The sequence below is a fragment of the Rudaea cellulosilytica DSM 22992 genome, assembly GCF_000378125.1.
GTDB classification, from domain to species: Bacteria; Pseudomonadota; Gammaproteobacteria; order Xanthomonadales; family Rhodanobacteraceae; genus Rudaea; species Rudaea cellulosilytica.
Genome location: NZ_KB899244.1, coordinates 171,572 through 286,914 on the forward strand (window position 1 = coordinate 171,572; position 115,343 = coordinate 286,914).

The 115,343-nt window shown below is 63.7% G+C and carries 96 protein-coding genes, 5 tRNA genes, 1 other RNA gene and 1 pseudogene (2 of these 103 running past the window's edge); 46 read left to right on the forward strand and 57 right to left on the reverse strand.

What is annotated here, in order from left to right:
• The 3 genes from F455_RS0117350 to orn all read right to left on the reverse strand — a co-directional run.
• Positions 1–139, reverse strand: partial view of a DUF6165 family protein gene (locus F455_RS0117350; protein ID WP_018974588.1) — the 5' portion only. Its footprint begins 263 nt before the window's first position; 139 of the gene's 402 nt are visible here — the first part of the coding sequence; its start codon is at positions 137–139; its stop codon lies beyond the left edge, outside the window.
• 341 nt (positions 140–480) lie between these two features.
• Positions 481–571 (reverse strand) — tRNA-Ser (locus F455_RS0117355).
• A 90-nt stretch (positions 572–661) separates the two neighbouring features.
• Positions 662–1,231, reverse strand: coding sequence for an oligoribonuclease (orn, locus tag F455_RS0117360; RefSeq protein WP_018974589.1), 570 nt, complete (start codon positions 1,229–1,231; stop codon positions 662–664).
• 105 nt (positions 1,232–1,336) lie between these two features.
• Here orn and F455_RS0117365 point away from each other — a divergent pair.
• A tRNA-Ser gene (locus tag F455_RS0117365) sits at positions 1,337–1,426 on the forward strand.
• A gap of 198 nt (positions 1,427–1,624) precedes the next feature.
• On the opposite strand, the gene F455_RS0117370 is transcribed toward F455_RS0117365, so the two are convergent.
• The gene (locus tag F455_RS0117370) at positions 1,625–2,542 is read right to left on the reverse strand and encodes a LysR substrate-binding domain-containing protein (protein ID WP_018974590.1); all 918 of its coding nucleotides are present in this window, start codon (positions 2,540–2,542) and stop codon (positions 1,625–1,627) included.
• A gap of 150 nt (positions 2,543–2,692) precedes the next feature.
• Between F455_RS0117370 and F455_RS0117375 the strand changes: the two genes are divergently transcribed.
• Entirely contained in the window at positions 2,693–3,322 is a 630-nt protein-coding gene (locus F455_RS0117375) for a nitroreductase family protein (protein ID WP_018974591.1), read from the forward strand.
• On the opposite strand, the gene serS is transcribed toward F455_RS0117375, so the two are convergent.
• The 3 genes from serS to F455_RS0117390 form a co-directional block, all read right to left on the reverse strand.
• A complete protein-coding gene (gene serS, locus F455_RS0117380) occupies positions 3,319–4,593 on the reverse strand; it encodes a serine--tRNA ligase (protein WP_018974592.1) in 1,275 nt (424 codons plus the stop codon). The genes F455_RS0117375 and serS overlap by 4 nt on opposite strands.
• A gap of 73 nt (positions 4,594–4,666) precedes the next feature.
• A complete protein-coding gene (locus F455_RS0117385) occupies positions 4,667–5,227 on the reverse strand; it encodes a hypothetical protein (RefSeq protein WP_018974593.1) in 561 nt (186 codons plus the stop codon).
• 62 nt (positions 5,228–5,289) lie between these two features.
• Complete coding sequence (locus F455_RS0117390; protein ID WP_018974594.1) at positions 5,290–6,468, reverse strand: MFS transporter; 1,179 nt, start codon at positions 6,466–6,468, stop codon at positions 5,290–5,292.
• Between the two features lie 130 nt (positions 6,469–6,598).
• On the opposite strand from F455_RS0117390, the gene kynU reads away from it, so the two are divergent.
• The 3 genes from kynU to F455_RS0117405 all read left to right on the forward strand — a co-directional run bounded on the left by kynU (position 6,599) and on the right by F455_RS0117405 (position 10,372).
• A complete protein-coding gene (gene kynU, locus F455_RS0117395) occupies positions 6,599–7,873 on the forward strand; it encodes a kynureninase (protein ID WP_018974595.1) in 1,275 nt (424 codons plus the stop codon).
• Positions 7,863–9,239 carry an FAD-dependent oxidoreductase gene (locus F455_RS0117400; protein WP_018974596.1) on the forward strand — a complete coding sequence of 459 codons (1,377 nt, stop codon included), beginning with the start codon at positions 7,863–7,865 and terminating at the stop codon, positions 9,237–9,239. The genes kynU and F455_RS0117400 overlap by 11 nt, the downstream gene beginning before the upstream one ends.
• Positions 9,240–9,382: 143 nt before the next feature.
• On the forward strand, positions 9,383–10,372 hold the full coding sequence (locus F455_RS0117405; RefSeq protein WP_018974598.1) for a LysR substrate-binding domain-containing protein: 990 nt from the start codon (positions 9,383–9,385) through the stop codon (positions 10,370–10,372).
• Here F455_RS0117405 and F455_RS0117410 read toward each other — a convergent pair.
• The 4 genes from F455_RS0117410 to F455_RS0117425 all read right to left on the reverse strand — a co-directional run bounded on the left by F455_RS0117410 (position 10,369) and on the right by F455_RS0117425 (position 14,782).
• Positions 10,369–11,355 (reverse strand): amidohydrolase family protein, encoded by a 987-nt coding sequence (locus tag F455_RS0117410; protein WP_018974599.1) that lies wholly within the window; start codon positions 11,353–11,355, stop codon positions 10,369–10,371. The genes F455_RS0117405 and F455_RS0117410 overlap by 4 nt on opposite strands.
• Complete coding sequence (locus F455_RS0117415) at positions 11,352–11,804, reverse strand: RidA family protein (protein WP_018974600.1); 453 nt, start codon at positions 11,802–11,804, stop codon at positions 11,352–11,354. The genes F455_RS0117410 and F455_RS0117415 overlap by 4 nt, the downstream gene beginning before the upstream one ends.
• A 9-nt stretch (positions 11,805–11,813) precedes the next feature.
• Positions 11,814–13,280: a 2-hydroxymuconic semialdehyde dehydrogenase gene (locus F455_RS0117420; protein ID WP_026293503.1), complete on the reverse strand. Its 1,467-nt coding sequence runs from the start codon at positions 13,278–13,280 to the stop codon at positions 11,814–11,816.
• A 149-nt stretch (positions 13,281–13,429) separates the two neighbouring features.
• Entirely contained in the window at positions 13,430–14,782 is a 1,353-nt protein-coding gene (locus tag F455_RS0117425) for a replication-associated recombination protein A (protein WP_018974602.1), read from the reverse strand.
• A gap of 85 nt (positions 14,783–14,867) precedes the next feature.
• Here F455_RS0117425 and F455_RS0117430 point away from each other — a divergent pair, with 85 nt between their 5' ends.
• A complete protein-coding gene (locus F455_RS0117430) occupies positions 14,868–16,568 on the forward strand; it encodes a SulP family inorganic anion transporter (protein WP_018974603.1) in 1,701 nt (566 codons plus the stop codon).
• Here F455_RS0117430 and lolA read toward each other — a convergent pair.
• Both lolA and F455_RS0117440 read right to left on the reverse strand, forming a co-directional pair.
• Positions 16,558–17,214: an outer membrane lipoprotein periplasmic chaperone LolA gene (gene lolA / locus F455_RS0117435; protein WP_018974604.1), complete on the reverse strand. Its 657-nt coding sequence runs from the start codon at positions 17,212–17,214 to the stop codon at positions 16,558–16,560. The two genes, F455_RS0117430 and lolA, sit on opposite strands and share 11 nt — an antisense overlap.
• Before the next feature lie 74 nt (positions 17,215–17,288).
• Entirely contained in the window at positions 17,289–19,571 is a 2,283-nt protein-coding gene (locus tag F455_RS0117440) for a DNA translocase FtsK (RefSeq protein ID WP_018974605.1), read from the reverse strand.
• Between the two features lie 363 nt (positions 19,572–19,934).
• On the opposite strand from F455_RS0117440, the gene trxB reads away from it, so the two are divergent.
• The 4 genes from trxB to infA all read left to right on the forward strand — a co-directional run bounded on the left by trxB (position 19,935) and on the right by infA (position 23,274).
• Positions 19,935–20,897, forward strand: coding sequence for a thioredoxin-disulfide reductase (gene trxB / locus F455_RS0117445; RefSeq protein ID WP_018974606.1), 963 nt, complete (start codon positions 19,935–19,937; stop codon positions 20,895–20,897).
• A 44-nt stretch (positions 20,898–20,941) separates the two neighbouring features.
• On the forward strand, positions 20,942–22,207 hold the full coding sequence (locus F455_RS21315; RefSeq protein WP_018974607.1) for a GNAT family N-acetyltransferase: 1,266 nt from the start codon (positions 20,942–20,944) through the stop codon (positions 22,205–22,207).
• Positions 22,208–22,209: 2 nt separating this feature from the next.
• Positions 22,210–22,938 (forward strand): leucyl/phenylalanyl-tRNA--protein transferase, encoded by a 729-nt coding sequence (gene aat, locus F455_RS0117455; protein WP_020684100.1) that lies wholly within the window; start codon positions 22,210–22,212, stop codon positions 22,936–22,938.
• A 117-nt stretch (positions 22,939–23,055) separates the two neighbouring features.
• Positions 23,056–23,274 carry a translation initiation factor IF-1 gene (infA, locus tag F455_RS0117460; protein WP_018974609.1) on the forward strand — a complete coding sequence of 73 codons (219 nt, stop codon included), beginning with the start codon at positions 23,056–23,058 and terminating at the stop codon, positions 23,272–23,274.
• A gap of 68 nt (positions 23,275–23,342) precedes the next feature.
• Here the strand turns inward: infA and clpA are convergent, their stop codons facing one another.
• Both clpA and clpS read right to left on the reverse strand, forming a co-directional pair.
• Complete coding sequence (gene clpA, locus F455_RS0117465; RefSeq protein WP_018974610.1) at positions 23,343–25,613, reverse strand: ATP-dependent Clp protease ATP-binding subunit ClpA; 2,271 nt, start codon at positions 25,611–25,613, stop codon at positions 23,343–23,345.
• A 43-nt stretch (positions 25,614–25,656) separates the two neighbouring features.
• A complete protein-coding gene (gene clpS / locus F455_RS0117470) occupies positions 25,657–25,983 on the reverse strand; it encodes an ATP-dependent Clp protease adapter ClpS (protein WP_018974611.1) in 327 nt (108 codons plus the stop codon).
• Between the two features lie 161 nt (positions 25,984–26,144).
• Here clpS and F455_RS0117475 point away from each other — a divergent pair, with 161 nt between their 5' ends.
• From F455_RS0117475 to acnA, 5 genes are all read left to right on the forward strand, one after another.
• On the forward strand, positions 26,145–26,633 hold the full coding sequence (locus F455_RS0117475) for an NUDIX hydrolase (RefSeq protein WP_018974612.1): 489 nt from the start codon (positions 26,145–26,147) through the stop codon (positions 26,631–26,633).
• Positions 26,634–26,710: 77 nt separating this feature from the next.
• Positions 26,711–27,808 (forward strand): tRNA 2-thiouridine(34) synthase MnmA, encoded by a 1,098-nt coding sequence (gene mnmA, locus F455_RS0117480; protein ID WP_018974613.1) that lies wholly within the window; start codon positions 26,711–26,713, stop codon positions 27,806–27,808.
• Positions 27,805–28,428, forward strand: coding sequence for a high frequency lysogenization protein HflD (gene hflD, locus F455_RS0117485; RefSeq protein WP_018974614.1), 624 nt, complete (start codon positions 27,805–27,807; stop codon positions 28,426–28,428). The genes mnmA and hflD overlap by 4 nt, the downstream gene beginning before the upstream one ends.
• Before the next feature lie 421 nt (positions 28,429–28,849).
• Positions 28,850–31,072 (forward strand): hypothetical protein, encoded by a 2,223-nt coding sequence (locus F455_RS23125; protein ID WP_211212348.1) that lies wholly within the window; start codon positions 28,850–28,852, stop codon positions 31,070–31,072.
• A gap of 311 nt (positions 31,073–31,383) precedes the next feature.
• Positions 31,384–34,146 carry an aconitate hydratase AcnA gene (gene acnA / locus F455_RS0117505; RefSeq protein WP_018974617.1) on the forward strand — a complete coding sequence of 921 codons (2,763 nt, stop codon included), beginning with the start codon at positions 31,384–31,386 and terminating at the stop codon, positions 34,144–34,146.
• Positions 34,147–34,167: 21 nt separating this feature from the next.
• Here the strand turns inward: acnA and F455_RS22710 are convergent, their stop codons facing one another.
• The gene (locus F455_RS22710) at positions 34,168–35,103 is read right to left on the reverse strand and encodes a sulfotransferase family protein (RefSeq protein WP_026293505.1); all 936 of its coding nucleotides are present in this window, start codon (positions 35,101–35,103) and stop codon (positions 34,168–34,170) included.
• A gap of 37 nt (positions 35,104–35,140) precedes the next feature.
• Between F455_RS22710 and F455_RS23130 the strand changes: the two genes are divergently transcribed.
• Together F455_RS23130 and F455_RS0117515 are read left to right on the forward strand one after the other, a co-directional pair.
• Positions 35,141–35,434, forward strand: coding sequence for a hypothetical protein (locus F455_RS23130; RefSeq protein WP_157579007.1), 294 nt, complete (start codon positions 35,141–35,143; stop codon positions 35,432–35,434).
• Positions 35,431–37,131: a long-chain-fatty-acid--CoA ligase gene (locus F455_RS0117515; RefSeq protein WP_018974620.1), complete on the forward strand. Its 1,701-nt coding sequence runs from the start codon at positions 35,431–35,433 to the stop codon at positions 37,129–37,131. Before F455_RS23130 ends, F455_RS0117515 begins: the two co-directional genes overlap by 4 nt.
• Before the next feature lie 58 nt (positions 37,132–37,189).
• Here the strand turns inward: F455_RS0117515 and F455_RS0117520 are convergent, their stop codons facing one another.
• From F455_RS0117520 to F455_RS0117530, 3 genes are all read right to left on the reverse strand, one after another.
• On the reverse strand, positions 37,190–39,928 hold the full coding sequence (locus F455_RS0117520; RefSeq protein ID WP_245540016.1) for a putative bifunctional diguanylate cyclase/phosphodiesterase: 2,739 nt from the start codon (positions 39,926–39,928) through the stop codon (positions 37,190–37,192).
• A 31-nt stretch (positions 39,929–39,959) separates the two neighbouring features.
• Positions 39,960–40,730: an iron-containing redox enzyme family protein gene (locus F455_RS0117525; protein WP_018974622.1), complete on the reverse strand. Its 771-nt coding sequence runs from the start codon at positions 40,728–40,730 to the stop codon at positions 39,960–39,962.
• Between the two features lie 226 nt (positions 40,731–40,956).
• Positions 40,957–42,882: a formylglycine-generating enzyme family protein gene (locus tag F455_RS0117530; protein ID WP_018974623.1), complete on the reverse strand. Its 1,926-nt coding sequence runs from the start codon at positions 42,880–42,882 to the stop codon at positions 40,957–40,959.
• Positions 42,883–43,027: 145 nt separating this feature from the next.
• Between F455_RS0117530 and F455_RS0117535 the strand changes: the two genes are divergently transcribed.
• The 6 genes from F455_RS0117535 (at position 43,028) to F455_RS21325 (ending at position 50,137) form a co-directional block, all read left to right on the forward strand.
• Positions 43,028–44,116: a ribonuclease D gene (locus F455_RS0117535; protein ID WP_018974624.1), complete on the forward strand. Its 1,089-nt coding sequence runs from the start codon at positions 43,028–43,030 to the stop codon at positions 44,114–44,116.
• Between the two features lie 321 nt (positions 44,117–44,437).
• On the forward strand, positions 44,438–46,957 hold the full coding sequence (gene thrA / locus F455_RS0117540) for a bifunctional aspartate kinase/homoserine dehydrogenase I (protein ID WP_083919014.1): 2,520 nt from the start codon (positions 44,438–44,440) through the stop codon (positions 46,955–46,957).
• Positions 46,958–46,959: 2 nt separating this feature from the next.
• Positions 46,960–47,877, forward strand: a complete 918-nt coding sequence (locus F455_RS0117545; RefSeq protein ID WP_018974626.1) for a homoserine kinase — start codon at positions 46,960–46,962, stop codon at positions 47,875–47,877.
• Complete coding sequence (thrC, locus tag F455_RS0117550) at positions 47,874–49,169, forward strand: threonine synthase (protein WP_018974627.1); 1,296 nt, start codon at positions 47,874–47,876, stop codon at positions 49,167–49,169. Before F455_RS0117545 ends, thrC begins: the two co-directional genes overlap by 4 nt.
• 109 nt (positions 49,170–49,278) lie before the next feature.
• Positions 49,279–49,354, forward strand: a tRNA-Ala gene (locus F455_RS0117555).
• A gap of 231 nt (positions 49,355–49,585) precedes the next feature.
• The gene (locus F455_RS21325; protein WP_018974628.1) at positions 49,586–50,137 is read left to right on the forward strand and encodes an opioid growth factor receptor-related protein; all 552 of its coding nucleotides are present in this window, start codon (positions 49,586–49,588) and stop codon (positions 50,135–50,137) included.
• A gap of 177 nt (positions 50,138–50,314) precedes the next feature.
• Here the strand turns inward: F455_RS21325 and F455_RS0117565 are convergent, their stop codons facing one another.
• Positions 50,315–51,595 carry a winged helix-turn-helix domain-containing protein gene (locus F455_RS0117565; protein ID WP_018974629.1) on the reverse strand — a complete coding sequence of 427 codons (1,281 nt, stop codon included), beginning with the start codon at positions 51,593–51,595 and terminating at the stop codon, positions 50,315–50,317.
• A gap of 89 nt (positions 51,596–51,684) precedes the next feature.
• On the opposite strand from F455_RS0117565, the gene F455_RS21330 reads away from it, so the two are divergent.
• Complete coding sequence (locus F455_RS21330) at positions 51,685–51,996, forward strand: hypothetical protein (protein ID WP_018974630.1); 312 nt, start codon at positions 51,685–51,687, stop codon at positions 51,994–51,996.
• Positions 51,997–52,053: 57 nt separating this feature from the next.
• On the opposite strand, the gene F455_RS22255 is transcribed toward F455_RS21330, so the two are convergent.
• The 3 genes from F455_RS22255 to F455_RS0117585 form a co-directional block, all read right to left on the reverse strand.
• Positions 52,054–52,425, reverse strand: coding sequence for a hypothetical protein (locus tag F455_RS22255; RefSeq protein WP_018974631.1), 372 nt, complete (start codon positions 52,423–52,425; stop codon positions 52,054–52,056).
• A gap of 86 nt (positions 52,426–52,511) precedes the next feature.
• Positions 52,512–53,069, reverse strand: a complete 558-nt coding sequence (locus F455_RS0117580; protein ID WP_018974632.1) for an NADPH-dependent FMN reductase — start codon at positions 53,067–53,069, stop codon at positions 52,512–52,514.
• A gap of 62 nt (positions 53,070–53,131) precedes the next feature.
• On the reverse strand, positions 53,132–53,734 hold the full coding sequence (locus F455_RS0117585) for a rhomboid family intramembrane serine protease (protein WP_018974633.1): 603 nt from the start codon (positions 53,732–53,734) through the stop codon (positions 53,132–53,134).
• Between the two features lie 90 nt (positions 53,735–53,824).
• Here F455_RS0117585 and F455_RS22260 point away from each other — a divergent pair, with 90 nt between their 5' ends.
• The 3 genes from F455_RS22260 to F455_RS0117600 all read left to right on the forward strand — a co-directional run bounded on the left by F455_RS22260 (position 53,825) and on the right by F455_RS0117600 (position 56,392).
• Positions 53,825–54,784, forward strand: a complete 960-nt coding sequence (locus F455_RS22260; protein WP_018974634.1) for a CorA family divalent cation transporter — start codon at positions 53,825–53,827, stop codon at positions 54,782–54,784.
• Between the two features lie 80 nt (positions 54,785–54,864).
• A complete protein-coding gene (locus tag F455_RS0117595) occupies positions 54,865–55,839 on the forward strand; it encodes an MBL fold metallo-hydrolase (protein WP_018974635.1) in 975 nt (324 codons plus the stop codon).
• 34 nt (positions 55,840–55,873) lie between these two features.
• Entirely contained in the window at positions 55,874–56,392 is a 519-nt protein-coding gene (locus F455_RS0117600; protein ID WP_018974636.1) for a hypothetical protein, read from the forward strand.
• A 46-nt stretch (positions 56,393–56,438) separates the two neighbouring features.
• Here the strand turns inward: F455_RS0117600 and F455_RS0117605 are convergent, their stop codons facing one another.
• The 5 genes from F455_RS0117605 to F455_RS23385 form a co-directional block, all read right to left on the reverse strand.
• Positions 56,439–56,900 carry a nuclear transport factor 2 family protein gene (locus F455_RS0117605; RefSeq protein ID WP_169337372.1) on the reverse strand — a complete coding sequence of 154 codons (462 nt, stop codon included), beginning with the start codon at positions 56,898–56,900 and terminating at the stop codon, positions 56,439–56,441.
• A 149-nt stretch (positions 56,901–57,049) separates the two neighbouring features.
• Positions 57,050–57,655 (reverse strand): YdeI/OmpD-associated family protein, encoded by a 606-nt coding sequence (locus F455_RS0117610; protein WP_018974638.1) that lies wholly within the window; start codon positions 57,653–57,655, stop codon positions 57,050–57,052.
• Between the two features lie 74 nt (positions 57,656–57,729).
• Positions 57,730–59,253, reverse strand: a complete 1,524-nt coding sequence (gene lysS / locus F455_RS0117615) for a lysine--tRNA ligase (protein ID WP_018974639.1) — start codon at positions 59,251–59,253, stop codon at positions 57,730–57,732.
• Positions 59,254–59,276: 23 nt separating this feature from the next.
• Positions 59,277–60,402, reverse strand: a protein-coding gene (gene prfB, locus F455_RS0117620) for a peptide chain release factor 2 (protein ID WP_157579010.1) whose coding sequence is annotated in 2 segments (ribosomal slippage) — positions 59,277–60,326 and positions 60,328–60,402 — 1,125 coding nt in all. Because the reading frame shifts where the segments join, the coding sequence is not laid out codon by codon here.
• 126 nt (positions 60,403–60,528) lie between these two features.
• Positions 60,529–61,626, reverse strand: a complete 1,098-nt coding sequence (locus F455_RS23385) for a hypothetical protein (protein ID WP_018974641.1) — start codon at positions 61,624–61,626, stop codon at positions 60,529–60,531.
• 96 nt (positions 61,627–61,722) lie between these two features.
• On the opposite strand from F455_RS23385, the gene F455_RS0117630 reads away from it, so the two are divergent.
• Positions 61,723–62,667: a LysR substrate-binding domain-containing protein gene (locus tag F455_RS0117630; protein ID WP_018974642.1), complete on the forward strand. Its 945-nt coding sequence runs from the start codon at positions 61,723–61,725 to the stop codon at positions 62,665–62,667.
• Positions 62,668–62,691: 24 nt separating this feature from the next.
• Here F455_RS0117630 and recJ read toward each other — a convergent pair whose 3' ends face one another.
• Genes recJ through carA form a run of 5 tightly spaced genes read right to left on the reverse strand, consistent with a single transcriptional unit; the run spans position 62,692 to position 70,307 of the window.
• Positions 62,692–64,449: a single-stranded-DNA-specific exonuclease RecJ gene (recJ, locus tag F455_RS0117635; RefSeq protein WP_018974643.1), complete on the reverse strand. Its 1,758-nt coding sequence runs from the start codon at positions 64,447–64,449 to the stop codon at positions 62,692–62,694.
• On the reverse strand, positions 64,446–65,381 hold the full coding sequence (locus F455_RS0117640) for a hypothetical protein (RefSeq protein WP_018974644.1): 936 nt from the start codon (positions 65,379–65,381) through the stop codon (positions 64,446–64,448). Before F455_RS0117640 ends, recJ begins: the two co-directional genes overlap by 4 nt.
• A 30-nt stretch (positions 65,382–65,411) precedes the next feature.
• Complete coding sequence (greA, locus tag F455_RS0117645; RefSeq protein ID WP_018974645.1) at positions 65,412–65,891, reverse strand: transcription elongation factor GreA; 480 nt, start codon at positions 65,889–65,891, stop codon at positions 65,412–65,414.
• 10 nt (positions 65,892–65,901) lie between these two features.
• Positions 65,902–69,141: a carbamoyl-phosphate synthase large subunit gene (gene carB, locus F455_RS0117650; RefSeq protein WP_018974646.1), complete on the reverse strand. Its 3,240-nt coding sequence runs from the start codon at positions 69,139–69,141 to the stop codon at positions 65,902–65,904.
• A gap of 26 nt (positions 69,142–69,167) precedes the next feature.
• Positions 69,168–70,307 (reverse strand): glutamine-hydrolyzing carbamoyl-phosphate synthase small subunit, encoded by a 1,140-nt coding sequence (gene carA, locus F455_RS0117655; RefSeq protein ID WP_018974647.1) that lies wholly within the window; start codon positions 70,305–70,307, stop codon positions 69,168–69,170.
• Positions 70,308–70,521: 214 nt separating this feature from the next.
• Here carA and F455_RS0117660 point away from each other — a divergent pair.
• Positions 70,522–71,097 (forward strand): annotated as a pseudogene (locus F455_RS0117660) (2OG-Fe(II) oxygenase); the annotation flags it as partial.
• Here the strand turns inward: F455_RS0117660 and F455_RS23690 are convergent.
• Positions 71,013–71,231, reverse strand: a complete 219-nt coding sequence (locus F455_RS23690; protein WP_425413751.1) for a hypothetical protein — start codon at positions 71,229–71,231, stop codon at positions 71,013–71,015. The pseudogene F455_RS0117660 and the gene F455_RS23690 overlap by 85 nt on opposite strands.
• Before the next feature lie 11 nt (positions 71,232–71,242).
• Between F455_RS23690 and F455_RS0117665 the strand changes: the two genes are divergently transcribed.
• From F455_RS0117665 to F455_RS21645, 3 genes are all read left to right on the forward strand, one after another.
• Positions 71,243–73,084 carry a CocE/NonD family hydrolase gene (locus tag F455_RS0117665; RefSeq protein ID WP_018974649.1) on the forward strand — a complete coding sequence of 614 codons (1,842 nt, stop codon included), beginning with the start codon at positions 71,243–71,245 and terminating at the stop codon, positions 73,082–73,084.
• A gap of 295 nt (positions 73,085–73,379) precedes the next feature.
• Entirely contained in the window at positions 73,380–73,742 is a 363-nt protein-coding gene (locus F455_RS23145; protein ID WP_169337373.1) for a hypothetical protein, read from the forward strand.
• Positions 73,648–74,502: a M35 family metalloendopeptidase gene (locus F455_RS21645; protein WP_018974650.1), complete on the forward strand. Its 855-nt coding sequence runs from the start codon at positions 73,648–73,650 to the stop codon at positions 74,500–74,502. The genes F455_RS23145 and F455_RS21645 overlap by 95 nt, the downstream gene beginning before the upstream one ends.
• Positions 74,503–74,552: 50 nt before the next feature.
• On the opposite strand, the gene dapB is transcribed toward F455_RS21645, so the two are convergent.
• From dapB to hrcA, 7 genes are all read right to left on the reverse strand, one after another.
• Positions 74,553–75,362 carry a 4-hydroxy-tetrahydrodipicolinate reductase gene (dapB, locus tag F455_RS0117675; RefSeq protein WP_018974651.1) on the reverse strand — a complete coding sequence of 270 codons (810 nt, stop codon included), beginning with the start codon at positions 75,360–75,362 and terminating at the stop codon, positions 74,553–74,555.
• A 46-nt stretch (positions 75,363–75,408) separates the two neighbouring features.
• On the reverse strand, positions 75,409–76,524 hold the full coding sequence (gene dnaJ, locus F455_RS0117680; RefSeq protein ID WP_018974652.1) for a molecular chaperone DnaJ: 1,116 nt from the start codon (positions 76,522–76,524) through the stop codon (positions 75,409–75,411).
• Positions 76,525–76,540: 16 nt separating this feature from the next.
• Entirely contained in the window at positions 76,541–77,143 is a 603-nt protein-coding gene (locus tag F455_RS0117685) for a TMEM175 family protein (protein ID WP_018974653.1), read from the reverse strand.
• A gap of 20 nt (positions 77,144–77,163) precedes the next feature.
• On the reverse strand, positions 77,164–77,628 hold the full coding sequence (locus F455_RS0117690; protein WP_018974654.1) for a group II truncated hemoglobin: 465 nt from the start codon (positions 77,626–77,628) through the stop codon (positions 77,164–77,166).
• Positions 77,629–77,708: 80 nt separating this feature from the next.
• Complete coding sequence (dnaK, locus tag F455_RS0117695) at positions 77,709–79,631, reverse strand: molecular chaperone DnaK (RefSeq protein WP_018974655.1); 1,923 nt, start codon at positions 79,629–79,631, stop codon at positions 77,709–77,711.
• 82 nt (positions 79,632–79,713) lie between these two features.
• Positions 79,714–80,250, reverse strand: a complete 537-nt coding sequence (grpE, locus tag F455_RS0117700; protein ID WP_018974656.1) for a nucleotide exchange factor GrpE — start codon at positions 80,248–80,250, stop codon at positions 79,714–79,716.
• A gap of 153 nt (positions 80,251–80,403) precedes the next feature.
• Positions 80,404–81,450, reverse strand: a complete 1,047-nt coding sequence (hrcA, locus tag F455_RS0117705) for a heat-inducible transcriptional repressor HrcA (RefSeq protein WP_018974657.1) — start codon at positions 81,448–81,450, stop codon at positions 80,404–80,406.
• Between the two features lie 154 nt (positions 81,451–81,604).
• Here hrcA and recN point away from each other — a divergent pair, with 154 nt between their 5' ends.
• A complete protein-coding gene (gene recN / locus F455_RS0117710) occupies positions 81,605–83,290 on the forward strand; it encodes a DNA repair protein RecN (protein WP_018974658.1) in 1,686 nt (561 codons plus the stop codon).
• A gap of 21 nt (positions 83,291–83,311) precedes the next feature.
• Here the strand turns inward: recN and fur are convergent, their stop codons facing one another.
• Positions 83,312–83,728: a ferric iron uptake transcriptional regulator gene (fur, locus tag F455_RS0117715; protein ID WP_018974659.1), complete on the reverse strand. Its 417-nt coding sequence runs from the start codon at positions 83,726–83,728 to the stop codon at positions 83,312–83,314.
• A 94-nt stretch (positions 83,729–83,822) separates the two neighbouring features.
• Here fur and F455_RS0117720 point away from each other — a divergent pair, with 94 nt between their 5' ends.
• Positions 83,823–84,287 carry an outer membrane protein assembly factor BamE gene (locus F455_RS0117720; RefSeq protein ID WP_018974660.1) on the forward strand — a complete coding sequence of 155 codons (465 nt, stop codon included), beginning with the start codon at positions 83,823–83,825 and terminating at the stop codon, positions 84,285–84,287.
• Between the two features lie 27 nt (positions 84,288–84,314).
• On the opposite strand, the gene F455_RS0117725 is transcribed toward F455_RS0117720, so the two are convergent.
• Together F455_RS0117725 and F455_RS0117730 are read right to left on the reverse strand one after the other, a co-directional pair.
• Positions 84,315–84,641: an RnfH family protein gene (locus tag F455_RS0117725; protein ID WP_018974661.1), complete on the reverse strand. Its 327-nt coding sequence runs from the start codon at positions 84,639–84,641 to the stop codon at positions 84,315–84,317.
• Positions 84,634–85,062, reverse strand: a complete 429-nt coding sequence (locus tag F455_RS0117730; RefSeq protein WP_018974662.1) for a type II toxin-antitoxin system RatA family toxin — start codon at positions 85,060–85,062, stop codon at positions 84,634–84,636. The genes F455_RS0117725 and F455_RS0117730 overlap by 8 nt, the downstream gene beginning before the upstream one ends.
• A 99-nt stretch (positions 85,063–85,161) precedes the next feature.
• On the opposite strand from F455_RS0117730, the gene smpB reads away from it, so the two are divergent.
• From smpB to F455_RS0117740, 3 genes are all read left to right on the forward strand, one after another.
• Complete coding sequence (gene smpB / locus F455_RS0117735; protein WP_018974663.1) at positions 85,162–85,644, forward strand: SsrA-binding protein SmpB; 483 nt, start codon at positions 85,162–85,164, stop codon at positions 85,642–85,644.
• 71 nt (positions 85,645–85,715) lie between these two features.
• Positions 85,716–86,069, forward strand: a transfer-messenger RNA (tmRNA) gene (ssrA, locus tag F455_RS22715).
• A 464-nt stretch (positions 86,070–86,533) separates the two neighbouring features.
• The gene (locus F455_RS0117740) at positions 86,534–87,235 is read left to right on the forward strand and encodes a PP2C family protein-serine/threonine phosphatase (protein WP_018974664.1); all 702 of its coding nucleotides are present in this window, start codon (positions 86,534–86,536) and stop codon (positions 87,233–87,235) included.
• Positions 87,236–87,269: 34 nt separating this feature from the next.
• Here F455_RS0117740 and dnaQ read toward each other — a convergent pair whose 3' ends face one another.
• From dnaQ to F455_RS23510, 3 genes are read right to left on the reverse strand one after another with little or no spacing between them, the layout of a single operon-like run.
• The gene (gene dnaQ / locus F455_RS0117745; protein WP_026293509.1) at positions 87,270–87,971 is read right to left on the reverse strand and encodes a DNA polymerase III subunit epsilon; all 702 of its coding nucleotides are present in this window, start codon (positions 87,969–87,971) and stop codon (positions 87,270–87,272) included.
• Entirely contained in the window at positions 87,968–88,429 is a 462-nt protein-coding gene (gene rnhA, locus F455_RS23505) for a ribonuclease HI (RefSeq protein WP_018974666.1), read from the reverse strand. The genes dnaQ and rnhA overlap by 4 nt, the downstream gene beginning before the upstream one ends.
• Positions 88,420–89,130: a methyltransferase domain-containing protein gene (locus tag F455_RS23510; protein WP_018974667.1), complete on the reverse strand. Its 711-nt coding sequence runs from the start codon at positions 89,128–89,130 to the stop codon at positions 88,420–88,422. Before F455_RS23510 ends, rnhA begins: the two co-directional genes overlap by 10 nt.
• Before the next feature lie 185 nt (positions 89,131–89,315).
• Between F455_RS23510 and F455_RS0117760 the strand changes: the two genes are divergently transcribed.
• Both F455_RS0117760 and F455_RS0117765 read left to right on the forward strand, forming a co-directional pair.
• Positions 89,316–90,776, forward strand: a complete 1,461-nt coding sequence (locus tag F455_RS0117760) for a LysM peptidoglycan-binding domain-containing protein (protein ID WP_083919017.1) — start codon at positions 89,316–89,318, stop codon at positions 90,774–90,776.
• A gap of 98 nt (positions 90,777–90,874) precedes the next feature.
• Complete coding sequence (locus tag F455_RS0117765; protein ID WP_018974669.1) at positions 90,875–91,657, forward strand: enoyl-ACP reductase FabI; 783 nt, start codon at positions 90,875–90,877, stop codon at positions 91,655–91,657.
• Between the two features lie 74 nt (positions 91,658–91,731).
• Here F455_RS0117765 and F455_RS0117770 read toward each other — a convergent pair whose 3' ends face one another.
• The 7 genes from F455_RS0117770 to F455_RS0117800 form a co-directional block, all read right to left on the reverse strand.
• A complete protein-coding gene (locus F455_RS0117770; protein WP_018974670.1) occupies positions 91,732–93,678 on the reverse strand; it encodes a SurA N-terminal domain-containing protein in 1,947 nt (648 codons plus the stop codon).
• Positions 93,679–93,772: 94 nt separating this feature from the next.
• Positions 93,773–93,849: transfer RNA gene (locus F455_RS0117775), tRNA-Asp, on the reverse strand.
• An 88-nt stretch (positions 93,850–93,937) separates the two neighbouring features.
• Positions 93,938–94,012, reverse strand: a tRNA-Val gene (locus F455_RS0117780).
• A gap of 17 nt (positions 94,013–94,029) precedes the next feature.
• The gene (locus F455_RS0117785) at positions 94,030–94,302 is read right to left on the reverse strand and encodes an HU family DNA-binding protein (protein ID WP_018974671.1); all 273 of its coding nucleotides are present in this window, start codon (positions 94,300–94,302) and stop codon (positions 94,030–94,032) included.
• A 315-nt stretch (positions 94,303–94,617) separates the two neighbouring features.
• Positions 94,618–97,101 (reverse strand): endopeptidase La, encoded by a 2,484-nt coding sequence (gene lon, locus F455_RS0117790; protein WP_018974672.1) that lies wholly within the window; start codon positions 97,099–97,101, stop codon positions 94,618–94,620.
• A gap of 307 nt (positions 97,102–97,408) precedes the next feature.
• Positions 97,409–98,446: a recombinase RecA gene (recA, locus tag F455_RS0117795; protein WP_018974673.1), complete on the reverse strand. Its 1,038-nt coding sequence runs from the start codon at positions 98,444–98,446 to the stop codon at positions 97,409–97,411.
• Between the two features lie 116 nt (positions 98,447–98,562).
• Positions 98,563–99,093: a CinA family protein gene (locus F455_RS0117800; protein ID WP_018974674.1), complete on the reverse strand. Its 531-nt coding sequence runs from the start codon at positions 99,091–99,093 to the stop codon at positions 98,563–98,565.
• A 154-nt stretch (positions 99,094–99,247) separates the two neighbouring features.
• Here F455_RS0117800 and F455_RS0117805 point away from each other — a divergent pair, with 154 nt between their 5' ends.
• The 6 genes from F455_RS0117805 to F455_RS0117830 all read left to right on the forward strand — a co-directional run bounded on the left by F455_RS0117805 (position 99,248) and on the right by F455_RS0117830 (position 112,061).
• Positions 99,248–100,813: a phospholipase D family protein gene (locus F455_RS0117805; RefSeq protein ID WP_018974675.1), complete on the forward strand. Its 1,566-nt coding sequence runs from the start codon at positions 99,248–99,250 to the stop codon at positions 100,811–100,813.
• A gap of 125 nt (positions 100,814–100,938) precedes the next feature.
• A complete protein-coding gene (gene mutS / locus F455_RS0117810) occupies positions 100,939–103,560 on the forward strand; it encodes a DNA mismatch repair protein MutS (RefSeq protein WP_018974676.1) in 2,622 nt (873 codons plus the stop codon).
• Positions 103,561–103,593: 33 nt separating this feature from the next.
• Entirely contained in the window at positions 103,594–104,964 is a 1,371-nt protein-coding gene (gspN, locus tag F455_RS0117815; RefSeq protein WP_018974677.1) for a type II secretion system protein N, read from the forward strand.
• Between the two features lie 168 nt (positions 104,965–105,132).
• Positions 105,133–108,537: a transglutaminase family protein gene (locus F455_RS0117820; protein WP_018974678.1), complete on the forward strand. Its 3,405-nt coding sequence runs from the start codon at positions 105,133–105,135 to the stop codon at positions 108,535–108,537.
• A 96-nt stretch (positions 108,538–108,633) separates the two neighbouring features.
• Positions 108,634–111,162 (forward strand): circularly permuted type 2 ATP-grasp protein, encoded by a 2,529-nt coding sequence (locus tag F455_RS0117825; protein ID WP_018974679.1) that lies wholly within the window; start codon positions 108,634–108,636, stop codon positions 111,160–111,162.
• Positions 111,159–112,061, forward strand: a complete 903-nt coding sequence (locus F455_RS0117830) for a transglutaminase family protein (RefSeq protein ID WP_018974680.1) — start codon at positions 111,159–111,161, stop codon at positions 112,059–112,061. The genes F455_RS0117825 and F455_RS0117830 overlap by 4 nt, the downstream gene beginning before the upstream one ends.
• Before the next feature lie 23 nt (positions 112,062–112,084).
• On the opposite strand, the gene F455_RS0117835 is transcribed toward F455_RS0117830, so the two are convergent.
• Entirely contained in the window at positions 112,085–112,489 is a 405-nt protein-coding gene (locus F455_RS0117835) for an RNA-binding S4 domain-containing protein (RefSeq protein WP_018974681.1), read from the reverse strand.
• Positions 112,486–113,430 carry an alpha/beta hydrolase family protein gene (locus tag F455_RS0117840; RefSeq protein ID WP_018974682.1) on the reverse strand — a complete coding sequence of 315 codons (945 nt, stop codon included), beginning with the start codon at positions 113,428–113,430 and terminating at the stop codon, positions 112,486–112,488. Before F455_RS0117840 ends, F455_RS0117835 begins: the two co-directional genes overlap by 4 nt.
• 288 nt (positions 113,431–113,718) lie before the next feature.
• On the opposite strand from F455_RS0117840, the gene bla reads away from it, so the two are divergent.
• Entirely contained in the window at positions 113,719–114,642 is a 924-nt protein-coding gene (bla, locus tag F455_RS0117845) for a subclass B3 metallo-beta-lactamase (protein ID WP_018974683.1), read from the forward strand.
• 16 nt (positions 114,643–114,658) lie between these two features.
• Here bla and F455_RS0117850 read toward each other — a convergent pair whose 3' ends face one another.
• Positions 114,659–115,343: the 3' portion of a proteasome-type protease gene (locus F455_RS0117850; RefSeq protein WP_211212349.1), read on the reverse strand. 41 nt of this gene lie beyond the right edge of the window; the window shows 685 of its 726 coding nt (coding positions 42–726); the start codon falls outside the window, past its right edge — the gene reads right to left on this strand; the stop codon is at positions 114,659–114,661.

Consider the following 115,343-nt stretch of genomic DNA (forward strand, 5'->3'; position numbering starts at 1 on the left):
AGGTCGTGTTGAGCAGATCCAGCTCGGTGCGCACGTTGGCGAGCTTGGCGGCATCGCGGATGTGCACGGCCTTGATTTCGAGGATGGTGATCTTGTCGATCAGTTCACCGTAGGAGATCGGGGTGAGGAGTTCGGACATGGGGTTGGAGTGGTGGCGAAAACTGGATTCTAGCTGATGGGCTTGTTTGCTGAGCCATTCGGAAACGCGACGGCGACCTGACAACGTGATCGGGGTGGGATTGCTCGTCTCATCCTGAGACTCGCCCTCCGCGCTTGCGCGCTACGGGCCAGCCTTCGGCTGTCCAAAATCGCTCCCGGCGATTTTGTCACTGCGTAGGCAGGATGCCGAAGCGAACATCGGCACAGCCGATGGCCCGAAGGGCGAAGAGCGGGACGTCCTGAGTCAACCGAGTGGGTTCGTCCACCCATCGCTCGCCATCAGAAATGAAAAACGGCCCGCGAGGGGCCGTTTTTCATTTCTGGCGGAGAGGGTGGGATTCGAACCCACGGTGCGCTATGAACGCACGCCTGATTTCGAGTCAGGTACAATCGACCACTCTGCCACCTCTCCGGTGACTTTGATTCGATTCGAATCGAAGGGCGCGCATGATACGGGCCGCGACGCAAAGTTACAACAGCGCGGCGCGCGGATCGAGGCGTTTCAATCTTTTTGTCCGGCGAGCTCGCCCATGAATTGTCGGTAGTAGCGAAGCTCGGCGATCGAATCGCGGATGTCCGACAGTGCCGTGTGCTGCGATTCCTTCGTGAAGCCGCGCGCCAGTCCCGGCGCCCACCGGCGCGCCAGCTCCTTGACCGTGGACACGTCGAGATTGCGATAGTGAAAAAACCGCTCCAGCCGCGGCATCAAGCGATGCAGGAAACGGCGGTCCTGGCAGATCGAATTGCCGCACATCGGCGATTTGCCCGACGGCACCCAGCGGGTGAGGAAATCCATCGTCAGCGCCTCGGCCCGAGCCAGATCAACGCCCGAGTCGAGCACGCGTTGCCACAGACCCGATTTGCCGTGCTGGTTGCGATTCCAGTCGTCCATCGCCTCGAGTTGGGCAAGCGGATGGCCGATGGCAAGTTCCGGGCCTTCAATAAGTATATTCAATGACTTATCGGTAACAATTGTAGCAATTTCGAGAATGGAATCCCGGTCGGTATCGAGCCCGGTCATTTCCAGATCGATCCAGATCAGGTTGTCTTCGTGAGGTTGTGCCGCAATCATGCTTGCATCGCATCGGTTCAAACCCCGACGATAACATTCTCGCCTTGCAGCGCGTAGCCGGAACTTGGATGCTTGGCGATCGCTTATACTTCCCGCCAGCACTCCGGAGAGGTGGCCGAGCGGTTTAAGGCAGCAGTCTTGAAAACTGCCGTGGATGTAAGTCCACCGTGGGTTCGAATCCCACCCTCTCCGCCAGATAAGCAAAACGGCCCACGAGGGGTCGTTTTGCTTGTCTGATGGGGAGGATCGGCGGACGAACCCACCCGGTTCGACAAATTTGTCTGGAACAAATTTGGACAGCCGCAGGCTGGCCCCGCAGCGCTCCGCGCGGAGGGGTGAGGCTCACGGACGAGCCGAACAATCCCACCCCCTGTACCAGCCGCGAAGCAACCATCAAATCCCCGGCACCTGCGACTCGGTCGCCAGCGGCATTCTTTCCGCCAGCCAGTCGATCAGCGCACGCACCGCCGGCAACAGTCCGCGGCGGGACGGGAACACACAGTGGACGATGCCCTCGGGCGGGCTCCACTCGGGTAGCACGACTTCGAGTTCACCGGCGGCGACCGCGCGCGTGCACACGCTCTCCGGCAGCAACGCCACACCGAGCCCGCGCGCAGCGGACGCAAGCACGAGCGGAAAATCGCCGCACATCACGCGCGGGGAATGGTCGAGGCGAAAGCTCGTGCCGTCGTCCTTGGAAAATTCCCAGGACTGGTTCTCCAGCTCGGAGATGCTGATCGTGTCGTACTTGGCCAGGTCCTGCGGATGCTGCGGCCTACCCTTCTCGCGCAGATAGCCCGGGCTCGCGACGAGAAACGAGGAACTGCGTCCGAAGGTGCGCAGCACGAGATCGGCGTCGGTGTCGAGCTTGAAGCGCACGCGGATCGCGATGTCGACGCCTTCATTGATCAGGTCGATGCGCCGGTTGGTCGACATCAACAGGATGCGCACCTGCGGATATTTCTCGCAGAACTCCGGCAGGATTCCTGTCATCACGTTCTGCGTGATCGACACCGGGCAACTGACACGCACAATGCCGCGCGGCTCGGTCGTAAGCTGGGCTACCGCGTCTTCGGCCGCCTGCGCCTCGGCGATCACGGTCTGGCAGTGATGATAGAAACGTTGGCCCGCATCGGTGACGGCGAAGCGCCGTGTCGAGCGCTGCAGCAGGCGCACGCCGAGCCGATCCTCGAGCTGCGCGATGCGCCGACTCAGACGCGACTTGGGGATGTCGAGCGCGCGTCCGGCCGCGGCAAAACCGCCTTTCTCGACCACGATCGAGAAGTAGTAGAGATCGTTCAGATCCTGCATGTCGAACCCTATCGTTCTGAAAACGGAACGCTATAGCTGTTTTTAGCCAGCTTATCATCTCTGGTGTGTAGTATTACATTTCCTCCGTCGCATCGCCCACCCGCGCCATCCCGACCGGACCGATGCCTTGCAAAGAATCCGGAGAACGCCATGAACAACCCGCTGATCCAGTCGATCGAGAAACGCCGTACCCAGTATGCGCTCGGCGCCGCCTTGCCGATTTCCGAACAAGAAACCACCGCACTGATCGCAGCCGCGATTCGTCTCGCGCCGTCCTCGTTCAATTCGCAAAGCTCGCGCGCCGTGATCCTGTACGGCGACGAGAGCCGCGAGTTCTGGAATATTGCCGAAGCGGCGCTGCGCAAGATCGTTCCGGCTAACGCGTTCGCGCCGACCAAGGCCAAGATCGACAGCTTCGCCGCGGGCGCCGGCACCGTGCTGTTCTACGAAGACCAGGATGTCGTCAAGGGTCTGCAGGACAAGTTCGCGCCCTACGCCGACAACTTCCCCGTCTGGTCGGAGCAGGCCAGCGGCATGGCCCAGTTCGCCGTGTGGACGGCACTCGCCAACGCCGACATCGGCGCCAGCCTGCAACACTACAACCCGCTGGTCGACGCGGATGCCGCGGCACGCTGGAATATTCCTGCTTCGTGGAAGCTGCGTGCGCAGATGCCGTTCGGTTCGAACGAAAAGCCGTTCGGCGAGAAGGCGTTCATGGACGACAGGCAGCGCTTCAAGGTGTTCGGCGCAGCCTCCGCTGAAAGCCGCGTCGCAGCTTAAGCGATCACCGTTGCGCCACGCATGTAAGGCTGGAGAACCTTCGGCACGTCGATCGAACCATCGGCGTTCTGATAGTTCTCCATGACCGCAACGAGCGCGCGCCCCACCGCCACGCCCGAGCCGTTGAGCGTATGCACGAGCTCGGGCTTACCGGTGTCCGGATTGCGCCAGCGCGCCTGCATGCGCCGCGCCTGGAAGTCGCCACAGTTCGAGCAGGACGAAATCTCGCGATAGGTGTTCTGCGACGGCAGCCAGACTTCGAGGTCGTAAGTCTTGGTCGCAGAGAAGCCCATATCACCCGTGCACAGCAGAACCTTGCGATACGGCAGTTCGAGTTTTTCGAGTACGACCTCGGCACAGCGCGTCATGCGCTCGTGTTCCTCGATACTCTGCGCCGGCGCCGCGATCGTCACCAGTTCCACCTTCTCGAACTGATGCTGACGGATATAGCCGCGTGTGTCGCGGCCGGCCGATCCCGCTTCAGCTCTGAAACATTGCGAATGCGCGGTCATGCGCAATGGCAAATTTTCCGCATCGACGATTTCGTCGGCGACGATGTTGGTCAACGAGACTTCGGCTGTGGGAATCAGATAACGCTTCGGCTCGCCTTCGACCAGAAACAGGTCTTCGGCGAACTTGGGCAATTGCCCGGTACCCTGCATCGTTTCCGGCTTGACCAGCAGCGGCACATTGCATTCGAGATAGCCATGCTCGCCCGCGTGCAGATCGAGCATGAACTGCGCGAGCGCGCGATGCAGCCGCGCGAGATCGCCGCGCAACACGGTGAAACGCGCGCCGGAGAGCTTCGCGCCAGCGTCGCCATCGAGCCAGCCGTGACGCGCACCGAGATCGACATGGTCCTTCACCGCGAAATCGAACGTACGCGGCGTGCCCCACTTCTTGACCTCGGCGTTCTCGGTCTCGTCCTTGCCGATCGGTACAGAAACATCAGGCAGATTCGGAATGCCAAGCGTGATCTTCGCCAGTTCCGTCTGCACCTCGGCAAGCTTCGCCTCGTTCGCCTTGAGCTGATCGCCGATCCCGGCGACTTCGGCCATCAGCGCCGTCGTGTCTTCGCCCTTGGCCTTGGCCATGCCGATCGCCTTCGAGCGTGTGTTGCGCTGGTTCTGCAACTCCTGCGTCTGCACCTGTACGGCCTTGCGCGACGCTTCGAGCGCCTCGATCTGCGCCTTGGGCAATTCGTAGCCGCGCATGGCGAGACGTTCGGCAACGGTATCGAGCTGGCCGCGCAGCAAGGCAGGATCGAGCATGGCGTATTCGCAAACAGCAAAAAGGGCGCGGATTATCCCGCGCCCTCGATTTTGTCGCAATGCAACGCGCTTTTTACCTGCGCCGGCCGAGCCACCATGCGATGACGATGCCCGCGAGCAGCCAGCCGACACCTTGTTCGATCAGGTTGCCGATGTTGAAATCGTCCGGAAAGCGATACCAGTTCCACAGCGGTACGGTATTGGTCAACCAGCCGAACACGCCGAAACCGAGGCTGCCGAGCACGCGCGTGCCGAAGCCCCAATTCGTCGCGGCCAGCACGATCGCGACGATCAATGCGGCGAGGTAGCTGCCGATGAACTGCTTGGTCAGATTGCCGCTCATGTCGGTCGGATGCGCAATCGTCGGCCCGACCGCGACGAAAACGAAGCGGTTCTGGCCGGCCTTGGCCTCCCACGCATCGACCGTGGCCTTGTCGCTCATCTTTTCCGGATCGATGTGCGGCAGCAGATAGATGCCTTGCTGCGGCAGGCTCGACGCCACCGCTTGCAATACGACGTCTTCGTTTGCCGGCTTGCGCATGCCCATCTCGCCGATCGGCAACAACATGTGCGCAACGAATCCCCAGAGGAAAATCACGACGGCGCCAAGCAGCGCCGCAATCACGTAACGCATATCACCCTCCCCTTGTCGACGAAGCCGCGACGCTACGCCGCGCAAAGCCGCGCTGCAAGCCGTCATGCAGCATCTGACGAGGCGCCGACCCAGAAGTGCAGAAGCAACGCTGCGGCAAGCGCGCAGGCCGAGCCGAACGCGAAAGCGGCTGGCGGCGAGGCTTCCGACCATAGCCAGCCGAACAGCAGCGATGCCGGCAGCAACGCCAGACCGACGATGAGGTTGTACCAGCCGAACGCGGTGCCAGCCTGGGTCTTCGGAACCATGTCGGCGACGAGCGCCTTCTCGGCGCCTTCGGTCGCGGCGAGGAACACACCATAGGCGGCGAACATCGGCCACAGCAGCCACGTCATCGCCGGCATCAGGCCAAAGGCCATATAAAGCACCGCATAAATCGTCCAGCCGCCGACGATGAGCTTGCGCCGGTCGAAGCGGTCCGACAGCCCCGACAGCGGTGTCGACAACGCCGCTGCGACGAACGAAACCAGCGCCCAGATCATCGGCACCTGCGCGTCGCCCAAACCCAGCTGCTTCGCGCGCAGCAGCAGGAACATGTTCGACGAGTTGCCGAGCATGAACAGCGCGAGCACAAGCAAATATCGACGGAAGCGCGGCGGAAATTCACGCATGTTCCAGCTGAAACGCGGCGGATTCGGCACGCGCTCGATCTGCGGTTCCTCGATCGTGAGGGTCAACAGCAGCACGATTACCGCGGGCACGATCGCCGTGAGCAGCACATGGCGCAACGGCATGCCGAGGGCGAGCAGCGCGGCCGCGGCGAGTGGCCCGATCACCGCGCCGGCGTTGTCCATTGCGCGATGCAGGCCGAACGCGAGGCCGCGCTGGTCCGCGGCGACGCTGTGCACGAGCATCGCATCGCGCGGCGCGCTGCGCAGGCCTTTGCCGATGCGATCGGCGAAGCGGCAGACAAGCACCCCGAACCAGCTCGATGCGAACGCGAGCATCGGTCGCGCGATGCCCGCGATCGTATAGCCGGCCACCACCCACGCCTTTGTCCTGCGGCTTCGATCGGCGAGCACGCCGGCGGCGAGCTTGAGCAGGCTGGCCGCCGCTTCGGCCACGCCTTCGATCAGGCCGAGCGCCTTGGGACCGGCCATCAGCACTGAAGTCAGGTACAGCGGCACGAGCGGATAGATCATGTCGCTCGCGCTGTCGTTGACCAGGCTGATCAGGCCGAGCAGCCAGACAGTGCGCGGCAGGCGGCGGATGGCGGCTAGCATGTTTCCCCTTCGGGCTTGGTTGATCCGGCGTGCGGTATTCCCGGACGGAATACTGCCTCGTCGAAATCCCTGAAGCAAAAACCGGCACAGACATTATCATTGCCGGACCAATTTGCTATCCGCCTTCGTGATGCAGAATTCCGATATCCGCCGCCACGCCGAAACGCTCGATGCCGCCGATCCGCTGCGCGCGCTGCGCGCGAAGTTCCTGATCCCGCGGCACGGCGGACAAGACCAGCTCTATTTCTGCGGCAACTCGCTCGGCTTGCAGCCGCTCGGCGCGCGCGTGCATGTCGAGGAAGTGCTCGACAAGTGGGCGCACGAGGCGGTCGAAGGTCATTTCACCGGGCAAGCGCAGTGGATGCCCTATCACGAGCTCGTGCGCGAGCCGCTCGCACGCGCGGTCGGCGCGGAGCCGAGCGAGGTCGTCGCGATGAATTCGCTGACCGCGAACCTGCATCTGCTCATGGTCAGCTTCTACCGACCGACACGCGAACGGCCGGCGATCCTGATGGAAGCCGGCGCATTCCCGTCCGACCGTTACGCGCTCGAGTCGCAGGTGCGCTTCCACGGCTTCGACCCCGCCACTGATCTGATCGAACTCGAGCCGGACGAAGCCGACGGCACGTTTTCGATGGCCGCGATCGCGAACGCGATCGAACACCATGGGCCGCGCCTTGCCCTCGTACTCTGGCCCGGGGTGCAGTACCGCAGCGGGCAGGCGTTCGATCTCACCGAAATCGCACGACTCGCGCACGCGCAGGGCGCGATCGCCGGCTTCGACCTCGCCCACGCCGCCGGCAACCTGCCGCTGCGCCTGCACGACAGCGGCGCCGACTTCGCCGTGTGGTGCCACTACAAGTACATGAACTCCGGCCCCGGCGCGGTGGCCGGCGCCTTCGTCCACGCGCGCCATGCGCACAGCGAGCGGCCGCGCTTCGCCGGTTGGTGGGGCCACGAGAAGGAAACACGTTTCCAGATGGGTCCGCGGTTCGTGCCGACCGCGGGCGCCGACGGCTGGCAGCTCAGCAATCCACCGATCCTGGGACTGGCTCCGCTGCGCGCTTCGCTCGAACTGTTCGATGACGTCGGCATGGCGGCGTTGCGCGAAAAGTCAGAGAAACTGACCGGCTGGCTTGAAACGCTGATCCGCGCGCGCCTCGCGGACATCCTCACGATTGCAACGCCACCGCAACCGGGGCGCCGCGGCTGTCAGCTCTCACTGCGCGTGCACGGAGGGCGTACGCGCGGGCGCGAACTGTTCGAGCATCTCGGTGCGCACGGCATCATCGGCGACTGGCGCGAGCCCGATGTGATCCGCATCTCACCGACCCCGATGTACAACACTTACAGCGACGTGGTCGGTTTCGTCGAAGCCGTGGAGGCGTGGCGCGATGGCCGCTGAGCGCAGCATCTCCCTGATCGGCGCGGGCCTCGCCGGTGCCCTGCTTGCACGCCTGCTCGCGCTGCGCGGCTGGCGCGTGGACGTCTACGAAAAGCGCGGCGACCCGCGCATCGCCGGCTACCAGGGCGGGCGCTCGATCAATCTTGCCCTGGCCGAGCGCGGTCGCCATCCACTGCGTCTCGCCGATGCCGAAGCGCCGGTCATGGCCCAGGCGGTGATGATGCGCGGGCGCATGGTCCATCCGCTGCACGGCGAGGTGAATCTGCAGCGCTACGGCCGTGACGATTCGGAAGTGATCTGGTCGGTGCATCGCGGAGAGCTCAATATCACCTTGCTCAACCTCGCCGAGCAGGCTGGCGCGAAGCTGCACTTCGACCGGCGTCTCGACCGCGTCGATTTCGATAATCGGATCGCGCATTTCGTCGACGATCGCGACAGTCGCTCATTCGAAATCCCGTTCTGCGCACTGATCGGCAGCGACGGCGCCGGCTCGGCACTGCGCGGCGCGATGGGCAAGGTGCTCGACCTCGGCGAGCGCGTCGAATTTCTCGATCACGGCTACAAGGAACTCGAAATCCCGCCCGCTGCCGACGGCAGCTTCCGCATGGAGCCGAACGCGCTGCACATCTGGCCGCGCGGCAACTACATGTGCATCGCGCTGCCGAACGATGAGAAGACGTTCACCGTCACGCTGTTCATGCCGAACCAAGGCGGCAGTACCGTCGAGAATCCCGGCTTCGACACGATCCGCACGCCGCAGGAAGCGCGTGCGTTCTTCGCGCGCGATTTCCCCGATACGCTGCCGTTGATTCCCAAGCTCGAACGCGACTGGGCGAGAAATCCCGCAAGCACGCTCGCCACGCTGCATCTCGAACGCTGGCATCTCGACGGCCGCGCGCTCGTAATCGGCGACGCCGCGCACGCGATGGTGCCGTTCCACGGCCAGGGCATGAACTGCGCGTTCGAGGATTGCGCCGCACTCGCCGAGCACCTCGACACACATGCCGATCTCGATGAGGCGTTCGCCGCATTCGAAGCCGAACGCAAGCCGAACGCGCGCGCGATCCAGCAGATGGCGCTGGAAAACTATCGCGAGATGCGCGATCGCGTCGACGACGCCGACTATCGCCTGCAACGCGAACTCGAATTGCGCTTGCAGCAGCGTCATCCTGGCGTCTTCGTGCCGCACTATGCGATGGTCAGTTTTATGCGCGTGCCCTATTCCACGGCCCTCGACCGCAGTGAGATCCAGCAAGGCATTCTCGTTCGTGCCACGCGCGGAAAGGAATCGCTCGATCAACTCGACTGGGCTTCGGTCGATGCGGATGTTGCCGCCCACCTGACACCATTGACCGACGCCGCATGAAGGAGCCTTTCAAAACCGTAGCGAGCGAAGAGAATTTGCGCGTCGCCGGAGCGCAGGAACCGGAGCATGCATGCGAGTATGTGAGGATTCCGAGCACCGCCGGCGCGCAAATTATCGAGCGCAGTAGGTTTTGAGAGGTTCCGATGAAGTTCACCACGCTCTCGATCGCCCGCAAGCTGAAGTTCTATCAGCTCATCGTCTACGCGCAGGTGCTCGAGAGCGGTTCGATTCTGCGCGCGGCGCAGGCGCTCAATCTCACCCAGCCGTCGGTGACCAAGGTCATCCACGAACTCGAGTCGTATTTCGGCGCGCCGCTGCTCCTGCGCGGCAACCGCGGCGTGACCGCGACGCCGCTCGGCGAGCGTATCCTGCAGCGCTCGAAGTCGTTCATTGCCGACCTGCGCCTGCTGACCGACGAGGTGAATGCGTTTCTTGAAGGCAGCGCCGGCCATGTCATCGTCGGCACGCTGATCTCCGCCTCAGCCTGGTTGCTGCCGCGTGCGACGCAGTTGCTCAAGCAGAAAGCGCCGAAAGTGCTGCTCTCGCTGCGCGTCGGCCAGATGGATCAGCTGTTTCCCGCGCTCGCCGACGGCGAACTCGATCTCGTGGTCAGCCGCATACCCGACGACTGGGACGTGCGCGATTGGAGCGGGCGCAACGAATCGCCCGTGCTCAAGGTCGAGCCGCTCTACCGCGAAGCGCTTTGCGTCGTCGCCGGTGCGCGCCATCCGATGCACAAGAAGCGAAGCATCAAATTCGCCGACCTGCACGCGTATCCCTGGGTGCTGCCGACGCGCGATTCGTTCCTGCGCCGCACCGCCGACGCGCTGTTCGCCGAGGCCGGCTTGCCGATTCCTGAAAACATCGTCGAATCGCTGTCGATCCTCACCAACATCACCTTGATGCAGGACCAGCGTACCATCGCGCTGATGCCGCGCGAGGCGATCCGTAACTTCGCCGACGCCGGCCTGCTCAAGGAATTCCACCTCGGCGGCCTGCTCCACTTCGGCGACATCGGCTGCTTCTATTCGGCGACGCGCGAGCCGACGCCGGCGTCGTTGATGCTGCGCGAATGCCTGCGCATCGCCAGCCGCGAGCACCTGAGCGATTTCGACGACTCGAAGCCGACTTAGATACTGAAGAACGCGCGCGCGTTGTCCGCACAGATGCGCTGCTTGTCGGCATCGGCCAGCGCCGTATGCCCGAGCACGCCCGCGCCGATGTCCTGCTCGCCGAGCGGGAACGGCGCGTCGGAACCGAGCATCACGCGATCCGCACCCATTACGTCGACGAGCAATTGCAGCGCACGCGGATCGAACACCGCCGAATCGACGTGGAAACGCCTGACGTAGCTCGACGGTAGTTGCGGGCAGTCCTCGCGCACGATGTCGCGATGGCGCCAGGCGTTGTCGACGCGGCCGAGCAGGAAGGCGAAGCTGCCGCCGCCGTGCGCGAAGCACAAGCGCAAATTCGACGGTAGTTTCTCGAACGCGCCGGAAAGGATCAGCGAAAGAATGCCGAGCTGCGTTTCCGCGGGCATCGCGACGAGCCACGGCAGCATCCACTTCTTCATGCGCTCGCGGCCCATCATGTCCCAGGGATGCACGAGCACGGGAATGTCTTCGTGCGCGCAATGCGTCAGGAACGCGACGAGATCATCGTGATCGAGATCGAGACTGCCGACATGGTTGCCGATCTGCACGCCGACATGCCCGCAGGCCTTGGCCCGGCTCGCTTCGCGGCAGGCCGCGTCGAAATCCTGCAGCGGCACCTGGGCGAGCACCTTGAGCCGCTTCGGCGCCGGCGCGGTCATTTCGATCGCGCGGTCGTTCATGCGCTGCGCCCACGGCAACGCACGCTCGATCGGCTGCTCGTAGCCGAACATCACCGGCGTCGCGCACATCACTTGCACGTCGACGCCCTGTTCGTCGAGATAGTCGGTACGCCGCGAGGAATCCCACAAGACGTCATCGACGGGACGGAATGCTTTCTCGCCGATCATGATTTGCCCGCTGCGCCCCTCGGTGTGCAGCCATGGCGCGCGCTGCGGACACAACTGCGCCGCCTCGCGCCGATCGATGCGCGGGAAGAAATGCGAATGCATGTCGATCTTCATCGCTGCCCCCGTTTTTCGTTCCGCGCCGACTGGATCGGCGCGTACGCCACGGCCTTGATCTCGATGCGCAGATGCGGATGCGGCAGTTGATGCACCGCCACCGTCGTGCGTGCGGGGCCGGTTTCGTCGAAATACTCTGCGTAGATTTCGTTGTAGGCGCCGAAGTCGTTCATGTCGACGAGGAAACTCGAAATTTCGACGACATCGGCAAGGGTCGCGCCTTCAATCGCGAGGATGTCGCGGATGTTTTCGATCACCGCGCGCGTTTGCTCGCGGATGTCCAGCGTCGTCGTGCCCATCGCATCGGCTTTCGCACCGGCGATCGAATTGTCCGCGCGACGCGAACTTGTGCCCGAGACGAACAGAAAATCGCCGGCACGCTTGATGTGCGGAAAGCGCCCGCGTGGCTTCGCCTTGCCCTGCACCACGGTCGCTCGTTGATCGTTCATGACATGCCTCTAAGGATTGACGCAAACCGTCGTGAGTTCGGAATAGAAATCGAGCGAATGCCGCCCGCCTTCGCGGCCGATGCCCGACAACCCGACACCGCCGAACGGCGTGCGCAGGTCGCGCAGGAACCAGGTATTGACCCAGACCATGCCGACACGGAAGCGCCGCGACAGCGCATGTGCGCGCTTGAGATCGCGCGTCCACAGCGCCGCACAGAGGCCATACTCGGAATCGTTGACCCGGCGCACGACTTCTTCCTCGGAATCGAACGGCGCGACGTGGCAGACGGGGCCGAACACTTCTTCGCGAACGCAGCGCGCGCCGTCGTCGAGCCCGGTCCAGATCGTCGGCTGCACGTAGGCGCCATCGTCGCGGGCATCGCCAAAGCGCGGCACGCCGCCGCCGGTGACGACGGTCGCACCCTCGGCGCGCGCAAGCGCGAAGTAGTCGAGCACCTTGTCGCGATGCGCGCGCGAGATCAGCGGGCCCATGTCGACATCGTCCTCGTCGGGGTAGCCGATTTTGAGTTTCTCGGCGCCGGCCTTCAGCGCAGCGACGAAGCGCTCGAAGGTCGGCCGTTCGACGTAAACGCGTTCCGAGCAAAGGCAGACTTGGCCCGAATTGGTGAAGCTCGAACGCAGCACGCCGGCGACGGCCTTGTCGAAATCCGCATCGGCGAAGACCACGGCGGCGTTCTTGCCGCCAAGCTCGAACGACACCTCGCGCACGCCTGCCGCCGCGACACGCATGATCGCCTCGCCCGTGCGCGACTCGCCGGTGAACGTGATCGCGTCGACATCGGGATGGCGGGTCAAAAATTCTCCGGCCGAATCGGGACCGAAACCGTGCACGAGATTGAATGCGCCGGCAGGCAATCCAGCTTCGTGGATCACTTCGGCGAGCAAGCTCGCGCTGGCCGGCGTTTCCTCCGAAGGCTTGGCGACGACGGAATTGCCGCAGGCCAGCGCCGGCGCGACTTTCCAGGTCAGCAGCAACAGCGGCAGATTCCACGGCGAAATCACCGCGACCACGCCATGTGGCTTGCGCACGGTATAGCTGAAGACATCGTTGCCGTCGGCCGCGCGCATCTCGTAGAACTCGCCGCCGGCCTGGCGTACGAGTTCCGCAAACGTGCGGAAATTCTGCACACCTCGCGCAATATCCAGCGACCTTGCCTGCTTTACCGAGCGACCCGTATCGCCGACCTCGGCCGCGACGAACTCCTCGAAACGCCGCTCGATGCCAGCCGCGATGCGCAACAAAGCATCGGCGCGTTCGCCTGCGCTGGTGCGGCCCCAGGCGCCGGCCTGCGCAGCCCGCGCCGCCGCCACGGCGCGGTTCACCGTATCGCCGTCGGCCTCGCAGACCTCGCCGAGCATGCGCCCATCGACTGGGGACACGTTGGCGAAGCGTTTTGCGCTGGCGACGAATTCGCCGTCGATGTAATGGCGCAGCAGGGGCAGCGAAGACGACACGAAGGCTTCCACGAAAGGACTCGTGGAGGCAGTCTAGACATCGCGACACGGCGCGAATAATAGAAAGGTCGGCCGCAAGTATTCACGGCAGGAATACTTTGCTCTCGCTCGTCGTTCCGGTCATCCCCGCCGGAGTGGCGACCTAGTGCCTAGGAATCGCCCTGTTGCTTCCTCAACGCCGCGCCGCGTGCCTTTCTCACCGCGTCGAGTTTCTCGCGGATCTTCGCTTCGAGGCCGCGCTCGGCGGGACGATAGAACTCGTGACCGACAAGCGCATCGGGCAGGCACTGCTGGTCGTAGGCGATGCCGCCTTCGACGTCGGGATCATATTGATAACCCTTGCCGTAGCCGAGTCCTTGCATGAGCTTGGTCGGCGCGTTGCGCAGGTGCATCGGCACATCGAGCGTGCCGGTTTCGCCAATCAGCCTTTTCACCTGGCCGTATGCCGCATAAGCAGCGTTGCTCTTCGCCGCAATCGCCAGATAGATCGCCACTTCGGCCAGCGCGAGTTCGCCTTCGGGCGAACCGAGGCGATCGTAGGTGTCCCAGGCTTCGAGTGCGAGCGTCAGCGCGCGTGGATCGGCCAGACCAATGTCCTCGATCGCCATGCGCGTGAGTCGGCGCGCGAGATAGGCCGGATCGACACCGCCATCGAGCATGCGCGTACACCAATACAGCGCAGCATCGGCGTCGGACGAGCGCACCGATTTGTGCAAGGCCGAAATCTGGTCGTAGAACTGCTCGCCGCCTTTGTCGAAACGCCGCGTGCGGTCGGCCAGCACCTGGCTCAACGTCGTGTCGTCGATGACGCCGTCGCGGGCCACATCGGCGGCGATTTCGAGCAGGGTCAGCGCGCGGCGCACGTCGCCGTCGGCAGCTTGCGCGATCAAGCCGAGCGCGGCATCGTCGACCTTCAAGTTCAATTGGCCCAGCCCGCGTTCCTCGTCGTGCAGCGCGCGCTGCAGCGCCTCGACGATCGCCTCGACCGACACCGCGTCCATCACATGCACGCGACAGCGCGACAGCAACGCGGAATTCAACTCGAAAGAGGGATTCTCCGTCGTCGCGCCGACGAACAGGATCACGCCCTTCTCGATATGCGGCAGGAATGCGTCCTGCTGCGCCTTGTTGAAGCGATGCACTTCGTCGACGAACAGCACGCTGCGCTCGCCCTGGGCAAAGGCGACTTCCGCTTCGGCGAGCGCCGCGCGCACGTCGGCGAGGCCGGACAGCACCGCCGAGATCGCCTTGAAGCGCGCGTTGGCGTACTTGGCGAGCAGCAGGGCCAGCGTCGTTTTGCCGCAGCCGGGCGGTCCCCACAGCACCATCGAATGCACATGACCCGCTTCGATCGAACGGCGTAATGCCGTGCCGGGACCGAGCAGGCGCGTCTGCCCGACGATTTCATCGAGTGTGCGCGGGCGCATACGCTCGGCGAGCGGCTTCAATCCTTCCGGTTCGGCAAACAACGGAGCGCTGGTTTCGGATTTGCGACGTGCCATGCACGAATGATACGCGATCGGGTTATCGCGCCTTATCTTGATCCAGATCAAGCTCGATGCCAGCTATGGCTTACAATCAAAAATTATGTCTATCGCCGCGCCTGTGTCCTGGCAAATCTACGAACCCAAGCTGTGGACGGTGCTCCGCCGGGGGTACAGTCTCGACGCATTGCGCCACGACGCCATCGCGGGACTAACCGTCGCTATCGTGGCTCTGCCACTCGCCATGGCTCTGGCCATCGCCTCGGGCACGACGCCGGAGAAGGGTCTGCATACGGCGATCATCGCGGGCTTCCTGATTTCGTTTCTCGGTGGTTCGCGCGTGCAGATCGGCGGGCCGACGGCCGCATTCATCCCGGTCGTGTTCACCGTGATCGAGAAATTCGGATACGGCGGATTGATCCTGTGCACCCTGCTCGCCGGTTTCATGCTGATCGCCGCGGGCGTGCTGCGTATCGGCACGTTGCTCAAATACATTCCGAAACCGGTCGTTACGGGTTTCACCGCGGGCATCGCGGTCAGTATTTTCGCCAGCCAGGTTAAGGATCTGCTCGGCCTGCGCATGGGCGCGGTGCCGGCGGAATTCTTCCCGCGCTGGCAGGCCTATTTCCAGCACCTGCCCGATCTCACGCCGGCCGCGCTCGTGTTGTCGATTGCCAGCGTGGTCGTGATCGTCGGCGTACGCCGTCTGCGGCCGAACTGGCCGGGATTTCTCATCGCTGTCGTGTTGGGCACACTCGTCTGCACGTTGCTTACGCTGCCGGCGGAAACGATCGGTTCGCGCTTCGGTGGCATTCCGGCGGCGCTGCCGCATTTCGCAATTCCGCACATTCCGTTCGAGCGCACAGTCGAGCTGTTCCCGAGCTCGTTCACGATCGCCTTCCTCGCCGGTGTCGAATCGTTGCTCTCGGCGGTCGTCGCAGACGGCATGATCGGCGGCCGGCATCGCTCGAACGCCGAACTCATCGCCCAGGGCGTCGCCAACGTCGGCTCGGCCTTGTTCGGCGGACTGCCCGCGACGGGCGCGATCGCACGCACCGCGACGAACGTGCGCTCGGGTGGGACCACACCGATCGCCGGCATCCTGCACGCGCTGTTCCTGCTCGTCTTCATGCTGGCGCTCGCGCCGTTGATGCGCTACGTGCCGCTGGCGACGCTCGCCGCCGTATTGCTGATCGTCGCCTGGAACATGGCCGAGATCGAGAGCTTCAGGCACCTGATGCGCGGGCCGATCGGCGACCGCGTCGTGCTGATTCTCACCTTCGTGCTCACTGCGGTATTCGACCTGACCGTGGCGATCGAGGTCGGCCTCGTGCTCGCGGCATTCCTGTTCATGCATCGCATGAGCGAGGTCGTCGCGATGCAGTCGAACATCTCACTGGTCAACGAGGACGCCGACGGCACCGATAGCCCCGACGGTGCCGAACCGACCCAACGTGCGCAGCTGCCCGAGGGCGTCGAAGCATTCCAGATTTCCGGGCCGCTGTTCTTCGCCGTCGCCAACCGCCTCGACGATGTGCTCAATCAATTCCCGGCGCCGCCTCGCCTGTTTATCTTGCGCATGCGCCTGGTGCCGTTGATCGACACGAGCGGCGTCACCGCTCTGCAGCAATTTCTCGAGCGCTGCGAACGCCACGGCACGCGAGTCATCCTCTCTGGCCTGCGCGAGCAGCCGCTGCAAATCCTTACCCAGATGGGCGTCAAGCCCGATGGCAGGCAATTGCGCTTTTCACCGGATTTCGCCCACTCATTGGAGCTGGCGCGCGCGGATTCCGCTACGGCTTGAGCGGATGGGTTTCCGCGGCCGGCGTCGCATCGCCGACGACATCCACGCCTTTCGGCGGCGTGAACTTGAATAGATCTGGGGCGAGCTTCGCGTTGCGCTGCCAGCCCGAAAAACGGATCTGCGTACTGTTGTCGAACGTGTCCTTGAATGCCATGCTCGCTAGACCTGTCTGATCGAAGCCGAGGTCCGCGTACTCGAACTGCGGCTCCTTGTCCTTCGACTTGAGGCGCAGCCAGACCTGGCCATCGTGTTCGCCTTGCTCGCTCGTGGTGAAGTCGCGATCGAGTTGCGAGAGATCGGTCAGCACGGTCAGCGGACTGTGCGCTTCCTCGGTGCCCTGCGCGCGCACGGTCACCTGCTCAAGATCGGGGTCGTAGATCCACACCTTCTCGCCATCGGCAACGATGAGCTGCTTGTACGGCGTGGTCGTGTCCCAGCGGAACTGGCGCGGCGCCTTCAATGACAGTGTGCCGCGGCTGATCTTGGTCTTGCCGCTATGGATGTCGCTGATCTGTTGCTCGAAGCTCGCCGAGACCGAGGTCAGGCCCTTGGAGAATGCATCGAGGCGCGCGCGCGCGGTGTCCGCGGCGGACGCGGTGCCGGCAACAAGACTCAACAACAGCGGGGCGAGAACGGAAACGCGCATGACTCGTGGTCCAGGGAAAAGGCGTGGAAAGTATCCGCAAACCTGGCTGAACGCCGTAAGCACGGCGGCGAGGCTCAAAGTTCCGGCGGTGGCGGCGCCAGCACTTCGCGGTTGCCGTTGTGCTGCGGCGCGCTGACGATGCCCTGCGCTTCCATCATTTCGATCAGGCGCGCAGCACGGTTGTAGCCGATCTTGAGGCGACGCTGCACGCCCGAAATCGAGGCGCGGCGGCTTTCAGTGACGATCGCAACGGCCTTGTCGTAGAGCTCGTCGGTGTCGCCGTCCTCGCCGTCTTCGACCTCTTCAGGCAGGCCCGATTCGCCGATGATCTTGCCGTCGCCGAGCGACTGCACGTCGTTGACCACACCGTCGATGTACTCGGGCTTGCCCTGCGCGCGCAGGTGTTGGACGACGCGATGCACCTCTTCGTCGCTGACGAAGGCGCCGTGCACGCGCTCGGGTGTGGCGGTGCCCGGCGGCAGATAGAGCATGTCGCCGTGGCCGAGCAGCGCTTCGGCACCGGACTGGTCGAGGATCGTGCGCGAGTCGATCTTGCTCGACACCTGGAACGCGATGCGCGTCGGAATGTTCGCCTTGATCAGGCCGGTGATCACGTCGACCGACGGCCGCTGTGTGGCGAGGATCAGGTGCACGCCTGCCGCGCGCGCCTTCTGTGCGAGGCGCGCGATCAGTTCTTCGACCTTCTTGCCGACGATCATCATCATGTCGGCGAATTCGTCGATGATGATGACGATGTACGGCAGCGGTTCGAGCGGCTGTGCGACCACACCGGGCAGCAGGTCGGGCTTGGGCACGAACAATGGATCGAGCAGCGGCTGGCCGGCGTCGGCCGCGTCCTTCACCTTCTTGTTGAAGCCGGCGAGATTGCGCACGCCGACCGCGGACATAAGCTTGTAGCGCCGCTCCATCTCGGCCACGCACCAGCGCAGGCCGTTCGCGGCATCCTTCATGTCGGTTATCACAGGCGTAAGCAGATGCGGAATGCCCTCGTAGACGGACAGTTCCAGCATCTTCGGATCGACCATCAGCAAGCGCACTTCCTTGGCCGTGGCCTTGTAAAGCAGGCTCAATACCATCGCGTTGACCGCGACCGACTTGCCCGAACCGGTGGTACCGGCGACGAGCAGATGCGGCATCTTGGCAAGGTCAGTGACGACCGGCTTGCCGCCGATGTCCTTGCCGAGTGCGAGGGCGAGTGGCGACTTCACCGAGTCGTAGCGTTCGGAGCTCAGTATCTCGGAGAGGTAGACGATTTCCTTGGCGACGTTCGGTATTTCCAGGCCGATCACCGACTTGCCCGGAATCACGTCGACCACGCGCACGCTGATCACCGACAGACCACGCGCGATGTCCTTGTCGAGATTGGATATCTGGCTGCCCTTGATGCCGGGCGCCGGCTGTAGTTCGAAACGCGTGATCACCGGGCCGGGATAGACGCCGACGACCTGCGCATCGATGCGGAAATCCTTGAGCTTGAACTCGACCTGGCGCGACAGCGCTTCCAGCGTCTCCTCCGAGTAGCCTTTCACCTGCTGCTTGGGCCGGTCGAGCAGCGACATCGGCGGCAGCTCCTGATTGGCGCCGCCGGCGAACAGCGGAATCTGCGCTTCGGCCTCGGCGCGCTTGCTGCGCTCGATCGGCGTGGTGTCGCGCGTCTCGATCTTGACCGGCTCGCGTTTGGTCTGGCGGACGGTCTCGACCTTGCGTACCTCCTCGCGCTCGACACGCGCTGCGCGCGCGACGCGCACGTCCTCGACCTTCTTCGCACTGGTGCCGAGCCAGTCGAGCATGCTGAAGATGCCGCGGCCGATCGCATCCATGAGCTTGAACCACGACAAGCCGGTCGCCAGCGTGATCGCGATCAGGAACAGCGCGAGCAGCAGCAGCGTCGCGCCGGGGAACGAAAATCCGCGCATCAGCGGACTGCCGATGCCCATGCCGAGTATGCCGCCCGCGCCGGCCGGCAGCTTCGATGCCGCGTCGCTGAAGTGCAGATAGGCCAATCCGGTGCCGCCGATGAAGAAGGCGACGCCGCCGATCAGGCGCAAGGCCGGCTCGAGGGCCGACGTGGACTCCTCTTCACGGTCGCGGAACAGCGCCCAGCCGACGCCGAGAAGCAGCAGCGGGAAGGCATAGGCGAGATAGCCGAAGAACCAGAACGTTACGTCGGCGAGATAGGCACCGACCTTGCCGCCGATGTTGTGCAGGATGACCGGGGCCGAGGTCGCGTGCGACCAGGCCGGGTCGCCGGGACTGTAACTCGCCAAGCACGCGATCAGGTAAACGACCACGGTGAGCAGGGCGATGATCGCGACTTCGCGCACGACGCGCTGCATCACCGGGGCACCGGTACCTGCCGTCTTGTTTGAAGTATTTCTTGATTCGCGCGCCACCGCGGGAGTCTACCTTAAGTTAGTCCGTTAACGAATTGTTTTTTCGTATGTTCTGCTTGCATAAACCGGCAACTCGGCTGCGCGAGCGCAGGTCAGCGGAAGCACCCGTGGAATCCACATTACCGACTTGACTCGAAGAGCTTCGCGCCCCATCTTGCGAGGTTCCAGCACGCCGCGTGACTGCCAGGAAACGGCCGGGATTGGACGAGGAGGCCGTTTGAGAAGGTTTCCCGCTCAACCGCGCTAGCCTGCTTCGTCCCGACTGGAAACCTTCTCGAAACCGCTTCCCCTGCAGAGAAATTATACATGACGACCCCGAAGCACAGCCGCCTGATCATCCTCGGCTCCGGCCCCGCCGGCTACAGCGCAGCCGTCTATGCGGCACGCGCGAACCTCAAGCCCGTGCTGATCACCGGCCTTGCCCAAGGCGGCCAACTGATGACGACTACCGATGTCGACAACTGGCCCGGCGACGTCGAAGGCCTGCAAGGCCCGGCGCTGATGGAGCGCATGCAGAAGCACGCCGAACGCTTCGACACCGAGATCGTGTTCGACCACATCCACACGGCCGACCTGAAAGCCAAGCCGATCCGCCTTGTCGGCGACAGCGGCGAATACACCTGTGATGCGTTGATCATCGCGACCGGCGCCACCGCGAAATATCTCGGCCTCGACTCTGAAGAGAAATTCAAAGGCCAAGGCGTCTCCGCCTGCGCAACCTGCGACGGCTTCTTCTACCGTGACCAGGAAGTCGCTGTGATCGGCGGCGGCAACACCGCAGTCGAGGAAGCGCTGTATCTGTCGAACATCGCGAAGAAAGTCACCGTCGTGCATCGCCGTGACAAGTTCCGCGGCGAGAAGATCCTGCAGGACAAGCTCATGGCCAAGCAGCAGGCCGGCAAGGTCGAGGTGGTCTGGAACCATGCCGTCGATGAAGTGCTCGGCGACGACAAAGGCGTCACCGGCGTTCGCATCAAGCATGTCGACGACGGCACGACGCGCGATCTGAGCGTGCACGGCATGTTCGTCGCGATCGGCCACGCGCCGAACACCGAGATCTTCGCCGGCCAGCTCGACATGAAGAACGGCTACATCGTGATCAAGACAGGTATCGAAGGCGGCGCCACCGAGACCAGCGTGCCCGGAGTGTTCGCCGCGGGCGACGTTGCCGACCAAGTCTACCGTCAAGCCGTTACCTCGGCCGGATTCGGCTGCATGGCGGCGCTCGATGCGGAGAAGTATCTCGACAAGCTCGGACTGGCAGGCTGAACGTCCATACTCGTCATTTCCGCACGCGGGAATGACGGCAAACGATGCAAACCCGCTTCCACTCCCGTCTCGGCGACATCGATGCCGCCGCCTGGAACGCCCTGCTTCCCGACGACAATCCGTTCCTTCGCCACGAATTCCTCGCCGGCCTGGAGACAAGCGGCAGCCTACGTGCTGAATACGGCTGGCGCGCACACCATCTCGGCCTGTATGAAAGTGGGGAACTGGTCGCCGCCGCGCCGCTGTATCTGAAAGGCAACTCCCACGGCGAATTCGTTTTCGACTGGTCCTGGGCGGGCGCCTACGAACGCGCCGGACTCGACTACTACCCGAAACTGCTGGGCGCTGTGCCCTACTCCCCGGTCACCGGCGCGCGCCTGCTGACAAAAGCCGGCGCAGATGGCCCGGCGCTGCGCGCCGCGTTGGCCACCGCCATCTCCGACGAAGTCGAGCGTCATGGATTTTCCTCGGCGCACGTCAACTTCGTCGCCGAAGGCGATGCGCAGGTACTCGCACAAGCCCGCTGGCTTGCCCGCTTCGATTGGCAATTCCACTGGAAGAACAATCCCGTCACCGATGGCCGCTGGCGGAGCTTCGACGAATTCCTCGCCGCGCTCAACCACAAGAAGCGCAAGAACATCCGCGCCGAGCGCGCGCAGGTCGCGCGCGCCGGCATCATCTGCGAATTGCGCCACGGCGACGAACTCGGTACGCGCGAGTGGCGTCGCATCCATGCGCTGTACCTGAACACATTCGAAGAGCGCGGCAACCATCCTGCACTGAGCGAGGAGTTCTTTCGCCATCTCGGCACCGCGATGCCCAGGCAGGTCGTGGCGGTGCTGTGCCGGCGTTCATTGAAGAGTCCTGCAGGGATCCCGGTCTACCCTTCTGCGGTTGTGCAAGACCACAACGATGAGCCCATCGTCGCCATGGCATTGATGCTGCGCTCGTCCGACACGCTTTACGGCCGCTATTGGGGCAGCGAGGTCAACGTGCCAGGCATGCATTTCGAAGCGTGCTATTACCAGGGCATCGAGTACTGTCTGCGCGAAGGCCTGACCACGTTCGAGCCCGGCGCGCAGGGCGAGCACAAGATCGCGCGCGGCTTCCTGCCGACGATGACGCGTTCGTACCACTACATCCGCGACGCGCGTTTCCGCGCCGCCGTGCGCGACGCGCTCGCGCGCGAAGCCGCCGTACTGCAGGAATATCGCGCCGAGCTGATGGCTCACTCGCCCTACGCTCATCACGCGCAAGACTTCACCCCGACACCATCCCCGCCCAAACCTGCGCTTGAAAGGAAGGGTTGAAGATGGTCCGCATCCCGATCCTGCGCGCCGGTTCGGACGAGGCGTTTCCGGATGTCGCCACGGCGCTGAACGAACCGAACGGCCTGTTAGCCGTGGGCGGCGATCTGTCGCCGCGGCGTTTGCTCGACGCATACCGCCACGGCATCTTCCCTTGGTACTCGCGCGGCGAGCCTATCCTGTGGTGGTCGCCCGATCCTCGCATGGTGTTCGAGACGAACCGGATTCACCTTTCAACGAAGCTGCGTCGCTTCTTGCGCCATTGCGATTGGACAATCCGCGCCGATACCGCTTTCGCCGACGTCATGCGCGCTTGCGCCGCGCCAAGGCCGAAACAGCCCTCCACGTGGATCACACGCGAGATGTTCGAAGCGTATTGTGAATTGCATAACCTCGGTCATGCACACTCCCTCGAGGTCTATGCGGGCGACGATCTCGTCGGCGGCATCTACGGTGTCGCGGTGGGCCGCATGTTTTTCGGCGAGTCGATGTTCGGCGCGCGCGCAAATGGTTCCAAAATCGCCCTGTTCGCTCTGTGCTGCAGCTTGCACGAATGGGGATTCCCGCTGCTCGACGCGCAGGTGCGCTCGGAGCACCTGGTCTCGCTTGGCGCGATCGAGATGCCGCGCGCGGAGTTCATGCGTCAGGTCGAAATGCAAACGGCTGCAGCCGGATTCATCGGCCCATGGCGCGATCGCATCGCGGCAACGAATGCCTGCGATCTGACTCGATGAACGCCGCCATCGACCGCCGATCTTGCGGGTTTCTACCTCAAAAGATCGCAAAAAGCCCGTGAACGTGGCAAAATCGCGCGCCTTGCGGCCGCGCCGCAACCCCGAACACAATAATCGATGGCAAAAGACGATCAAATCGAAATGGAAGGCACCGTGCTCGACACGTTGCCCAACACCATGTTCCGCGTGCAGCTCGAAAACGGCCACGTGGTGACCGCGCACATTTCCGGACGCATGCGCAAGAACTACATCCGCATCCTCACCGGCGACAAGGTCAAGGTCGAAATGACCCCGTATGACCTGACCAAGGGTCGTATCACCTACCGTCACCGTTAAGCGGTCGCATCCACGCAAAAAAAAACGGCGCCACGAGGGCGCCGTTTTTTCGTGTCCGCATGTTTCGCCTATTCGACGACAACGGGCTGCTTCTCGTCCGCCTCTACACGCACGTCAAGCTTGTCGTCCTTGACGCTGAGGAACACCTTGCCGCCGTCGGCGAGCTTGCCGAACAGCAGCTCGTCTGCGAGCGGACGCTTGACGTTCTCCTGGATCACGCGCGCCATCGGCCGTGCGCCCATCTGTTTGTCGAACCCGTGCTCGGCGAGCCAGCGGCGTGCGTCGGCATCGACGGTCAGGGCGACGTGCTTCTCCTGCAACTGCGCCTCGAGTTCGATAAGGAACTTGTCGACTACGCGCAGGATGTGCTCGAAGTCGAGCGATGCGAACTGGATGATCGCGTCGAGACGGTTGCGGAACTCCGGCGTGAACGCGCGGCGGATCGTCTCCATCGCATCGGTCGCGTGGCTCTGCTCGACGAAGCCGATCGAACGGCGTGCAGCCTGCGCTGCCCCCGCATTCGTCGTCATCACGAGGATGACGTTGCGGAAATTCGCCTCGCGTCCGTTCGTGTCGGTGAGCTTGCCGTGGTCCATGATCTGCAACAGGATGTTGTAGACGTCCGGATGCGCCTTCTCGATCTCGTCGAGCAGCAGGACGCAGTGCGGATGCTTGGTGATCTGCTCGGTGAGCAGGCCGCCCTGGTCGAAGCCGACGTAGCCCGGGGGCGCGCCGATCAGGCGCGATACCGAATGCGGCTCCATGTACTCCGACATGTCGAAGCGGATCAATTCGATGCCGAGCTGCATCGCGAGCTGGCGCGTCACTTCGGTCTTGCCGACCCCGGTCGGGCCGGCGAGCAGGAAATTGCCGATCGGCTTGGTCGCATTGCCCAGGCCCGAGCGCGCCATCTTGATCGACGCGGCCAGCGCTTCGATCGCCTGATCCTGGCCGAATACGACCATCTTGAGGTTGCGCTCGAGGTTGCGCAGCACGTCGCGGTCGGACGTCGACACCTGCTTCGGCGGAATCCGCGCCATGCGTGCGACGATGAACTCGATCTCGGGCACGTCGACCACGGCCTTGCGCTGCTCGACCGGCAGCAGGCGCTGACGCGCGCCGGCCTCGTCGATCACGTCGATCGCCTTGTCGGGCAAGAGACGGTCGCCGATATGCTTGACCGACAGGTCCACTGCCGCCTTGAGTGCCTCGTTCGTGTATTCGATCTTGTGGTGCTCCTCGAAGCGCGACTTCAGACCCTTGAGGATCTCGAAGCTCTCGGCGACCGAGGGCTCGACCACGTCGATCTTCTGGAAACGCCGCGCCAATGCGCGATCCTTCTCGAACACGCCGCGATATTCCTGGAACGTGGTCGAACCGATGCAGCGCAGCTCGCCGGAAGCGAGCACGGGCTTGATCAGGTTCGACGCGTCCATCGTGCCGCCCGATGCCGACCCAGCGCCGATGATCGTGTGGATCTCATCAATGAACAGGATCGCGTGCGGTTCCTTCTTGAGCTGCGCGAGTACGGCCTTGAGGCGCTTCTCGAAATCGCCGCGGTACTTGGTGCCGGCGACGAGCGCGCCGAGGTCGAGCGCGTAGATCGTGCACTCCCTGAGCACCTCGGGCACCTCGCCCTCGACGATGCGCTTAGCCAAGCCTTCGGCCAGCGCGGTCTTGCCGACGCCGGCTTCGCCAACGTAGAGCGGGTTATTCTTGCGCCGGCGGCAAAGCACCTGGATCGTACGTTCGATCTCCTCGGTGCGGCCGATCAATGGGTCGATCTTGCCCGCGCGTGCTTGTTCGTTCAGGTTGCTCGCGAACTCGGTCAGCGGATTGCCGCGCGGCTCCTCACCGCCCTCGCCTTCCTTGCCCGGCTCGCTCGCCGGCTGCGCGGATTCCTGGCCGATCTTGGCCACGCCGTGCGAGATGTAGTTGACCACGTCGAGACGCGTGACTTCCTGTTGGTTGAGGAAGTACACGGCGTGCGAGTCCTTCTCGCCGAATATAGCGACGAGCACGTTGGCGCCGGTGACTTCCTTCCGCCCCGACGATTGCACGTGATAGACCGCACGCTGCAGCACGCGCTGGAAGCCCAGCGTCGGCTGGGTGTCGCGTTCGTCGCCGCTCGGCAGCACCGGCACGGTTTCGACGATGATCGATTTTAAATCCTTGCCGAGCTTGGCCAGGTCAGCGTTGCAGGCGCGCAGCACGGCGGCGGCCGACGGATTCTCGATCAGCGCGAGCAGGAGGTGCTCGACTGTCATGAATTCGTGGCGCTGCTCGCGCGCGTCCTTGTAGCACTGGCCGATGGTGAGCTCTAGATCTTTACTGAACATGAGAGGCCCTTCATTTCTTACCAGCGCACGATATGTGGGAAGACTACGCTTTTTCCAGAGTACAAAGTAATGGATGCTGGTGCGACCGCGAAAACTCGTTCACCTGGGTGACCTTGGTCTCCGCCACCTCGCGCGTGAACACGCCGCAGACGCCGCGCCCGCGGGTGTGCACATGGAGCATCACCTGGGTCGCACGTTCGCGATCCATATTGAAAAACGTCTCGAGCACCACCACGACGAAATCCATCGGCGTGAAGTCGTCATTGAGCAACAACACCTGATAAAGCGGAGGTCGCGCGACTTCCGGACGCGCCTCTTCGACCACGACGGCGTGCTGGGGTTCGTGCAGTTTGTCCGGTGTCTGTGCCATCGATGAGCCTGTAAGTGTTGCGATTCGAGTATAGCGCCGCAGGCGCCGAAACGTGCCTCCCCGCAGGCCATGTGGTGGCGTCACAAAGCGTTTCAACCGCGTCGCATTCATGCGACCTCAGGTAAAATCTTGCGTTCTCCGAACTCCTTCTCCCATCAACGATGTTCGAACGTTCTGCCGCCTCTGTCGACGCCGTGTGGCGCCCGCGAGTCACCGTGGCCACGATCGTCTGCCGCGAGGACCGTTTTCTGCTGGTCGAGGAAGACATTCGTGGCGAAATCGTGCTCAATCAGCCAGCCGGTCATCTGGAACAAGACGAATCCTTGCTTGATGCCGCCGTGCGCGAGACGTTCGAGGAAACCGGCTGGACCGTCGCGCTGACCGATTTTGTCGGCGCCTACCAGTGGAACACGCCCGACGGCAGCGCCAAATATCTGCGCTTCGCGTTCGCCGCGCGCCCTGTCAGCCACGACGCTCAGCACGCGCTCGACGATGGCATCGTGCGCGCGCTTTGGCTGACGCGCGAGGAAATCGCAGCGCAGCCGGACCGCCACCGTAACCCGATGGTGCTCGGCAACGTCGACGACTGGCTTGCCGGCAAGCGCTATCCTCTCGCTGTCGTTCAGTCGTATCTGCACGTTCATCCATGAGCGTGAAAATTGAAAAGCGGCCATATCCGGCCACACTTCGCCACAGGTTTTGAATCTTGTCCGCATCCGCAAAAATCATGGTGGGCATGTCCGGCGGCGTCGATTCCTCGGTCGCCGCGCTGCTGCTCGCGCGCCAAGGCGCCGACATCTCCGGCCTGTTCATGCAGAACTGGGAGGAGGACGAGCGTTTCGGCGAATGCCAAGCCGACCGCGATCGCGCCGATGCTTTGCGTGTCTGCGGCAAGCTAGGTATCGCCTTCCACACACGCAATTTCGCAACAGAGTACTGGGACCAAGTGTTCGAGAATTTTCTCGCCGAATACCGCGCCGGGCGTACACCGAATCCCGACGTGCTGTGCAACCGTGAGATCAAGTTCAAGACCTTCCTCGAGCATGCGCGCGCGCTCGGCGCGGACAAGATCGCGACCGGACACTATGCGCGCACCGACTGCCTCGACGGGCGCCATCGGCTGCTGCGCGGACGCGACACCAACAAGGACCAGAGCTACTTTCTGCATGCGCTGGGACAGGAACAGCTCGCTTCGACCTTGTTCCCGGTCGGTGAATTGCCCAAGCCCGAGGTGCGTGCCTTGGCGCGCGAAGCCGGGCTGCAGACGCACGACAAAAAGGACTCGACCGGAATCTGCTTCATCGGCGAACGAGATTTTCGCGAATTCCTCGGCCACTACATTCCTGCTCAGCGCGGCGAACTGCGCACTCCCGACGATCGCCGTATCGGCGAGCACGATGGTGTCATGTACTACACCCTCGGCCAGCGCAATGGCCTCGGCATCGGCGGCCGGCGCGACGCAGGCAGCGAAGCCTGGTACGTCGTCGGCAAAAATGTCATGAAGAATGTGCTCTACGTCGCCCAGGGCGGTGAAAACGAATGGTTGCAGTCGCGGCGCCTGATCGCTGGCGAGCTGAGTTGGACCGCCGGTCGTGCTCCTGCTTCCGAGTTTGTGTGCACGGCCAAGACGCGCTATCGCCAGTCCGATCAGGCCTGCCGCGTGCGTGTCGACGGCGCGCGCGCTACGGTCGATTTCGACTCGGACCAGCGCGCGGTCACCCCCGGGCAATCGGTCGTGTTCTACGTCGGCGAGGAATGTCTCGGCGGCGGCATCATCGAGGCTACCGACGCGGCATTCGGCGGGCTCATGCGGGCTGCCGCATGAGGGAAGAACGCGTCATCGCCTTGGCGGGCTTGTTCCAGGCGGTCGCGCTCGTGCGCACGGTGGCCGTGCGCGGTGGCGCCGACCCGTTCGCGATGCAACCCAGCCTCGCCAGCATCTTCAAGATCGACGCAGACAGCCCCGCCGACGTGTTCGGCGGCGTGGGCAATCTGCGGCCCGGCCTGGAGACCTTGATCGCACAACTGGACAGCGACAAGCGCGATCTTTCCGTCACGCGCGTGGCGATCTCGGTGATGCGCGTGGAAAGCAAACTGGCCAGACGGCCCGCCATACTGAGCAAGCTGCGCACCGGTATCGAAGCGACCGCACGACAGCTTGGCGGCATCGATGTCACCGATCCGCTGATCGCCGCGCGTCTCGCCCAGCTCTACGTCGAGACCATTTCCACTCTGCAGCCGCGTATCGTCGTCGAGGGCAACCCGCAGTTCCTGCGCCAAGAAGCCCAGATCGCGCAAATCCGCACCCTGCTGCTTGCCGCCATTCGAGCTGCCGTACTCTGGCGCCAGCTCGGTGGGTCGCAATGGCGACTGATTTTCCGGCACAAACAATATTCGATGATGGCTCGCGGTCTGCTTGCCCAGTGCACGCTCAGCGGCACTTGAAATCCAGCATCGATCGCTCGCGCACCTAATGTGCCCGAGCGCGCCCTGGCGCGCAGTTCGACACGTTTCAAACGATCCCGCGGGTCGATTTTCGTGACGGATGTGGCGGAAGTTGACCCAATTGAGCCATTTCCGAGCCGCTGCTTGGACGACCATTGCATCCACAAAAATGTGGTATTTATCACACTTTATATATAATTTGTGATTTTTATCACTGTATTTTTGCGGAAATATATTAATTAATAATAATTTCAAATCAATAAATTGGGTTATTTTGCAAATATGTGTCGTAATTCACAAATTAAAATAAAAATAGAAGTTAAAAAACAAATGCAGGGGTTTAGGCATGCTCTTTGAATAGACTTAATGCCTGAAGCGTCCCTTGCGCTCTTCATCACACAACTCGCAAGGGGTGGCGCATATGACGACGTCAAGGATCAGGGCAGCGCGGTTCGGCTTTTTTACCGTGTCAGTGCTCGCCGCAGCCGTGAATACGGCCATTGCAGCGCAGCAAGCAAATCTCCTGACCGTACCGGGCAATTCGACAAGCGCCCAGCAGCTTGTCCGGGCAAAAAACACCATAGCGATCGCGATGTCGATCGCAGATCGATTTACACCACAATCCGCCAACGGCGCGCTGGATCCCAATCGCGTGCAGTTAATCAATCACCTGTTGAGCGGAGACGCCAAAGGTTTGGAGGAAGCCAGCTCCGCAGCAACATTGCAGGAAGCGATGATGGCTGCGAGTGCGGGCGCAGAGCGCCGCGCCAAAACTGCCTCTAGTTCGAACGGCTTGCAGGGCAGCACCAACTCGGTGGCACCTAACTCGCCCGCCAGCGCTTCGGCCGATCTGGCCGATCTAGTCTATACCCCGATTACTCCATGTCGCATCGTTGATACGCGGAACGTCGGCGGACCCGGAGGCACCCCTCTGCCGGATAATTATTCCAGCACGACCTTCGACGGCGCCGGCGGTCTCGCCGACATAGCCACCCAAGGCGGCAGTGGCTGCACCTCGTTCACCGGGACAATTCCCGCAGCGCTGGTGCTGAACATGACGATCGACTCGAGGAATATGCCGGATTATCCGCCGGCTTATCTGGCGGTATTCCCGGAAGGAAGCTCGCCGTTGTCCAGTTGGATGAACTACGTCAATGGCGAGGAAATTGCCAACGAAGGTATTGCGCCGCTGAATCAAACAAACGGCAAATTCACGGTTGTGGCACAGCGCATAACCCATTTGGTTGTCGATGCATACGGCTATTTCCGTGCACCAACCGCAAGCAGCACCGGGGCGACTGGAGCCACTGGCGCCACTGGAGCGACGGGGGCCACTGGGGCAACCGGAGCAGCCGGAGCAACTGGCGCCACAGGTACTAACGGCACTAACGGAGCAACCGGTGCGACGGGCCCCACGGGTGCAACCGGACAAGGCTTCAACTTCAAAGGCGCCTATGGCGGTACCGGGACAGCCTATTCGCCGTACGACGTCGTGACCCAGGGTGGGTCCAGTTATATCAATGTTACTGGTACGAACACCGGCAATCCGGCATCCGATCCCACCGACTGGAAGTTGTTGGCACAGGTAGGTGCAACCGGAACCACGGGCGCCACAGGCACGAATGGCACCAATGGCGCAACGGGTGCGACCGGCCCCACGGGCACCAACGGCACCAATGGAACAAACGGCACCAATGGCGCAACCGGTGCAACAGGCGCAACTGGTGCGGGAGGTTCAACAGGTGCTACCGGTGCAACCGGATCAAGTCTGAACTTCACCGGCCCCTACGGCGGCGGGAGCTACGCCGTATACGATGTCGTGACGTTCGGCGGATCCACCTATGTCAACGTTACTGGCCAAAACAACGGGAATCCGGGATCGGATCCGACAGATTGGAAACTGTTGGCACAGGTAGGCGCGACCGGAACCACTGGCGCGACGGGCACGAATGGAGCCACAGGTGCGACCGGTACCACAGGCGCCAATGGTGCCACGGGTGCAACCGGCGCCACGGGCACAAACGGAACGAACGGCACCAACGGAGCGACTGGTGCAGCGGGACCGACCGGTCCAACGGGAGCTACCGGTGCCACAGGCGCGACAGGAGTCGGCGCTACGGGCGCAACAGGCGCCACGGGTTCCGGCATGGCGTTCACGTCCAGCATGACCGCGGCTCCGTTGACAATCCTTCTGGGCGGCGTGGTCGGCACTGGCGCCGCAATGCCTGTCTCGGGAGCGGAGTTGGTGACTTCTCCGTCGGTCACGGTGGGGCCGATCAGTCTCGCGACAGCGCCTCAGCTGTTGCCACTGGTGCAGACCTTCCCGCAAACCGGCACGTTCCATACGTTGAACGCGACCGTTATGAACACGGTAGCAGTAACCTTGCTCAGTCCAACGACAGTGACAGCCACGCTGTACACGGGTACGGTGGCCGGTGGTTCGCTTACGTTGAACCCAACGGGATTGACCTGCTCCGTCACATATCCACCTCTCTTGATTGCGGTAGGCGCCATCAAGACATGCTCCGTATCGGTTGCAGGTGTGAGCGTCAACGCCGGAGACAGCGGCTTGATCGTAGTCAATGGCACAGGAGGGTTGGCTACTGTCATGACGGTGGGCGGTTCCGTAGCAATCAGCCCATAGTCGAATGTAAAAAGGCTTGTGAAGGGCGCGGAATTCCGCGCCCTTTTTTTTGACCGTCGGTCGAATTCTCCGCAGGAGACAGAATCGAGCCCCGCTTCGGGGGAGTTCGGGGTCTGATTGCCTTGAGAATATCGAGAACTTGGCGCAACGCCAGGTTGCCGTTCCTGGTCGAAACCTCGCCTCTGAACTCAATAAATCGCCCCCAGACTGGCTTGCTATGCGTCCAGACCGTTGCTTCCGCAATGCAGCAAACTGCGCGATAATATGGGGCTAGCTTCCCCGCCCCCACTCGACACGCCAGGAGCCTCCTCATGACCGATTCCTTCGCCACCCGCGACACTCTCGAGGTCGGCGGCAAGAAGTACGCGATCGCGAGCCTCGCCAAACTCGGCCAGAAGTTCGACATCGCGCGCCTGCCCTACTCGATGAAGATCCTGCTCGAGAACCTGCTGCGTCACGAAGACGGCGTCAACGTGACCGCGAAGGAGATCGAGGCAGTCGCAAAATGGGAGCCGAAGAAGGAGCCGGACACCGAAATCGCCTTTATGCCCGCGCGGGTCGTTTTGCAGGACTTCACCGGCGTCCCGTGCGTGGTCGATCTCGCCGCGATGCGCGACGCCATCGTCATGCTCGGCGGCGATGCCGCGAAGATCAATCCGCTGATTCCGTCGGAACTCGTGATCGACCACTCGGTGCAGGTCGACTCGTTCGGCGAATCCGGGTCGCTCGACCTCAACGTCAAGATCGAATTCGAACGCAACAAAGAGCGTTATGGCTTTCTGCGCTGGGGCCAGACGGCGCTCAACAACTTCAAGGTGGTGCCGCCGCGCACCGGCATCGTGCACCAGGTCAATCTCGAATACCTCGCCCGCGTTGTGGCGACGGCGGACAAGGACGGCGCGACCTGGGCTTTCCCGGACACCGTCTTCGGCACCGACTCGCATACGACGATGATCAATGGCATCGGCGTGCTCGGCTGGGGCGTCGGCGGCATCGAGGCCGAGGCGGCGATGCTCGGCCAGGCTTCTTCGATGCTCATTCCGCAGGTGGTCGGCTTCAAGCTCTCCGGCAAGCTGCCTGAAGGCACGACCGCGACCGACCTCGTGCTGACCGTGACCCAGATGCTGCGCAAGCACGGCGTGGTCGGCAAGTTCGTCGAGTTCTACGGCGATGGCCTGCAGCATCTGCCGCTCGCCGATCGCGCAACGATCGCGAACATGGCGCCCGAGTACGGCGCGACCTGCGGCATCTTCCCGATCGATGCCGAAGCGCTGAATTACCTGCGCTTGTCCGGCCGCGACGACAATTTGATCGGCTTGGTCGAGGCCTATGCGAAGGCACAGGGCTTGTGGCACGACGCGAACACGCCGCATGCGGAATTTTCCTCGACTCTTGAGTTGAACCTCGCCGATGTGAAGCCGTCGCTGGCCGGCCCGAAGCGCCCGCAGGATCGCGTGCTGCTGCAGGACGTCGGCAAGAGCTACACCGAATCGCTCGGGGCCCTGGCGGCTAACCGCAAGCCGAAGAATGGCGCCGAGGCACGCTTCGCCAACGAAGGCGGCGATACGGCAATCGGCCACGACGCCAGCGTCAACGGCCCGGGTCAGGCAGTCACGCGCAATGGCGAGAATTTCCAGCTCAAGGACGGCGCGGTCGTGATCGCCGCGATCACCTCGTGCACCAACACCTCGAACCCGGCGGTGATGCTCGGCGCCGGCCTGCTCGCGCGCAATGCGGTCAAGAAAGGCCTCAAGGCGCAGCCGTGGGTCAAGACTTCGCTCGGTCCGGGTTCGCTGGTCGTCACCGATTATCTGAAAAAGGCCGGCGTGCTCGGCGATCTCGAGAAGCTCGGTTTCTATGTCGTCGGCTACGGCTGCACGACTTGCATCGGCAACTCCGGCCCGCTGCCGGCGGAAATCTCCAAGGGCATCGGCGATGGTGATCTCGTGGTTGCGTCGGTGCTCTCGGGCAACCGCAACTTCGAAGGCCGCGTGCATCCGGAAGTGAAGATGAACTACCTCGCTTCGCCGCCGCTCGTCGTCGCCTACGCACTCGCCGGCACGGTCGACATCGACCTGACCGCGCAGCCGCTAGGCAAGGGTAGCGACGGCAAGGACGTCTACTTGAAGGACATCTGGCCGACGAACAAGGAAATCGGCGACGTCATCGCCACGACCGTCGGGCCCGAGTTGTTCAAGCAGAACTATGCAGACGTGTTCAAAGGCGACTCGCGCTGGAATGCGATCGCCGCACCGACCGGCGAGCGCTACGGCTGGGACGAGAAATCGACCTACATCAAGAATCCGCCCTACTTCGACGGCATGCGCATGCAGGTCGGCAAGATCAACGACATCTCGGGCGCGCGTGTGCTCGGTATCTTCGGCGACTCGATCACCACCGACCACATCTCGCCGGCCGGCGACATCAAGGCGACTTCGCCCGCTGGCCAGTTTCTGCAGGCGCATGGCGTGATCAAGGCCGACTTCAACTCCTACGGCTCGCGCCGCGGCAACGATGACGTCATGGTGCGCGGTACCTTCGCCAACATCCGCATCAAGAATCTGATGCTCGGCGGCGAGGAAGGCGGCAACACGATTTACTACGGCAAGGACGGCAAGTCGTCGCCCAAGCTGCCTATCTACGATGCGGCGATGGAATACAAGAAGGAAGGCACTCCGCTGGTCGTGCTTGCCGGCAAGGAATACGGCACCGGCTCCTCGCGTGACTGGGCGGCCAAGGGCACCCTGCTGCTCGGCGTCAAGGCCGTGATCGCCGAGAGCTTCGAGCGCATCCACCGCTCCAACCTCGTCGGCATGGGCGTGCTGCCGCTTCAGTTCGTCGACGGACAGAACGCGCAGACGCTCGGCCTCAAGGGCGACGAAATGTTCGAGATCGCAGGCTTGCAGGACGGCGCGGCGAAAGAAATCACGGTCGTCGCCAAGGGCACGGCCGGCGAGAAGAAGTTCAAGGCCAAGGTGCTGCTGCTGACGCCGAAGGAAGTCGAGTACTACCGCCACGGCGGCATCCTGCCGTTCGTGCTGCGCCAGCTCGCAGCGAGCTCCAAGGCCGCCTAAATCGGCGGCAGTACGCCTCGGCTAAGCAGCGAACGCCCGGTCACGCCCGGGCGTTCGCGTTTCCGGCAACGCGAACTTTGCGGCGCAAGAACGTTGCGCGCCGCATTCCTGCACACGCGCCACGCGTGCGCGGATGTCGTCATAGGAAACCAGGCTCGAACGCATCCATTCCAGCATGCGCGGGCCGAAAAGGTTCTCGCTCTTGCGCATCGTCCGCTGGACGACGCCCGACAGTGCATTGCGCTTCCACGGTTCCGCCGCGGCGTTGGCGACGGCATTGTGCGGCGTCGCCGTGAGCGGCAGCGACGAATCGAAGTCGAGAAAAGCACATAGCCGCTCCCATTGCCGATCGAACTGCTCGACCAGATCTTCCAGACAAAGCACATAGTGGCCAGGTGCGCCGAGCTGCGCGATCTGTACTTCCATTACCCGATTCCAGCGCCGCACCCAATGCCTTACCCCGCCATGAAACGCATGCGTGGGGTGGATCAGGTCGGCATCGACGACGGAAGCGACGACATCTTCGCCGTTACGCAGCACATGCACAAAGCGTGCGTCGGCGACATGCCGCGCAATCTCCTCAACGTACATCACGTGGTTGGGAGTTTTTTCCACCCACGCCTCGCAGCGTTGCAAACTAGCAGCCTCGTCAAGCAACCGGACGAACCGGCGGATGCAAGGTTCTATCCGCCACGGCGGAGCCTGCGACAAGCCGAGCAGTTCGGTCTCGAGCCGGTGCAGACGCCGCGGCCCGTGGGATCGGGCGAAGAATCCATGTCGCCGATACCACGGGTCGCGGCGCACGTCGGGGTCTTGCCAGCGTTGGCCGATACCGCCGAACACACTCTCGAAGAAAGCGGTTTCCGGTAACGTCAGCACGTTCGGATACCGCGCCAGCAAGGCCTGTACGATGGTGGTACCAGACCTTGGACAACCCACGACAAAAATACGCTTCATACACCCCGCCGCTACCCCGCGTTACCCCGCAACCACCATGCCGGGTCAAAGTGCAGAAAAGGAGGACTTTTCGCAAACGAAGGTAAACACCGCGGGCAAACCGGAAGGCGACGCCGTTCGCAACCTGCGCGTACGCCTGCCGCTCTGGCAAGCCTGCTTCGAACAGCATTGGATTTCAGCACCGATCCGCACATCCACCGTCGTTGTGCTAGTCACCGCGCTGCGTCGCCGCTTGCCGGCGTTGTCCGCACATGCTCAAATTCCCTCAAACAAGCGTTTGCGTGGGGTACGCGGCGCACAGGCACGAAGAAGAATCAGGAGGGAGCAATGACTGCGAGCAATGACCGTCCTTGGCTGGCTAACTATCCGGCCGAAGTACCGGCGGAAATCGACGTGAACAAGTACCGGTCGATTCCGGAAGTGCTCGAGGCTTCCTGTGACAAATTTCGCCACAACCCGGCCTACATGAACATGGGCAAGGCGCTGAGTTATGACGACATCGATCGACTCAGCGCGCAGTTTGCCTCCTACCTGGTCAACGACCTCAAGCTGAAGAAAGGCGACCGCGTAGCAATCATGCTGCCGAACGTGCTGCAGTACCCCGTGGCCGCATTCGGCATCTTGCGCGCCGGCTTGACCGTGGTGAACACGAATCCGTTGTACACCGCACGCGAACTCAAGCACCAGCTGAATGACTCCGGCGCGAGCGCGATCGTGGTGCTCGACAATTTCGCCGCGACGCTGGCCGAAGTGCTGCCGCAGGCGCCGACGGTGAAGCACGTAGTCACGACTGCCATCGGCGACATGCTCGGCTTCCCGAAGGCGTTCATCACCAATCTCGTCGTGCGCCACGTGAAGAAGATGGTGCCGAAGTACCGCATTGATCACGAAGTGCGTTTCAACGACGCGCTCACCCTCGGTGGCATGGGCAAATTGCCGAAGATCGATATCGGCCACGAAGACATCGCCTTCCTGCAGTACACCGGCGGCACGACCGGCGTCGCCAAGGGCGCGATGCTGACGCACAAGAACATGGTCGCGAACATGCTCCAGGCTGCGGCCTGGCTCGGCACCAACCTCAAGGAAAGTCGCGAAGTCGTCATCACCGCGATCCCGCTGTACCACATCTTCGCGTTGACCGCGAACTGCCTCGTCTTCACCCTGATCGGCGGCGTCAGCGTGCTGATCACCAATCCGCGTGACATGCCCGGCTTCGTCAAGGAACTGTCGAAGGTGAAGTTCAGCGTGATCACCGGCGTCAACACTTTGTTCAACGGCCTGCTCAACACCGAAGGCTTCGACAAGCTCGATTTCTCCAACCTGCGCCTGACGCTTGGTGGCGGCATGGCCGTGCAGCGTACGGTCGCGGAAAAATGGAAGAAAACGACGAAGTGCACGCTGGTCGAAGCCTACGGCCTGACCGAAACCTCACCGGCCGCCTGCATCAATCCGCTCGACCTGCCCGAATACAACGCCTCGATCGGCCTGCCGATTTCCTCGACCGACGTGTGCATCCAAAACGATGACGGCAAGCTGCTCGGCGTCGACGAAGCCGGCGAACTTTGCATCAAGGGCCCGCAGGTAATGCGCGGCTATTGGCAGCGCCCCGAAGAGACGGCCAAGGTCATCACGCCCGATGGCTGGCTGCATACCGGCGACATCGCGAAGATGGACGAAAAAGGTTATTTCTACATCGTCGACCGCAAGAAGGACATGATCCTGGTGTCCGGTTTCAACGTGTATCCGAACGAAATCGAAGATGTCGTCGCCTCCTGTCCGGGCGTACTCGAATGCGCGGCGATCGGCGTCCCCGACGAGAAATCCGGTGAGGCGGTCAAGGTCGTCATCGTCAAGAAGGACCCCGGCCTCACAGCGGAAACGATCAAGGAATACTGCAGGCACAACCTGACCGGGTACAAACTGCCCAAGATCATCGAATTCCGCGACTCGCTGCCGAAGACCAATGTCGGCAAGATCCTGCGCCGCGAGCTGCGCGACCCGCCGGCGCCGGCGGCGAAGACGGCCTGATCGCCGCAGTTCGTAGGAGAACGGGCGCTGCGCCGGCAGGCGCGCCGCCGCAATGTGGTTATTCCACTACGCGCAACCGCGTCTTCGCCAGCGCCATGTTCGGCAATAGCATGCGCTCGATTTCCGTCGCCTCCAGCGGCTGCGAATAGAGGAAGCCCTGGCCTTCGATGCAGCCGGCGCGCACGAGGAAATCGCGCTGGGCCTCGGTCTCGATGCCCTCGGCGATCGTGCGCAGGCTCAGGCTCTTGCCGATCGCAAGGATCGCCTGGACGATCGCCGCGTCATTCGAATCGCCGGGCAGGCCGGAAATGAAGGTGCGGTCGATCTTCAGCCAGGTGATCGCCGGCAGTTTGAGATAGACCAGCGACGAATAGCCCATGCCGAAGTCGTCGATCGCCACGCTTACGCCGATCTCGTGCAAGCGATGCATGATCCGATCGGTATCCTCGCCGAGGCGCAGCACCGAGCTTTCGGTGATTTCGAGCACGAGGCGCGACGGCGCCACGCCGGTTTCCATCAGCGCCCGGCTCAACGCCTCGACGAAGGCATGGTGCCCGAACCAGTTCGCCGACACGTTTATCGCGACGCGAATCGGCGGCATGCCGGCACGCTCCCATTCGGCGATCTTGGCGAGCACGCTGTGCATGACCCATTGGTCGATCTGGCGGACGATGCCCAGATTCTCCGCGATCGGCACGAATTCCGAAGGCGCGATCATGCCGCGCAGTGGATGTCGCCAACGCAACAGGGCCTCGACCGCAACGATGCGCCCGCTGCGCAATTCCACGCTCGGCTGATAGAAGATGTGCAATTCGTCGCGGGCCAGCGCTTGCCGAAGTTCGGCCGCAGTCTGCAGCCGACTGCGCGCCTTCGCGTGCATGAGCGGTGTGTAGAAGCGCATGCAATTGCGCTCTTCGGTCTTCGCCGCGTACATCGCCGCGTCCGCATTGGCGATCATCGTCGCCGCATCGGCCGCATCGAGCGGATAGCCGGCGATGCCGATACTCGCGCTGATCACGATCTCATGGTCGTCGATGCGATACGGTTCGGACAAACTCGCGAGCAGGCGGTTCGCCAGTCCCGCCGCATCCTCGCGCAGGCTCAGGCCGCGCGCGAGCACGGTGAACTCGTCGCCGCCGATGCGTCCGGCGAGGTCAAGCGGCGAAAGCTGCTTGGCGACGCGCTCCGCAGCGGTGGAGAGCAGGCGGTCGCCTATTGCATGACTGAAGCTGTCGTTGACGATCTTGAACGCATCGAGATCGATGAACAGCACCGCGACCGCCTCGCGCGTCCTCTCGGCGGCGATAATCGCCTTCGAACAATGTTCCTCGAACTGGGCGCGGTTGACGAGGCCGGTCAGCGGATCGTGGCTGGCCAAATACTCCAGTTGCAACCGGTCGGACTTGGATGTCGTGATGTCGGCGATCACTGCAACATAGCGCTGGACGCGCCCATGATCGTCGCGGATCACGCTGATGCTCAAGCGCTCGTCGTACAAGCTGCCGTCGCGGCGCCGCGTACGCACTTCGCCCAACCACGAGCCCGTCGCCGCGATCTGCGCCCAGATCGATGGCGGCAGCAGCCCGCCATGCGGCAACACGCGCATGTCGTCGATACGCTTGCCGGCGAGTTCCTCGGCGGAAAACCCGGTCAATGCCGTGTGCGCCGCGTTGACCGCGATTACGCGCCGCGATGCGTCGGCGATGATCACGCCTTCTGCGACCGACGCGAGCGCTTCGGCCGCGATGCGCCGCTCCTCCTCCATCGCCACGCGCTCCGACACGTCGCGAATGATCGCCTGGCGCACATGTTTCTCGCCCCAGCGCGCCATACTCCACTGCGTTTCCACCGGCCGCAAGCCGCCGTCATGTGCGCGCAACTGGCCGTTCGTCGACGCCTTTTGATCCGACGAATTCTCCACGACCAGATCCGCAAAGCGCTTGCCCACGATCTCGTGCGGCGTACGCCCGATCCAGGCGGCAGCCGTGCGATTTGCATCGAGGACAAGGCCATCATCCTCGTCGACCATGACGATCGCATCGGCGGCGCTGTCAAACAGAACGCGATAACGTTCCTCGGTGCCGCGAATCTTCGCCATCGTCCTCCGCGCCATGGTCAGCCACAGCAGCGACGCCAGACCCACGATGGCGAACACACAGCCGTAGAGGATGCGCCCGATCCACACCGTGCCCTGGGCGATCGACGTGGAAAACACCTCAGTCTGCGGCTGGATGAAGTAGTTGAGTATCGCGATTCGCGTGGTTTGCGTCTCCATCCGCGCCGATGTCCAATCGGCCGAGTGGCGCTCTTTGCGCAGCTCCGCGGCGATGACACCGAGCTCGTCGATCGAGGCATCGGTGGAATACCACGCCTTGAGCGCATCGCGCACATAAGGCGCCCAGCGCAAATGGCGGAATATGAAAATCATGACCGGTATCGCTTCGGGTATGACCTTGCCGCGCTCGAACGCGCTTCTGACCGCGTACCAGTCGTAGTTCTCGCGGGTCGTTTCCTCGCGGGCGAAGCGATCGTCGCCGAGCAAGGCGTAATTGCGCTGGAAGCTCTCCATGGCTTCGGGGTTGCCCTGCACCGCGTAGTCCTGCAAGTCGACGACGATCTGCTTCTGCGCCTTGGACCAGGTGCTTTCGCCGTTGAGCAAACCGGCGAGCGCAAGCTGCACCTGCTGCGCGCCCCACATCAGAATCAGCACGAGCGCGACCAGTGCGAACAGGCCCCACGCCAGCGGCATAAGCCGCTGGGTGAGCGCTTGCCCAGACGCTGTCGTATTCCCTTTCATAATGCGCATCATACGCCTGGACGTCGCCGCATTACGCTGCGACTTCGCGCAGAATATCCATGCCGTAGCGCGATGCCGCCAGGCAACGGTCGATCACGATGCGCATGCTGGTGTAGCTTCTGCGCACGCACTCGCGCAGGTGCGCGACCTGTTGCGGAACCGGGTTGTTGCCGACCAGTGCGCAGACGATTTCCAACGCCTCCCACGGATGTTCGTCGTCGTAGGCCGCGTGCAGTTTCAGCCAGCGCAGGGCCTGCGGCGTCGGCATGCTCTCCCGGTAGGCTGCGCCCTCGTAGACGCGCTGCGACCATTCACCGGTCGCGCCCTCGACCGCGTAGTTCGTCGCAATGATGCCCGCCGCGAGCCCGTCGCCCGTGCTGACCTCTTCGCACCAGTTGGCCAACACCATCGCGTCGGTCGGCACCCAACCGTTGAGCACCTTGTCGCGGGACACGCCGGCGCCTTCCGCCCAATCCAGCCAATACTCCGCATGGTTCTGTTCGACGCGGATATTGCGCACGAGCCAACGCCGCGCCATGTTGTCGCCCTCGCTGCGGCCATAGCGGGTCTTCATCAGGCTTGCGGACATGTACGCGGGAAAACGTTCGATCACCGGCCACACGCCGGTCATGAAGCTTGCGGTGGATTCGGTGCTCAATTGCGCCTCGCGCATCAGCGCAAACAACTCGTGCTCAACAACTTCTCGCTTGGCGTCTGCACAGGAGTCGACCATATCCTGCGCCCACGCCGGATAACTGCTCAGTTCATCGATCGGGCCAGTGCGTTCAAAACGGCTATTCATCGTAGCTCTCCTCGGAATCGGAAAGGGGCAGCCCGGTGGGCGACTCCGAAAACTACTCACCGTGCAGGCGCCGGCATGGTTGCTGACGGCGCAGGAAATTGTTGTAGCGAAACTAAGGGTTGACGACGACGCATCGAGCCCCGCCAACCCGGCATTTAAACGCGAACATCATACGCCGGACCGCGGATTGCGGAGAAAAGTTGAAATGTATACTACGTCGCAGAATTTACAGGTCGCGAGCGACGCGGATGCCTACCTGCGAGTTTCGCGCGTCGACGGGCAGATTCGTGCGGAAAGCCGAACGCGCCTGCTCCGGCGCACTACCCCAGGAAGCACCGCGCACGACGCGGCGTTCGCAGCCGGGATTGACCCAGGCACGGGCATCCGCCGGTGCGCGCAGATAGCTGTCGTGCCAGCAGTCCTCGACCCAGTCGGCAACGTTGCCGTCGATGTCGCGCAAGCCGAACGGATTGGCGGCAAACTTGCCGATCGGGGCCGGCCCCCAGTAGCCGTCGCTATAACGCGGAAAAGCGTTGCTCCAGCGCCGGCCCGACGGGGATTTGTCGCCGTCGCCGGTCAGGTTCGCCAGCTTCGAGGGCGGATTGCCGTCGCCCCACCAGTAACGCGTCGTCGTGCCGGCACGCAAGGCGTACTCGTACTCGGCCTCGCTCGGCAAACGGTAGCGCTTGCCGGTACGCGCCGACAGCCATTGCGTGTATGCCTTGGCATCGTTCCAGGAGACGTGGACCACCGGCAGATTGTCGGCTGCGATGGCCCCGCTATAGTCGTTGCGCCAGCTGATGCCGCGGCGGTCCATCGTGCGCCCTGAGTCCTCGTCGTAGACCGTGGAACTGCCGATCTTCTCCGCGTCGGTCTGGTATTTGGCGTCGTCGACGAATGCGCGGAAATCGGCGACGCTGACCTCGTCCTCGCCAAGCGCGAAACCGAGTACGACCTTCACCTCGCGCTGCGGCTCCTCGGTACTGCGATGGCCGGGTTCCTGCGCCGGCGAGCCCATCGTGAAGCTGCCGATCGGCACGACCACGATGGCCGGGGCCTTGCCGTTGCGGTCGACGAAAGCATCGCTGATCACCTGCCCGGGCTTGTAGCTCGCGTACAGGCGCGCATTGCGCAGACGCTCGTTGAACGCGTCGACGCCGCCGACATCAGGGCTCAAGCCGAGCGCGCGCTGCGCGAGCAATTGTGCAAGGTCGGCATTGCCCGCATCGAGCGCGGAATTGGCCTGTGCCATCACCGCCGTCGCGCGCTGCTCGCGGATGCCCTGGATCTGACTGCGCGTGTCGAGCAACTGCTGCGAACCCGGGCGGATCGAGGACGCGCTGCGCAGCGCGTCCTCGGCACCGCCGTAGTCGTCCTGCGCGGCCGCCGCGAGCGCGCGGTCAAGCCAGGTGCGCTCGATCTGTGCGAGCCCCAGGTCGGCAAGCTTGTTGTCGGGGTCGATCTTGGTCACTTGGCGATAGACCGCAAGCGCATCGCTGCGGTTCTTCGCCGCTTCGGCGTCGTCCTTGGCCTCGCGATGCAGCAGCTCGGCTGCACGCGTCAGCAACGGCGTCGTCTGGCGCAGCTTCTTCAGCCGCGACTGCAAATCGTCGATGGACTCCTCGGCCAGTGCCTGGTCGCGCAACACGGCGATCAGACGCGCGGACTCGTCTTCGTCGCCACGGTCGAGCGCGTCGCCGGTCTGCTGCAGGATCGCGGCCGCGACTTTTTCCACGCCGGCGTTCGCTGCCGCGCTGCGGTTGTCGGCGTCGAGCACCTGCCGATAGTAAGCGAGTGCGCCGTCCTTCGCCTCGATCAGCTTGCCCTTGGCGAAGGCATCGTCGGCCTTCTTCAGCAAGGCAGCGATCGCCTTCGGCGGCGGCGGCGGCGGCGGGGCCAAACTGATCGGCGGCCCCCATTGTGCCGCCTGCTCGCGTTCGGCAACGGATGCGTTCGTCGTTTCTCCCGAGCGCTGTGCTTGGGCGATGATCAGCGCATTGCTCGGCGCGGCAGCATCGGTCGACGATCCAGTCGCCGGTTCCTGTGCCGGCATGCCTGGAAAGAAACGCCAGGCGAGCGCAAACAGCAGCAGGGCGATGCCCGCGGCACCGCCTAGCGCAGTCTGTTTGTTGACGACATCGCTACCGGGCATCGGCGGTTCGGCTGGAAAATACCGGCTGACAGTCTTGCCTCGGAACCTTAGGCTATGCGCTCGCGCGCCGCAACCCGAGATTGTCGGCGCACATACGCTATATTCACTTTCCGGACCGCCTTGCTCGGTTCAACCAAGGTTTCCGATGCACGCATGGATCGACAGCGACACCGCGCTGACCACATGGATCGCCCAGCATTCGGATAGCACGCTCGTCGCGCTCGATACCGAATTCATGCGCACAAACACGTTCGCGCCTATCCTCGCCCTTGTGCAGGTCAAACTCGGCGATGAGATCGCCCTGCTCGATTCGACCAGGCTAGGCGCCCATGCCGCGCTCGCCGCGCGCCTGCGCGACCCGGCAAATATCTGCCTGATGCACAGCGCGAGCGAGGACCTGGAAGCGCTCGCCAGCGTCGTTCCCTCAGGTCCAGCTACGCTGTTCGACACGCAAATAGCCGCCGCGATGGCCGGCTTCGGCTTCGGCCTTTCTTACCAGAAACTGGTCGCCACGCTGTTCGGCGTCGATCTGCCCAAGTCGGAAACGCGCTCGGACTGGCTGCAGCGCCCGCTCAGCGCCGCGCAACTCGACTATGCCGCGCAGGACGTGGCCTGGCTGCCGCAGATCCATGCCCGTCTCGCCGATGCGCTGGAGTCGCTCGGCCGCAGCGAATGGCTGGCCGAGGATTGCAGCCGTTTGGTGGAGCGCGTGCGTCGCGCCACGCTGGATTCGCAGCCGCAGCGCGCCTTCCGCAGCGCATTCGACTGGCCTCGCGACAACCAGATCCTGCTGCGTCGCCTGCTGCGCTGGCGCGAAACGGCCGCGCGCCACTACGACAAACCGCGCTCCTGGCTGCTCGACGATGCGCATGCGCTCGATCTCGCCCAACGGCCGCCGACCGACGACGATCAGCTGTTCGAGCGCACCAAAGGCCTGCGCGCACTGCGCTCCGCGCCGCGGGCCGAAGTGCTTGCCCTGTTGCAGGCGCCGTTGGGCGAAGACGATGCTGCGACCACGGCGATTCCGCCGCCAATGTCGTCAGCGGAAAAACGCGCCGCGACCGCGATGAAGGATGCCGTGGCGGACATCGCCCGACAGCTCGATCTTCCCGAAGGCCTGCTCTGCCCGCGCCGCCACATCGAAGCTTTCCTCACCGATCGTGCTTGGCCGGGAGCGCTCGAAGGCTGGCGCAAACCGCTGTTGTTCGATCCGCTGAATGCGAAGCTGCCGTGATCCTCGGCACCTCATCGGCGTCCCATCGACGAATCGGCCGTGCAGGCGACGGCGCTTTTCACGACTCGACCACCCAGACGGCGACAAATTTCATGAATTTGGCCGTCTAGACGGCCAACTCGCTTGACAGTGCGACCGTGGATCGGTTCCACTAGCGGCATGTCCCGCGCCACGACGATTACCATGACGACCATTACCACTATCCGTGTGGTGCGGTCCGTCGTGCGCAACTGAATTCCTAAGCACACGGCCCCGCACCTCGACGAAGGTGCGGTTCGCGCCGCAAACCTTCGGTAGAATGCACGGCCTTCCGGAGGTTTCATGACCACGCTCGCCCAACCGCTTCACCCTGCCGCAGCCGCCTCTCCGACGTCACAACGCGTTAATACGTTGTCGAACGTCGCGCACAAATTCGGCGGCACCTCGATGGCGGACGCAGCGCGTATCCGCCACGTCGCCGAGCTCGTGCGTGCGCGGCCGGAAGCCACCCAGGTGGTCGTCGTCTCGGCGATGTCGGGCGTGACCGACGCGCTGCTCGCACTCGCCGCCGCGGCCGCGGCCAACCAGCCCTGGCGCGACAAATTCGAAGCCTTGCGCCAGCGCCACCTCGATACCGCAGAGGAACTGTTCGCGGACAAGGCGCAGCCGGCCAAAGACTGGCTGACCGCGCGCTTCGACGAACTCTCCAAGGTGCTCGATGCGATCGCGGTGCTGCGCGGCGCCGGAAACGGCGTCGCCGAAGCGATCAGCGGTAACGGCGAAGTCTGGTCGTCTTGGCTGCTGCACGCCCTCTTGCGTTCGCTTGGCGCGGACTACGCCTGGTGCGATGCGCGCGAAGTGCTCGTCGTGCGCCACGAGGAACTCGGCGTCGCAGTCGACTGGGACGTGACCGAAGCCAAACTCGCGCTTTGGCGCGCGGCGCATCCACAACCGCGCGTCGTCGTCACCGGCTACGTCGCACGCGACGAGAACGGCCGCGACACCGTGCTCGGCCGCAACGGCAGCGACTACTCCGGGGCCATTTTCGCGGCGTTGTACAAATCCGAAGAACTGCACATCTGGACCGACGTCGACGGCGTGCTCAGCGCCGACCCGCGCATCGAGCCGGAGGCGGTGACCCTCAGCGCAATGAGCTACAACGAGGCCTGCGAACTGGCCTACTTCGGCGCCAAGGTCATCCATCCGCAGACGATGGCGCCGGCGATCTCGCGCGGGCTGCCAATCCTTATCCGCAACACGTTCAAGCCCGAACTGCCGGGCACGCGCATCGACGCGCGCGGCGATGAGAACGGCCCGGTCAAGGGTCTGACCCTGGCCCACGGCCTCGCTTTGCTCAACGTCGAAGGCACCGGCATGATCGGCGTGCCCGGCACGGCCGAGCGCGTGTTCGCCGCGCTGCGCGCCGCGCGCGTCTCGGTGGTGATGATCTCGCAGGGCTCGAGCGAGCATTCGATCTGCTGCGTGGTCAAGCTCGCCGAGGCCGACACCGCGCGCGCCGCGATCGAAGGCGCGTTCGCGCGCGAGCTGCATGCCGGCCAGATCAACGGCGTGCAAGTGTCGCGCGATATCAGCGTTCTGGCCGTGGTCGGCGACCGCATGGCCGGCGTACCCGGCGTTGCCGCGCGCCTGTTCGATGCGCTGGCGCGCTCGCACGTGAACATCCGCGCGATCGCCCAGGGCGCCTCCGAGCGCAACATCTCGGTCGCGATTTCTAACGACCAGGCCACGCTCGCGCTGCGTGCCGCACACGCGGCATTCTGGCTGTCGCCGCAGACAATCTCGGTCGGCCTGATCGGCCCGGGCAAGGTCGGCGCGGCCCTGCTCGATCAGATCTCGGCCGCGGCGCCGCGCCTGCGCCGCGAGGCCGGCTTGGACCTGCGCCTGCGCGCGATCCTGTCGACCAAATACCTGCTCGCAGACGAGCGCGATCTCGGCGCGAATTGGCGCGACCGTGACGGCGATTTCGTCGGCAACGACATCGACGGTTTCATGAAGCACCTGATCGCCGCGCATCTGCCGCACACGGTCATCGTCGACTGCTCCGGCAGCAACGAGGTCGCGGCGAAATATCCGCAGTGGCTCGCCGCGGGCATCCATGTGATCACGCCGAACAAGCAAGCCGGCGCCGGCCCGCTCGACCGCTACCGCGCAATAAAAGCTGCAGCGGCGCAGAGCGGCGCGCGCTTCCGCTACGAAGCGACCGTCGGTGCCGGTCTGCCCGTGATGCAGACCCTGCGCGACTTGATCGACACGGGCGACGAGCTGACCGCAGTGGCGGGGATTTTTTCCGGTACGCTGGCGTGGCTGTTCAATCGATACGACGGCAGCATCGCGTTTTCCGAGCTCGTCCGCGAAGCGCACAAGCTCGGCTACACCGAGCCCGATCCGCGCGACGATCTTTCCGGCATCGACGTGGCGCGCAAACTGGTCATCCTTGCGCGCGAAGCGGGACGCGAGCTCTCGTTGGAAAACGTCGCAGTCGAGAACCTCGTGCCGTCTCCATTGCTCGGCGCGGGGCGCGAAGAATTCATGTCGCGCCTGAGCGAACTCGACGCGCCGATCGCCGCGCGCCTCGCCGCGGCGAAAGCGAAAGATCGCGTGCTGCGCTACGTCGCCCAGCTCGACAAGGACGGCAAGGCCAGCGTCGGCCTCGTCGAGCTGCCGCGCTCGCATACGTTCGCCAACCTGCAGCTGACCGACAACGTCGTGCAGTTCTCGACCAAACGCTACAACAGCAATCCGATGGTGATCCAAGGCCCCGGCGCGGGCCCCGAGGTCACCGCTGCCGGCGTGTTCGCCGACCTGCTGCGCGTCGCCGCCTCGCTCGGTGCGCGCGTATGAGGATGGAAGCGACGGCGTTCTCGCCCGCCTCAATCGGCAACCTCGGCATCGGCTTCGACATCCTCGGCCAGAGCTTCGCCGGCGCCGGCGACCGCGCCACGGTGCGTCGTATACAAAGCGGCAAAGTCCAGATTTCCGCCATCCGCAACGCACCGGTTGCGCTGCCGCTCGAAGCCGAAAAAAACACCGCCGGCGCCGCGCTGATCGCACTGCGCGAGGCGCTCAAGTTGCCGTTCGGCTTCGAGGTCGAACTCGACAAGGGTATTCCGTTCGGCTCGGGCATGGGCGGCTCGGCGGCTTCGTGCGTCGCCGCGCTCGTCGCCGCGAACGCACTGCTCGACGCACCACTCAGCGTCGAACAGCTGTATCCGCATGCGCTCGCCGGCGAAGCCGTCGCCAGCGGCGGCCGCCACGGCGACAACATCGGACCGATGCTGCTCGGTGGGGTCGTACTCGCCACGCTCGATCATCTGGTCAGGATTCCGGTGCCGGAAAATTGGCACAGCGTGCTTGTCCATCCCGATGCAGTGCTCGAAACGCGGCGTGCACGCGAAGCGCTCAAGGGCGCGTACGCGATCGGCGACTTCGTTGCACAGAGCGCGAATCTCGCCCTCGTCCTTGCTGGTTGCCAGCGCGGCGACGCCAGCCTCGTGCGCGCCGGACTGAACGACGTGCTCGTCGAACCGCGCCGCGCGCCGCTGATCGAAGGCTTCGCCCGCGTCAAGCAGGCCGCGCTCGATCAGCGCGCGATGGGCGCCAGCATCTCCGGTGCCGGCCCGTCCGTATTCGCTTGGTTCGAGTCACGCGCCGAAGCGGAAGTCGCCGCACCAGCAATGCAGGCCGCCTTCGCCGATGCCGGCATCGCCAGCGAATCCTTCATCTCCCCCGTCAACGGGCCCGCAGCGCACGTCATCGCATGAAATACATCAGCACACGAGGAAACTCCCCCGCACTCGGACTTTCCGCCGCACTCGCCGCGGGACTCGCGCCCGACGGCGGCCTGTACGTGCCGCAATCTCTGCCGAAGCTTGCGCCATCCGACTTCGATGGCTGCAACGACCTGCCCGCCATCGCCACGCGCCTGCTCGCGCCGTTCTTCGTCGACGACGCGCTCGCAGCCGAACTGCCTGCGATCTGCGCGCAGGCATTCACCTTCGACGCGCCGCTGCGCGCGCTGGCCACGCCAGGCGACCACGTACTCGAACTGTTCCACGGACCCACCGCCGCGTTCAAGGATTTCGGCGCGCGCTTCCTCGCCGCCTGCATGCAGCGGCTTCCGCGCGAGACGGACAAGCCGCTGACGATCATCGTCGCGACCTCGGGCGACACCGGCGCGGCGGTCGGCGCAGCCTTCGCGGGACTGCCCGGCTTCAAGGTCGCGATCCTCTATCCCGACGGCCGCGTCTCGCCACGCCAGGCGCACCAATTGGGCGCATTCGGCGGCAATGTGCGCGCCTTGCGCGTCGACGGCGCGTTCGACGACTGTCAGCGTATGGCCAAGCAGGCGCTGAGCGACAACGCGCTGCGTGCGGTCGCGCCGCTCAGTTCCGCCAACAGCATCAGCCTCGGCCGTCTGCTGCCGCAGATGAGCTACTACGCCGATTCCTCGCTGAAGCACTTCCGCGCAAGCGGTTCGCCCCTCAACTTCGTCGTGCCGACCGGCAACCTCGGCAATGCCGTCGCCTGCGTACTCGCGCGCGCCTGCGGTCTGCCGATCGGACGCATCGCACTCGCGACCAACGCCAACCGCGTGCTGCCGGACTTCTTCGCCGGCGCCGACTACACCGCACAGTCGAGCGTCGCAACGATCGCGAACGCGATGGACGTCGGCGCGCCGAGCAACTTCGAGCGACTGGCATGGCTGTATCAGGACGCCGCCACTCTGCGCCGTGAGTTCGTCTCCATGTCGGTCGATGACGCGGCGATCCGCGCAACGATCCGCGAACGCCACAAGCGTTACGGCGAAATCTTCTGCCCGCACACCGCCACGGCGATCCACCTGCTCGAACGACTGCGCGCGCAGGGCACCGAGGGCGACTGGTCCGTAGTCGCCACGGCACATCCGGCCAAATTCGACAGCATCGTCGAGCCGTTGATCGGTGCCACGGTTTCCGTGCCACCCAGCCTCGCTGCCCTGCTCGCACGCCCGGCGCACGCCGATCCGCTGGCGAACGAGTACGCCGCGCTGCGCGCGGTGCTTGTCGGCAACTGACCGGCGCGAACTGCCATCTGGAATTTTCCGCGCCGAATACTTGGCGGAAATGCCGCGGGGCTGTATGATATGCGGCTCGGCGCGAGCCTGCCTCGCGCTGACCCGATTCGGGGTGGTAGCTCAGCTGGGAGAGCGTCGCGTTCGCAATGCGAAGGTCGGGAGTTCGATCCTCCTCCACTCCACCAAATCTTGTTTCAAGACATTCCAAGCAGACCCTAAACCCCGCCGAAAGCGGGGTTTTTCTTTGGCTTCTTGTCCCCGTTGTTCCCGAACGTTCCTCGTCAGCTTGGGATAGCAAGGGGCAACTATCGAGTTGGTGGTTAGCGATCGCAGGAAAAGCCGTTGAGTCGACGTGATAGGCGAGCGGTCTGTTTTGCGCTTGTAGTAGTAATACGGCCAAGACTCGAAGGCTCGTCGTGTCTCACGATTCCAACCAAGTAAGCGCTCGGATCTTCGCGTTCTATCTGCACGACCAGCCCGACGACCGCGGTCGGCGGCTAGCCGATGTCCTCGCGCGTGGCGACGATTGGCTCGAGCGCACACAAGGGTATATGCAATGGCTTTTCCCGCTTCCCGAGCCGAGCGGATCGAACCCGCATGCGCCGCTACTCGACAGCGACACGATCGCCGCGTTCAGAGCGAACGACGTGATACGCGATCGACTGCGCAGCGCGTATTTGCGCATGCTGTGCTTCTACGGCTTGCGCGAACGCACATGGCACGTTGAGAAGGGCGAGAACTGGGACGACCGCAAAGCCAAATGGGCGACAGCACCAACGCACAATAACTTGCGCATCTCACACATCCTACGAAGCATGTGCTTGCTTGGACTCCGCTCCGAGGCCGAGGCGTTCAAAGGCTGCCTGATACGGCTCGCACGATTGGACCCGGACTGCAACTTTGGCGAGCAAGCGCTCGCCTATTGGTGCGGAGCGACGGCGGATGCAGACCCAGGAAGAGAGAACTGAGGACAAGTCAGGCTGGCAATCAAACAGCATTCCTAACGATCGAAGTGCTTTCGGCCATCGGAGTCGTGCCGTCCAGATCGAGCTGATGCAGATACTTCAGGTCGGTCGTCGAGTGGCGGTGAGGTAGACACCGAATTCAGTAGCCGCTCGCGTGAAATAGTGCGACGCGACTCGCAACTACTGCCTCAATGCGGCACGCAGCATCGTCGCAAATGCCGCCGGCTTGCTCTTCCGAATCGTCACCCGTGGTGTCTGGTGCCAATTCGCCGCGCGCTGGATGGCCGCGGCGACATCGGCAAGCAGCACCGCATCAGGCTCGACTTCGGGTTCGAGAAAGATCGCCTTGACCTCGAACTCGCCGCTGGCACGGTGTGCCTTCGCATCGAGCCGGCCGATCAGGCGTCCGCGATGCAGAATCGGCAGCACGAAATAACCGTAGCGCCGTTTGTGGCCCGGCACGTAGCATTCGATCGTGTAGTCGAAGCCGAACATCGCGCTCGCGCGCTCGCGATGCCAGACCACCGGATCGAACGGCGACAGCAGCGCGGTATGCGTCGCGCGCAGCGCGCCACGCGCGGCACGCGCGAGCAGCAGCGCATGGTCGCGATGCACGTAACCCGGATTCTCCCAACCGCGCACCTCGACACGGATCAGCTCGCCCGATTCGACATGCGGTTCCAACGCTGCATCCTTGAATTTCTTGTACAGACGGAAATAGTCGTCGATCCAGCGCGCCTGGGTGATGCCAAGCGCACGCACCGCGCCGACCAGGAACTCGCGGCGGATGTCCGCTTCGTCGAGCCGCGTATCAGCATCGATGGATGGCGCTTTACTCGGGCCATTCGCTACGCGAATGTTCGCGCGCGCTCGGGCGCGCGCAGTGGCCAGCACGCGCTCGCTGAGGTCGTAGACGCGCTGGAAATTCTCGCGCCGCGCGATCATCAGCTCGCCCAGGACGAAACCGGCTTCGAGCCAACGCTTCTCGTTCGATCGGTTCCACCAGCCGCCAACGCCTTTGATCTGGCGCTCAAAGTCGGACGACTTTACCGCGCCGTTCGCGCGCACATGTTCGATCAGCGCCGCGACCTCGGCGCGGTGCTCGCGCTGCATGCGCGCAGCGCTCTTGTGCGCCCAATGTCCCGCGCGGATCGGCGACGGATGCCGATGCAGGCCCAAGTCACCGATCGGCGCGAAACAGGCCTCGTGCGCCCAGCATTCAAAGATGTCGGCGTGCGCCAGCGCTTCGTCCAGCCAGCGCGGCTCGTAGTCGCCGAGGCGCGAGAACAAAACCAGGTAGGGGCTGCGCGCAACGACGTGGATCGTGTCTATCTGCAGCAGGCGCATGCGTTCGATCGCGGCGCGCACGGCCTTGCGTGTGGCCCGCGCGCGCGCAGGCACGAGCAGACCCTGGGCCGCCAGATGCAGGTTGCGTGCCTGCTGCAGGCTCAATTTCAGCATTCTGCAGTTATCCGGCAGTCATCCAATACAGAACTCCGTGCGTTCATTCAGGTCGAACTTGCTTGCCAATTCCCGCCTGGAGAATGTCTATGAATGCCGTCTCATGTGCTGCGATCACCGTCTCCCTCCTTTTTGCTGCCGCGACACCGTGCTTGGCGCAGGACACGGTACGGCATCTCGCCGATGCACAGGGCCATGAGGTCATTGTGCGCACCGGCATGCCCGCCCCCGATCGCTACGGCCCCAAGCCGACATTTGCCGAACTGGACCGCAACCACGACGGCTCGGTCAGTCGCGAGGAAGCCGAGGCATTTCCACCGCTTGCCAACGATTTCGATTTCGTCGCGCAGAACGGCGAGCGCATTTCGCCGCGCCAGTACGCGCAGTGGGATTATCGCTGATCGCCTCGTAACCCCCAAAAAAAACCCCGGCCTTTCGCCGGGGTTTTTTATAAAGAATCAGTGATGGCCATGGTGACCAATCGGCCCGGCGTGCCCACTACCGCCACGCCCGCCCCAATAGCCGCCGTGGCCGCCGCGCCAAGGACCGCTGTAGCGGTGGCCACCCCAATATCCGCCATAGAAGCCGAGGCTGAGCGACGGCCCGTAGCCATACCACCCCGGACCGTACCAGTAGGGATCGTAGTAGCCGTAATAAGCCGGCGCCGGCGCGTAGTAGCCGACGTCGCTGTCATCGTAGTCGACGACGGCGTTGCCGTTGCGCCCGTCGTAGACGACACCGGTGCGCACCGGATAATAAACGCAGCCGCCCAAGCCGAGGCCGGCTGTGGCAAGCAAGGCAATGACCGTGGATTTGACGACCGCATTCATGACGCACTCCGCCGCGTGGGATACGTGGAAAATATACGCCTGACGGGCTAAATCAAGTCTGAGCGGCGGCGTTCACGAAACTTCACTCAGCTGCCAGCAATCTTGTCGACCCAGGCGGCGAACGCGTGCATGAACTTGCGCAGGAATTCCTGCGTCGTCGGCACGAGCGAGCCATCAGGCTGGACGAGCTTGTCGAAGCCACTCAGATAGACCTCCGGCTGCTGCATCAGCGGCACGTCGAGGAAGACCATCGACTGACGCAGGGCGTGGTTCGCGCCGAAGCCGCCGATGTTGCCGATCGAACCGCTCACGATCGCGCCGGGCTTGCCGGCCCAGACGCTTTTGCCGTACGGACGCGAGCCCACGTCGATCGCGTTCTTGAGCGCACCTGGCACGGACCGGTTGAATTCCGGTGTGACGAACAGCAATCCCTGCGCGGCGCGCACCTGATCGCGGAACCGCTGCCACGACGGCGGGGGCGCCTCCGTCTCGAGATCGAGGTTGTACAGCGGCAGGTCGCCGATCTCGACGATTGCGGGCTTGAGCGATGACGGCGCGAGTGCGATCAGGTTCTCTGCGATCTTGCGGCTGATCGATTCCTTGCGCAGGCTACCGACGATAACGGCGATATTCTTCGTGCCCATGCGAAAACTCCTGTCTGTGTGGTGGATTCAAACGCAAACGTCTTGCCGCTCGGTACCCGTCCTCAGAATCGCGGGTTGGTGAGCTGCTGCAGAAACGCCGAGAACACGCGCGGCTCGGCCAGCAAGGTGAAGGCGACGCCGTAGGCACCGCCCCACAGATGCGCGCTGTGGTTGACGTTGTCGCGTCCCTGGCGCTCCATATAGATCGAATATGCCACGTACGCCACCGCATAGAGAATCGCCGGCATCGGCACGAACCAGACGTATATCCGCGACCACGGGCTGAGCAGGATGAAGGCAAACAGCACGGCTGACACGCCGCCAGACGCACCGAGACTGCGGTAGGCGGGATTGTCCTTGTTCGCGAAATAGCTCGGCAGGATCGCCACCACCACCGCGCCCGCATAGAACAGGGCAAAACCGAACGGCCCCAGTACCTGCTCGTAGAATCCCTCCAGCAGCCTGCCGAAGAAGTACAACGTGATCATGTTGAACAACAGATGCGCGCCATCCGCATGGATCAGCGCATGGCTGAGAAAGCGGTAGTACTGGCCGCGCTTGACCGCGGGTGGCCAGAAGATCAGCTTGTCGATCAACTGCGCGTTGTTAAAGCCGAGGAAGGAAATGAGGCAGGTGACAGCAATGATTGAAATGGTCGTGAGCATTTGAATCCTGGAATTTAGGGCGCCCTTTGGAAGTTCCTGACATATGCCGGGTTATGCTTGCGCCTGTAGCGCAATGGTAGAGGAAAAACCATGCTGACGATCCACGCCGCGCATCCGGCCGCGTGCAGCGTATGGAAATCTGGCACGGCCGCGCCCAGCGGCACACCGGTCTGGCTCGATCTGCTCGATCCGGATGCCGCCGAGCGCGCCGAAGCCGAACGCGTGCTCGGCGCGAAACTGCCGCAACGCGATCAGATCAGCGCGATCGAACTCTCAAGCCGCCTGCATGCGGACAACGAGATACTGCGCCTCAATATCCCCGCCTTCGTGCGCGCCGAATCGGGCAAGGGTGCGATGACGCCACTCGGTTTCGTGCTGACGCCGAAGCTGCTCGTCTCGATCCGCTACGCCGAGTCGCTCGCCTTCGCGCACACGAGCAAGCTCGCGACTGCTGCCGATGCGCCGAACGGCAGCGTCGAGACCTTCATCGCGTTGATCGAGGCAATCGTCAACATCGCCGCCGATCGCATGGAAGAAACCAGCGGCGAGTTGTCGAAACTGTCGCGCGCGGTGTTTTCCGACGAGCGCGGCCAGCGTGGCCTGCTGCGCGGCGCGCTGTTCAAGGTCGGCGCGATGCAGCGCCAGATCGTGCAGCTGCGCGCGGCCATGCTCGGCGTGTCGCGCGTGATCGCCTATCTCTGCGAAACCGCGCCGACCTGGATCGACAAGAAGCATCTGCAGCGGCTGAAGACGATGCAGACCGACATTGCCTCGCTCAACGAATTCGACCAGCAACTGTCCGACCGCCTGCAGTTCCTGCTCGATGCCGTGCTCGGCTTCATCAACAACAACCAGAACGACATCATGAAGGTGCTCACTATCGTCTCGGTCGTGACGATCGGGCCGATGACATTCGCCGGCATCTGGGGCATGAACTTCAAGTCGATCGCCGAATACGACTGGCCGCACGGCTACGCAATGGCGTTGACGGTCATGGCGATAAGCGTGATCGTGCCGCTCGCGATATTCAAATGGAAAAAGTGGTTCTGATCGGCAGCGCATGACTTCCGGCAGTATCTTGCCGTGCAGCGCGCGCCTAGCCTGATGCAATCGCATCGGGGAGGAGCGCGATGAAGACCCTGCTGTTCGCCTGCGCGGCCGTGCTTGCTGCCACGCAGTCCTGGGCCGCCGAAACGACAACCGTCGCTCCTGGCGTGGATCTGATTCCCGGCACCTTCGTTCCCGGCCGCCAGCCCGACGGCAACAGTTTGGTTTTTCGCACCGCAGATGGCCTTGTCGTGTTCGACAGCGGACGCCATGCCGAGCACACCCAGCGCATCCTCGATTTCGCGAAAGGCGCGAAGTTGCCGATCAAAGCCGTGGTCAACAGCCACTGGCATCTCGACCATATCGGCGGCAATCTGCGCATCCGCGCGGCGTATCCCGATGTCCGCGTCTACGCGAGCATCGCGATCGACGGCGCGATGGGCGGTTTCCTCGCCGACTACCGCAAGCAATTGGTCGACGCGATCGCGCAGACCAAGGACGAAAAGACCGTGCAGTCGTACCGCGATGAGGTCGCGCTCATCGATGCGGGTCGCGCGCTGTATCCGGACGAGGTCATAGCCAAGTCGGGCACGCGCCGCATCGCTGGACATCGTTTCGACGTGCGCCTGCAGGCACGCGCGGTGACCGCGGGCGATGTATGGATCTACGATCCGACCACGCGCACGCTCGCCGCCGGCGACCTCGTCACCCTGCCCGTTCCACTGTTCGACACTGCCTGCCCTGCGCGCTGGCAATCGGCGCTGGCCGAGCTCGAACGCGTGCCGTTCGATACTCTGGTGCCGGGACACGGCGCACCGATGCAGCGCGCGCAATTCGCGACCTACCGCCGCGCTTATGCGAATCTTCTCGATTGCGCGGCATCGAGCAAGGACAAGAACGCCTGCATCGACGGCTGGCTCACCGACGCCAAGCCGCTGCTGGCCGATGCCGATTCGAGCTTTGTGCGTACACTGGCCGGCTACTACATCGACAATTCACTGCGCGCGCCGAAGGCGAAAATCGACCGGCTCTGCGATGCGGACATGAAACAGCACTGACCTGATTCGCTGCCGACAACCCGAGGAGACGTCCATGCATCGTCTGTTGCTCGTCGCCGCTCTCATCGCCGCTTCCACGGCCATTGCTGCGCCACCACCCGCAGGCTGCCCTGCAAGTGCAAGCGAATACCATCAGTTCGATTTCTGGATCGGCAAATGGGAGGTGCGCGACCCCAGCGGCAAGGCCGTGCTCGGCCACAGCCGCATCGAAGCAGTCAGCGACGGCTGCGGCATCAGCGAGCACTGGGCCGGCGCCAAGGGCAGCAATGGCGTCAGCTACAACGCCTGGGACGCTGACTCGAAACGCTGGCAGCAGTTCTGGATCGGCAACCAGCCGAACGGCGTGCTGCAACTCGAAGGTGGCATCGAGCAAGGCAGCATGGTGCTCAGCGGTTCGAAGACTAACGTGCAGACCGGCAAGCCGCAGCGCCAGCGCATCACCTGGACACCGAACCACGACGGCAACGTGCGCCAGCTCTGGGAGTCATCGGACGACGACGGCAAAACCTGGACGACCGCATTCGACGGCATCTATCACAAACAAACTAATTGATCGCGTCGGGCGGGCCGTCGCACGCCTTGCCGTACACCTCGACCGCTCAGTTCGGCTTTGCTACCGCGCCGAGTCGCGAAGCATGGCTGGAAACGATCTTCCATTCGCCGCCACGCTTGATCCAGGTGTCGGTGAACTGGAAATCGCCGGTGAAGCTCTTGCCGCCCGACTCGCCCTTGAGCGAGGTGATGCCGTTGACGATCGCGGCATCGCCGTAGAAACGAATCTTTTGATCGTGGTTGCGGAACTCGCTGTAGCGCGGGTCTTGCTTCGTCGCCTCGGCGATGTCGCCGTCGCGCCCGCTCACGCCGCCACGCGAATCGGTCAATGTGTAGCGCTCATCCTCGATGCGCGCGATGGTCTTCGCGTCCGCGCTGCGGAAAGCCTCGCACAGCGCGGCTTCAGCGCGGCGCAACCCGGCCTCATCCGCGGCCTCCTGCGCGTGCAGCGTGGATTGAACGGCGACCGCACACAACAGCATCCACGTACAAATCAACGTCGATTTCATCGTTCGGTCTCCGATTGAACCCATGCGATGAAAACAAACATGCGGATTCCGAACAAGGGCCGTTCGTACTCGCAACGACAGAGCCAAGCGTTGCAATTGTTGCGCGGACTCTCGATATGTTCAGCCAGCGACCGGCGCCGGCATGCAGCTCAGCACTGCTGGTATTTCCAATTGCGCTGTTTGCCTTCGGCCATCCATGTGACCGCCTGCGCGACGCGGCTCGCCCGCGTTTCCGCGCGCTTGGCCTCGCTGATCCATTCAACGTATTCGCGCTTGCAGCTTGGGCTGAAGGCTTCGTACGTCACCGCCGCCTTCTTGTTTTTCTTCAACGCTGCGGCGAGGTCATCGGGGGTTGCAGGCGCCGGCTTCGGCGCCTTGCGCGGTTTGGGTGGCGCGGCCGCGCGCTCGTCGGAAAGCTTCATCGCCTGTTTCAAGTATCCGACCAGCGTCTTCTTCGACGGCAGGTCGTTGAGCGAGGCAATGCGGCCGAACTGACCCATCGCGTCATCGCGCTTGTCCTCGTTGCCGACCAGGCCGCGGCCGCCCCAGAATCCGAATGCGCAATGCTGCTTGAACGCGGCGATGCCGCACAGGATACGGCCGTGGTAAAGGAATGACGGCATGCCCCACTTGATCGCCTCTTCGACCTCGGGGCAGCCCTCATGGATCACCGCGCGCAGGTATTCGAGGATCGGCCGGGCAAAGTCGGCCGACTTGGCGATGTAGGCATCGACTCTCGAATCGTGTTTGCCCATGCATCTACTCCTGCACTCGTCCCTGATCACGAGATCAAGAAGCGTCCATCCATGGCCGCACTTTTCAACAAATCCTATGCTTCGGGGCGCATGTATGGAAACAGCAGTACATCGCGAATCGAGGGGACGTCGGCGAGCAGCATGACCAGGCGGTCGATGCCGACGCCGAGGCCGCCGGTCGGCGGCAGGCCGACCTCGAGCGCGCGGATGTAGTCGGCATCGAAATGCATCGCCTCGTCGTCGCCGGAGTCCTTGGCTTCGACCTGCGCCTTGAAGCGCGCAGCCTGGTCTTCCGGATCGTTCAATTCCGAAAAACCATTTGCGATTTCCTTGCCGCCGATGAACAGTTCGAAGCGGTCGGTGACTTCGGGGTCGTGGTCATTCGCGCGCGCGAGCGGCGAGACTTCGGTCGGATGCGTGGTGATGAAGGTCGGTTGGATCAGCGTCTGCTCGACCGTCTTCTCGAAGATTTCGAGCACGATCTTGCCCCAGCCATAGCCGGACTTCACATGTACACCGAGCGCCTGCGCATGCGCCGCGATCTTGGCGCGATCGCGCAGGTCCGCGCGTGCGATCTGCGGGTTGTGTTCGAGCACGGCGTCTTCCATCTTCCAGCGGCGGAACGCGGGGCCGACATCGATCTCGCGCTCTTCCCAGGTCAGCGCAGTCCTGCCGACCACGTCGCGCGCCGCGGTGCGGATCATTTCCTCTGTGATGTCCATGATCTCGTTGTACGTGGCGTAGGCCTGGTACAGCTCGAGCATGGTGAACTCGGGATTGTGCCGCGTCGACACGCCCTCGTTGCGGAAATTGCGGTTGATTTCGTAGACGCGCTCGAAGCCGCCGACGGTGAGACGCTTGAGGTACAACTCCGGCGCGACGCGCAGGTAGAGGTCGAGATCGAGCGCATTGTGGTGCGTGACGAACGGCCGCGCGGTCGCACCGCCGGGGATCACATGCATCATCGGCGTTTCGACTTCGAGGAAGCGCTTCGCGTCGAGAAAGTTGCGCAGATGGCGCACAATTTTGGAGCGCAGCTCGAACACGCGCCGCGATTCGGGCGTGACGATCAGGTCGACATAGCGCTGGCGATAGCGTTGTTCGACGTCGGCCATGCCATGCCACTTGTCCGGCAGCGGGCGCAGCGACTTGGTCAGCAGGCGCAGCTTGTCCACCTTGACCGAAAGCTCGCCGGTCTTGGTGCGCATCAGCGCGCCCTCGGCGCCGACGATGTCGCCGATGTCCCAAGTCTTGAACGGCTTGTACGTTTCCTCGCCGACCGTGTTGATCTGCACGAACAACTGGATGCGACCGGTCATGTCCTGGATGTGCACGAACGCGAGCTTGCCGGTGTCGCGCTTGCTCATCATGCGGCCGGACACCTTCACACGGCGCGCCGCGGCCTCGACTTCTTCGGCCGTCTTTCCATCGAACTCGGTGACCAGATCGCCCGCAAACGCATCCGGCGCGAAGTCGTTCGGAAATGCGATGCCTTGCGCGCGCAGCGCACGCAGCTTCTCGCGGCGCTCGGCGATCAGCTTGTTTTCGTCCTGCGGAGTCGCAGTCGTTGTCGTCGCTTGTGGTTCGTTGCCACTCATCGGATTCGTTCCAAAAACAAAACTTAAGCGTCGGTGCGCTTCGCGCCAGCTTCGAGACCGGCCTTCAAACTGCCCTCGATGAACTCGTCGATATCGCCGTCGAGCACTTTCTGCGTATCGCTGCGCTCGATGCCGGTGCGCAGGTCCTTGATCCGCGACTGGTCGAGCACGTAGTTGCGGATTTGGCTGCCCCAGCCGATATCCGACTTCGTCGCCTCGACCTTGTCTTTCTCAGCGTTGCGCTTCTGCACCTCGAGTTCGTACAGCTTCGCTTTGAGCATCTTCATCGCACGATCGCGGTTCGCATGCTGCGAGCGCTCGGTTTGACAGGCGACGACGACGCCCGTCGGCACATGCGTGATGCGCACGGCCGATTCGGTCTTGTTGACGTGCTGGCCGCCGGCGCCCGAAGAACGATACACGTCGGTCCTCAGGTCAGCCGGGTTGATGTCGATGTCAATGTCGTCGTCGACTTCGGGTGAGACGAACACCGAAGTGAAGCTCGTATGCCGGCGGTTGTCCGAATCGAACGGCGACTTGCGCACGAGCCGGTGCACGCCGATCTCGGTCTTGAGCCAGCCGTAGGCGTACTCGCCCTCGACCCGGAACGTCGCGCTCTTGATGCCGGCGACTTCGCCCGCAGAGGCTTCCATCAACTCGGCCTTCCAGCCCTTGTTCTCGGCCCAGCGCAAATACATGCGCAGCAGCATTTCGGCCCAGTCCTGCGCCTCGGTGCCGCCGGCGCCGGCCTGGATGTCGACGAAGGCATTGTGCGAATCCATCTTGCCCGAGAACATGCGCTGGAATTCGAGCGTCTCGACATGTCGGGACAGTTTGTCGACGTCGTCGGATACCGCCTGCGCGGTACCTTCGTCGTTTTCGGCATCGGCCAGTTGCAGCAGCTCGTCGGCGCCGCCAAGGCTCTCGGTCAGCTCGCGGATGCCGGTCACGATTTTGTCGAGCGATGCGCGCTCCTTGCCGAGATTCTGCGCGCGTTGCGGATCGTCCCAGATGTTGGGATTTTCGAGTTCGCGGCTTACCTCTTCGAGACGTTCGGCTTTCGTCTCGTAGTCAAAGATACCCCCTAAGCGAGGCGACACGCGCCCGCAGGTCCGCAATGCGGGCGTGGATGGGGTTGGTTTCGATCATGATGCAACACGAGTGAAAAGTCGGTCGCGAAGGATAGCAGGTGGCGCAGGTCAACGAGTAGACCGCAAAGCCGTCGACGGCTCCCGGCCCGGCTGTGCCTTTCCGACTTCTTCAGCGAGCGACGGCTCACCTAGCCCGTGCGAAGTCGCTGATCCAGTTCGTCTCCCAGGTCTTGCCACCGTCGGCCGAGCAAGCCTGTTCCCAGCGCGACGAGTTCGCGGTGATGCGCGACCAGATGACGCGGGTCTTGATCGGACGTCCGTCGAGCTCATCGTCGGCGAGCAGTGTACCCACGCCGTCGACGAAGGCGCCGCGCTGTGGCGAAGTGAATTGCGTCGGGTTGCGGCCGTCGAGCCACCAGCTCGACCATTGCTTCGACTTGGGATCGAAGGTGCGCATACCGATGCCGCGGATCGTGCCGCTGGGGGCATTCATCACGTTGTCGCCGACATTGCCGTGGCCGCCGAGGACCGGCCAGTTCACGAGGGTACCGTCGAACTCGTCCCAGTCGTTGCTGCCGGCCAGCCGCTGCCGCAGCTTGCGATGCTGCACCTTCCAGCTACCGACCAGAAACGAGAAATCCTTGGGCGCGTCGGGCAGCAGCGCAACCGGGCTCGGCTTGGGCGACGTGCGCGTGAACCAGTTGCGCCAGTTGATCTCCCAGGTTTTGCCGTCATCCGCGGAGAACGCCTGCTCCCACCACGGCCGCTTGCCGTGCAGGTCCTGCCATTTGAAGCGCATGATGATGGGGCGCCCCTTGAAGTCGGCTTTGCCGAGGAACGTGCCAAGGCCGTTCTCGAAGCGGCCGCGCACCGGCACGTCGATGACTGCGGGTTCGCGTCCGTCGACCCACCAGATCGCCCATAGATCCGTTGCCGGGTCGTACGCGCGCACGGTCAAGCCGCGGTATGTTCCTCCGGGCAACTCCACAATGTTGTCGTCGATGTTGCCCAGTCCACCCAAGGCGAGCCACAGCGAGCTTTTGCCGGCGAATTCTTCCCAATGCGTGTCGCCGACGAGGCGTTCCTTCAACCGGCGATGAAAGACGTCCCAACTTCCGACGAGCCAGTCCCAGTCGTGCGCGCGCAGGGCGAGATCCGGACCTGCAGCCACATTCGCGCCGGTTGGCGCCGACAGTGCACGCAATGAAGGCCAACCCGTGGCAACCACACCACCCGAGCAAGCCAGGAGGGTCAGGAACTCGCGACGCGTCTGCACAACCATGGAAATCCTCGTTTGCACCGAGCTGGTCGGCATAGCGTGCCCGCGGGTGCGCATGGTTGACAACGCAGAAATCCGGCTACAGGCTAAGGCAGACTTATGCTAAATCCCCGCCGCCTTCCCTCGCTGGCTTCGATCCGCGCTTTCGAGGCGGCGGCACGCCATGGCAGCTTCGCCAAGGCGGCGCAGGAGCTGGACACCACGGCCGCTTCGGTGAGCTATCACGTACGCTGCCTCGAACGAGAAACCGGCGTTCGCTTGTTCGTGCGCTTCGCCCAACATGTGGAGTTGACCCAACCCGGTGCGCTGGTCGCACGCGAAGCGACAACGGCATTCGATTCTCTACGCGCAAGCTTCCTGCACGCGGCTAACGCCGAAGAGACGCGCCTGTCGCTCACGACCCTGCCCAGCCTGGGCACGAGCTGGCTGACACCGAAGCTCGGACGCTTCCGCGCGAAACACGCGGACATCGCGTTGGAAATCGACCTCTCCGCCGATGCCCAGGATCTGAGCGGCGGTCGCTATGACGCAGCGATCCGCAATGGCCATGGCGGTTGGCCGGGCCTGCGTACGCACGAACTGTTCCCGAGCGTCTTCATGCCGCTGTGCTCGCCCGCGTTGAAGGAGGCGGCCAAGGCGCTCGAAGATCCGCAGCGGGCGCTCGAGGTGCCCTTGCTGGGACGTCCGGACTGGTGGGCCTTGTGGTATCGCGCGCGCGGCCGCGCAGACCTGCCCGCTTCCAGCCACTTCGGTCCGTTGCTTTCCGCGGAATACCTCGACATCGCAGCCGCCGTGGCCGGGCAAGGCATCGCGATCGGGTCGCCGATCCTGTTCCGCACCGAAATCGACGCGGGCCGTCTCATCCCCGCACACGATTTGGTCGTCGGTACCGGCCGCATATTCTGGTTTGCCTATCCGATCGCACGCGAGCAAAGCCGCAAGATCGGCGCGTTTCGCGACTGGCTCGCGGACGAGGCGTCGCGCGATCGGCATGCCGCGCACATGTTCCTGCGCAAGCTCAAGACTGTCGAATCCGCCCCCTGAGGCGGTGCCGTTCCTTCGATCCGTTTAGACGGCTTTTTCGACGTGCCGCAGCAGCAATTGCAGGCGGCGTGTGCCGTTCCATTCGTTGACCTCGAGCGCGTAGGCGGTGCGCAGGCGCGATGGCGGCGGTGTACCGTCGTAGCCGCCGAACCACATCGCCTCGACCGGCGCGGCGAGGCCATCGCGCAGCAGGCGCAGGCGCAGATGCGTTTCGCCGACGACGCGCCAATCGACGAGTACGAACTCACCATCGAACAGCGGCTCGGGAAACGCCTGCCCCCATGGCCCCGCATAGCGAAGCTGTTCGGCCAGATCGAGGGTGAGATCGTCCGCGCCGAGTTCGCCGTCGGTCAGCAGTACCGAATCGAGCTGCTCCGGGGCGATGCGCTCGCGCGCGACCATGTCGAACAATTCGCCGAAGCGGACAATGTTCGCGCGATCCAGGCTCAGTCCGGCCGCCATCGCGTGGCCACCGTAGCGCTGCAGCAAACCCGGCGCGCGCGCATCGATCTCGGCCAAGGCATCGCGCAAGTGGAATCCGTCGATCGAACGGCCGGAGGCCTTCACTTCATCGCTGCCTTCGCCGGCCGGCGCACAAGCGATCACCGGGCGGCTGAACCGCTCCTTGAGCTTCGAAGCAACCAGGCCGACGACGCCGTGATGCCAATCCGGCTCGTGCAAGACCATGCCGACCGGCAGGGACTGCGGGCCACGTTGTGCGAGCCATTGTTCTACTGCAGCTTCCGCTTGCTCGACCATGCCGGCCTGCAAATCGCGGCGTTCGTGGTTGATTGCCGACAGCATGTCAGCCAGTCTGCGTGCTTGCGCCGGGTCATCAGTCAGCAGACACTCGATTCCGAGGCGGATATCTTCGAGACGACCAGCCGCATTGATGCGCGGACCGACGACGAAGCCGAGATCGCTCGCCACCACACGCGCGGGATCACGCTTGCCGCTCGCCATCAGTGCGGCGATCCCGGCGCAGCCACGGCCGGCGCGAATGCGCTTCAAGCCGGCCTCGACGAGGATGCGGTTGTTGCGATCGAGCGGCACGAGGTCGGCGACGGTGCCGAGCGCGACCAGATCGAGCAGGGTCGACAGATCGGGTTCGGGCAAGTGACGTTCGGCAAAAAGACCTTGCGCACGCAGATGCCCACGCAGGGCAATCAGCAGGTAAAACATCACGCCGACGCCGGCCAGCGCCTTGCTCGGAAACGCATCACCGTCGAGATTCGGATTCACGATCGCATCGGCTTCGGGCAGAGTCTCACCCGGCAAGTGATGGTCGGTCACAATCACCCGCAAACCTTGTGCCTTCGCGGCCGCCACGCCCGCATGCGCGGCGACACCGTTGTCCACGGTGATCAACAATCCGTGACCGACGAGCCGCGGATTGCGCGCGATGAGTTCGTCGACTAGCGCAGCGCTCAAACCGTAGCCATGGGTGAAGCGATTCGGTACGCCGTATTCGACGCGCGTCGCGCCGAGCATGCGCAGGCCACGCATGGCTACGGCGGTTCCGGTCGCGCCATCGGCGTCGAAATCGCCAACGATCACGATGGGAGCATCCGCGCGCAGCGCGGCCTCGATCAGTTCGCAAGCATGCGTCGCGCCGCCGAGCTGTGTCGGCGCCAGCAGTGCAGCGAGGCGATGCTCGATTTCATTCGGCGAGATGATGCCGCGCGCAGCGAAAATCCGAGCCAGAACCGGGTGCGGCGACGACGGCCAATCACCAGGCGTGGCGGGCACAGTGCGGCGTTGGATGCGCGGCCGCGCGATCACGCCGTTGCCTTCGCGCGCCGCCAGAAACGCCAGCGATGGGCGGGTTTGACGACGTAACGCTCACCGCTTTCGAACAGCAGATCGAGTTGCGCGATTTGCCCGCGCTGCAAAGCGTCGGCCATCGGCCTGAGCCAATCGCGATCGAGCGCGGCGACGTCACGCTGATCGGCGAGATCGACGAGTATCGATTGCTTCTGTCCTGCGTCCCACGGAAAGGGGGTTTCCTGTTGCCGCGGGAAAAACAGTACTCCGCCCAGCTTGGCCAACGATACGACGACTTCGTCATCGCTGACGATGCGATCGAATCCGCAGTGCGCTCGTTGTGGCAATACGCCCGCCCCCCAGAACCACAGGCTGTTCACCGACGGCAACCCGCGTCGCGCGCGTTGCGCGTTGACCGGATGTTGGGTCAAGGTAATCTGCGCTTCATTGAGCAGGCTGCGCCAGCGACGCGCGTCGTCGCCTTCGGGCAAATGGTTGGCGAGGTCGTCGCCGAGCGCCTCTTCGGGCGCAGAAAACTTCGGCAGCTTCGCGCCGCGCTCGCAGCGCAGATACCAGCGTTCGGCATGCGGTGCGTCGAACACGAATCCGGCATCGCCGAACAACGGCTTCAACGTCTGCGCAAACGCTTCGGTCTCGTCAGCCGACAAACCCACGTTTCCGCAAGCAAGCAGGCGCAACGTCACGGCATCTGCCATCACGTACGCCGGGTCCGCACGCAACCACCGCGCTTCGCCGGCATCGTCCGCATCGATGCTGCGAGTCAGTGCCGCGGTCGGCAACTCGGCAGCATCAATCTCGAAACATTCGCGCAGCGCCGCCTCGCGCCCGTGCGCCGCATCGGCCCGGCGATCGCCGCGCGCGAGCCAATGCGCGACGGTCGTCGTAGCTTGCAGATGTCTGCGTGCAGGCAGCAGCAGGCTCAGTCGCATGGGAAACGCCGGGCCGCGCGGTCGTGTTGCTCAGATCTCGTAGCGCACGGCCACGATCTCGTAGCTCTTCACGCCGTTCGGCGCCTGAAACTCGAAGCTGTCACCTTCGTTCTTGCCGATCAACGCGCGCGCGAGCGGTGAGTTCACCGCGATCAGGCTCTGCTTGATGTCGGCCTCGAGATCGCCAACGATCTGATAGGTCACTTCACTCCCGCTCGCTTCGTCGACGAGATCGACCGTCGCACCGAACACGATCCTGCCGTTCGGATTGAGGCGGGAAGTATCGATCACTTCCGCGTAGCTCAGCGCCGCCTCGAGTTCCTGGATTCGGCCCTCGATGAAACCCTGCAGCTCGCGTGCGGCATGGTATTCGGCATTCTCCTTCAAGTCGCCGTGCGCGCGCGCCTCGGCGATCGCGGCGATGATGCGCGGGCGCTCGCTGGATTTGAGGCGTTCGAGTTCGCCGCGCAGGCGCTCGGCGCCCTTGGCGGTCAGCGGCGCACGCTTCATTCTTTCGTCCTCATGCGGTCAGTTCTCTATGCAGTTCTTGCAGGCTGTATACCTCACCGCCGCTGCGGAAGTCGAGCGAGTGGACGAGCGCGCGGGCGCCGGCCACCGTGGTCGAATAGGTGATGCGCTGCTGCAGCGCTTCGCGGCGGATCGAGAACGAATCGGCGATCGCCTGGCGCCCTTCGGTGGTGTTGACGATGAACACGATCTCGCCGTTCTTGATCGCGTCCAGAATATGCGGGCGACCCTCGAGCACCTTGTTGATGTACTCGCAGGCGACACCGTGTTCGACGAGGTAGGCGTGAGTGCCGGCGGTCGCGATCAGGCTGTAGCCGCGGCGGATCAGGTCCTGGGCGACAGGCAGCAGACGCGGTTTGTCCGCATCGCGCACCGAGACGAAGACCTTGCCGACCTTGGGCGCCGAGATGTTCGCCGCCTCGTGCGCGCGCGCGAACGCGGCGCCGAAGCTACGGCCGACGCCCATCACCTCGCCAGTTGAGCGCATCTCCGGACCGAGGATCGGGTCGACGTTCTGAAACTTCGCGAACGGGAAGATCGCTTCCTTGACCGAAAAGTATTCGGGGATCACTTCTTGCGTCGCACCCTGCTCCGCCAGGCTGCGCCCGGCCATGCAGCGCGCGGCGATCTTCGCCAGCGACACGCCGGTCGCCTTGCACACGAACGGCACCGTGCGCGAGGCACGCGGATTGACCTCGAGGATATAGATCGTCGAGTCGCCGTTTTCCTGCGTGATCGCGAACTGCGTGTTCATCAAGCCGACGACCTTGAGCTCTCGCGCCATCCGTGTCACCTGTGCGCGCAGTTCGTTCTGCACTTTCTCGCTCAGCGAATACGGCGGCAGCGAGCAGGAGGAATCGCCCGAGTGCACGCCGGCTTCCTCGATATGCTCCATGATGCCGCCGATGAGCACGTTGCCCTGCGCGTCGGCGACGATATCGACGTCGACTTCGACGGCGTTGTCGAGGAAACGATCGAGCAGCACCGGCGAATCGTTCGACACCTTGACCGCGTCGGTGATGTAGCGCTTGAGGTCCGCATCGGAATGCACGACTTCCATCGCACGGCCTCCGAGCACGTAGCTCGGCCGCACGACGAGCGGATAGCCGATGTCGCGCGCATGCGCGAGCGCCTCGTCGGGCGTGCGCGCGGTGCGGTTCGGCGGCTGGGTCAGGCCGAGCTTCTGCACCATCTGCTGGAAGCGCTCGCGGTCTTCGGCAAGGTCGATCGAGTCCGGCGTCGTGCCGATCACCGGCGCGCCGTTCGCTTCAAGCGCGCGCGCGAGCTTGAGCGGCGTCTGCCCGCCGTACTGCACGATCACGCCCTTGGGTTTCTCGACGTCGATGATTTCGAGCACGTCCTCGAGCGTCAGCGGCTCGAAGTAGAGCCGGTCGGAGGTGTCGTAGTCGGTCGAGACGGTCTCCGGATTGCAGTTGACCATGATCGTCTCGAAGCCGTCTTCGCGCAGCGCGAGCGCGGCATGCACGCAGCAATAATCGAACTCGATGCCCTGGCCGATGCGGTTCGGTCCGCCGCCGAGCACCATGATCTTGTCGCGCGCGGTCGGCGCCGCTTCGCACTGTTCCTCGTAGGTCGAGTACAGATACGCCGTGGTCGTGGCGAACTCCGCCGCACAGGAATCCACGCGCTTGTACACTGGACGCACGTTGAACGCGCGGCGCAGCGTGCGCACCGCGGCCTCGTTCGTGTCGAGCAGCGCGGCCAGGCGCGCATCGGAAAAACCCTTGCGCTTGAGCGAGCGCATCTGCGCCGCATCAAGGCCGTTCAATCCAGCGGTCTTTACCGCCGTTTCGATTTCGATCAACTCGCCGATCTGGTCGAGGAACCAGCGGTCGATATGCGTCAACGCAAAAATTTCGTCGAGCGACATGCCGGCGCGGAATGCATCGGCGACGTAGAAGATGCGGTCGGGCTTCGGTTCGCGCAGCTCGCGCTTCAACGTGGCGATATCGTCGGCGTTGGCGAAATCCAGGCCGGTCGGATTGAGGCCGTCCTTGCCGGTTTCCAAACCGCGCAGCGCCTTCTGCAACGATTCCTGGAACGTGCGCCCGATCGCCATCACTTCGCCGACCGACTTCATCTGCGTGGTCAGGCGCGCATCCGCGGCCGGAAACTTCTCGAACGCAAAGCGCGGAATCTTGGTGACGACGTAGTCGATCGTCGGCTCGAACGAGGCCGGCGTCGCGCCGCCGGTGATGTCGTTGCGCAACTCGTCGAGCGTGTAGCCGACGGCGAGCTTGGCGGCGATCTTTGCGATCGGAAAACCGGTCGCCTTCGACGCCAGTGCCGAGGAACGCGACACGCGCGGATTCATTTCGATGACGACGACGCGACCATTCTCGGCGTTGATACCGAACTGCACGTTCGAGCCGCCCGTGTCGACACCGATCTTGCGCAACACGGCGATCGAGGCATCGCGCAGGCGCTGGTATTCCTTGTCGGTCAGCGTCTGCGCCGGCGCGACCGTGATCGAGTCGCCCGTGTGCACGCCCATCGGATCGAAGTTCTCGATCGAACAGACGATGATGCAGTTGTCGGCCTTGTCGCGCACGACCTCCATCTCAAACTCTTTCCAGCCGAGTACGGATTCCTCGACCAGCACCTCGTGCACGGGCGACAGGTCCAGACCGCGCTTGATGATCTCCTCGAACTCTTCGCGGTTGTAGGCGATGCCGCCACCCGAGCCGCCGAGCGTGAAGCTCGGGCGGATGATCGTCGGATAGCCGACACGTGCCTGGATCTCGACCGCCTGCTCGAAGGTTTTCGCGACTTCCGCGCGCGGGCATTCCAGGCCGATTTCCTTCATCGCGACGCGAAACAACTCGCGGTCCTCGGCCATGCGGATCGCGTCGCGCGAAGCGCCGATCAACTCCACCTTGTACTTGTCGAGGATGCCCGCATCGGCCAGATCGAGCGCGCAGTTGAGCGCGGTCTGCCCGCCCATCGTCGGCAGCAGCGCATCGGGCTTTTCCTTGGCGATAATCGCTTCGACCGTAGCGCGGTTGATCGGCTCGATGTAAACCGCGTCGGCCGTCTCCGGGTCGGTCATGATCGTCGCCGGATTCGAGTTGACGAGGATGACGCGGAAGCCCTCGGCCTTGAGCGCTTTGCACGCCTGCGCGCCCGAGTAGTCGAACTCGCAGGCCTGGCCGATCACGATCGGACCGGCGCCGATGACGAGGATGCTTTTGATGTCGGTGCGTTTGGGCATTTTCTATCGTCGTTGGAAATACTGGCTCAGGCGGCGCGAACGGATTGCGCTTCGACCATGCTCGACACGAAGCGGTCGAACAAATAACCGATGTCGTGCGGCCCCGGGCTCGCCTCCGGATGTCCCTGGAAGCAGAACGCCGGTGCGTCGGTCAGCGCGAAACCCTGCAGCGAACCGTCGAACAGCGAGGTATGCGTGACACGCGTGTTCGCAGGCAACGTCGCCGGGTCGACCGCGAAGCCGTGATTTTGCGAAGTAACGAGCACGCGGCCGTCGTCATGGTCCTTGACCGGGTGGTTCGCTCCATGGTGGCCGAACTTCATCTTCAGCGTCTTCGCGCCGACCGCAAGACCCATGATCTGGTGGCCGAGACAGATGCCGAACAACGGAATCTTGCGCTTGATCGTTTCGCGCGCGGCGGCAATCGCGTAATCGCAGGGCTCGGGATCGCCGGGGCCGTTCGACAGGAACACGCCGTCGGGTTTCAACGCGAGCACATCCGAGATGGGCGTTTGTGCGGGCACGACAGTCAAAGCGCAGCCGCGATCGACGAGCATGCGCAAGATGTTCTTCTTCACGCCGAAATCGTAGGCGACGACATGATGCTTGCCCGGTACCGAAGCGAAGGCCGTGCGGTCGAGATCGTAGCTGCCGGCATCGAAGCGATACTGCCTCGGTGTGCTGACGACCTTGGCGAGATCCATGCCTGCCAATCCCGGAAACGCACGCGCTGCAGCCAGCGCGCGCTCGGCGGACACGTCGGTGCCGGCTAGGATGCAGCCCCCCTGCGCGCCCTTGTCGCGCAGCAAGCGCGTCAGTGCGCGCGTATCGAGGTCGGCGATCGCGACGATGCCGTGGCGGCGCAGGTAGGCGTCGAGACTTTCGCTCGAGCGCCAGTTGCTGGCGAGGCGCGGCAGGTCGCGGATCACGAGTCCGGCCGCCTGCACCTTGTCCGATTCCTCGTCGACGGCGTTTACGCCGGTGTTGCCGATGTGCGGATAGGTCAGCGTCACGATCTGACGCGCATACGACGGGTCGGTGAGGATTTCCTGATAGCCCGTGATCGCGGTGTTGAACACCACTTCGCCAACCGTCTCGCCCTCGGCGCCGATGGAGGTGCCGCGGAAGATAGTACCGTCTGCGAGAGCGAGAATGGCTGGAATCATGGGTTGCGTCGCCTAAATATGTGACTGACAAAACGCAACCTGCAGATGCAGCGTTACCCGCGGACCTGAGAAACTCGGGACCGTGGGCTGGGGTTGCGGGCGAGTACGAATGATACGGCGCGAGGGGTTCCGTGTCCATCGCAAAAGAGGGCTTTGCGGGCGAATCTTTACTCCGATGGCGCTAGAATTGTGAAATCCGCAAACGGGTTCTTCCATGTCCGCCGCGCCTGCCGCCCTTGCATCGCCCGCGCTGTTCGACCCGGCGCACCTGGACCGCGCCGACACGCTGGTGCGCGAGGCGCCGTTTCACTTCCTCGTGGCTCGCGACCAATTGCCGCAGACAGCGGCATCCGAGCTCGATCGGGATTTCCCGAAGTATTCCAGCGCCGGCTTCTTTCCATACGAAGAGAAAGACTGCGGTCCGAGCGTCAACGCGTTGATCCACGCGCTAACCGACCCCGGGGTTGCCAGCGCCGTCGGCGCGCGTCTCGGCATCGACAACCTTGGCCAGTATCCGACGCTGATCACGCTGTGTCGTTATCTGAACAAGCGCCACGGCACGATCCACACCGACAGCAAATCGAAAATCGCCACCGCGTTGCTCTATCTTGCGCCCTCGTGGCCGGACATAAGCGAAGGCTGCCTGCGCTTCCTCAACCGCATCGACGACATCGACGACCTTGCCGCGCCCGAAATCAAACCGGTCTACGGCAATTTCGTCGTATTTCGCCGCGCCGACAATTCTTTCCACGGGCATCTACCACACGAGGGCGAACGCCGCGTGATCCAGATCGCCTGGCTGACCAGCGAGGACGAGAAGCTGCGCAAGACCCAGCGCGGCAAACTGTCGCGCGTGTTCAAGAAACTGTTCGGCTCGCTCGACAGGAAATTCGGCGCGGGGCGCGACAAGAACGCCGCGCACAAGGATTGAATCTATGATCCGCATCGGCGCGATAGTGTTCGCAAGCCTGCTCGCGGCCTCCATCGCCGTTGCCCAGCCCGGATCGAACGCCGCCGCCACGGCCGCACACATCGGCCCCGCCTACGCCATCGAAATGAGCCGCATGATCCCGATGCGCGACGGCGTGGCGCTCGAAGCCTGGATCACCAAGCCCTCGCCGCTCGCCGCCAAGGCGCCGGCCGTCCTCGAGCTGACCCAGTACGACATCGACGGTTCGCGGCGCCACGAAGCGACCGCACTGGCCGCGCGCGGCTACGTGTTCGTGCAGGCCGAAACGCGCGGCCGCGGCCGCTCCGGCGGCGACAAGAACGACAGCCTCGGCCTGCAGGTCGGCCGCGACGGCCACGATCTGGTCGAATGGATAGCGCGGCAGCCGTGGTGCAACGGCCAGGTGTTCATGTACGGCGGCTCGTTTGTCGGCATGACGCAGTGGCGCACAGCTGCGCAGCATCCGCCGCACCTCGCCGGCATCGCACCTTTTGCGCCGATTTATCCGGGCTGGGACGTGCCGAACACGAACGGCATTCCGCAATCGTGGTCGGCGGTGATCCTGGGCTATACGGCCGGCCGTGGACTCAACGCCGGCTTCATCGCCAACGCACCGTATTGGCAAGGCAAGATGCTGGAGCACTACGCGGCCTACGGTTCGTTCGCGACGCTCGACGAGGCAATCGGTGTCGCCCAGGACGACTGGTGGATGGACGACGGCGGCAAGAAGAAATCGTTCATGAAGGCCTGGCTCGACCACGTCGGCGACGAGGCGTTCAATCTCGCCGCCGCGCCGACTGCGCAGGACTACGCGGCGATGAAATTTCCGATCCTCGCCGCGACTGGCTTTTTCGACGACGACCAACCGGGGGCGCTGCGCTACTACCGGGGTTACCTCGCGCACGCGCCTGCGAGCGCGCTCGAGAAAAGCCTGCTCGTCATCGGCCCCTGGGACCACGGCGGCACGCAGCGGCCGGAAAAGATGATCAACGGCCTGTCCATTTCGGACTCAGCCGTGCTCGACATGGACAAGCTGCACGCCGATTGGTACGACTGGGTGCTCGGCCGCGGCGCGCGTCCTGCACTCCTGAGCGACAGGGTCACATACTTCATGCTTGGCGCAAACGAATGGCGCCATGCATCGTCGCTGGATGCGGCCACCGGCGGCAGCATGGAATTCTTCCTTTCCGCTCCGGAAGGCACGCCGGAAAGCGTGTTCCGTTCCGGTTCCCTGACGCGCGAAGCGCCCGGCGAGCAGCCGGCCGCCATCGTCGTTTCCGATCCGCACGAACTGTCCGAGCTCGACGTTGCCGATTACACGGCGGACGAAAACCTCACGAGCCAGTTCCGCGCATTGCAGAGGCGCGCCGTCGTGTTCCATTCCGCGCCCCTCGACAAGCCCGTCGAAATCACCGGACACATGAAATTGGAACTGCAGGTGCAATCGGATACACCTGATTTCGACCTGTGGGCGCAGGTGATGATGATGCTGCCCGACGGTTCCGCCGTGCGGCTCGGCGAAGACATCCGTCGCGCGCGCTTCCGCGACGGCCCATTCAAACAGCAACTGTTGAAGCCCGATCAGATCGTCACGCTGCCGTTCGAGTTCTACTGGACCAGCCGCCGCATCCCGGCCGGGGCGCGCCTGCGCGTAGTGATTGCACCGCTGAATTCGCCGAATTACCAGAAGAACTACAATACCGGCGGGCGCGTCGGCTACGAGAGCATCGCCGATGCACGCATCGCGCACGTCAAACTGTTACACGACAGCCGGCACCCGAGCCGGCTGGTTTTGCCGCTCGCCGCGCCGAAGCCTGAAGCACCGTAGCCAGCTCCGTCCGCTTCAAGGCGCCGGCGCGCGAGTAGATCGTCAAGCTGTAGCGCGCCGACGATACGCCGCACAGTCGCTTGCGCGGCAACTTCCGCATCGACTATGGTGGTTCGCGGCATTCGCTGCCGCGAACACTGGGGAGTGTGCTCAACGCTTGGGTTCGGTCGTGCTTGGGGTCGCAGTTCCGTTGCTGCGTGGGAATCATGCTGCCATCAAATGGCGCCGACCGACCCGGTCGGGCGTAACCCAATCGTGGGCATATCACATCAACATTTCCATAAGGATCAAGGCAATGCGAAACTTTGCTGTGAAGTTGATGATGTTGGCGATGGGATTCGGGGGAGTGACCGCGGCGGCGGCTCAGGGTGTCGTCGCGCAATTGCAGGACGCGGGGGAAATATCGGCGGCGGACGTCGGCAGCGGCAAGCTGCATTTCCGCATCGAGAACCAGGGCAACGAGAGCATCCACATCCTCAGCTGGGGCACGCCACTCGGCGATGAGATGACCGCGAACCTGTTCCGCGTCGAACAGAACGGCGTGCGCGCCCTACATTGGCGCCATGGTCAAGCGCGGCGAACCCACCGAGGAAGACTATTTCGAACTGAAGCCGGGCCAGTCACGCGCGGTCGACGTCGACCTGAGCGCCTACTATGACTTGCGCAACGGCGGCGCCTACGCGGTGAGCTATGCACCGCATGGCGGTGAGCTGATCCTCGAAGCCAGTGCGGTGCAGAAAAGCGGCGCGAAAATCGCTCGGCCGGTCGAGACGCAATCGGTGACGATCTGGGTCGATGCGGGTGCGCGCAGCATCAACGCGATCGGGCCGGTCGGCGCACGTGGCGAAGCACAATCGTTGCAAAGCCGCCTGCCGGCAGGCACGAGCGTCCTCGCCGCCGCCGCTGCGAGCAACAGTTACGTCAAGTGCACGAACACCCAGCAGACGCAGATCGTGCCGGCGCGCGATTCCGCCGTCGTCTACGCGAACAATGCCAAGAGCTATCTCGCCGCGGGCGCCGCGGGTAGTCGCTACACATGGTGGTTCGGCGCCTACACGAGCAGCAACTATGCGCTGATCACGAGCCACTACAACAACCTGGTCAGTGCCCTGTCGACGCAGCCCTACACGTTCGACTGCGGCTGCAAGCAGAAGCGCACCTATGCCTTCGTCTACCCCGACCAGCCGTACACCGTGCATCTTTGCGGCGCATTCTGGAGCGCACCCAACACCGGTACCGACTCGCGCGCCGGTACGCTTATCCACGAGAGCAGCCACTTCACCGTCGTCGCCGGCACCGACGACTACGCCTACGGCCAGACCGCAGCGCACAATCTGGCCCTGACCAACGTCGCGCAGGCGGTGATGAATGCCGACAGCCACGAGTACTTCGCCGAGAACAACCCGGCGCTGAACTGAGTTTCATCCGCAACGGACAGCGCGCCGGCGTCGATGCCGGCGCGCGATTCTCACTCCTGCGGCGCGAGCACGTCGTCGATGCTATAGCGCCCGGGTTCGCGCCGCGCCAGCCAGATCGCCGCGGCGAGCGCACCGCTGGCGAAGATGTCGCGGTCGGTCGCGCGATGCGTCAGCTCGATGCGCTCGCCTTGGCTGGCGAAGATGATGGTGTGCTCGCCGGCGACATCGCCGGCACGCAGCGCGGCGAAGCCGATCTCGCCCGGCGGGCGCGCGCCGACCTGGCCGTGGCGCTCGTAGCGTGCGTGGTCTTCGAGTGCGATCCGGCGGCCTTCGGCAACCGCGGCGCCGAGCGTCAACGCCGTGCCCGAAGGCGCATCCTGCTTGCGGTTGTGATGTAGCTCGACGATCTCGCAATCCCAGTCGGGCAGCGCTGCCGCAGCGCGACGCGCCATGCGCGCGAGCATGGCGACACCGAGGCTGAAGTTCGACGCCCACAACACCGGAATGGTCTTCGCCGCGTTGTCGAGCGCAGCGTACTGCACGTCGCGCAGGTTCGTCGTGCCGCTGACGAACGCGGCACCGCGCTGCACGGCCAGGGCCAGCGCCCCGTCGAACGCGACCGGTCCGCTGAAATCGACGAGCACATCGCAGGGCATGTCGGGATCGAGCGAGGTGGCGAAATCGACGTCGCGCGGAAGCGCGCCGAATACGCGGTCGAGCGGCTCGTCGGCCAGACCCGAGCCGGGCCGCACCAGGGCAGTCGCCAGACGAGCCTGCTTCGATTCGAGTACGCCACGGATGACCGCCTGACCCATGCGGCCGGCGGCGCCATAGACGACGACGTTGACGAGATCGTTCATGCCGCCATCTTAGCTGCCTTGCTCCATCGCGGAGAAGGGGCGCGGATCAGGTCGTCACGCGATCCCAGAACTGCTTGACGCTGTCCAGCCATGACGACGCGCGCGGTGTGTGCGCGGAGTGGTCATCGCCGAAGCTCTCTTCGAACTGCTGCAGCAACTCGCGCTGCTGCCTGCTGAGCTTGACCGGCGTTTCGATGACGACCCGGCAGAGCAAGTCGCCGACGTGACCGCTGCGCACATTGCGCACGCCCTTGCCGCGCAGCTTGAACAGCTTGCCGGTCTGGGTTTCCGCGGGAATCTTGATCGATGCCTCGCCGCCCAGTGTCGGCACCTCGAGTTCCGCGCCGAGCGCCGCCTGGGAGAAGCGAATCGGTACTTCGCAATAGAGATCGTCCTGCTGGCGCTGGAAGATTGCATGTTCGCGTACCTGCACCTCGACGTAGAGGTCGCCTGCGGGCGCGCCGGTCGGGCCGGCTTCGCCTTCGCCAGTGAGACGGATACGGTCACCGCTATCGACGCCGGCCGGAATCTTCACTTCCAGACGCTTCTCGCGGCGCACGCGGCCTTCGCCGCGGCAGGTCTTGCATGGATTGGCGATCGCTTTGCCACTGCCGCCGCAGTGCGGACAAGTCTGCTGGATCGAAAAAATGCCGTTTTGCATGCGCACGCGGCCATGACCTTGGCAAGTCGCGCAACTGGAAAGCTTGCCGTCCGCCGACCCCGAACCTTCGCACTTGTCGCACGCGACGAGCGTCGGCACGTCGATCGTCCTTTCGACACCGAATACGGCCTCCTCGAGATCGAGGTCAAGCATGTAGCGCAGGTCGGATCCACGCCGCTGGCGATTGCCGCGCCCGCCGCCAAAGATGTCGGAGAAGATGTCGCCGAAGATGTCGCCGACGTCGGCGTGGAAGCCGCCATTGCTGCCCCCACCTTGCTCGAACGCGGCATGGCCGTGGCGATCGTACATGGCGCGCTTCTGCGCGTCGCCGAGCACGTCGTAGGCTTCTTTCGCTTCCTTGAAATGCGCCTCGCAATCCTTGTCGCCTGGATTGCGGTCGGGGTGGTATTTCATCGCCAAGCGACGAAAGGCGGTTTTCAGTTCGCCCTCGCTCGCGGTGCGTTCGACGGAAAGGACTTCGTAATAGCAACGCTTGGTCATGTGATTAAAAACCTGATCACTTGTTCGCCATCACGTGGTTTTCGATGCGTCGGTCCGGGATGAACCAGATCGCCGCGACGACCGCGTACAGCACACAGGACACAATGGGAACAAAATTCGCCAGCACAATGGCGATGAGATAAAGAATCGGAGAGACCATTTCCTTCCAGCCGCTCTGCAGCGCAAGCGCCAGCGGGCAGCCTGGTCCGCCGTTGCATTGGATGAGGAAACGCGAGAGCGGAATCCATGATAGCGCCGTCATCAACAGCACGACTCCGTAGATCGCGGTCGGCAACGCCGCCGGGAATTGGCCATGCTCGCCGTGCGCCTCGTTCAGCCAGGCGGTAGTGAAAGGAAACAGCGACAGCCAGAACAGCAGGTGCAGGTTCGCCCACATCACCTTGCCGTTGATGCGCTCGACCAGATGCATCAGATGGTGATGGTTGTTCCAGTAGATGCCAACGTAAACGAAGCTCAGCGCGTAGCTCAGGAATACCGGCCAGTTGCCGAGCAGCGCCTGCCAGGTCGCCTCGTGCGGCGGCTTCAACTCGAGCACCATGATCGTGATGATCACGGCGATCACGCCGTCGGTGAATGCTTCAAGTCTCCCCTTTTCCATTCCCTGACCTCGTACAAACACTAACCGGTATACGGCCCCTTGGCCTCGCCCCAACCCCATTTCGGCATCGATTGCTCGGCCTCGACCTCGACACCGGGCTGCGAATTGATCAGCGCGAGCCGTGTGCCCCATTCGATGTAGGCCAGGAAAGCCGAGCGGAACTCGGGATCCGCCGGCAACCCCGCTTCATCTGCCGCATCGAGCAGCAGATTCACCCACTGGCGGCGCATCGGTTCGCTCAAATGGCGCTTGAGATGCTGCCGGATCATGTGCGAATGGCCGCCGCGTTCGATCGAATACGCGGCCGGCCCGCCGAACACTTCAGCGATGAATTTCGCAACATGCTGCGGATGCCGTGCGTCCATGTGCGCAAACACCGGCTGCAGCAGTGAATCCGCTGCGACTTTCCGATAGAAAACTTCGGTCAGCCGTTCGAGCGCCGGCGCCCCTCCGGCCCAATCATACAGACTCGGCACTTCGCTCATGCACCCTCCATCAAAACAATGGAGCCTCGCTGTGACGCGAGGCTCCATGCACCGCATGTCGGCCAAGGACTGCCGCCAGGTTACTTCTTGTCTTTGACTTCGGTGAATTCGGCGTCGACGACATCGTCCTTCGGCGCCGATCCTGCGCTGGCCTGCGCGCCAGCATCGCCCGCCGGACCGCCTTGACCTGCCGCAGCGGCAGCCGCTGCCAGCGACTGCGACGCCGCTTCGAGCGCGCTGATGCGCGACTCGATCGCATCCTTGTCCTCGCCCTTCATCACCTTCTCGAGGTCGGACAGCGCGGTTTCGATCGTACCGATCTGGGCGCCGTCGACCTTTCCGCCGTGCTCCTTGATCGCCGCGCGCGTGGCGTGGACGAGTTGATCGGCCTTGTTGCGCACGCCGACGAGCTCGTGGAACTTGCGGTCCTCTTCCTTGTTCGCTTCGGCGTCGCTGACCATGCGCTTGATCTCGTCCTCGGACAGACCCGAGGAACCCTTGATCTCGATGCGCTGCTCCTTGCCCGTGTTCTTGTCCTTGGCCGAGACGTGCAGGATGCCGTTCGCGTCGATGTCGAACGCGACTTCGATCTGCGGCATGCCGCGCGGCGCCTGCTGGATGCCCTGCAGGTCGAACTTGCCGAGTGACTTGTTCGCGCTGGCGCGCTCGCGCTCGCCTTGCAGCACGTGCACGGTCACCGCGGTCTGGTTGTCCTCGGCGGTCGAGAACGTCTGCTGCGCCTTGGTCGGAATGGTCGTGTTCTTCTCGATCAGCTTGGTCATCACGCCGCCGGCCGTCTCGATGCCGAGCGACAGCGGTGTGACGTCGAGCAGCAGCACGTCCTTGACCGAGCCGCCGAGCACGCCGCCCTGGATCGCCGCGCCCACGGCGACGGCCTCATCCGGGTTGACGTCCTTGCGCGGCTCCTTACCGAAGAAGTTCTTCACCGCTTCCTGGACCTTGGGCATGCGCGTCTGGCCGCCAACGAGGATGACCTCGCTGATGTCCGACACCTTCAAGCCCGCATCGGCAATCGCGGTGCGGCACGGCGCAATGGTCTTTTCGATCAGGTCGGCGACGAGCGCTTCGAGCTTGGCGCGCGTCAGCTTGATGTTGAGATGCTTCGGACCCGACGCGTCCGCCGTGATGTACGGCAGGTTGACATCGGTCTGGTGCGCGCTCGACAACTCGATCTTCGCACGCTCGGCAGCGTCCTTGAGGCGCTGCAGGGCAAGCGAATCGTTCTTGAGATCGACACCGGATTCCTTCTTGAACTCCTCGACCAGATAGTCGATCAGGCGCTTGTCGAAATCCTCGCCACCGAGGAACGTGTCGCCGTTCGTCGCCAGCACTTCGAACTGCTTTTCGCCGTCGACATTCGCGATCTCGATGACCGAGACGTCGAACGTGCCGCCGCCGAGATCGTAGACCGCAACCTTGCGATCGCCACCCTGCTTGTCGATGCCGTAGGCCAGCGCGGCCGCGGTCGGCTCGTTGATGATGCGCTTGACGTCGAGGCCCGCGATGCGGCCGGCATCCTTGGTTGCCTGGCGCTGTGAGTCGTTGAAGTACGCGGGCACGGTGATGACAGCCTCGGTGACCGGCTCGCCGAGGAAATCCTCCGCGGTCTTCTTCATCTTGATCAACACTTGCGCGGAGATTTCCGGCGGCGCCATCTGCCTGCCACCGGCGGTCGCCACCCAGGCATCACCGTTGTCGTGCGCAAGGATCTTGTACGGCACGAGACCGATGTCCTTCTGCACCTCGGCATCGGTGAACTTGCGCCCGATCAGACGCTTCACCGCGTAGAAGGTGTTCTTAGGGTTGGTCACCGCCTGGCGCTTGGCGGTGGCGCCGACGAGGATCTCATTGTCCTTGTAGGCGACGATCGACGGCGTAGTGCGGTCGCCTTCGGAATTCTCGATGACGCGTGCCGTCGTGCCTTCCATGACGGCCACGCACGAGTTGGTCGTGCCGAGGTCGATACCGATGATTTTACCCATATGAGCTTCTCCCAAAAATTTTTTGCGGCGCAATGCCGCGGCTGACAGCGAAAATGTGGCTATGCGCGACTCAATTCAAGTCTCATGACGCCTTGGAAACGGTCACCAGCGCGGGGCGCAACAGGCGTTCGTTCAGCACGTAACCCTTCTGGATCACGGCGACGACGGTGTCCGGCTTCGTCCCCGGCGCCTCGACCATGCTGACCGCCTGGTGCTGTTCGGGATTGAACGGCTGGCCGACCGGGTCGATCGGTTTCAGGCCGTTGCCTTCGGCAACCTTGAGCAGCGCCTTCAAAGTCAGTTCCATGCCCTCGCGCAGGCTGCCGGCATCGGCCGTCTGTACGGCCAAACCGCGCTCGAGGCTATCGCACACCGGCAGCAGGTCGCTCAGCACGCGCTCGTTGGCGAATCTGCGCGCCTGGTCGAGGTCGCGCTGCAGACGCTTGCGCTGGTTCTCGATTTCGGCGCGCTCGCGCAGCAGCAGGTCGCGCATCTCGCCGAGCTTGGTTTCGTATTCGTTGACGAGCTTGTTCAGCTCGTCGCCTCCCTGCGCGGCATCGGCGGTGACGTCCGCCGCGGTGTTTTCCGGTTTCCCGGAATTGGTATTCTCGGTGCTCACAAGCGCTCCACAATCCGATGGTTTGTTCCTGCCGGCGGAAGTTCGCGAAGAGATTCGCGACGTAGTTCCGGGCAATGCCTCGCCTGCGGCAGGAGCCGCAGGGCGATCCAATCATTTTACCCCAGGCGATTTATGAGGGCAGGCGCGCGTGGTTCAAGAGGCCGCAGCCAGCGCCCCGGACAAAATCTGTGCCGTTGCCTGCACCACCGGGATCACGCGTTGGTAGGCCATGCGCGTCGGCCCGATGACGCCGAGCACGCCGAGTATGCGACCGTCGACGCCATACGGCGCGGTCACGAGGCTGTAGGCACCGAGCGGATTGAACCCGGATTCTTCGCCGATGAACAAGCGCACGCCTTCGGCGCGCGAGCAGTTTTCCAGCAAGTTCAGCAGATCGCGCTTGCGCTGGAACGCCTCGAACAGTTCGCGCAGGCTGTCCATGTCGGCCGCGACCTGCGCGCCCATCAGATTGACCTGGCCCTTGATCAGCATGTCGGCGTTGGTCTGATCCGGGAACCCCTGCTGGGCGACGTCGGCTGCCGCAACCATGAGCTGATGCAGGCGCGCGCTGGTCTCGCGCATCTCGCGCTTGAGCCGCTCGCGGATCTCGCTCATGCGCAGGCCGGCGTAGTTCGCGTTGAGGAAATTCGACACCTGCTCCAGTTCGCTCGGCGAGTAAACGTGCTGGGTAGTGACCACGCGGTTCTGCACTTCGTTGTCGGCGAAGACGAGGATGACAAGCACGCGATTGCCGCCGATCGCGACGAAATCGATGTGGCGGAACGGGAACTCCTCGCGCTTAGGCACGGTGACGACGCCGACGAAATGGGTGACTTCCGAAAGCAGCGACGACACGCCGTTGAGCAAGTCCTGGGTGGGCGCCTGAGTCGGCAGTTCGCGGCGCAGCGCGTCGATCTGGGGTTCGTCGAGCGGCTTCAGTTCGAGCAGGCTGTCGACGAACATGCGATAGCCCTGCGCGGTCGGCACGCGCCCGGCCGAGGTATGCGGCGCAGCAAGCAAACCGAGCTCTTCAAGGTCAGCCATCACATTGCGGATCGTCGCCGGGCTCACGTCGAGGCCCGAATTCTTCGCCAGCGTACGCGAGCCGACCGGTTGCCCGTCGGCAATGTACTGCGCAATCAGCGCACGCAGCAACTGGCGCGCGCGCGGATCGAGTTGGTGGCCGAAATGAGCGGACATAGGCGGACTTGCGAAACAGTGTGGTGACGCTAGCAACGGAAACCGTCATGGTCAATATGGATTTTCCGCGGCCTCGTTCAAGTAGTTGCACCGGTCTTGGCTGGGTCGGTTTCGCGTGATAGCGTGCGCGCGCCGATTGTCCACCTCGTCTTCCATGCTGCAAGCGCTGTTCGTCAAGGATTTCGCCATCGTCGGCGAAGCCGAAATCGGCTTCGAGCCGGGTCTGACCGTGGTCACCGGTGAAACCGGCGCGGGCAAGTCGTTGATGGTCGATTGTTTATTGCTGTTGGCAGGGCAACGGGCCGACTCGGGCGTCGTACGTCACGGCAGCGAACGCGCGGAACTGATTGCCGACTTCGACCTGACCGACGCGCCGGCGGCGAAACAATGGCTCGCGGAAGAGGAATTCGACGACGGCGATGGCTGCCAGCTGCGCCGCGTGATCCGCGCCGAAGGCGCTTCACGCGCTTGGATCAACGGCCGCCCGGCGACGCTCGCGCAAATGCAGACGCTGGCGGAAAAACTCATCGAAATCCACGGCCAGCACGAACATCAGGCGCTGCTCGACAAGACCAGTCAGCTCGCCCTGCTCGATGCGTTCGGCGACCACGCCGCGCTGTTGCCGCCGGTCGCCGCATTGGCCGCGCGCTGGCGCGCGATCGACGCGCGCATGCGCGAGCTGCAGGGCGATCATGACCATTCCGAGCGCATCGCACTGCTCTCGCACCAGGTCGAGGAACTCGAGCGCCATGCGCTTGAGCCTGCCGAGATTGACTCGCTCAACGAGACGTACAAGCGCCTGGCCAATGCCGGAAATCTGATCCAGGGCACGAGCGCGCTCGCCGAACTGCTCGACGGCGAAGGCGAGTACAGCCTACTGCGCCTAGTCCATCGCGCACGGACCGAAATCGCCCGTTTGGCCCAGGCCGATCCCGAGCTCGCGGCGACGGGCGACCTGCTCGATACCGCCGGCGTCCAGCTCGACGAAGCGAACAACGCGCTCGCACGCTACCGCGACGCACTCGACCTCGACCCGGAAAAGCTCGCCGAAGCCGAGGCGCAGATCGCGAAGCTGCACGAGCTCGGGCGCAAACACCGCATGCCCGTCGTCGAGCTGAAAAACCACGCGCAAACGCTGCGCGACGAGCTGGAAACCTTGCAAGGCGCGGGCGCGGCACTGATCAAACTCGAGCGCGAACGCGGCGACGTCGAGCGCGACTACCGTGCGGCCGCGGCGAAGTTGTCCGCGGCGCGCGCCGCAGCGGCAACAACCCTGGGCAACAAGGTCAGCGGACTGATGGACGAGCTGGGCATGGCCGGCGGGCGTTTCGAAGTCGAAATCGAGCCGTCGGAAAAAGCGGCGCCGGATGCTCAAGGTCTGGAACGCGTCGAATTCCTGGTCAGTGCCAACCCGGGCCAGCCGGCGCGCGCGTTGCGTCGCGTCGCTTCAGGCGGCGAGCTATCGCGCATCAGCCTCGCGATCGAAGTCGCCGCGCTCGGCAGCGACGACGCCAGCGCCGACGCGATCGCAACGATGGTGTTCGACGAAGTCGATTCCGGCATCGGCGGCGCCGTCGCCGAAGTGGTCGGTCAGAAACTGCGCCGGCTCGGCGCGCGCCGCCAGGTGCTCTGCGTCACCCACCTGGCGCAGGTCGCCGCGCAGGGCCATCAGCACCTGCGCGTGGCCAAGTCCAGCGACGGCGCGAGCACGCAGACCCAGATCGAAGCGCTGGACGCGAAGGCGCGTCGCGACGAAATCGCGCGCATGCTCGGCGGCGTGGAGATCACGCGCCAGACACTGGCGCACGCCAAGCAGATGCTGGAAAGCGCAGACCGGTGACGATGCGACGCCTGTGCGCCGCTACGAGCGCCTCGCCGTCTTTTTCGGCCGTACGTACAGCACGAGACTGTGTTCCTCGATCACGTAGCCGTGCTTGTCGGCGATTTCGCGCTGCAGGCGCTCGATGTCTTCGCTGACGAATTCGACGACCTTGCCGCTGTCGAGATCGACCATGTGGTCGTGGTGCTTGCCGCGCTCGATCTCATAGACCGCCTGGCCGCCCTCGAAATTGTGCTTGGCGACAAGGCCTGCGGCCTCGAATTGGGTCAGCACGCGATAGACCGTGGCGAGGCCGATCTCGTCATCATGCTCGAGCAACTGACGATAGATGTCTTCGGCGGTGAGATGCTTGCCGTCCGAGGCTTCGAGAATTTCGAGGATGCGCATGCGCGGATGGGTCACTTTGAGCCCGGCCTTGCGCAGATCTTGAGTTTCCATATGAGTACCACCTGAATGCCGAACGCGGCGCGCGCGTCCGCTGGAGCCGGCGGCTAGTGTATCATCGCCGAGTTCCCGATCCGTTCCGACTCGCATGCAGATGACCCAGGCCCGCACGAACCGAATCCTTTTCCACTGGCCACGCGCGCTCGTGCTGGCCGCGATTGCGTTCGCGCTCGGTGCCTGCAATCCGATCTATCAGCTCGATATCCAGCAAGGCAACTTGTTCAGTAAGGCTCAGGTCGAGTCGCTCAAACCCGGCATGAGCAAGCGCCAGGTGATGCTGACGATGGGCAGCCCGTCGGTGATCAATCCATTCCAACAGAGCCGCTGGGACTACATCTCCACGTTTCGTCGCGGCAACGGCCGCATGGATACCAAGGACCTCGTCCTCTATTTCGAAGGCGACAGTCTGGGCAAGATAGACGGCGACTACTTCTCCGAAGATCCGGTGGAATTGATTCGCCTGGCAACCAAGTACAAGCGCCAGTACCCCGACGAAAAGCGCACCGACGAAGAAAAGAAAAAGCGCAGCGGTGGCGACGATACCGGCGCATAGTTTTCGGCATCACTTCGATCGCGACAATCAAAAAGCGGCCGTCCCGGGCCGCTTTTGTTTTTCGGCCCGGCGGCGCCGCGCCTGCTTGGGATCGATCTTCAGCGAACGATACAGTTCGACGCGATCGCCATCGCTCAGCAACGCGGCCGCCGTGACGAGCCGGCCGAAGATGCCGATCAAGATCGGCTCGAAGTCAGCAGGCAGCGCATCGCGTATGCCCGAGATGCGGACCGCTTCGTCCACGGTTGCACCGGCGGGCAACGTCGCCACGCGCACGAGCTGCCGCTGCGGATCGGCGTAAACGACCTCGACTCGTATCGTCGATGGCGGTGCCGGAGGCGACGTTTCAGGCATAGGCGCGATCGGCCTCGCGGCAAAATTCATCGACCATGCGGTCGGCCAGCTTCTGGAATCCCGCGCGCAGCACGGGGCCCATCAAGCCGGAGTAGTCGAAGTCGAGCGCCAGCGCGATCTTGCAGCCGGCATCACCGAGTGCGGTGAAGGTCCATGCTCCATGCAGCGCGCGGAATGGGCCTTCGACCAGTTGCATGGCGATTCGGTGCGGCGTTTCCAGTATGTTGCGCGTGGTGAAGCTTTGCGTCATCGCGCCGAGGCGCAGGTCGAGGCGCGCGATCAGTGCCTCGGTCTCGAGCGCGAGCACCTTCGCGTCCGCGCACCAGTTGAAGCGGCGCGGATACGCCTCGACATCGTTGACCAGATCGAACATGCGCGTGCAACTGTGGCGCACGATCGCGCTGCGGCGGATCTGGATCACGCGGCGACCCCGCGAAAAAATGTATACAATGTTCGATCGACCATCCGGTAATTCTAGAACGTAAAGGCTGCGCATGCAGCGCAGCACTGCACAAATTCAATGGCCAAAGACAACAAGAAAACCGATTCGACCATCGCGCTGAACAAGCGTGCGCGGCACGAATACCACATCGACGAACGCTACGAGGCCGGCATCGCACTGCAGGGTTGGGAAGTGAAAAGCCTGCGCGCCGGCCGCATCAGCATCGTCGAAGCGTATGCGATCGTGCGCAATGGCGAGATCTTCCTGTTCGGCGCTTCGATCCCCCCGCTGCTCTCCGCCTCGACCCACGTCGTCGCCGAGGACAAGCGCACGCGCAAGCTGCTGCTCAATCGCGCGGAAATCGACAAGCTCGTCGGTGCGGTCGAGCGCAAAGGCTACACGCTTGTGCCGACGGCAATGTACTGGAAAGGCAATCGGGTGAAGGTCGAACTCGGCCTGGCCAAGGGCAAGCAGGATCACGACAAGCGCGCCGCGGAAAAAGATCGCGACTTCGCGCGCGAGAAACAGCAAGTGATGCGCTCGAAGAACCGCTTCGCCTGAATCCCGTTCGCACGCTTCATTGAATGTCCGGGCCGCGGCCCCATATAATGACTTGACCAGCGTTTCATCCCGGGGGTGACATGGCTTCGACGGGGACAACGAAATCGCTTGGTGCATGCCGAGGGGGCAGCTTTCCTCGTTAATCCAGCAGCAAACTTTTAGTTGCCAACGACGACAACTACGCTCTCGCCGCTTAAGGCGTAGCCCCGAACCCGCTTGTGTCCGTGCTCGCCGGTGTAGGGTCACTATCACGGAATCGCCGCTGATCGCCGTCGGTCGATCATCAGCTAACTCTTAACCGACTGGTCCTGCGGTGCGCTTCGCACGCCGTGTTGCCGCGGGATGAGATCAAACGGTGAGCTATGCATGTAGAGCCAGGGACGTAGTGTTTTCGGACGGGGGTTCAATTCCCCCCACCTCCACCACAAATAAAAGGGCCGCCTAGCGCGGCCCTTCTTTATTTGTGGCGTCGTGTGGATGCGAACCGTCGAGCTGCGCAGCAGCGAGATGGCTCACAAAATCGCCGGGAGCGATTTTGGACAACCGAACGGCTGGCCCCGCAGCGCGGAGGGGCGAGGCTCAGGATGAGCCGAGCCATTCCCCCCACCTCCACCGACATCCAACCAAGGCCCGCTGCGCGGGCCTTTTCTTTTATCTTTATGACCTGGGCTTCCGCAAATCGGAGCGATCCCCGTCGCAGCGCGCCGCAACGACAGCAATCGAGACACATCCTGCATTTCCAGGGTGATCACCGTCACCTGCCGTCGCTTGCAGCACTCGCCCCGCACCTTCATGCTATGCATACCGGCATCGGGTCGAACCGGAATGTGCAGATTGCGATGAGGGACGCACGCACATTCACACGACCCGGTCGAAACAAGAAAACCACATGATCGAATTCGGACACGGCACCCATATCGGCCTGCGCCGCGAGCACAACGAAGACACGTACTACGCCGACGCGGATATCGGCCTCTGGCTCGTCGCCGACGGCATGGGCGGTCACGCGCACGGCGAGGTAGCGAGCGCGCTGGCGCGCGATGCGGTCGTGCGCGAAGTCGGTTCGGGCGGCAGTCTCGCTCAAGCCGTGCAGAGCGCGGATGCCGACATCCTGCAATTATCCGGCCGCCGCTCCGAAGCGCTGCCGATGGGCACCACGATCGTCGCCTTGCACGTCAGCGGCACGGAATATGAAGCGTGCTGGGTCGGCGACAGCCGCATCTACCTGTGGGACGGCGCGCTCAAGCAGATTTCACAGGATCATTCCTACGTGCAGGAATTGATCAAGCAAGGCGCAATCACCCAGGAGCAGGCGCGCACACATCCGCATCGCAACGTCGTCACCCAGGCCCTCGGCGTCACCGATCCGCAAAGCCTGCGCGTGGAAACACTGCGCGGCCGGTTCGGCCCCGGCATGCAGGTGCTGCTCTGCTCGGACGGACTGACCGAGGAAGTCGATGACAAGCAGATTTCCGCGATCCTTGCCCGCGAGGACCTGTCGGCACAGGAGTGCGTGGATCACTTGATCCTCGCCGCGCTCGATGGCGGCGGATCGGACAACGTGACGGCAGTGCTGGTACGCAACCGCTGAAGAACATCCTTCCAAGCAAGCTCGCCGCAACAACTCATTCACGCAGCCAGCGACAATTTTCCTTGCTCACTTTTTGAATCGCGGCCAGACGCGCCGCGTGCGCGGCCAACTCCGCGACGTCGGCCCGGCGTACGCGTATCACGGCATCAACAATCGACGAAGCGGCCGCGCGCACTCGCGCCTTGGTCGGCTCGCTCTGCAAGCCCAGGCCGAGATCGCCTTGCCCCGCGGTCATCGCGAGGTAGACGTCGGCAAGTAGCTGCGCGTCGAGCAGCGCGCCGTGCAGGTCGCGATGGCTGTTGTCGACACCTAGGCGTTTGCACAGCGCGTCGAGATTGTTCTTCTGCCCTGGATACTTCTCGCGCGCGAGCAACAAAGTGTCGAGCACGCTGACGCGCTCGACAACACGCACCGGTTGCGGCAAGCGCGCGAACTCGGCGCTGAGGAAGCCCATGTCGAAGCTTGCGTTGTGCGCGATCAATTCGGCGCCGTCGATGAAAGCCAAAAACTCCTCGGCGATGTCCGCGAACAACGGCTTGTCGACGAGAAAATCGTCGGTGATGCCGCTGACCGCTGTGGCGCCTTCGTCCATCGCACGCTGCGGGTTGACGTAATAGTGGAATTCGCGCCCGGTGGGCCGGCGCTCGAGCAGTTCAACGCAGCCGATCTCGACGATGCGATGGCCCTTGTTGACCTCCAGACCCGTCGTTTCCGTGTCGAGCACCACTTGTCTCACAACTTGTTCTCCTGTGCGGTCAGCGCCTCGCTGCGCGCGCGCTGATCGACGCGTTCGTTTTCCTCGTGACCCGAATGCCCGCGCGTCCAATGCCATTCCACCGTGTGCGGCGCGGCTGCCGCAACGAGCCGCTCCCATAGGTCTTGATTCTTCACGGGCTTCTTGTCGGCGGTACGCCAGCCGTTTGCGCGCCAGCGCGGCACCCAGGACTCGATGCCCTGTTTGACGTACTGCGAGTCAGTGGTCAGACGCACCGTTGACGGGCGCTTGAGCGCCTCGAGCGCGCCGATCGCGCCCATCAGTTCCATGCGGTTGTTCGTCGTTTCGTCCGCATTTCCACTTATCCACTTTTCCGTTTTCTTGTAGCGCAACAGCGCCGCCCAGCCGCCGGGGCCCGGATTGCCGAGGCAGGCGCCATCAGTGAACACCTCAACCACTGCTACAGCACTCACGCGCACTCCCTGTGCGCACCCGGTGCCAGACGCGGACTGCGCGCGAGCTCGCGCGCGTCGCGGCGCAAGCGCAAAGGCGTAAGTGCGCTGCGGCGCTTGCGCGCGAGCAAAAGCCAACCGGCGCGCAGTCGCGCGAATGGGGAGCCAACCGCCCCCTTTGTTTCGACCATGGGCGCCGACCACGGCAAAAAGGCACCGGAATAGCGCGTCTGCAGCACGTCGACGCCCTGTCCGCCGATCATCGTCGCCAAGGCTTGCGCCGAGCGGACCCTGAGCGGCAGGCGCGCACGCCGTGCCGTACCGGCCAGCCATGGCCACCACAGGCTCAGCGGATTGAAGCCGAGCACGAGCAAGACGCCCTCGGGCGCCAATACGCGCGCGATCTCGCTCGTACAGGATCGCGGATCGTCGAGGCGCTCGAACAGATGCTGGACGACGACCAGCTTGCAGCTCTCGCTCGCAAACGGCAGTTCACCGGGTGCGCAGGACAAGCTGCCTCGAAGCGTCTGCGCAGCATCGAGCGCAAGGCCGACGACGTTGCCGAGCAGATTCGCCGGCAGACTGTCCGGCGCTGTCGCGTGCGCACGCAAGAACAAGCCCGTCGTGCCATAGACGCCTGCGAGGATCGGCGCCAAGGTAACGAGTTCCTGTCGGAACAGGTTGCATACCGCGGGGTTTTGATAAAAATCGTTCGTCTCGACCGGCATGGAGCCGCAGGTTGGGCAGTGCTGAAGTAGTCGAATTAGAACAGATTTACGATGCTGAAATCCGGATAAACGAATTGTTAATATTTCGTTTAGTCTTTATGACTTTTTAATGGCGCTAATCTGGCTCGCTGCTATAGTCCGCCGGTCGATTTGAGCGGAATCCCCCCAGAGCATGATCTGTGGCCATGCCATCCAAGGCTGAGAGCAACGCCTGCGCCAGGCGGCGCGAGCGACGGCTGCTCACGCTCAGCGCATGCTGTGCGACCTTGGGCTGCGCCTTTATCCTGCTCGCAGCGTGCAGCGCGCCGGTGGTGCGTCATGCGGCCGTGGTACCACCGCCGCCGCAACCGACTGCGGCGCCAGACTTGGCAGCCGTCGAGCCGAAGATTCCCAGGGTCGTTCCTGCAACGCCTGCTTCACCGTGGCCGCGCCTGCGCGCGCGCTACGCGATGCCCGGCTGCGACTACAGCCCTAGCGTGCGCCAGTTCGCCGCACAGATGGCATCGAGCCCAGCGCATCTCTCTGCGGCATTCAAGGAAGCGATGCCGTTGTTGCTCGTCGTCACCGAGCAGATCGAAAAATACGACATACCGGGCGAGTTCGCGTTCCTGCCGTGGGTGGAGTCCAGCTACACGATGATCCCCGCACGCGGCGATGGCGTCGCCGGCATGTGGCAGCTGATGCCGTTCACCGCGCGCGAGAACGGCCTTCGCGTCGACAGCGAGTACGACGGTCGTCTCGACGTCACCGCGTCGAGTCGCACCGCCCTGGCGCTGATCAAGCAGTACAAAGAAAGCTTCGGTGACTGGCGCCTGGCCAACATGGCCTTCAACGCCGGCGAAAACAGCGTCCGCGCCGCGCTCGGCAAGCGACGCAGCATCAGCCCGACCGAAATCGCGACGCTGCGTCTCAATCAGGTCAACTACGAGCATCTGATCAAGCTGCTCGCGGTGTCCTGTATCGTTTCTTCGCCCGAGCGCTATCGCGTCGAGTTGCCCGAGCCCGATGCCGACGACGCGCTGAGCCTGCTCGAGTTGCCTGCGCCGCTCGACCTGCACCTCGCCGCCAAACTCGCCGACATGGACTTCGCCGAATTGCAGCGTCTCAATCCCGCCTACCTCAGGGCGCACATGCCCGAGCGCGGCCCGTTCCATCTGCTCGTTCCCGCGCAGCGGCGCACGGTGATCGAACAGACGCTCGGCAAGTTGCCGCAATATGCCTGGCAGAACTGGCGCGAGGTGAAGCTGCAACAGCCGCAAAACCTAGATACGTTGAGCATGGCCTACGACGTAGATGCAGTCGCGTTGGCACAGGTCAACCGCATCGGCGCGACGGCAACGACCTTGCCCTCCGGCACTCGCCTCATGCTGCCGGGACGCGGTATCGAGTCTCCGTTCATTGCCGCTGCGACCCCGGTGGCAGCGGCTCGCCAGGCAGCCGTCGCAATCCAGACCGCGTCCCCGGCCGCAGCAGCAAAGGAAGGCACCTGCACCGTTCGCTCCGGCGACACGCTGTGGGATATTGCCAATCGCTACGGCGTGCGCATGGAAGACCTGCTGCACTGGAACCGTCTTTCGCGTAACGCCACCCTGCGCCTCGGCCAGAAACTCGTGCTCAACGCGCAGTTACCCGAAGCGGCGAACTAGCTCGCCGGCGCTGCCGGCTGCGCAACGCGACTCCGCTTCGATCCGCGTGTGCTTGCGCTAGAATTGCGCGCTCGAAATAACGATCGTTGGAGTGCACAATGGGATTTCTGCAGGGCAAACGCGCGCTGATCACCGGCATCATCAGCAACCGCTCGATCGCCTGGGGCATCGCGAAGGCGATGCATCGCGAAGGCGCTGAACTGGCTTTCACCTACGTCAACGACAAGCTCAAGCCGCGCGTCGAAGAGGCCGCAACGACGTTTGGCTCGAATATCGTCCTGCCCTGCGATGTGACCAGCGATGTGCAGATCGAGCAATTGTTCACCGATCTTGGCAAGCATTGGGACGGTTTCGACATCCTCATCCACTCGATCGGCTTCGCCCCGGGCGAAGCGCTGACCGGCGAATTCCTCGATGGCCTGACGCGCGAGAACTTTGCCATCGCGCACGACATTTCCGCCTACAGCCTGCCGGCACTGGCCAAGGCTGCGCGGCCGCTGATGAAGGGGCGCAACGGCGCAGTCCTTACGCTGACCTACCTCGGCGCCGAACGCGCACTGGCGAACTACAACGTGATGGGCCTGGCCAAGGCCAGTCTCGAAGCGTCGGTGCGCTATCTCGCCTACAACCTCGGACCGGAAGGCACGCGCGTCAACGCGATCTCGGCCGGCCCGATCAAGACGCTCGCCGCCGCCGGCATCGCCAACTTCCGCAAGATGCTCGACCACGTCGAACAGAATGCGCCGCTGCGTCGCAGCGTGACGATCGACGAAGTGGGCAACACCGCTGCGTTCCTGTGCTCAGATCTGGCTTCGGGCATCACCGGCGAGGTGACCTATGTTGACGCCGGCTACAACACGCTCGGCATGACGGGCATCTGATTCAACGGCCGGCACCGAAAGCGGATAGAGACAAATTTGCTCTATCCGCGTTGAGCACACCAACGTTTTTCCGCTTATTGCAGCAAACGGTCTTCGGCGATCTTGACGTCAGCCGATTTGCGCAATGCCTCGAGGAAACCACGCACGGCATCGTTCGAGTAACCCTGGGCGAGCTGATTGCGCGCGGCTTCCTTCGACTTCGCGTCGAGCTTGGACGGATCAGCATCCTTGACTGCGATCAACGCGACAAGGGCGTAGGCGTCATTCGCCAGCGCAACTTCGGCCGTCGTCGGCTTGTCTGCCGCCACGGGGCGCGCGAGCTTGAATACTTCCGTGACCAGCCTGCCGTCGAGATTCGCAGCGTTGCGGCCGATGTCCTTCTCCTGCTCGACTTTGGCTTTCACGACCGCTGCGACCTGCTCCAGCGTCTCGCCCTTCTGCAGGCGCGCGTACAGAGTATCGGCCTGTTCTTTCGCCTGCTTGGCCAGTTGCACGGTGACGAGCCTGCCGCGAATCTCTTCGCGCACCTGCTCAAGCGGCTTCTGCACCGGAGTTTCGTGTTGATCCAGATGCACGAACACGACATGGTTCGGCGCGAGCGTGATCGCATCCGAGGTATTGCCCTCGACGAGCACACCCGGCGCGAACGCTGCCTTCGTTACCGCCGGATTGGCCGCAATGCCCTCGCCGCCGGAGCGCGTGAACAGCGTGGTCTTCTGCAATGGCAGGTTGAACTGCTTGGCGACATTGGCGAGCGAGGGATCGTTGCCGAGCGCGTCGACGAGCTTGCCGGCGAGATCGCTGTAGCGGCGCTCGTTCTCGGTCTCCAGATATTGCTTGGTCAGCTCGGCCTTCACTTCCTCGAACGGCTTGACCTTGCCTTCGCGCACATCGCGCAATTGGATGACGTGATAACCCTCGGGCGAAAGCACGGGCGCGGAAACATCGCCCTTCTTCATCGCCCACAATGCGTTCTCGAACGCCGGATCGGTCAGCCCCTTTTCGAGCCAGCCGAGATCACCGCCCTGCGACTTCGAACCGAGGTCATCGGATTTTTCCTTGGCGAGCGCCGCGAAATCCTTGCCGGCCTTGATCTCTGCTTCGATCGCCTTCGCCTTCTCGAGCGCAGCCTTCTGTGCGTCGGCATTCGCGTTCTTTTCCACCTTGACGAGGATATGTGAGGCCTGGCGCTGTTCGGGCGCGGTGAACTTCGCCTTCTGCTCTTCGTAGCGCTGCTTGAGCGTCGCCTCGTCCGGCGTCAGGTCGGACTTCATCTTGGCCGCGTCGAGCTCGACGTAGGCCAGCGAAATCTTCTCCGGCGTCATGAACTCGCCGCCGTGCTCCTTATAATATTTCTCGATGTCCGCATCGGCGACCTTGATCGTATCGGCCGGCTTTTCGAGTTTGACATAGCCGAAGTCGCGAGTCTGATCGCGCAGCTTGAGGAAGCTGTCGACCTCGGCGCTGGTCACGACGCTGACCTGGGCGAGTCCGGCGGGCAGCTGACGCGTGGCTAGATCCTTGATCACGCCGTCCTCGAACGACCGCTCGGTCATGCCGGCCGCCTGCACTCGCAGGTTGTAGAGCTTGCGGTCGAACTTGCCGTCGGTCTGGAACGCCGGAATGTTCTGAATTGCTTCGCGCACCTGCGTGATCGGCACCATGACGCCGAGTTTTTCGTTCGCGTGCGCAAGCAGCTGTTCGTTGATCAACTGATCGAGCACCTGACGCTTGCGCTCGGGGCTGTCGAACGCCGCGGCATCGAACTGCGCGCCATAAGCCTGCTGCGCCTGCGAGCGATAGCGGTTGTAGGCCTCGCGAAATTGGTCTTGGCCGATTTCCTTGCCATCCACCTTGGCGACGAAGGTATCGGTCTTCGGATTCATGTATTGCTCGATGCCGAAGAATCCGCCGAATACGATCACAACAACGCCGAGGAGGATCTTCGCCGCGATACCGGAAAACCTGTCGTGCAATGTCTGCAGCATGAGGAAATCGCTCTGATTGAAAAAGCGCGGCATCGCTGGCCGCTTCATGGATTGTGCGCTCATCAAGAACGCACAAACTACAAATACAGATAAAACGAAGGCGCCTTGCGGCGCCTGCGTTTATATATGGCGGAGTGGACGGGACTCGAACCCGCGACCCCCGGCGTGACAGGCCGGTATTCTAACCAGCTGAACTACCACTCCGCGCTAACTGTCGAAATCCGGTGTGGAGCCGTGCCGGATTCCATTTTCTTTTTGCCTTACCGCTACGAGTGGTAACCCGCATCGAGTTTGGTGGGTGCTGAGGGTTTCGAACCCCCGACCCTCGCCTTGTAAGGGCGACGCTCTACCGCTGAGCTAAGCACCCCTTGGCAGGCGAGCCGCTTAGTTTAGAGCATCTTTCAGAGCTTTGCCAGCCTTGAACGACGGATTCTTCGAGGCCTTGATCTTGATCGTCGCACCCGTGCGCGGGTTGCGGCCGGTGCGCGCGGCGCGCTTGCGCGCCAGGAAGGTGCCGAAGCCGACGAGCGCGACGCTATCGCCCTTCTTCAACGTCTTCGTGATCACCTCGATGACGGCTTCGATGGCACGACCAGCATCGGCCTTGGTCAGTTCGGCCGATTCGGCCACCGCGGTAACGAATTCACTTTTATTCATTTCATGTATCTCCCGGAAGGAATTGGCGAGCGCTCGCCGTTAGGTAATCGAAATCATACGAAGCATCCGCAGGCATCGGCGTTCGCGCTTGCTCGCCTCGTCACCCCGCATCTTCAGAGTCACATCCGGAAGGACTTTCCGTGAAGTGCGGCGCGAACTTTATACCAGCCCTCCCAACCCCGCGCAACATCAATTGCAATGCGCCCTGCAGCGATTTTCGCGGTGTCGGCAAACTCGCCGATTTTGTGCAAGGCGGCTTGACATGCTGGTCAGTAATTTGCATGCCGGCGCATCGCACCGGCATGCATTCATGCATCAATGAGGACGCACCGCCGTCGAGCCGGCTGCGTCTTCTACGGTGGGCTCCGATGCAACATTTTTAGCATTTTCCACTTTTTCCAGCAACGGCGACAGCGGGCGTTCGAGCGCGATGTCGAGCACCTCGTCGATCCAACGCACTGGCCTGATCTTGAGCGACTCGGTCACGTTCTTCGGAATTTCCGCCAAGTCTTTCTCGTTTTCCTCCGGGATGATCACGGTCTCGATGCCACCGCGATGCGCCGCGAGCAGCTTTTCCTTGAGCCCGCCGATCGGCAGCACGCGGCCGCGCAGCGTGATCTCGCCGGTCATCGCGACCTCGGAGCGCACCGGCACCTTGGTCAACGCCGACACGAGCGCGGTACACATGCCGATGCCCGCGGAAGGCCCGTCCTTCGGCGTCGCGCCTTCGGGTACATGGATGTGAATGTCGTATTTCTGGTGGAAATCCGCTTCGATACCGAGTCGATCGGTGCGCGCGCGCACGACCGACAGCGCCGCCTGGATCGACTCCTTCATCACGTCGCCGAGCTGGCCCGTGTTCACGAGCCGACCCTTGCCGGGCACGATCGAGGCTTCGATGCTGAGCAGTTCGCCGCCGACTGAAGTCCACGCCAAACCGGTGACCAGGCCGACTTCGTTCTGCAGCTCCCTGCGTCCAAACTGGAACTTGCGCACGCCCAGGTAGCGATCGAGGTTCTTGCTGTCGACCGTGACCTTGCCGCGCTTCTTTTCCGCCTTGCCCGACTTCTTCGCCTTGTCCGCGGCGAGGGTCAGCTCGGTCACCACCTTGCGGCAGATCTTGGCGAGCTCACGCTCGAGGTTGCGCACGCCCGATTCGCGCGTGTAGTAGCGGATCATGTCGCGCACGGCCTCGGTCTTGACCGCGATTTCCTCGATCTTGAGGCCGTTCGCCTTGACCTGCTTCGGCAGCAGGTAACGCTCTGCGATATTGATTTTCTCTTCTTCGGTATAACCAGGGATGCGGATCACTTCCATGCGATCGAGCAGCGGGCCCGGAATGTTCAGCGAGTTCGCGGTGGCGATGAACATCACCTCGGACAAGTCGAAATCGACCTCGAGGTAGTGATCGTTGAAGGCGTGGTTCTGCTCGGGATCGAGTACTTCGAGCAACGCCGAGGACGGATCGCCGCGGAAGTCCATCGACATCTTGTCGATCTCGTCGAGCACGAACAGCGGATTCTTGGTGCCGACCTTGTTCAGGTTCTGGATCAGCCGTCCCGGCATCGAGCCAATGTAGGTGCGGCGATGGCCGCGGATCTCGGCTTCGTCGCGCACGCCGCCGAGCGACATGCGGACGAACTTGCGTCCGGTCGCCTTGGCGATCGACTGGCCCAGCGAGGTCTTGCCCACGCCCGGTGGTCCGACCAGGCACAGGATCGGCCCCTTCATCTTCTTCACGCGCGACTGCACGGCGAGGTATTCGACGATGCGTTCCTTGACCTTTTCCAGGCCGAAATGGTCGGCATCGAGCACTTCCTCGGCCGCGCCCAAATCCTTGCGCACCTTGCTGCGCTTCTTCCACGGCGCGCCGACCAGCCAGTCGATGTAGTTGCGTACGACCGTGGCTTCCGCCGACATCGGCGGCATCTGCTTGAGCTTGTTGAGCTCCGCGCGCGCCTTCTTCTCGACCGGCGGCGGCATGCCGGCCTTGTCGATCTTCTTGGTCAGTTCCTCGACTTCGTTCGGCGCGTCCTCGCCTTCGCCCAGTTCCTTCTGGATCGCCTTCATCTGTTCGTTGAGGTAGTACTCGCGCTGGCTCTTCTCCATCTGCGACTTGACCCGGCCGCGGATGCGCTTCTCGATCTGCTGCACATCGATTTCGCCGTCGACGAAACCCATGAGCATTTCAAGACGGTCGGCCACATCGGCCGTTTCGAGCACGCGCTGCTTGTCCTGCAAACGGATCGACAGGTGCCCCGCGATAGTGTCGGCGAGGCGACTGGTGTCGTCGATGCCGGACAAGGTCGCGAGCAATTCGGGCGGAATCTTGCGGTTGAGTTTGACGAACTGTTCGAACATCGACACGAGCGAACGCGAAACAACCTCGACCTCGCGCGGCTCGCGCGTGTAGATCGACTCGAGCGCGCGTGCGTAACCGGTCATGATGCCTTCGCGCTCGGAGAAGCTCGACACTTCCGCACGCATCAGGCCTTCGACCAGCACCTTGATCGTGCCATCAGGCAGTTTCAGCAGTTGCAACACGGTCGCGACCGTGCCGATCGAATACAGATCGCCCGCCTGCGGATCGTCGATGTCCGGACTGCGTTGGGCAACGAGCAGGATGCGCTTGTCGCCTTCCATCGCCATGTCCAGCGCACGCACCGATTTCTCGCGCCCGACGAACAGCGGAATCACCATGTGCGGATAGACGACGACATCGCGCAGCGGTAATACCGGCAATTCGTTGATGTTGGACAGATGCTGCTGTACGGGCTGATTTGAAACGGGGTTTGCCATTAGGATTTCCTGAATGCTTTGCTCGTCCGCGCGGCCCTGCTCGCCTCGGCGCTGCGCCGGACAAGGTGAGGGTGACGCGGTATGACTATCACGTCAAGTGTGGACAATCGAGTAGTTTGCAAGCGTTGCGCGGCAAATCTCGCGCGCATCGTGCGAGCTGAATGCGCAGGAAACGAATCCGAAGCCGACTCGTCACGGGCAAAAACGACAAAGGACGCGAAAAGGGGTTTCGACCCCCATTTCGCGTCCTTCTATGCAGAACTTAGAACTTGTCGACGATCCAGCGCCCACGGAAGGGCGCACAGCCTCAGACTTCTTCGAGCTCCTCGGCCTGCGCGGCAGGAGCACCCGCCTTCGGCGCCAGCGCCACACGCAGTTTTTCCTCGATTTCCTTGGCCGCGGTCGGATTGTCCTTGAGATACTGGCGCGCGTTGTCCTTGCCCTGACCGATGCGCTCGCCGCCGTAGCTGTACCAGGCGCCGGATTTCTCCACGATCTTGTGGTCCGAGCCCATGTCGATCAGCTCGCCCTCGCGACTGATGCCCTCGCCGTAGAGGATTTCGGTGACGATCTGCTTGAACGGCGGCGCCAGCTTGTTCTTGACCACCTTGATCTTGGTCTGGTTGCCGACGATCTCGTCGCCCTTCTTGACCGCGCCGATGCGGCGGATATCCAGGCGCACCGAGGCATAGAACTTGAGCGCGTTGCCGCCAGTCGTGGTCTCCGGGCTCTGGCCCGGCATCATCACGCCGATCTTCATGCGCAGTTGGTTGATGAAGATGACCATCGTGTTCGAGCGCTTGATGTTGCCGGTCAGCTTGCGCAGTGCCTGCGACATCAGGCGCGCCTGCAAGCCGGGCAACTGATCGCCCATCTCGCCTTCGATTTCCGCGCGAGGTGTGAGCGCGGCGACCGAATCGATCACCACCACATCGACCGCGCTCGAGCGCACGAGCATGTCGGCGATTTCCAGCGCCTGTTCTCCGGTATCGGGTTGCGAGAGCAGCAGGTCGTCGACCTTAACGCCAAGTTTTTCCGCATACACCGGATCGAGCGCGTGTTCCGCGTCGATGAACGCACATGAGCCACCAAGCTTTTGTGCCTGCGCGATCACCTGCAAGGTCAGCGTGGTCTTGCCCGAGGATTCCGGGCCGTAGATTTCGACGACGCGACCACGCGGCAGACCGCCGATGCCGAGCGCGATGTCGAGCATGAGCGAGCCGGTCGGAATCGTCTCGATCGCCTCGACGGCGCGGTCGCCCATGCGCATGACGGCACCCTTGCCGAACTGCTTTTCGATCTGGCCGAGTGCGGCGGAGAGCGCCTTGCGCTTGTTGTCGTCCATTGCGGATTACCTCGAAGTGAAAGTTGAACGGGATCGTGCGTTGCACCGATCTCACGGATTGCGACGTCGCGAATTATCCCACAGCCGCCCGAACCTGGTATGCCGAAATCGGCGCGTCAGCGTGTAAGAATTTTCACTATTCCACGCAATGCTGCGGCGGCGGTCTGGCGACGCACCGCTTCCCGATCTCCGTCGAAACGGAAACCCTCGACAAGGGCGTCGCTGCCGCGGCGCTGCCAGCCGATCCAGACGGTACCGACCGGTTTGTCTCGCGTACCGCCCGTCGGCCCCGCGATGCCAGTCACCGCGACAGCTATAGCCGTGTCGAAACGGTTCAGCGCACCTGCCACCATCTCGATCGCGGTTTCCCGACTGACGGCGCCGTGCCGATCGAGTGTGGCGGATCCCACACCGAGCAATTTCTGCTTCAGCGAATTGCTGTACGTGACCGCGCCGCCTTCGAACCAGGCCGAAGAGCCTGCGATATCCGTCAATAACTTGGCGATCCACCCTCCCGTGCAGGATTCCGCCGTCGCCAGCGTCTCCCCGCGCTGAACTAGCAGGTCGGCGACACGCAGCGCTGCATCCGCAAGGCCGCGATCGCTTTCCTCTTGGGCCTGATCGGGAGATGAATAGCCCTGCGCCATGACCGTCGTTCCGAGAAATTTCGCTACCGTTCTAACCCATTCCTGAACGCATGGCAAAGCGCTTATCCGCAGTGGCCATCCGACGGCCGCCGGCATGCTTGCAGACAGGTATGTCACGTTATGATCGGCCGACATACAGCAAGGGAAAACGACCATGGCGATCGCCTCCGAACGCCGCTTTCCGGTATTGCTGATGCTTTGCCTTGCTTTCTCGGCGTGTTCGACGCTGCGCACCGACGGCATCAAATCGCCGTCGCAAGCACTACCGGCCTCTTTCGATACAGCCCCTGGCCGTTATATTCACGGCGAACTCGCCGCGCACCCGAATCAATCCGGTTTTCGCCTCGTGACGATGGGGCCAAATGCGCTCCTGAGTCGCGTGGTATTGACCGACCACGCCGCCAGCTCGATAGATCTGCAGTACTACATCTTCGAGAATGACGCGACCGGAAAACTGGTCGCCCAGCATCTTCTCGCCGCCGCCGACCGCGGCGTGCGCGTGCGTCTTCTCGTCGACGACATCAACAGCGACGGCAAGGATCGGCTGCTCGCCGCATTGGATGCCCACGAGAAAATCGAAGTGCGCGTGTTCAATCCGTTCCGCACGCGTTCTCCTTCGTTGCCTTCGAGAATCGCCCAGTTCCTGCTCGAAGGCTCGCGCCTGAATCGGCGCATGCACAACAAATCGTTCATCGTCGACGGCAACGTCGCCGTGGTCGGCGGCCGCAATATTGGCGATCCGTATTTCGGCGCCGGCGACAACGCCAATTTCCGCGATCTCGATCTCATCGCGATCGGGCCCGTGGTCAACGAGGCCGCACGCGCGTTCGACGATTACTGGAACAGCGATTCCGCATACCCCGTAACGGCATTTCGCGACATGCATGCCAGCGCAGCCGACCTCGCCCGTATGCGCACGACGCTGGCGCACGACGCGCGGCAATTTGCTCAATCGGATTATGCGCAGGCGGCACTCGACGCGCTGCCGGACGGCGGCCCGACCGCCGATCGTTTCGGAAACTGGTTCTGGGGTCAGGCCGAACTCGTCGCCGATGCCCCGGAAAAAGTCGAAATACATCGAGACGTCCCGAGCATGCGGATCGGCCCCAAGGTCAAAACGATCCTCGATGCGGCTAATCGGCAAGTCTTGTTGATCACGCCATATTTCGTGCCTGGCGACAGTGGCGTGCACTATCTCGCATCGCTGACGCAACGCGGCGTCCGCGTGGATGTACTCACCAACTCGCTCGCCTCGAACGACGAGACCGCGGCCCAGGCCGGCTACACCAACCATCGCCAGGCGCTGCTTGCCGCCGGCGTGCATCTGTTCGAAATGCGTCCGTCGGCAACAACGGGCAGTCCTGAGATCACCGTTCGCGGAAAATCCGCCGGAGCCAGCCTGCATGCCAAAGCCGCGGTCGTGGACGATCGCTACGCCTTCGTCGGCTCGATGAACATGGATCAGCGCTCCAAGTTGCTCAACACGGAGATGGGCGTGATCGTCGACTGTCCGGATCTCGCCGCGGCGATCGCTAAAATGTTCGCGACGGCCTCCTCGCCGGCTAACGCATATCGCGTGGACTTGCAGTCCGGCCACGCGACCTGGACGACCGAGGTGGACGGTCAACCCAAGGTATTTACCAACGAGCCCGATTCGACCTGGCAGCGCAGATTCATTCTGCACGTTCTGCGCGTGCTGCCGATCGAAGGCTTGCTATAGCCGAACCGATCAGACCTGCTGTCCAGATAGCAACAGCGGACCCCGCCGAGGTCTCCACGACGCTTCGGCAGACTCGGTTAGAATCGCGGCAGCGAACGTTACGTCGCGATTCCCAACCGAGCCTGATGACCCGCGACGACCTCGCCCAGCACACCCCGTTGATGCGCCAATATTTCGCTGCGAAGGCGGAGTATCCGGACACGCTCGTGCTGTTCCGCATGGGCGATTTCTACGAACTGTTCTACGACGATGCGCGCAAGGCCGCGCGCCTGCTCGACATCACCTTGACCCAGCGCGGCGCCTCGGCCGGCGCGCCGATTCCGATGGCCGGCGTGCCGTTCCACGCGGTTGAAGGCTATCTCGCCAAGTTGATCAAGCTCGGCGAATCGGTCGCGATCTGCGAGCAGATCGGCGATCCAGCGCTGGCGAAGGGCCTCGTCGAGCGCAAGGTCGTGCGCGTGGTCACGCCGGGCACGGTAACCGACGAGGCATTGCTCGAGGAACGGCGCGATAATCTGCTGCTCGCGATCGCGGCCGGCAAGACGGCGTATGGCCTCGCTTGGGTCGATCTTGCCAGCGGACGCTTCCTGCTCAGTGAAGCGGCGAACGCCGAACAACTCGCCTCGGAACTCGCACGCTTGGCGCCCGCGGAAACGCTGGTCAGCGAAGATGTCGCCTGGCCAACATTCGTTTCCGCCCTGCCCGGCCTGCGCAAACGCGCGCCGTGGCATTTCGACACCGAGACCGCGCAACGCCAGCTCAACAAGTTTTTCGGCACGCGCGACTTGTCCGGCTTCGGTGTCGAAGCGATGCCGCTTGCGATCGCCGCGGCCGGCGCACTGCTCGGCTATGTCAGCGAGACGCAGAAGTCCGCGCTGCCACATCTTTCCGGTCTCGCTTCGGAAAACCCCGAGGAGACGATCGCACTCGACGCGGCGACGCGGCGCAACCTCGAACTCGATACGCATCCGAGCGGCCGCCACGAACACACGCTGCTCGGCGTGCTCGATGCGACGATCACGCCGATGGGCGCACGCACGCTGCGCCGCTGGCTGCACCGGCCGCTGCGCGATCGCGACGTGCTGCGCCGCCGCTACCAGGCGATCGAGAGTTTGATCGAACAACATCGCTGCGATGGCCTGCGCGAGGTGCTGCGCGGCATCGGCGACCTCGAGCGCATCCTCGCCCGCGTAGCCTTGCGTTCGGCGCGGCCGCGCGATTTGTCCACGTTGCGCGATGGCCTGCTGGCCACACCGGGTTTATTTGATGCGCTCGTCCATGATCGCGAAGATCAAAAAGCGGCCGTGCATGGCCGCACTTCTCGATTGATTGATTCTCCGCTGCTTCGCTCCCTGCTCGACCAACTCGGCGAGCACGCCGACACCGCGCAGCACCTCGCCCGCGCCGTACTCGAACAACCGCCCGCGCTGCTGCGCGACGGCGGCGTGATCGCAGCCGGCTACGATGCCGAACTCGACGAACTGCGCACGCTATCGACCAACGCGAATCAGTTCCTGATCGATCTCGAAGAGCGCGAGAAAGCCGCTACCGGCATCCCGACGCTCAAGGTCGGCTACAACAGCGTGCACGGCTACTACATCGAGATCAGCAAAGGCCAAGCAGACAAGGCACCGACGCACTACACGCGCCGGCAGACGCTCAAGGGCGCCGAGCGCTATATCACCGAGGAGCTGAAATCGTTCGAAGACAAGGTGCTGTCCGCACGCGAGCGTGCGCTGATGCGCGAACGTGCGCTGTACGAGGCGCTGCTCGACTTTCTGATCGAACGCCTTGGCGCACTGAAGCAGGCCGCTGCCGCGGTCGCCGAACTCGACGTACTCGCCGCGCTCGCCGAGCGCGCCGATTCTTTGAATTGGCGCGCACCGAAATTGGTCGAATCCGAAGGAATTCACATCGTGCGCGGCCGCCACCCGGTCGTCGAGCAGGTGCGCAGCGAACCGTTCGAGCCGAACGATCTCGTCTTCGACGACGCACGCCGCATGCTGATCATCACCGGACCGAACATGGGCGGCAAGTCCACGTACATGCGCCAGAACGCGCTGATCGTGCTGCTCGCGCATATCGGCAGCTTCGTACCCGCCGACGCTGCGACGATCGGCAGCATCGACCGCATCTTCACGCGCATCGGTGCGGGCGACGATCTTTCACGCGGCCAGTCGACCTTCATGGTCGAGATGAGCGAGACGGCGAACATTCTGCACAACGCGACCAAGCACAGCCTCGTGCTCATGGACGAAGTCGGCCGCGGTACCTCGACCTACGATGGCCTCGCTCTTGCCCAGGCATGCGCGGTGCAACTCGCGACGAAGAACCATGCGTTCACCTTGTTCGCGACGCACTACTTCGAGCTGACCGAACTGGCGGCGCAGTATCCCGGTATCGCCAACGTGCATCTCGACGCAGTCGAGTACGATGACCAACTTGTCTTCATGCACGCGGTCAAAGAAGGCCCGGCGAGCCGCAGCTTCGGCCTGCACGTCGCCGCTCTGGCCGGCGTGCCGAAGGCAGTGATCGCCGATGCGCGCAAACATCTGGCAGCGCTGGAGCATGGCGCGCGACGCTCCTCCGCTCACTACCCCGCGGAAAGAGAATCCTCGCCGCAGCTCGGTCTGTTCGAACTTGCCAAGCCCAGCGCGGTCGAAGACGCGCTGCGCGAGGTCGATGCGGACGCATTGACGCCGCGCGCGGCGCTGGATTTGCTCTATCGCCTGAAAGCACTGATGTAACTAGAATTCGCCAGCCCTATTCGGAACCCATCCATGCGCCGTTTTCTCGTCATCGTCCTGTTGCTGCTCGTGGCCGCCGCAGCGGCGGTGTTTTTTCTGCCGGCCAGTATCGGCTACAAGTACCTGATGAAGCCGTCGAAGACGGTGACGCTGTCCGACCTGTCCGGCACGATCTGGAACGGACACGCCGGCAGCATTGCCGTGCACGAGCGCCCACTAGGGCAAGTCGACTGGCACCTGCACTTCAAGCCGCTGCTCGAAAGCCGACGCGTCGCCGACTTCGCGATCACCGGCGACACGCTCAAGGCGTCGGGCACGCTCGACCGCTCGCCGGCCGGCAACCGCTTCGACAATCTGACCTTCAGTGTTCCCGCGAGCGCGGCAGCGGACATGTTGCACATCCAGGGCAAGGCCGAGGGCGACATCGACGGCAGCGCCGCAAGCCTCACCCTGCTCGACGGCTGGCCGACGCTGCTGCGCGAGGGCAAGGCGCGCTGGATCAAGGCCAAGCTCGCCGATACCGACCTCGGCACGGTCGAGGCGGCATTCGACACGACCGAGGACGGCAAAGTCACTGGCACGCTGAAGAACAGCGGCGGCGCGGCGCAGTTCAATGGTGCGATCAAGCTCGCGCCGACGCGCGACGCGGAATTGAACGACCTCGCGTATAAGCTACCCGCGCAACTCATGGCGACGATCCTGCGCCTGCCGAACGTGACGCTCACCGGCGACATCGAGGGCAAGCTCGCCCACTTCGCCGTGCGCAACGGCACGCCTGCCGAGGCGCGCGGCGATCTGCACTGGAACAACGCGGCAACCCAGTCGGTCTCGCACGACCTGCTCGGCAATGTCGAGGCGACGTTCGACACCGCGCCTGACGGCGGCATCGGCGGCACTTTGAAGAACGATGCCGGCTCGGCGCACCTGTCGGCAAAATGGAAGCTCGGCGCCGCGCGCGCACTCGACCTGAGTGACGCCCAGCTCAAGTTCCCGGCCTCGCTGCTGACGCCGCTGATCCGTCTGCCCGGCATCGAAGTCAGCGGCGATGTCGACGGCAACTTCTCGCGCCTCAGCTTGCGCGACGGTCTCTGGCCGGCCGCGATCGCCGGCAAGCTCGTCTGGCACGGCATTACCGTGTCCGGCGCGCGCCAGGCGACACTCGGCGACATGGAATGGAATCTCGGCACCGATCCGGACGGCAGCATCATCGGCGTGCTCAACGACCTCGGCGGCCCGTTGCAGATCAACGGCACCTTCAAGGCGACGAAGACAGCCTACGACGCGGCCGCACAGCTCTCCTCGCGCGGCGATCCGACGATCCGCAGCGCGCTGCAAAAGGTCGGCACGCCGCAGCCGGATGGCTCGACGATCGTCCAGGCCAAGGGCGAGTTCGGCAAGAAATAAGCGTATGCGCGCGGCGACTTTTGGTCGCGCTCACTCGGCCCTGCGAGCCGCAGGGACCAAAAGGACAAAGTCGAGTTCGCAACCTTCCGGGCTGCGCCCGAATTTTTTTCGTTGCACCGCAGCAAATTTTTGCTATCTTGACGGCGTGTCGAATCCGCGGGGTTGAGCATGTCGATTCACGTCGCGCTGAACCATGTTTCGCATTATCGCTACGACCGGCTCGTCCATCTCGGTCCGCAGACAGTGCGGCTACGCCCTGCGCCGCACAGTCGCACGCGCATCCTGTCGTACTCGCTCAACGTCGAGCCTGATGACCACTTCATCAACTGGCAGCAGGACCCGCAGTCGAACTGGCTCGCACGCTTGGTCTTTCCCGAGCCGACGCGAGAGTTTCGTGTCGAGGTCGATCTTGTCGCCGAAATGTCGGTACTCAATCCGTTCGACTTCTTCCTCGAACCCGAAGCCGAGAAGTTTCCGTTTGCGTACAGCAGCACATTGCGCCGTGAACTCACCGCCTACACGGTCAAGCTGCCGGCAACGCCGCGCATCGAAAAATATCTGGAGACGCTCAGGCGCGAGGTACTCGGGCCCAAACCGCGGCGCACGGCCGATGCGCTCGTCGACCTCAATCGCCGCCTCGCCGATGACATCCGCTACCTGATTCGCATGGAGCCAGGCGTGCAGACGCCCGATCTCACGCTCGAACTCGCCAGCGGTTCCTGCCGCGACTCTGGCTGGCTGCTCGTGCAGTTGCTGCGTCATCTCGGCTTCGCCGCGCGCTTCGTCTCCGGCTATCTGATCCAGTTGACCGCCGACCAGAAGGCAGTCGACGGACCGAGCGGCCCCGAACATGACTTCACCGACTTGCACGCCTGGTGCGAGGTCTATCTGCCGGGCGCCGGCTGGATCGGCCTCGACCCGACATCGGGCCTGCTCGCCGGCGAAGGCCATATTCCGCTTGCCTGCTCGCCGGAACCGGGTTCGGCCGCGCCGGTCACCGGCATGGTCGACGAGAGCGAGGTCGAGTTCGCGCACGCGATGAAAGTCACGCGCATCAGCGAATCGCCACGCGTGACCAAACCGTATTCGACAGAACAGTGGAGCGCGATCGTCTCGCTCGGGCATAAGGTCGACGCGGATCTGCACCGCCTCGACGTGCGCCTGACCCAGGGCGGCGAACCGACCTTCGTCGCTGCGGACGATCCGAACGGCGCCGAGTGGAACACCGACGCGCTCGGGCCGACCAAGCGCCTGCGCGCGGCCGGCCTGTTCCATCGTCTGCGCGAAAAATACGCACCGCAGGGCCTCGTCCATTTCGGCCAGGGCAAGTGGTATCCGGGCGAACAATTGCCGCGCTGGTCGCTGAACTGCTTCTGGCGCCGCGACCTCGATCCGATCTGGCACGATCCGGCGCTGATCGCCGATGAAAAAATCCACGGCCGCGCGAACAGCGCAGTCGGCGAGGCCTTCCTCGCCGAAGTCGCCGCGCGCCTGGCGCTCGATGCGGGCCATGTCTTTCCCGCCTACGAAGACCTGTTCTACTACATGTGGCGTGAACGCCGTCTGCCGGACAACGTCGATCCGTTCGACCCGCGCGTAGCCGACCCGCTCGAACGCGAGCGCCTGATGCGCGTGTTCACCACGGGGTTGTCGCACGTCGTCGGCCACGTGTTTCCGATCGCCCGGCCGCTCGGCCGCTGGCAGACTGGGCCGTGGTTCTTGCGCACGGAACATTGCTATCTCCTGCCGGGCGATTCCGCGCTCGGCTGGCGCCTGCCGCTCGACTCGCAACCCTGGGTCGCCGAGAGCGATCATCCCTGGGTGCATGCGGCCGATCCCTCACAGGCGTTCAAACCACTGCCGCGCGCGATGCAAATCCGCCGACAGATGCACGGCCTGCGCGGCGAAGCGGCGCTGCGCGAGCCGGCCTACGCGAGCGAATATGCGCAGGTGAATTTGGACCGCACGGGCCATGACGATCGCCACCGTTTCGGTCCGCGCGGAAGCGTCGGGCCGACGCATGCCGCAACGCGCGTGCCGGCACACGGCGAATCCGCCGACTGGATAACGCGTACCGCGCTCTGCGCCGAGGCAAGAAATGGAAATTTATACCTTTTCATGCCGCCGCTCGCGCGGTTGGAAGACTATCTGGAGCTGACTTCGGCGATCGAGGACACCGCCGCAGCGCTCGGCACGCCTGTGCTGCTCGAAGGCTACGAGCCGCCACGCGATCCACGCCTCAATTCGTTCCGCGTCACGCCCGACCCGGGCGTCATCGAGGTCAACATCCATCCGTCGGCGAACTGGGAACAACTCGTCGAGCGCACCACGCATCTGTACGAGGCCGCGCGTCAGGAAAAGCTCGTCGCCGAGAAGTTCATGCTCGACGGCCGCCACACTGGCACCGGCGGCGGCAACCACTTCGTTCTCGGCGGCGCGACGACGAGCGATTCGCCGTTCCTGCGCCGTCCCGACCTGCTGCGCAGCCTGATCTCGTATTGGCACAACCATCCCTCGCTGTCGTACTTGTTCTCGGGATTGTTCATCGGCCCGACTTCTCAGTCGCCACGCGTGGACGAGGCGCGCAACGATTCGCTGTACGAACTCGAAGTCGCGTTCAAGCAGTTCCCCGACATCGGCGGCTACGTGCCACCGTGGCTGCTCGACCGCCTGCTGCGCAACCTGCTGATCGACGTCAGCGGCAACACGCACCGCGCCGAGTTCTGCATCGACAAGCTGTATTCGCCCGACGGCGCCGCGGGCCGCCTCGGCCTGCTCGAAATGCGCGCGTTCGAGATGCCGCCGCATGCGCAGATGAGCCTCGCCCAGCAACTGCTGCTGCGCGCGCTGATCGCGCGCTTCTGGCGCGAGCCTTACGCACCACCGCGTCTCGCGCGCTGGGGCACCGAGCTGCACGACCGCTTCATGCTGCCCTACTTCGTCGAGCGCGATTTCGCCGACGTGATCGACGAGACGCGTGCGGCCGGCTACGCGATCGAACGCGACTGGTTCGCGCCGCATTTCGAATTCCGTTTCCCGATCGTCGGCGACTATGCGACACAAGGCATCACGCTCGAACTGCGCAATGCGCTCGAACCTTGGCACGTCATGGGTGAGGAAGGCGCGCCGGGCGGCACCGTGCGCTACGTCGATTCCTCGGTCGAGCGCCTGCAGGTGAAGTTGAGCGGCCTCGCCCCCGACCGCTATATCGCTACCTGCAATGGCCGCAGTATCCCGCTGCGCCCGACCGGCACAGTCGGCGAGTTCGTCGCCGGCGTGCGCTACAAGGCTTGGCAGCCCCCCTCGGCACTGCATCCGACGATTCCGGCGCATGCGCCACTCGTGTTCGATCTCGTCGACACCTGGTCGCAGCGCTCGCTCGGCGGCTGCCGCTACCATGTCGCGCATCCGGGCGGACGCAGCTACGACACGTTTCCGGTCAACGCGTTCGAGGCCGAGAGCCGGCGCCTCGCGCGCTTCGACCGCTACGGCCACACGCCAGCGGGCGTCCACGCGACGGCGCCGACGACGAATGCCGACTTCCCGTTCACGCTCGATCTGCGCAACATCTAGGGTGCGCCGATCCTCCCTCGCTGCGGCATCGCGACTTTCGTTACACTTGCTGCGTAACCGGAATGTCACGATGCCACTGCGCGCAAGCTGGAACCGATGACCGAGCTGATCGACGACGCCGTGCCCGCTCTGCTCAACGCCTACCGCCGCGATCCGCAGCACTATCACGAGCTGTTCGACGCCGACGGCGGCGTGCGCGCGCCGTGGCGGCGCATGCTCGAGGCGATCGAGCACGCCGATCCCGCGCAGATGCGCGCCCGCGCCGATCTGGTCGAGCGCCAGATCCGCGAGAACGGCATCACCTACAATGTCTATGCCGACGCCAAGGGCACCGACCGGCCGTGGGAACTGGACCTGCTGCCGCAGATCATCGGCGCGGCCGAGTGGCAGCATCTGGCTGCCGGCGTCGCCCAGCGCGCTGCGCTGCTCGACGCCGTGCTCGCCGACCTTTACGGGCCGCAGACCTTGCTTGCCGAGGGATTGCTGCCGCCGGAACTGATCTTCGGTCACGACAATTTCCTCTGGCCCTGCCGCGGCAGCGCGCCGCCCGGCGGCACCTTCCTGCACATCTATGCAGTCGACCTCGCGCGCGCGCCCGACGGCGCGTGGTGGGTCGTTGCCGATCGCACCCAGGCGCCGTCGGGACTCGGTTACGCGATCGAGAACCGACAGATCATTTCGCGCGCGTACTCCGACTTGTTCCACGACATGCGCGTCCGCGACCTTTCCGGCGCGCTGCGCGCGCTGCAGGCGACGCTGCAATCGGCCGCACCGGTCGCCGCAGGCGAAACGCCGCTGGCCGTGCTGCTGACGCCGGGCCGCTTTAACGAAACCTATTTCGAACACGTCTACCTCGCGCGCGCGCTCGGCGTGCCGCTGGTCGAAGGCTACGACCTCACCGTGCGCGCCGATACCGTGTACATGAAAACGCTCGGCGGCTTGAAGCGCGTGCATGCGATCCTGCGCCGTGTCGACGACGATTGGTGCGACCCGCTCGAACTGCGCGGCGAATCCGCGCTCGGCGTGCCCGGCCTCACCGCGGCCGCACGCGCGGGACGCGTGCTGATCGCCAACGCGCTCGGCGCGGGCGTGCTCGAATCGCCCGGCCTGCTCGGCTTCTTTCCGAAAATCTGCGAGCGCCTGCGCGGCGAAGCGCTCGCGCTGCCCTCGGTTGCCACTTGGTGGTGCGGCGAGGCGCCGGTGCGCGAAGAGGCATTGACCGAACTCGACCGCCTCGTGCTCAAGCCTGCATCGCCGTCGCGCCGCGTCGACGCCGTGTTCGGGCCGAGCCTGCCGCGCAGCCGGCTCGGTGAGCTACGCGCGCGCATCGAAGCGGAGCCCGCGGCCTGGGTCGCGCAGGAACTCGTCGATCTGTCGCAGGCACCGGTCTGGCAGCGCAATACGACCCACGCGCAGATCGTGCCGCGTGCGGTGAGCATGCGCGTGTTCGCGGTCGCCTCCGGCAACGGCAGCTATACGGTGATGCCCGGCGCGCTATCGCGCGTGGCGACGAAGGCGGCGGCGCGTATCGTCTCGATGCAGCGCGGCGGCGGCAGCAAGGACACCTGGGTGCTGGCCGACGGCGAAGCCGCCGTCGACACGCTGCGCCGGCGCGAACTGCACGCGGCCGACATCGTGCGCCGCGACGATTTCCTTCCCTCGCGCCTGATCGAGAACCTGTTCTGGCTCGGCCGCTACTCCGAACGCGGCGACGACTACACGCGCCTGCTGCGCGTCGTGCTGTCGCGCTACATCGACACGAGCGCAGCGAACACGGTCGCGTTCGAGGCCGCGCTCGCTGCATGCCGCCGCGTGCATCTGATCGACGCCGAAGCCAAACCCGTGCGCACGGCGCTGATCGATGCGCTGACCGACGCTGCCGCGCCCTACAGCCTGGCCAGCGTGCTCGGCCGCCTGCTCTGGTCAGCCGGTCAGGTGCGCGGCCGCTTGTCGAGCGAGAACTGGCGCGGCCTGCTCGAAGTCCAGCGCGAAGCGCAGGCGCTCGATCGCGAGCGGATCGATTTCGGCGATGCACTCGAACTGCTCAACCGCCTGCTGATGGAGGTCTCCGCGCTGTCCGGCTTCGCCCTTGACGACATGACCCGCGACGACGGCTGGCGTTTCCTCATGATCGGCCGGCGCATCGAGCGCCTGCAATTCCTCGCCGACGTGCTCGCCTGCGCGCTCACCCATACCACGCAGCCCGATGCGGCGACACTGGAATGGCTGCTCGAACTCGCCGACTCGACGATCACCTACCGCATGCGCTACCTGTCCGCGCCGCAGCTGATCCCGGTGCTCGACCTGATCGTCTGCGATCCGGCCAATCCGCATGCGCTGCGCTTCCAGTGCCACGAACTGCACGGCCACCTGCGCGCGGTCGACGACGCGTTCGGCAGTTCGAGCGCCGGCGACTTCGAACAGATGCGCGAACAGCTCGACGCCTGCGACCTGTCTGCGCTCGAGCCCGCACTGTTCGGCGAGCCGGGCCAGCGTGAAGCGATTGCCGGCATCGCGGCGATGCTGGCCGACATCGCCGCGCGCGCGCGCCGCGCCTCGGACGCGATCGCCTTCCATCATTTCACCCATGTCGCGGCAGCGAGCCGCGCGACGCTTTCCGCATGAGCGCGCGCTACATCGTCCACCATGAAACCGAATACCGCTACGACAGCGTCGTCTCGGTTTCGCACCAGGCGCTGCACTTGACGCCACAGGCACTCCCGCACCAGCGTTGCCACAGCCATCGCCTGCGCGTCGAACCGGCACCGACACATCAGGTCGACGAGTTCGACGGCTTCGGCAATCCGCTCACGCGTCTCGAGATCGATACGCCGCATCGCGAACTGCTTGTCGCTGCGGAAATGGACATCGAAGTCGAAACGCGCGAGACAGAGCCCGATCTCGACGACTCGCCGCCATGGGAGGACGCCGTCGCTGCCCTCGCCTATCGCGGCGGCCACGTGCCGACGGCGGCCGTGCTGGACGCGAACCGCTACCGCTTCGAATCGCCCTATGTGCGTTGGGACGGCGACGTTAAGCTGTTCGCGCGCACGGACTTCGCGCCTGGCACTCCGTTGCTGCGAGGCTGCGCATTGTTGATGCGCCGCATCCACCGCGAGTTCCGCTTCGACGCCAATGCGACCCAGGTCGCCACACCCGTTGCCGAAGTGCTCGAAAACCGCCACGGCGTCTGCCAGGATTTCGCCCACCTCATGATCGCCTGCCTGCGCTCGCTCGGCCTCGCCGCGCGCTACGTCTCGGGCTACCTGCTGACCACGCCGCCGGCCGACCAGCCGCGCCTGGTCGGCGCCGACGCCTCGCACGCCTGGGTGTCCGTGCACTGCCCGCGCCACGGCTGGATCGATTTCGACCCGACCAACGACATGCGCCCCGGCAGTGGCCACATCACGCTAGCCTGGGGCCGCGACTTCGGCGACGTCTCGCCGCTGCGCGGCATCATCCTCGGCGGTGGCGCGCACGAGCTTGATGTGCGCGTGACTGTCGTGCCGATGCCAGATGATTGAAGGCGAGTCCAGCAGAGTCGCCCCTACATCGCATCGATATCGCCCAACGCGATGATAAGACGCCGCGCGCGCTTGTCGGGCTTGGTCGGCGGCTTGGCGTAGCCGCTGCGTTCGAGGCGGCGGCGTTCGGCCGCTTCCAAGCGCGCGTTGCGGCTGGCTTCTGTTTCACGGTAGAGCGACTGCGCCTGCGCGGCGGAACCGCGCTGTTCGCCCAGCGCGGCGACCTCGATATCGAAGCGTTCTTCGCCGCGCGCGACGTTGAGCCGGTCGCCGACACGCACCGCCTTCGATGCTTTGCCCGCGGCCTGGTTCAATTCCACCTTGCCGCCTTCGATCGCCTTCTTTGCCAGCGCGCGCGTCTTGAAGAAACGCGCGGCCCACAGCCAAACGTCGAGGCGCACGCCGGGTGCCAAAACGTCAGTCTTCACAACTTGTCCTCCAATTCCACGCTGCGCGGGGCGGCGAGGCCGCCGTAGCGTTCGTCGAGATGCTGCAGGCGATCTTCTGCCTCTGGCTTCTTGCCCGCAGCAAGCAGGGCTTCGATGTCGTGCAATTGCGTATCGATCTCACGTGTACGCCGTTCGCGGCACGCAGCAAGCCCAGCGTCGACCGTGGGCGGCGCCGACAGATCCGTCAGGGCGCGATCGAGCGTGGCCGCATCGATCCAGTCGTGGCCGCGGCCGCGCATCTCCTCGGTATGCAGGTCGGTGATGCACAGGTCGCGCGCCGATTCGCGGCTGTGGCCGTCCCTTGCCAAATTCTCCTCGTCGCGACTGCCCGTGGCATAGACAAGGCGCGTGCCTTCCTCGAACTGTCGGAACAGGTCGGGCTTCGGCGGCGGCAACGCCGCGCTGCCGAACGAATCGCTGCCAGCGTTGAGCAGCGCGCCATGGAACACGTCGGGAAACGCGAGCGCGACGCGCAGGGCGACGCGCGAACCGCCGGATAATCCGCCGACATAGGTGCGCGCGGGATCGACCGGATACGCCTTCGTCACGTTGGTATAGCCGAGCATGGCCAGCGGAACGCGCCGCGAGTAGACGTTCGCAGCATTGCCCGAATCGGCGGCCGTCACCACGATCATCGCGTGCTTGTCCAGCACGGGCAGCCATATCTTGGGTATGCCCGCAGGGTCGAACGACGAAATCCACACGAGCAGGCCGAACTTGCCTGAGGCCGGCGCGTCGGCGGGCACGTACACGGCAAAATGTTCGCGGGCGAGGTCGATGCTCTGCCCGTCCGTGCCCTGCTCCGAAGCGGCGAGTTTTTCGCGCATGCGTCGCGCGAGCAACGGACGAAAGAGACGGTCGATCAGTTCCGCGTTGCCTGCCAACGCAGAGTACTGATCGAATACGACCTGCTTTTGCACCGCGGCCGGAGCTGCCGCAACACCTGCCGCCGCGAAAAGATGGACGAGCGCGCTTGCCGACAGGATTCGAGCGCACGCAGGCAGACGGCAACGAAAGGATTTGCCGAAACGAATACTCGTCGAAATTCGGATACGCACCGTCGCATTATCGCGCCGGTCGCCTTCCGGGAAAACTCGCCGCGTTTCCAGTCCATCGCATAGACGCGCAACTGCCCGGATTTCGCCCACACATCGCCACAATCCTCCTTCAGCATCGCGCACTCGACCCCACTGCCAAGAACAACAGCCATGCGTCATTTCGTTTCGTTTGCCGCCCTCGCCAGCACCTTTGTCGTTTCCTTCGCGAGCGCAGCCGATTCGCCCGACCCGCTGACCCGTCCGCTGCCCGGCAGGCCGGAGTGGACTCGCGCGTATGCACCAATTCGCATTTACGGCAACACTTACTATGTCGGCAGCGAAGGCATCAGCGCATTGCTCGTGGACACGGGTGCGGGCCTGGTCCTGCTCGATGTCGGCATGCCGCAGTTTGCGCCGCAGGTCGAGGCCAACATCGGCAAGCTCGGCTTCAAACTCGCCGATGTGAAATACGTGCTCAATTCGCACGCACATGTCGACCACGCCGGCGGCATCGCCGCGATCGTGCGCGACAGCGGCGCGACGGCGATCGCGAGCCCCTCGGGCACGAAGGCGCTGCGCGAAGGCCACGTCGTCGCCGACGATCCGCAGGCCGCCGAAGTTGCCAATGCCGTCTTTCCGGCCGCCGCGCGCGTACGCGAAGTCGCTGACGGGGAAGCCGTGCGCCTCGGCAATACGGCAATCACCGCGCATTTCACGCCGGGACACACGCCGGGCAGCACGACATGGACGTGGGAATCCTGCGAAAACGGCAAGTGCCTCAATATCGTTTATTCCGACAGCCTGACCGCGATTTCCTCGGACGGATTCCATTTCCTCGCCGATGCGACGCACGGCGATCTCAGCGCATCGTTCCGCAAGAGCATCCACACCGTCGCGACCCTTCCCTGCGACATTCTCGTCTCCACCCATCCCGACGCATCGGGCGCCGACGCGCGCTTGGTAAAACTCGCCACGCAGCGCGAGCCGAATCCGATGGTCGACGCGCAGGCATGCAGCCGCTTCGCCGCCGAATACGAGAAGATGCTCGATGCGCGCATCGCCAAGGAAAAGGCGGCACAAGGAAAGAAGAGCTGAAGCCCGACTCTCGCGTTCAGGACTTCGGCGCGAACCCGTCCGGCACCGGAATGCTGGCGAACGCGCGCTTGAGACCCTCGTTCCACAGCGTGCCGAGTTCGCGGAAATACGGATCGGTGTCCTCGATGCGATGTTGGCCGCCCGCGTCGAGGCTGTCGACCCGGTACGTGAGCAGGTCGATCGGCAAGCCGACCGAAATGTTCGAACGCATGGTCGAGTCGAACGAGACCAGGGTCAGCTTGATCGCGTCGGCGAGCGACAGGGCCGGTGAGATCACGCGATCGATCACCGGCTTGCCGTACTTGATCTCGCCGTTCTGGAAAAACGGCGCCTCGCCCGAGCATTCGATGAAATTGCCCTCGGCGTAGATCAGGAACAGGCGCGGCGCTTCCCCGGCAATCTGGCCGCCAACGATGAAGCTCGCCGTGGAATCGATGTTCTGTGCACGCAGGTATTCGCCCTCGCGCTGGCGCACGTCGCGCAGCGTGTTGCCGATCAGCTCCGCGGCGTCGTAGAGCGAAGTCACCGAGTAGATGTTCGGCAGGTCGGGCGTCTCTTTCGCCGTGCGCTCGATCTGGTTGACCGCATTCTGCGTGATCGACAGATTGCCTGCCGACAGCGCGACGATGACGCGATCGCTATTGCGCGCGAACACGTGCATCTTGTCGACGCGGGAAATGTTGTCGACGCCCGCATTGGTG

Coding starts and splice junctions, on each gene's coding strand:
- F455_RS0117785 (WP_018974671.1), bottom strand. CDS start 94,302: ATGAATAAAAGTGAATTCGTTACCGCGGTGGCCGAATCGGCCGAACTG.
- F455_RS0117760 (WP_083919017.1), top strand. CDS start 89,316: ATGCCATCCAAGGCTGAGAGCAACGCCTGCGCCAGGCGGCGCGAGCGA.
- greA (WP_018974645.1), bottom strand. CDS start 65,891: ATGAAGCGTGCGCCGCTGACCGCCAAGGGCGCCGAGCGCCTGCGCGGC.
- F455_RS0117545 (WP_018974626.1), top strand. CDS start 46,960: ATGGAAGCGACGGCGTTCTCGCCCGCCTCAATCGGCAACCTCGGCATC.
- infA (WP_018974609.1), top strand. CDS start 23,056: ATGGCAAAAGACGATCAAATCGAAATGGAAGGCACCGTGCTCGACACG.
- F455_RS0117385 (WP_018974593.1), bottom strand. CDS start 5,227: ATGCGTTACGTGATTGCGGCGCTGCTTGGCGCCGTCGTGATTTTCCTC.
- dnaJ (WP_018974652.1), bottom strand. CDS start 76,524: ATGACCAAGCGTTGCTATTACGAAGTCCTTTCCGTCGAACGCACCGCG.
- fur (WP_018974659.1), bottom strand. CDS start 83,728: ATGGAAACTCAAGATCTGCGCAAGGCCGGGCTCAAAGTGACCCATCCG.
- F455_RS0117585 (WP_018974633.1), bottom strand. CDS start 53,734: ATGCTCACGACCATTTCAATCATTGCTGTCACCTGCCTCATTTCCTTC.
- F455_RS0117425 (WP_018974602.1), bottom strand. CDS start 14,782: ATGGCACGTCGCAAATCCGAAACCAGCGCTCCGTTGTTTGCCGAACCG.
- F455_RS0117400 (WP_018974596.1), top strand. CDS start 7,863: ATGGCCGCTGAGCGCAGCATCTCCCTGATCGGCGCGGGCCTCGCCGGT.
- F455_RS0117580 (WP_018974632.1), bottom strand. CDS start 53,069: ATGGGCACGAAGAATATCGCCGTTATCGTCGGTAGCCTGCGCAAGGAA.
- F455_RS0117690 (WP_018974654.1), bottom strand. CDS start 77,628: ATGAGCGAAGTGCCGAGTCTGTATGATTGGGCCGGAGGGGCGCCGGCG.
- F455_RS0117765 (WP_018974669.1), top strand. CDS start 90,875: ATGGGATTTCTGCAGGGCAAACGCGCGCTGATCACCGGCATCATCAGC.
- F455_RS0117820 (WP_018974678.1), top strand. CDS start 105,133: ATGTCGATTCACGTCGCGCTGAACCATGTTTCGCATTATCGCTACGAC.
- clpS (WP_018974611.1), bottom strand. CDS start 25,983: ATGGCACAGACACCGGACAAACTGCACGAACCCCAGCACGCCGTCGTG.
- F455_RS0117640 (WP_018974644.1), bottom strand. CDS start 65,381: ATGCGACTGAGCCTGCTGCTGCCTGCACGCAGACATCTGCAAGCTACG.
- bla (WP_018974683.1), top strand. CDS start 113,719: ATGCGTCATTTCGTTTCGTTTGCCGCCCTCGCCAGCACCTTTGTCGTT.
- F455_RS23510 (WP_018974667.1), bottom strand. CDS start 89,130: ATGCCGGTCGAGACGAACGATTTTTATCAAAACCCCGCGGTATGCAAC.
- F455_RS0117595 (WP_018974635.1), top strand. CDS start 54,865: ATGAAGACCCTGCTGTTCGCCTGCGCGGCCGTGCTTGCTGCCACGCAG.
- thrA (WP_083919014.1), top strand. CDS start 44,438: ATGACCACGCTCGCCCAACCGCTTCACCCTGCCGCAGCCGCCTCTCCG.
- F455_RS0117415 (WP_018974600.1), bottom strand. CDS start 11,804: ATGAACGATCAACGAGCGACCGTGGTGCAGGGCAAGGCGAAGCCACGC.
- gspN (WP_018974677.1), top strand. CDS start 103,594: ATGCGCCGTTTTCTCGTCATCGTCCTGTTGCTGCTCGTGGCCGCCGCA.
- F455_RS0117665 (WP_018974649.1), top strand. CDS start 71,243: ATGATCCGCATCGGCGCGATAGTGTTCGCAAGCCTGCTCGCGGCCTCC.
- F455_RS0117565 (WP_018974629.1), bottom strand. CDS start 51,595: ATGCTGAAATTGAGCCTGCAGCAGGCACGCAACCTGCATCTGGCGGCC.
- lysS (WP_018974639.1), bottom strand. CDS start 59,253: ATGAGTGGCAACGAACCACAAGCGACGACAACGACTGCGACTCCGCAG.
- F455_RS0117630 (WP_018974642.1), top strand. CDS start 61,723: ATGCTAAATCCCCGCCGCCTTCCCTCGCTGGCTTCGATCCGCGCTTTC.
- F455_RS0117605 (WP_169337372.1), bottom strand. CDS start 56,900: ATGAAATCGACGTTGATTTGTACGTGGATGCTGTTGTGTGCGGTCGCC.
- carB (WP_018974646.1), bottom strand. CDS start 69,141: ATGCCCAAACGCACCGACATCAAAAGCATCCTCGTCATCGGCGCCGGT.
- thrC (WP_018974627.1), top strand. CDS start 47,874: ATGAAATACATCAGCACACGAGGAAACTCCCCCGCACTCGGACTTTCC.
- F455_RS0117825 (WP_018974679.1), top strand. CDS start 108,634: ATGACCGAGCTGATCGACGACGCCGTGCCCGCTCTGCTCAACGCCTAC.
- F455_RS22710 (WP_026293505.1), bottom strand. CDS start 35,103: ATGAAGCGTATTTTTGTCGTGGGTTGTCCAAGGTCTGGTACCACCATC.
- dnaK (WP_018974655.1), bottom strand. CDS start 79,631: ATGGGTAAAATCATCGGTATCGACCTCGGCACGACCAACTCGTGCGTG.
- F455_RS0117430 (WP_018974603.1), top strand. CDS start 14,868: ATGTCTATCGCCGCGCCTGTGTCCTGGCAAATCTACGAACCCAAGCTG.
- mnmA (WP_018974613.1), top strand. CDS start 26,711: ATGGTGGGCATGTCCGGCGGCGTCGATTCCTCGGTCGCCGCGCTGCTG.
- lolA (WP_018974604.1), bottom strand. CDS start 17,214: ATGCGCGTTTCCGTTCTCGCCCCGCTGTTGTTGAGTCTTGTTGCCGGC.
- mutS (WP_018974676.1), top strand. CDS start 100,939: ATGACCCGCGACGACCTCGCCCAGCACACCCCGTTGATGCGCCAATAT.
- F455_RS23125 (WP_211212348.1), top strand. CDS start 28,850: ATGACGACGTCAAGGATCAGGGCAGCGCGGTTCGGCTTTTTTACCGTG.
- F455_RS21315 (WP_018974607.1), top strand. CDS start 20,942: ATGCAAACCCGCTTCCACTCCCGTCTCGGCGACATCGATGCCGCCGCC.
- clpA (WP_018974610.1), bottom strand. CDS start 25,613: ATGTTCAGTAAAGATCTAGAGCTCACCATCGGCCAGTGCTACAAGGAC.
- recA (WP_018974673.1), bottom strand. CDS start 98,446: ATGGACGACAACAAGCGCAAGGCGCTCTCCGCCGCACTCGGCCAGATC.
- aat (WP_020684100.1), top strand. CDS start 22,210: ATGGTCCGCATCCCGATCCTGCGCGCCGGTTCGGACGAGGCGTTTCCG.
- F455_RS22260 (WP_018974634.1), top strand. CDS start 53,825: ATGCTGACGATCCACGCCGCGCATCCGGCCGCGTGCAGCGTATGGAAA.
- F455_RS0117770 (WP_018974670.1), bottom strand. CDS start 93,678: ATGCCGCGCTTTTTCAATCAGAGCGATTTCCTCATGCTGCAGACATTG.
- F455_RS23130 (WP_157579007.1), top strand. CDS start 35,141: ATGCCGGGTCAAAGTGCAGAAAAGGAGGACTTTTCGCAAACGAAGGTA.
- F455_RS21645 (WP_018974650.1), top strand. CDS start 73,648: ATGGTCAAGCGCGGCGAACCCACCGAGGAAGACTATTTCGAACTGAAG.
- F455_RS22255 (WP_018974631.1), bottom strand. CDS start 52,425: ATGAATGCGGTCGTCAAATCCACGGTCATTGCCTTGCTTGCCACAGCC.
- F455_RS0117720 (WP_018974660.1), top strand. CDS start 83,823: ATGCAGATGACCCAGGCCCGCACGAACCGAATCCTTTTCCACTGGCCA.
- orn (WP_018974589.1), bottom strand. CDS start 1,231: ATGATTGCGGCACAACCTCACGAAGACAACCTGATCTGGATCGATCTG.
- F455_RS21330 (WP_018974630.1), top strand. CDS start 51,685: ATGAATGCCGTCTCATGTGCTGCGATCACCGTCTCCCTCCTTTTTGCT.
- hflD (WP_018974614.1), top strand. CDS start 27,805: ATGAGGGAAGAACGCGTCATCGCCTTGGCGGGCTTGTTCCAGGCGGTC.
- recN (WP_018974658.1), top strand. CDS start 81,605: ATGCTGCAAGCGCTGTTCGTCAAGGATTTCGCCATCGTCGGCGAAGCC.
- F455_RS0117725 (WP_018974661.1), bottom strand. CDS start 84,641: ATGCCTGAAACGTCGCCTCCGGCACCGCCATCGACGATACGAGTCGAG.
- F455_RS0117520 (WP_245540016.1), bottom strand. CDS start 39,928: ATGAAAGGGAATACGACAGCGTCTGGGCAAGCGCTCACCCAGCGGCTT.
- F455_RS23145 (WP_169337373.1), top strand. CDS start 73,380: ATGCGAAACTTTGCTGTGAAGTTGATGATGTTGGCGATGGGATTCGGG.
- hrcA (WP_018974657.1), bottom strand. CDS start 81,450: ATGTCCGCTCATTTCGGCCACCAACTCGATCCGCGCGCGCGCCAGTTG.
- F455_RS0117440 (WP_018974605.1), bottom strand. CDS start 19,571: ATGCAGCGCGTCGTGCGCGAAGTCGCGATCATCGCCCTGCTCACCGTG.
- F455_RS0117475 (WP_018974612.1), top strand. CDS start 26,145: ATGTTCGAACGTTCTGCCGCCTCTGTCGACGCCGTGTGGCGCCCGCGA.
- F455_RS0117390 (WP_018974594.1), bottom strand. CDS start 6,468: ATGCTAGCCGCCATCCGCCGCCTGCCGCGCACTGTCTGGCTGCTCGGC.
- F455_RS23385 (WP_018974641.1), bottom strand. CDS start 61,626: ATGGTTGTGCAGACGCGTCGCGAGTTCCTGACCCTCCTGGCTTGCTCG.
- kynU (WP_018974595.1), top strand. CDS start 6,599: ATGCAGAATTCCGATATCCGCCGCCACGCCGAAACGCTCGATGCCGCC.
- trxB (WP_018974606.1), top strand. CDS start 19,935: ATGACGACCCCGAAGCACAGCCGCCTGATCATCCTCGGCTCCGGCCCC.
- F455_RS0117740 (WP_018974664.1), top strand. CDS start 86,534: ATGATCGAATTCGGACACGGCACCCATATCGGCCTGCGCCGCGAGCAC.
- lon (WP_018974672.1), bottom strand. CDS start 97,101: ATGGCAAACCCCGTTTCAAATCAGCCCGTACAGCAGCATCTGTCCAAC.
- carA (WP_018974647.1), bottom strand. CDS start 70,307: ATGATTCCAGCCATTCTCGCTCTCGCAGACGGTACTATCTTCCGCGGC.
- F455_RS0117535 (WP_018974624.1), top strand. CDS start 43,028: ATGCACGCATGGATCGACAGCGACACCGCGCTGACCACATGGATCGCC.
- dapB (WP_018974651.1), bottom strand. CDS start 75,362: ATGAACGATCTCGTCAACGTCGTCGTCTATGGCGCCGCCGGCCGCATG.
- F455_RS0117530 (WP_018974623.1), bottom strand. CDS start 42,882: ATGCCCGGTAGCGATGTCGTCAACAAACAGACTGCGCTAGGCGGTGCC.
- F455_RS0117805 (WP_018974675.1), top strand. CDS start 99,248: ATGGCGATCGCCTCCGAACGCCGCTTTCCGGTATTGCTGATGCTTTGC.
- F455_RS0117375 (WP_018974591.1), top strand. CDS start 2,693: ATGAACAACCCGCTGATCCAGTCGATCGAGAAACGCCGTACCCAGTAT.
- F455_RS0117600 (WP_018974636.1), top strand. CDS start 55,874: ATGCATCGTCTGTTGCTCGTCGCCGCTCTCATCGCCGCTTCCACGGCC.
- F455_RS0117610 (WP_018974638.1), bottom strand. CDS start 57,655: ATGGGCAAACACGATTCGAGAGTCGATGCCTACATCGCCAAGTCGGCC.
- F455_RS0117685 (WP_018974653.1), bottom strand. CDS start 77,143: ATGGAAAAGGGGAGACTTGAAGCATTCACCGACGGCGTGATCGCCGTG.
- F455_RS0117515 (WP_018974620.1), top strand. CDS start 35,431: ATGACTGCGAGCAATGACCGTCCTTGGCTGGCTAACTATCCGGCCGAA.
- smpB (WP_018974663.1), top strand. CDS start 85,162: ATGGCCAAAGACAACAAGAAAACCGATTCGACCATCGCGCTGAACAAG.
- F455_RS0117800 (WP_018974674.1), bottom strand. CDS start 99,093: ATGGCGCAGGGCTATTCATCTCCCGATCAGGCCCAAGAGGAAAGCGAT.
- F455_RS0117525 (WP_018974622.1), bottom strand. CDS start 40,730: ATGAATAGCCGTTTTGAACGCACTGGCCCGATCGATGAACTGAGCAGT.
- serS (WP_018974592.1), bottom strand. CDS start 4,593: ATGCTCGATCCTGCCTTGCTGCGCGGCCAGCTCGATACCGTTGCCGAA.
- F455_RS0117830 (WP_018974680.1), top strand. CDS start 111,159: ATGAGCGCGCGCTACATCGTCCACCATGAAACCGAATACCGCTACGAC.
- F455_RS0117370 (WP_018974590.1), bottom strand. CDS start 2,542: ATGCAGGATCTGAACGATCTCTACTACTTCTCGATCGTGGTCGAGAAA.
- F455_RS0117405 (WP_018974598.1), top strand. CDS start 9,383: ATGAAGTTCACCACGCTCTCGATCGCCCGCAAGCTGAAGTTCTATCAG.
- F455_RS0117410 (WP_018974599.1), bottom strand. CDS start 11,355: ATGAAGATCGACATGCATTCGCATTTCTTCCCGCGCATCGATCGGCGC.
- acnA (WP_018974617.1), top strand. CDS start 31,384: ATGACCGATTCCTTCGCCACCCGCGACACTCTCGAGGTCGGCGGCAAG.